This window comes from Methanomassiliicoccus sp., assembly GCA_012719175.1.
Lineage (GTDB): Archaea > Thermoplasmatota > Thermoplasmata > Methanomassiliicoccales > Methanomassiliicoccaceae > UBA6.
Genome location: JAAYAX010000005.1, coordinates 115,343 through 228,122 on the forward strand (window position 1 = coordinate 115,343; position 112,780 = coordinate 228,122).

Consider the following 112,780-nt stretch of genomic DNA (forward strand, 5'->3'; position numbering starts at 1 on the left):
CTAGCTTCTTCTTGGCATGATGGAGCTTCACGATGCTGAGGGAGTCTATGTCCTGTGGATCTGTGATCTTCCGGGGGTAGGGCATCCCCGCCTTGTCCAGGAGCCAGTAGTAGTCCTGGGGCCCGCCCCGGTCCTCGCTGCGGAGGAGGTTGCGCGATCCCACAAGGGGCACCAGGAAATCATTCTCCACCGAATCGATCGAGCAGTAGGAGGTGAAGGAGCGGTTGGGCACGAACAGGACGTTTCGGCTCCGGAGGTCCGACATGATGTCCGGTCTCAGGATGTCCTTGAACCTGGGCAGCAGCATGACCTCGTCCACCATCCCCCGGGTCACGTTGTCCTTCTTATCACGGAACGCCTTGAAGTAACGGGAATAGGGAGCGTCCCTGCCCTCCTGGCATACGGCCAAGGTGTGGAAGCCCTCCTCCACCGCACCATCGCAGGTGTCGAGCGCGGAGTGGGAGCCGATAACGCCTATCATTGCACTGCTGGGATCATAGTCCTCAAGGACCTCGTGGATGGCCTTACGTTCTATCATGGACCCTCGCCTTATAACCGGAACGTGGAGGAGAGTATAAGCCTGTCGGGAGCGTCTGAAAGGGCAGATCAGATACAAGCCCTGTTCAACCCACGGACAGCCCCATGATGACGATGAACACCATGAGCGCCACCGCCCCCACGGAGTCTATGGCCGAGGAGGTCAAGGGGATGGAATGGTCATCGGGGTCGAGGGAGAAGCGATACGTCATCACGGCCACGTAGTAGGCGATGATGTTGAGGATCGTCACCGTCACCAGACCTGCGGTCAAAGACAGGAAAACCATCTCCCACAGGGGCGGTGAGGCCAGCCCTAGAAGCAGCCCCACGGCGTAGGATGATATGCCCAGGAGTGTGAACACCCACAGAGCGAAGATGTAGATGATGGCGAAGTTCTCCATGGCCACCCTCCCCGGGGCCCTCCCCGGTTCCAGGATACCCATGTGCAGCAGGGATGAGAAGCGGGATGTGAGGATGCCCCCCAGGGCGTTGGCGTCCTCCAGGAAGGGGGGTATCAGTACCAGCAGGACCGGCAGTGCCACCAGGGCCTCCAGCTGGTGCTCGATGGTCACCCCCGCGACTATGTCCAGCAGGATGCACAAGGTGAGAACGGGAGCGCTCTGTACAAAGATGCGCCGCATCTCCCCCGTTCCCTTGGATATGGCCATTCCCACCAGCACGATGGTCACGAGGATGAACATTATCGAGAACAGGAGGATGGTGAAATCCGGGGAGTTGAGGACGATTATGGCCGAGAGGAACAGCATGGGCAGGGTCACGATGTCCCCGGCCGCCGTGATCAGCGGAGCGGAAATGTTGTCGATGTCCCAGTTGCGCCGGAACCCGATGCCCGCCACGATGATGTTGATGAGGATCAGGACCAGGCCGGCCAGTATGCCGCCGAGAACGGAGATGAAGATCAGCTTCTCCACGGACATGGACTCCAGTCCCAGCAGGAGGCAGGTGGCGCTGGCAAGGACACCCATGAGGACGGACATGGCCAGAGTGAGGAGCAGGGAGGACTCCATGTTCGATCGGAGGATGCCCCCCTTGCGGAAGGAGATCTCAAAGGTACCTATGTGCATCGCGGTGCCCAGACGGCTCCCCAGGGCGCCGAAGATGTTGCCCCGCATACCGATGGCCGGAGGTATGAGGATCATGAGACCGGGAAGCAGCTCCAAGGTGCCGCTCATGGTGCCTAGGGTGACGCCGGCGATGAGATCGCCTAACGAGGAGATCATCAGTGCTACCATGCCCAGGGAGAAGACCGATCTGTTGTTTACAAAGAAGGTCCTTGTCTCCTTGAACAATATTGCTCACCTCGTGCAGGAAACCCCTACTTCCTATATGTAATTCTTTCACATGCCATGCGCAGCCCGGACCATGGCGGGGGCCGATAATTCATATATATGCCATAGAGATTAGAGGAACGAGCGAGCGCGTTGAGCCTCGTGTTGGCGCGGTGCACAGAAGTGAAGGGCAAGGACGTTGTTAGGAAGGAGCTTCTGGACACGTACTTGGATGGAGCACTGTGCCATGGGAGTGTGCGTTAACTAATGCCTTTCTTCGATTCCCCCGACGATGAGGAAGACGAGCATCTGACCGTAAGGGAGCTTCTCACCGAGATGAAGGACATCTCGGAGGTCATTGTGGACTTGGCATATGCTGCCCTGCTGTTCGACAGCCAGGAGATCGGTGCCGAGGTGCATCATCTCGGATCGAGGATGGACACCCTCAACCACGAGATCAAGATCCGCATGATGCTAGCATCGCGTACCAAGCAGGACGCGGTGCAGCTATCCGTCCTCCTGCAGGTGGCCGAGGGTGCCGCCGCCATGTCCAAGGCCGCGGGTGACATCGTGGACCTGCTGGAGCTGAACCCCAAGGGCAGCCCCATCGTGAGCCTGGTGCTCAAGGAGGCGGAAGAGAAGATCCGCCTGCAGACGCTGTCCGAGCAGTCGGACATGAAGGGCAAGACCCTGGAATCTCTGAGCGTGGAGACTGAAACTGGGATGAGGATCATAGCCATAAAGCGGGGGATCCGCTGGATCTACGACCCGGAGAAGGAAGTGACCCTGAAGGAGGGTGACGTCCTGGTGGTCCGCGGGACCGAGGACGGTTTTGAGCGCCTGCGGCGCTTCGCTACCGGAATGGAGAAGTGGCCAGTGTACCCACAGGAGGGACCGTGATGGGACCCCTGGAGGAGATGCTGCTGGAGATCAAGGACACCTCCGAGCTGATGGTGGACCTCGCGTACTCATCGCTACTGTACAACAACCGCGACATAGCCGAAGAGGTCAACCAGCTGGATGCTCGCATGCAGGAGCTGGAGAACGACATCCAGGAGATGGCCGTCCAAAATGCTGTGGACGACAAGGACATCAAGAAGGCGCTTCTCATCATCCGGCTGGCGCAGTCCGTCGGGGAGATCTCCGGCGCAGCCATGAAGATCGCCGATGTGGTCAGGCGGGACGTCCCGCCTCATCCGGTCATACAGCTGTCGCTGCGCGAGACCGATATAATCATCACCGCGGTGACAGTGGGAGTCACCTCCGACCTCGCCGGAGCGACACTGGGGAAGATCAAGCTGGCGACCAATACCGGTATGTACGCCATCGCCATCCGCCGCGGCCGACGCTACATCTACGGTCCTGACCAGTACACCATGATGATGGAAGGAGACACCCTGTATGTGCGCGGCCCTGAGGACGGGGAGCAGTACCTTAGGGACCTTGCCAACGGAACGGTGCATCTCGAGCCTAAGGACCTGAAATAAGGGTTAGAAGGATGGTAGCCCCGGGCAGATTCGAACTGCCGTCGCAAGATCCAGAGTCTCGCATGATTGACCGCTACACTACGGGGCTATAGTAGCGGGCCTGGAAAATGCTACTATATTTTAAATGTATCGCTGTGGGGACCGGGAGGGGCCCGGCCCCCATCATGTTCAGTTCTTGAAATCATTTATGGCCGCGAGGATGCGGTCGTACACATCGTCGATCTCCCCCTGACCATCGACGTCCACCAGTATCCCCCTCTCGCTGTAGAACTTGGCCAACGGCAGGGTTCGCTCCTTGTACACCCGCAGGCGCTCCCTTACCACCGCCTCGGTGTCGTCGGTCCTCTGGTACAGCTCGCCCCCGCACTTGTCGCACACACCCTCCTCCCTCGTGGGTTTGGCGATAAGGTGGTAGACCTCGTTGCACTGTTTGCAGCTACGACGGTTCACGATGCGGTCCACGATGATCTGTTCGTCCACGTCCAGGTTCACCGCGAGGTTGATGTCTGCTATCTCATCGAGCATCCTGGCCTGCTCCAGGTTCCGCGGGAAGCCGTCGAGGAGGAACCCTCCTTTCAATGCCGACACCTTCTCACGGATAAGGCCGATGACCAGCTCATCGGGGACGAGCTTGCCGGCGTCCATGAACCCCTTCGCCTTCACTCCCAGCGGGGTGTTGTTGCGGACCGCCTCTCTGAGGAGGTCGCCCGTGGAGATCAACGTCAGCCCTAGCTCCTGGCAAAGCCTCTTCGCCTGAGTACCCTTCCCCGAGCCGGGGGCCCCAAGCAGCACCATCTTCATGTCCATGAGGTCGTCATATAATATTCTCCCTTAAGCCACTTTTGACATCCCCCAATGATTATTATCGATTACCACCCTCATGAACGGACGGAGTGAAACTGTTCATGAAACAAGGAGGTCAGGTGGGCCTGCGACCAATGCTAAGCGAGGATTCGTGGCTCTTCTACAAGTGGTTCAACGACCAGCGGGTATTGGCGGACATGGGCCTGAAGCACGCGCTGTTCTGCGTGTCCGTGGAGGAGGAGCGGGCCAGGATCGGAAAGAAGCTGTCCTCCCCCACCGACCGGGACTTCATCATAGTGGACCTGGAATCGGAGCATGCTATCGGCTGGGCGGGTCTGTCGCACATCGATCTGCGCAACTCCACCGCCGAGGTCAATGTCGTCATCGGCGAGCCCCAGGAATGGGACAGCGGAAAGGGCATCGAGGCCACACGCATGCTGGTGGATCATGCCTTCGAGGTGATGAACATGCACCGACTCTACCTAAGAGTGGCCGAGTACAATGAGCGAGCCATCGCCTGTTTCACCACCAGCGGCTTCACGGTGGAGGGAACGATGAAGGACGACCATTACCATCACGGTAAGTACGCTTCATCGCACCTTATGAGCATCCTGAGGGAAGAGGGAGGGAGACGCTGATGCTAGAAGGAAAGCTAGTCCGTCTTCGCGCCCCTGAGAGAGGCGACCTTCCCGTGTTCGTGAAGTGGATAAACGATCCCGAGGTGACCGAGTTCCTGCAGTTCGAGCCACCCATGTCCATCGAGGACGAGGAGATATGGTACCAGCACATGATCCAGAGCAAGGACCGGACCTTCGTAATCGAGACCAAGGAGGGACGTCCCATCGGGAACATCGGCCTTATGGGAATGGACCTGAGGAACCGCAAGACCGAGATCGGGATCATGATCGGGGAGAAGGACCTATGGTCCCACGGTTACGGCACGGACGCCATGCTCGTCCTATTGCGTTATCTCTTCGATGAGATGAACATGAACCGGGTCGGCCTGTACGCTGATTCGCACAACCACCGCGCGCTAAGATCCTACGAGAAATGCGGTTTCACTCATGAGGGGGTGGTCCGGCAGTACCGTTTCAAGGACGGCCAGTATCTGGACAGCGTGCAGATGTCAATACTGCAGCAGGAGTGGAAGGTGGCGGAGCTGGCAAGAAGTAATGACGTGAGATAGGATTGCTCATTTACTCAGCAGTGACCGGTATACGGGCATGATCCGTTGTACGATCACATCAGCACTGTGCTCCCTGCGGACATATTCTCTGCCAGCCAATCCTAGTTCCTTTACCGACTCCAGGTTCCTCACCGCCTCTCGGACCGCGCTCTTCAAGGCCTTTGCATCAGGATCGATGGTTATTACTGGACAGCCGGGATAGTACTTCCTATACTCCTCATCGAACGTGGAGATAGCGACCTTGCCCATGGCCATGGCCTCAAAGGAGGCCAACCCGATGATGCTGGGGATGCCCACCTTGGAGACGTCGATGACCTGATCGATAAGGATGTGGGATCCCGCCAGCTCCTCCATGGCGCGCTGGTGATCTACGTTCTGAAGGACGATGTGGTCAAAGTCCAGACCTTCCTCGGTCAGTTCCTGCAACGCTTTCTCGATGAGGTCCGTGCCCTTTGCCCTTCGGTTGGTGGCCATATGGATGACACGAGGTCTTTTCTCCATGTCGAAGCTGTAGGGGTGTTCCCCTACGGGATTGGGGACGTACTCCCCATCAGGTACCCATCTGAAGAGATCAGGTCGGGAGATATATTTGTGGTCGGCGAGGGATCCATAATGCATCCCATAACCGTCCCTGGCCTCGCTGCCATGATAGTGCACCACCAAGGGTTTGCGAAGCCCTAGTTTCAGTGCTAAGGCGTCCCATCGCTTCCAATGCAAGCCACCATGGACATGGATGATATCGAATCCCTGAGCGAATTTGATTAGTTCCAGACCATTGAAAAGATCCTTACCCAGACTTGCGTGCGTGTAGTAGAACTCCCTGTCATGGGGTTCCTGGATGGCATTGGCCCATGTCTCTGCGACCAGGGCCTCATGCCCCATCCGCTTCTGAGCCTGAGCCAGCTGAAATGCCACGCCGGCCTGGTTCTCGATATGCAGTATCCTCATCCGGACCTACATGGAGTAACCACTTGGTAAAAATGTGTGCCTCATCCTTGAGGAAATGGAATTGACCAGTACAAAGGCGGTCAAGCAAATGTTATGAAATGTCCTGATCGTTCTGCTGGCAAACTAAGGTCCAAATCATCATTAGTGTCAAACGTTTTCATGGGTTCGATATGTCCCAGGAAAACGATCATGTTTCACTGGTTCGATGCGAGAACTACGACCCTGATCAGGTCATGGACGCTGTGCGGAAGGCGATAGGCCTGCTGGGAGGCCTGGACCGTTTCGTGTCCCCTGGGCAGAGGGTCCTGGTGAAGCCCAACCTTTTGCAGGGTGTCCCACCGGAGAAGTGCGTGACCACTCACCCGGAGGTGGTCTTCGCCGTCGCCAAACTGCTGAAGGACCACGGTTGTCAGGTGACGATAGCCGATAGCGCTGGAGGAGAAACACCATTCACCACGGCCCGGCTTCAGAAGCTGTACGAGGTAACGGGCATGGCCAAGTCCGCGGAGAGGGCGGGTGTCACACTGGGAACGGAGGCCAGGTACATGGAAGTACCCTCTCCCCAGGGGAAGGTGGTGAAGAGGTTCCAGGTGATCGCCCCCGCCGCCGAGGCCGATGTCATCGTGGTGGTCTCCAAGGCCAAGACCCATGTGCTCACCACCATGACGGGTGCCATCAAGTGCATCTTCGGTGTCCTGCCCGGGATGGAGAAGCCCAGCCTCCACGGCCGGATGCCGGAGGTGGACAGTTTCAGCGACATGCTCCTGGACCTCAACGAGGCGGTGAGACCCCATTTGCAGATCATGGATGCGGTCATGGGGATGGAGGGAGAGGGACCATCAGGAGGCGACCCCCGTCACATCGGCGCTATCCTGGCCAGCGGTAACTGCGTTAGCCTGGACATCGTGGCCGCCACCATCATGTCCTTCCGCCCCGAGGAGATACCGGCCATCGCCAGGGCAGTGGCCAGGGGGATGGTGGACAGCGACCTGCAGGTTAAGGTGCTGGGCGAGGACCCGGGAAGCTTGACGGTTGCTGACTTCAAACACCCACCTCGGACGAAGAGCGCTCTTGGCAACAAGCTCGCCAGGGGCAGAGTGGTGACCCGTCTCCTACGTGCCTATGCCCTCAGGCCCGCGATCGACAGGGAACGCTGCATAGGTTGCGGCATCTGCGCCCGGAGCTGTCCCCAGAAGGTCATCCGCATTGTCAGGGGGAAGGCCAGGATCAAGTATGGCAAATGCATCCGTTGCTACTGCTGCCATGAGATGTGCCAGGAGAAGGCGATAGGTTTGGAACGGAGTCGTGGTGGAAGGCTCATCGCCCGGATTATGGAGGACCGTAAGGCCCGCACCTAAATGTGGCCCGGAGCCAAAAAGCGGCTGGAGCTCAGGGGCAGAGGATTATAAGTCCGAAATGTCGTTTTGGTGGCGAGCAGGTCATATCATGAGGTTCGAGGAGTTCAAGAAAGACACTGAGATAAAGGCCACCGTACGCAGGAAGGAGTATTCCATAGCCAAGGTTTCTGAGGTCCCGCCGCTGAGCGAGAAGGTGTTCGCCGTGGTCACTGACGGTGCGGAGATAACTCTGGTCGCGGAGCTGGACCATGGGTTTGAGGTGCTCGAGGAGGAGAGGCCTTTCAAGATCATCTCTTTCGACACCAAGCTGCCCTTTGATCTGATCGGGTTCTTAGCCTACATCACCAAGCTGCTCGCCGACGAGAACATTAGCCTGTTCGCCATCTCCTCGTTCTCCACGGACCACATCCTTATGAAGGAAGCCTATCTGGATAGGGCCATGGAGGTCCTGAAGGATGCCCAGGTGAAGATCGAGGAAAAATAAAAAAGGTATAGGAAGACCCTCAGATCATCCTCTGGCCAGCATCATATGACGGACTCTCGTTCCACACCTCTTCGACCTTAAGCAGCCACAAGCCCTTGAGGTCGAACTTCATGCTCTTGAAGACACCTGCCATCTTATCGAATATTGGTCCCGAGGTCAGGTGGTCCGCGACCGACGCCTTTACCTCGTAGGACTTGAAGCCCTTGGACACCAGCATCGCCACCTTGGTGTTCTGGTCCTTGGCCAGGACGAGGTTCTCACCCGTCTTTTTCATGAAGATCTCCCCGACGAACAAGGTCTCCTTGTCAATAGCGCCAGCCCCACCGACGTTGATGAGGTGCACATCTCCGTTCGCCGCTCTCGTTCCCAGTACTTTCGCAGAGCTCTGATCGTTGATCAGGCCGAAAACATCCTCCGGTAATGCCACCATTCGATCACCTATGAACTAAAAGGGACCCGGATGAGTTAATCCTTCGGTTCCACAGCTCGGGAATACACCATCCCTTTTAGGCAGGTTCGAGAACGGAGTCCATCGAGCCAATGAAGAAATTCGTAACTTGCTCTCAAATTCCCGATAGACTTTTTATAATCCCTGCATAATCCTTTGATGAGTGAGAAAATGGAGCAGGACGTGGTTGAGCAGATAGGGACGATCGTAGGCGAGAGCAACTATTCCACCAGGATTGCTGATCTGTATACTTATGGGTTCGACGCATCTATCCATCACGTCACCCCGGAGATCGTGGTGCAGCCTCGGAGCACGGAGCAGGTATCCAAGCTCATGAAGCTCGCCAACTCCCTGAAGATCCCTGTGGTGCCCCGTGGGGCCGGTACCGGCCTGTGCGGTGGAGCCGTACCTCTGCAGGGAGGAATGGTGATCGATCTCACCCGGATGAACAAGATCAAGGAGATCAGGGTGGAGGACCTCTACTGCGTATGCGAGGCAGGGGTGGTCTATGACCACCTGCAAAAGGCGCTGGGACCATACAAGTTCACCTTCCCTCCTACCCCCGGTAGCGCCGAGGCGTGCACCATCGGTGGCATGGTATCCACCAACGCCTCGGGCATGAGGGCCATCAAGTACGGGGGGACCAGGGACTACGTCCTGGGGCTGGAGGTCGTCCTGCCCTCGGGAGAGATCATGCAGCTGGGTACGAGGACGCTGAAGAACGCCTCCGGCTATCAGCTGGACCGCCTATTCGTAGGGGCCGAGGGAACTCTGGGGATCATCACCCAAGTGACCCTGAAGATCGTTCCCAAGCCCAAGAAGATGGCCATGATCATCGCCGGCTTCGACACCCTGGAGAAGGCCGGGAAGTGCGTATCCGCGCTCATCGCCAAGCCCCTGCTCCCGTCGGCAGTGGAGCTCATGGACTCCACATGCATCCGTGCCGTTAACAAGGCCATCAATGCCGGGCTGCCTGACGTGGCCGCGCTATGCATGATCGAGGTCGACGGCGACCCCAAGGTGGTGGCCGAGGAACTGGTGGAGGTCGTAAAGGTCGCGGATTCCATTGGCGCCGTGGGCCTGCAGCAGTCGGACGACCCCGCGCAGATGGCCAAGTGGACCAACTCCCGGAAGAGCGTCATGGCCGCTCTGTCACGTTATGGCGAGGGCCTGGTCTCGGTGTCCCTGGCCGATGATATGGGCGTCCCCATCTCCAAGATACCCGATGCGGTGGTGGAGTTCGCCAAGATCGCCGACAGGTACGGCGTCATCATCGGCACCTACGGGCACGCTGCGGACGGCAACCTGCACACGAAGATGCTGCTCAACCCCGAGTCCCCGGAGTCATGGCGGGCTGGGGAGAAGGCGGTGCGCGATATCTTCGACACCTGCCTGCGGCTGGGCGGAACGGTTACAGGGGAGCATGGAGTGGGCATTTCCAAGGCACCCTATTTCCAGAAGGAGAGGGCCTCGGCCATCATCGCTATGAAGGCCATAAAGACGGCGCTCGACCCTAACAACATCATGAACCCCGGGAAGATGCAGGACTGGGACGGGTACATCATCCAGCACCTGCGTTACCCCTGCGCCGATCAGAACCAGTGATCACGCCAGGACGTTGAGGTACACCATGGCCGCGAGGGCCGCCGATGCACCAAAGGTCACGATGTACACCGGAAGGTTCCACTTCATGACCTTGTAACCGTCCAGAGGCGGTATGGGTAGCGGGTTGAAAGCAGCCAGCATCAGGTTCACGGTCCCGATCAGGTAGAGTGCCAATGCAAGTAGGCCTGCGTTGAGCCACAACCCCAGGCCCATGAAGGACAATCCCAGAGCCAGGTTGGTGAGGGGGCCGGCGATGCTGATGAGGCCGTTCTGCTTGCGGCTGATCATGCCCTGGATGTACACCGCGCCGGGAGCGGCGAACAGGAAACCCATGAACGCGAACAGGACCGCCATGAGAAGGCCCATAGGGTAGGCGCGGAACTCCGCCCACGCCCCGCTCCTCTGAGCGACGATCTTGTGAGCGAGCTCGTGCAGCATGAAGCCGGTGAGAACTGCGACAAAGGATACGCCCACCGTATACAGCAGAGACTCCACCGTCGTCAGTCCGCTGATGCTAGAGATCAACCCAGTATATAGGACGAGGGTGAAGACCAATGTGAGCGCGGAAACGGCGATGAGGATGTTCTTCATCTCCACCTTGCCAAAGCTCACCTTGCCATAGCCGGCAGGTATGTTGATGGTATTTGGACTGTACATATCTGCTTAAAGCGAGAGTTGCAGCACTATAAGAGGGTTGACCCTTCCGGCCCGGGGAACGATATCCGGGACCATGCGCCCGAAGCAGCTCTCTTTCAAGCGTCCACCGATGTTCGGTAGTGCGGTCTTTGGTGCGATGAAATGGGCTACGAGGCCTGTTGCCCCCCTCCCCCCCTTCCATCCGTTCCGGGGCTGGAATCGGCCAGGTCGAAGGTCAGCGGTTCGCGGCTTTTTATTGCAATGAACGCTACTGGGCATGGAAAAATAATTAGGGGAGCACCTTATCCCAAGCCCGATAACATGGACCCGCTCCTGTTCCTCCTCAGTTTCGTCATAATCTTGGCCTCATGTGAGCTGTTCACGAACGGCGTGGAGTGGGTCGGAAGGAGGTTCAACCTCTCCGAAGGATGTGTCGGAAGCGTGCTGGCCGCCATCGGGACAGCGCTTCCGGAGACCATCATACCTCTGATCGCCATCCTCTTCGTGGCCGGGGATGCCGGGACCGAACTGGGCACCGGTGCTATCCTGGGCGCTCCCTTCATGCTCTCCACCCTGGCCTTGTTCGTGTGCGGGCTTTCGGTGCTGGTGTTCAAGAAGAGACGGGGAACGAACACATTGCACATCAACGGTCACCTCATACGCCGCGACCTCAAGTTCTTTCTGCTGGCATATGGTCTGGCCGCGCTGGCGGCGTTCCTGCCCTCGGACATGAGGTTCGTCAAGATGGGACTCGGGATCGGGTTGTTCTGCCTGTATGGCGTCTATATCTGGTATACCGTGCGCACGGGCTCGGTGTGCGAGGAGGAGCTTAAGGCGTTGTACCTGCACAAGCTGGGGCGCCGTCTACGCCCCGAGTCCAAGCGATCCTCCGATGGCAGCTTGGAGGGTGAGGGGACCGAGGTGTACAGGCCAAGCACCGCGCTCATCATCCTTCAGGTCTTCATCTCCCTCGGCGGAATAATTCTGGGTGCCAATGTCTTCGTGGAGCAGATCGAGGCCCTGTCCACCGAGATCGCTGTGCCTGTGATAATCATGGCGCTCCTCATCACCCCCCTCGCCACCGAGCTCCCGGAGAAGTTCAACAGCGTGCTGTGGATCAGGGAGCGCAAGGACACCTACGCCATAGGGAACATAACCGGGGCGATGGTGTTCCAGTCCTGCATCCCCGTCACCATCGGCTTGCTGCTTACGCCCTGGATCATAGATATCAGCAACCCCGTGGAGGCATTGGAGGCGATGGCCTTGGGCATCGCCTTGTTGTCGGGGGTCATTCTCTACTGGCGCTCGTCAGAGACCGAGCTCAGCATGGCCAGCCTCATGATGGGAGGGCTTTTCTACGTCGCCTTCTTCATCATGGTGCTGTTTAACGTGTGAGATCCGCGTAGGGGCAAATAGCTTGAAATATTAGGCGCAATTTAATCGGGTGGCCCATTTCGAGCACGGAAAGGTAGGCTTCCACTGGTGCGACACCTGCGGAACCCTGATACTGGGAGCTAAGTGCGATGTCTGCTCCTCGCCGGGTAGGCGATTCGAGGTGTCCAAACCGGGGGACCTGAGACCGTGCATGGGCAAGAGCCTGGACGTGCTAATATCCCTTTTCAAGAAGTACTTCGGTCACGCTGATTTTCTTCGGAACCGCACGGTGTTCCTCAACAAGGTGGCAGGGGAGGACCGGACCGATGAGATCGTCTTCCAAGGCCTGGTCATCGGCGTTCTCCGCTACGATCTGAAGGCCAGTGATTTCCGGCTCGACCTGAGGCTGGAGGGAGCGCTCCTCCTCCGGTCCCTGGCCACCAAGGGAGTGGTGACAGTGGGGCACGACACCGGGCACCTCAAGGGGAAGAGCCTCCCCGGCAGGGCCATAACTGGCGTGCAGGGGGATTTCCAGGAGGGAGACCCCCTCATCGTTGTGGCCGGGAACCTGACATGCAGCGCCGTGGCCAAGGTGCCGAGCGATCGCGTCCGTGAGGCCGAAAAGGCGGTGGGGGTGCGGGACGTGGGAAAGGGCACCATCGAGGTGGCCAAGAAGCGCTCCTCGTGGACCGGCTTCGTCAACGCCAACGAGACCTACCTGCGGGCGCTGGAGAGCAGGGGAGTGTCCGACATACGGTCGTTCATAGGCAACAACAAGCTTCCGGTGACGCTTTCCTTCAGCGGCGGCAAGGACTCCCTGGCCTGCTACGGTCTGGCCGTGAAGGCCGCTCCCGAAGCTACCCTCATATTCGTGAACACCGGCCTGGAGTTCCCGGAGACGGTGCGCTTTGTGGAGGACTTCGCCCGCAAGAACCGCAAGCGACTACTGGTCGCCGATGCCGGCAACGCCTTCTGGGAACAGGTCGGCTCCTTCGGTCCGCCGGCCAAGGACTTCCGCTGGTGCTGCAAGGTGTGCAAGCTCGCCCCCCTGACCGACCTCATAGAGAAGAACTTCCCCCGGGGGACAGTGACCATCGAGGGCAACAGGGCCTTCGAGTCCTTCGCCCGTTCCACCATATCCTTCGTGGAGAGGAACCCCTTTGTCCCCAACCAGGTGATCCTCAACCCCATCCGGGACTGGCGCGCGGTGGATGTGTGGGGCTACATCTGGTGGAGGAACCTGGACTACAACCCTCTATACGAGAGGGACTTCGAGCGCATCGGTTGTTATCTCTGCCCTTCCTGCCTGGAGAGCGAATGGAGAAGCACCGCGGAGATCCACCCCGACCTGCACGCCCGATGGGACTCCCACCTCAAGGCATGGTCGCGGAAGAACGGCAGCGGTGACGAGTACGTCAAGTTAGGCTTCTGGCGGTGGAAAGTTTACCCACGGAAGATGCGCCAGCTGGCCGAGGAGGTGGACCTAAGGCTCCCGGAGGTGCGCTCGGACCGCCTGGAGCTTAAATGGGTGAAGGGGGTATCACCCTGCCTCACCGGAGGGTACTCTGCGGAAGGGGTGCTCTCACTACCACGCAAGCGTGATTTCTCGCGGGTGGTGGAGGCCCTCAAGACCGTCGGCCAGGTGAAGTACTCCAAGGAGTTCGAGATCGCCCTGGTCAAGACCAAGGACTCGACGCTGAAGGTGTTCGGTGGGGGTCAGATGGTGGCCACCGGACCAACGCCGGAGAAGGCTCACGCCATATTCGAGGCCGGGGCCAAGGCGCTGCTGCGCGCGCAGCTGTGCACCGAGTGCGGGATCTGCCTTCGCAACTGCAGGACCAAGGCCATCCGCCTGGATGACGGCATCGTGATTGATGAGGAGAGGTGCACGCGGTGCGGCAAGTGCACCGAGGCCTGTGTGGTGGCCCACTACTATGACAAGCTCGTCACCTAGACATAGGTTGAAATAGGCACACCTTCTCCACGAAAGCGGATGGACATCACCTCGCTCGTGGCCGCCGCAATAGGCTTCACCCCGCCGATCATCCTGATGCTGTGGACCCTGCAGAAGTACACCTATCCGCGGGTGGACAAGCCCTATTTCAGCGACCCCAAGCTCTTCGGGATGTTCGCCGTGGGCATAGTGATAGGGGTCGCCCTGTACGTCGTGTCGCTCGTCCTGCCGCTCGAGTATGTCATAGTAGGCTTCCTTCTGGAGGAGGCCGTGAAGCTGATGATCATGAACATGCCTCGGTTCCAGAGGAGGGCGGACACACCGTTCTACGCCTTCGGTCTGAGCGCGGGGATGGCCTCGGCGCTGGCATTCGGTATCGTGAACCGGGCCCTCACCGGAGTGGGCCTGGACGTCTTGGCCATATCGATCACCATCATCTACTCCTCGATGCTGGCCCTGTTGCACATCTCTACCGGGACGACCATAGGCATGGGCGTGGCCCGGGGTACCCCGTGGCCATTCTTCGGTCAGGCAGTGGTGGTACACCTGGCGGTGACCTTGATGTTGTTGCCCTCGTCCGACATTACATTATCAGAGGGGAACCTCTTGGGGATAACCCTGTTCCTGATCGCGTTGATTTTCACCGCCATATACTACTATTTCGTTCATGAGAGGCTCCTCCCTCAGTATGTCAAGGAGGCTCTCGAGAGGACCGGTGAGAAAAAATCTAAAAAAGCGAGAAAGGTAGCCAAGTAGAAAGGTTAAAATCATATACTCATCCTCATTAAAATCGTGTCCCAGGGCAGGAAGAGAGGTCAGGCGGCGAAGGTTGCCGCGGTGGTCGCCGTTCTCGTGATCGTAGCCTTTTTATTGTTCACCCCCACGGTCCAGTCGTTCCTCCGCGACCTCGTGGCCTCGCCTTTCAACCCCCGGTACCCGGAGAGCTCCACCTTCACTCTCCAGCGCTCGTTGACAGTCGATGCCAACGGCGGAGATATCCTGGGCTACAATTTCGACATCAGCGAGCCAGAGACAATCGTGCAGAACGGTTTCACCCTTCAGAACGTGACCGATATCCAATATGTACCTGCGGTCACCTCGGATGAGGTACGTTATGGTCAACGTTGGGTGGAGTGGAACGGTACGGCCTTCGGAGGGAACCAGGAGAGGACGTGCGTGGTCACCTATGAGGTGATGGTGAAGAGCAAGATATGGGACATCGGAAAGGATGGATCTCGAAACATCAGCTACATCCCCTCATACCTCCGGAGCCAGTACATTCACAACCAGTGGTCTAACGGCTACGGGGAATACAAGATAAACATCACCTCGCCCCTGATACGGTCCACGGCCGAGCAGGTAGTGGGCAACGAGACCAACGGTTACCAGGTGCTGAAGAGCATTTACGATTGGATGACGGAGAACATCCGCTACCCCACCACGTCCACCGGAGGTGAGCCGCAGAGCGCTGTGCAGACCCTGCTGTCCAAGGTTGGCGACTGCGACGACCAGTCGATCCTCTTTTGTTCCCTCGCCCGGTCCGCCGGCGTTCCTGCCTGGCTGCAGATGGGCGCCCTATATGTGGAGGCGGAGAGCAGCTGGGGCGGGCACGGCTGGGTGCAGGCCTACGTTCCCCTGGCATCGGGAGGAGGGGAGAACGTCACCATAGATGTGGTGAACAAGGATTTCATGGTGTTCAAGTCCAACCGCTTCATCGACTTCACCGATGACGGCAACGGCACTCACCTCAGCGATTACTACTATACGTTCTCCACGACCTACGATCCCACCTCCTATGATGATGGAAAAGTGCCGATGTACTCGGACGAGTACGCGAGCCTCGGTTACATGGAATCGGTCAAGACGATAAGCCGGGGGAACACCTACACCATAGGACCGGAACTCACGCTGGCCTGTATCTTCCGGCAGTAGCCTCGTAGATGACGCCATCCTCCAGCAGGTTGGTGAGAACGCGGTCCAGCTCCTCCTCGTCCACGTCACCTAGGGCCACGCGCAGGTCATCTCGCGAGAACTCTTTGACCTTCTCTGTCAGCTTCACGGCCAGCATCCTCAGCGTCGGCTCCTCCCCCCGTGAGGGATCCCTTACCGATGAGCAAGGAACAACAGGCACGGCGAGCCTTTCGATGTCGTAGACCAAGCGCTCTCCCACCTGCCGCACCGCCTCGGCCAGTTCCTTACTGGAATCAGTGCGATAGTAGACCTTGGCCTTCCTCACGTTGACCTTACCCCCGCAGCGGGGGCAGGTCACGCGGGCCATGTCCAGGTCGGCTCCCAGCACGAGGGTGCAGTGGGGGCAGACGATAACACCGAACATTTAGTATTCGATGAACACCAAGGCAGCGACGCAGGCGCCGTAGTTGTCCATAGGTACGGACAGCTCCTCGATGCGGTACTCGATGGTCTCCATCTCTATCCCGCGCAGCTTGGCCATCTCGTCCATCTTCCACTCCATGATCTCACGGAGGGCCTTCTTGGACCCATGAATGTGTCCCTCGGCCACGTAGCCGCCCTTTCCGTCCTTTCTGAAGCCATAGGCGATACCGGCCGATATCATCTCGCCCTCTCCGCCCCTCATCTGGGCAAGGACACAGTGAGTGACGGCCCCCATGGGCAGCTCCCTGATCCCGACCTGCTCAGCCCCTACGGGAAGGACCGAGGATACGGACACTATGTTTAGCTCACCGATACCGGCCTCGAGAAGGGCCTTGTCGAAAGCGTTAAGGTCAGAGACCTTGCTGACAGCACAGCCAGAACTGATGAAGAACTTCTTCGGGACGAGATACATTAAGCGAAGTAAGAAGGATTTCGAATTTAAGCGTTTCCCCGGCTGTTTTATGGCCTTCCATATTCCCTAGTGGACAGCATCATTTAAGGCCTCTGCTACCCCGTTCCTCACTCCTCTTGCTCCGTGACCTCTTGATCTCTCCCATCATGACACTGGTGCCGGATATCCTGGAACTCCCTCTCCAAGAGCTTCACTTCACGAGGTGCGAGGGCTCCAGGGCTCATGGGCAGGAGGAAGATGGAATTGTGCACCGCGGCCGCCTCGGTCAAGAGCTGCACGAACTTCAGTATCTTGACGAAATTGGTCTGGGACACAAGATACTCCAGTCCGCTTATGAGGAAGATGGCTTCATCGTTCTCCTCCAGGAAGGCCTTGATCTCGCTATAGATAAGAGGGATGTTGGTAGGCTCCCTGGAGATGGTCAGGTCCCTCTCGTAGGAAAGCCAGATAAGCTGGCCCCCCTCCAGGTTGAAGGCCTTGCGCAGCCTGTCAGGATACTCCCGGGTGATGCACATTCCCGGGGTGCCATGGGCCAGGTAGTCCTCCATGATCTGGAAGGATTCACGGGAGTCGTCAGACTCGATGAGATAGGAACAACCTGGCTCGAGATGATACTTCCTCTCCGAAGTGACGAGGGCCGAGCGGCTAGCGTGCAGAGGCATGTCCGATGGCAGCAAGCGGTGAACGCATCGTTCGGCGCCCTGGGACATGCACATAACCTCTGTGGCCTGGTACCGTCTCCCCAGCAGCCCGGAAGCGATGCCTTCCAGGTACCCTCGGGTGAAATCGCACCTCCTCTTTGAGGTGGCCTCCACCGATCCCTTGAACGAGACCACGATCTCCTCTTCGGACGCTCTCTCCACTGCCGTGCTGGACAGGCCAGCCTCGGACCACAGCTGGGAGAACACCTCGGCGAAGTCCTCCAGCTTGGTGGCGGTGATGTCCAAGGATGACACCAGGCTCATTCCCGCCCTGAAACCGGTGCGCTCCAGCGTTTCCCCGGCCCAGTCTCCAGCCAACAGCTCCAGCTCCTCGCGTAATGATATCAGCGCGGAGGCCGGCAGAACGAAGAAAGGGTTCATTTGGATACCTCGATTATCTCTGAGCCCAGGGTCTCGAACGCTTCCTGCACGCCCTCCCCGCTCTTGGCACTAGTGTACATGGGGCTCTTCCCCAAAGCAGAGCATACCTGGGCCAAGGCATCTTTGCTGAGAGCGCTCCCCAGGTCCGCCTTGTTTATGATGGCGATAAGAGGGATACTTCCAGTGACCTCCATCAGGTCCTGTTTCCACATGGGAAGGTGCAGCAACGTCTCCTCCCGGGCATTGTCGCAGACCAGCAGCACGCCGTTGGCCCCCCTGTAATATGCTGCATGCAGCGTCTTCTGGGACTTCTGCCCGAGCACATCCCATATCATCAGTGTGAGCTCACAATCGTCGTACTCTATGACCTTCTTGGAGACCCTGGTGCCTATGCTCCTGATGTATTCGTCGCTGTAGCTGTTAAGAACGTAACGGCTGATCAAGCTGGTCTTACCGACCCCACCATCACCCAGCAGACATATCTTTCGGATGATCTTCTTCTTCTCCATGAAAGGCCTTTAAATATCTAGCGGTTCGTTATATATACATTGGCGGTCAGGTATCAAAAAGGATAGCGTGGGTGTTCTCGCCAGTGTGATGCGGCCTTCTTCGTGATGATATGCTCTCTAGAGAGGAGCGGGCAAAGTAATATCACCCGGTAGTTCTTTGAATCGACGTGAAGAACGAGATACTTATCGAGAGGACCCCCGGCGGCATTCCGGTGGTCATGGAGAGACTACCCAGTTCTCATAGCGCTTCATTCTCGGTGTACTTCGGGCATGGGTCCCGCGACGAGACCAAGGAACAGGCGGGTATCGCCCACATGCTCGAGCACATGTTATTCAAGGGGACAGTTAACCGCACCGCAAAGCAGATGGCGGAGGAGATAGAGTCCGCGGGCGGCGAGACCAACGGTTACACCACCAAGGAGGTCACCACTTATCAGTCCTTCTCCTTGGATGAGACGGTGGGCATAGCCCAGGACATCCTTGCGGACATGGTGCTGAACCCCAAGCTGGACAAGGACTGCCTGGTCACCGAGAAGAATGTGGTGACCCAGGAGATACGTATGCTGGAAAACGATCCTGAGGAGAACATTCACGTCCAGTTCCTGGAAACGTTGTGGGGGGAGCACCCCATGGGCCGCTCCGAGGCCGGCTCCGCGGAGACGGTGGCGTCCCTAACGGTCAAGGATGTGCGTTCGTTCTTCGAGGAGAGGTACCGCCCTCCGTATATGGCCGTGGTGGCCACAGGCAACATCGAGCACGCCCAGGTCGTGGACTGGGCTGGCCGCAGCTTCGACTACCTGGAACGCTCCAACGGCAACCGTTCCCGAGACCCCCCCAAGCCCCTGGCGAGGTTCATGGTTTATCCCCGGGACGATGCCCAGGCATACGTGGGTATGGGCTTCCCGGGCCTGAGCACGGTGAGCCCCGACCGCTTCGCCCAGCGACTCCTCACCTCGGTCTTGGGCATGGGCACATCATCTCGCCTGTTCCAGGCGGTCCGGGAGCGCTCGGGCCTGGTCTACGAGATATTCTCATCATCGGCCAGTTATACGGACTGTGGAGCGGTGAGCGTGTTCTACAACACCTCGGTGAAGGACCAGGAAAAGGTGGCCAGGCTGGTGGCCCAGGAGATAAGGAAGCTCAAAACGGAAGGACTGGAAGAAGGTGAGCTCATGAGGGCCAAGCGCCTGGTCAAGGGGATCTACGTCCGCCGCTTAGAGAGCACAGAGACAAGGATGGTCCGGCTGGGCGAGATGTTCATGTCCACAGGGAACGTTCTTTCAGCGGACGAATACCTTAAAATGATGGACCAGGTCACCGAGGAGCAGGTGGTCGCCATGGCCGATCGTCTAATGGACAGGAAGAAACTGTCCATCGCCATGCACGCGCCGGGTAAGGAGAGCGAGAAGGCGGCCAAGAACCTGGAGGACCTGGACTTCTGAACGATCCTCAATCGTTCTTTACCAGTTCCAGGACCGTCTGCACCGTCCTGTCCAATGCTGCCTCCAGCTCGGGCGTCATGACCTCGCTCAAGGTGAAAACGTCGTTCGCCTCCACAGCCACGAACTTGACCTCTTGGGGAAAGCGATCCGGCTGCAGCGTCCTGCCCAGCTCCAGGGTGGTGGCCACATTGGCCTCGTGAGGATTGGTGCCATGGACGGTGTCGCTGAACGCCTCCGGGCCCATGACCATGACCGTCCCAGGGGGCTTCCCGGACTTGATGATGGCATCCACGATGATGACCCTGTCGTAATCCAGCATGATCTCTATGAGGTCAAGGCCGCTCGTGCAAGCCTCCTCGAGGTCCACACCAGGGACGCCCATCTTCTCCAGCTCCTGCAGAACCCTGATGCCGATGGCATCATCGCACATTATGGGACTTCCGATCCCTAGGACAAGCGTTCGGTGGGTCATCTGCACGCCCATTATGCGGCATCTAAAAAGATTTTTCGTTATCCCCGCACGCCTGATGCGAACCCGTCACGTACCGCACATCCGACAAAGCATGCCAGATCATGATCGATGACATCCTGTCCAATGAGAATAGAACAAAGAAAGAGGGTCGTGGGACTTTCATGTCAAGGGTGACAGGTGATCTCCGTCTGAAGAGGATCTCAAGCCTGAGATAATGAAGAGACGACCCATGGTGAGGCACCTGGTATAAAGGCGTTTCAGGGTGTGTCCAACCTGTTTCTTATCCCTGCTCGTACATCCATCCATTCATGTCCGTCCGGGAGGTGAGACTGGAGCCGTCGGTCACGCTGAGGGTGGGTAGTGTCCTGTTGACAGAGAGGCAGCTGCAGGTCATCCAGGCAATCCATGAGGAAGGCAGCCAGAACCGGGCTGCCAGAAGATTGGGGGTGTCCCCACCGGTCCTCCACCGATACCTGGCGCAGATCGAAGCCAAGGTGGGCGCTCGCCTAGTCCAGGCCACCCCCCGGGGCACCAAGCTCAACGAAGAGGGAGAGCGCATCGCCCTGGAGTATCGTGCTCTGACCAGGCGCATGGCCCCCTCCACCAAGTTAGTGGTAGGAGGGACCATCGTCACCGAGGAACTGCTGCTGCGGGCTCTCAGCCGGGCCGACCCACAGGGGGAATGTGGCCTCATAATATCGGACGACAGGTGGAATCTGGAGGACTTTCAGGCGGGATTGATGGATATTATCGTGCTCGACGATCCCTTGTTCCTTTTCGATCTCGAGGGGGTGCATTGGCAGGAGGTGGCCACCGACCGCCTGCTGCACGTGAATAAAGGGCCGCGGTATGCCCGGTTCCTCTATGGTGCGCAGAGGATAGGCTTTCGTCACTTGGAGACACAGGGCATTGAGCACCGCATCGAACGAACCTTCCGTTCCCCGGAGATGCTGATAAGGTCCGATCTGAGCTTCTTCCTTAACGAGTCGCTGGCGCTGAGGAGGGGTATAAAGCTCCGCAGCGACACCGATCCTGGGTTCCTCGCACACCAGATAAATGCCGTCTACAGGAAGGGGACACCCGCGGTACGGAGGATCGTGGCGGAGATCAGGCGCGCTGGAAGAAAGGTATGACCTATTTAGGTAATAGTGGCGCCGTTTTTTGTATATGTTTAAATAATTCAGAAACATGGCCTGTACAAGGTGAACCTATTGTCATCTCCAAAGCAACCAAGCCTCGAGTTCGCTGAGTCCGTGCAGAAGGAGCACGGCGGCGAGACCCTTATGTTGTGCTTCCAGTGCGGTACCTGCAGCGGGAGCTGCCCCTCCGGCAGACTGACCTCCTACAGGACCCGAAAGCTCATCCGCAAGGCCCAGCTCGGCCTGGAGGACGAAGTCCTGCAGTCCCCTGACCTGTGGATGTGTACCACCTGCTACGCATGCATGGAACGCTGCCCCCGCGGCGTCGAGATCGTGGACATCATCACTATCCTGCGCAACAAGGCGGTAAGCAAGGGCATTATGTCCGATGAGCACAAGAAGGTCGGACAGTACCTACTGGCCAACGGAGCGACCATCCCCCTGAACCCCAAGTATGAGGAGATCAGGGAGAGGCTCGGTCTGCCCCGCCGCCCCGTGAACACCCTGGGCGACAAGAAGGCCTTGGAGGACTTCCAAAAGGTCCTGAAGGCCACTGGCTTCGACAAGCTCATCGGAGGTGACTGAGATGGCTAAGAAGTACGCATTGTTCCTCGGTTGCGTCGCACCCGCCAGGTACCCTGGGATTGAATCCTCGACCCGTGAGGTGTGCAAGGAGCTGGGCATTGAGCTTGTGGAGCTTGAGGGTGCCGGCTGCTGCCCCGCCCCCGGTGTCATCAAGTCGTTCGAGCAGGATGCATGGCTGGCCATAGCGGCCAGGAACCTCGCCCTTGCCCAGAAGACGGGCGCAGACATCCTCACAATTTGCAACGGCTGCTTCGGCTCGCTGTTCGATGCCGCCCACATCCTGCACAATGACCCTGAGAAGCTCCGCAGCGTCAACAAGATCCTGCGCGAGGTCGGCCTGGAATACAATGGTGAGACCAAGGTTCATCATTTTGCTGAGATGGTCTACAAGGAGATCGGCCTGGACACCGTCAAGTCCCACATCAAGGCCCCCCTAGAGATGAACGTGGCCGTCCACTACGGCTGCCACTTCCTGAAGCCCAGCAACATCAAGCAGCTTGACGACCCTGAGCGCCCCAAGATCCTCGATGAGCTGGTCGAGGTGACCGGCGCTAAGAGCATCGAATACAAGGACAAGCAGATGTGCTGCGGCGCCGGCGGCGGCGTCAGGTCCGGGAACCCGGCCCTGGCCACCAAGTTCACCGAGGAGAAGTTGAAGAACCTCAAGGCCGCGGGGGCGCAGTACATCATCGATGTGTGTCCTTTCTGTCACCTTCAGTTCGACAGGACCCAGAAGGAGCTGGGGACCTATTCCTTCCCCGTGATCCACCTTTCGCAGTTGTATGGGCTTGCGATGGGGGTCCCCAAGGAAAGGCTGGGCCTGGACATCCAGGAGATACCCGGTAACTTCTAGGGCAGAGAACAGATCTGGGAAACCCCTTCCCTATTACTTTTTATTTTTAATTGTTGAGCTTGATGTATATCCGATGTCGCCATGGCCGTTCACCGTTGTTGTGAACAAGAATAGGAAGGCCGATGGCCTCTCATCACCGCGCCACGCTCCACGGGTGGAGGATGGAGTACGATAGAGGGACCATCCGACGATCGTTCAAAGGTCATGAGGACGAGCGTGTCGAGCCTCGATCGCAGGGCACGCAAAAGGGAGCACATCATTCACAAAATGCCCTCGGATCGGCGTTTAGTCGGACAAGATAAAGGAGATAACCGTTCTAATAACGCGATGCCTTCTGCGGGAGAACAATGCCCTTTGACGGCTTCTCGGAGGGCCGGAACTTCGGAAATTTCTGGCGATTTTCGACTTCCGGAGCCGCGGGCCGCGGCGGACGGAGTTTTTTTGAAAAAAATCGAACTTCGAGGTCATTATTTCTTCATTTTTTATATTTTATTTCATTTTCCTATAATAATCTGGCTAGTAAAAAATTAGCCAGACAAAAATCTCAAAAAATAGAACGTTTTTTTTGATAATGACCAGTAAGTGTGAACGGGCATAAATTCGATAAACATAGAAAAGAACTTTAGTAAGGACTCCAATATCCCCTCTACGATATAAATGCCAACCAAGAAAACCGAAACCAAGACTGCCAAGCCCGCAGCGAAGGGCAAGGTAAGCTCTGCTAGCGCAAAGAAGACCGTCGCCAAGTCTGCTGCGAAGAAGGCCGCGGCTCCCAAGAAGGCCCCCGCTAAGAAGGCGGCCGCACCGAAGAAGGCCGAGACCAAGACCGTAGCGAAGAAGGCCGCGGCTCCCAAGAAGGCCCCCGCTAAGAAGGCGGCCGCACCGAAGAAGGCCGAGGCCGCTGCAAAGAAGCCCGCAGCAAAGGCGACGGAGAAGAAACCGGCTGCAAAGGCAAAGAAGTAAGACCTGACCTCTGTCGGGGGCCCCGAACCAACGATCAGTTCGTAGGTCATGAAGGGTGAACTCAATTTTAGGGCTCGGTCGTGTAGATTGCCTCAAGGCAAATGTTTATATAAAAGTGGTACCTTCGACCCTTATCCCGTTCATACGAGCATGACGGTCCATGACTATCTGTCTGACCGCTGCACGATTCACGGAGGTTTACTATGGCGGTCAAGAAGGCAAAGACGGCGGCTAGAAAGGTCAAGGACAAGTGGAAGGCAAAGGAGTGGTACAAGCTCTACGCTCCCCGGATGTTCAACCAGGTGGAACTTGGAGAGACCCCCAGCTCCGAGCCCTCAGCCCTGATGGGCCGCAACACCGAGGTCACCGTTCACGAGCTCACCGGGGACTTCTCCAAGATGCACATCAAGATCCGCTTCAGAGTTTCCGACATCCGTGGTCTGGAGGCCCATACCAGCTTTGTGGGTCATGATCTAACAAGCGATTACGTCCGCAGGCTCACTCGGAGGAAGAGGACCAAGACCGACCATGTCGTCGATGTACGCACCAAGGATGGCTTCCTGCTCCGGGTCAAGCCCATGAGCATCACCGAGCAGAGGATCCAGGCCGCTCAGGAAACGGCCATCAGGAACATCATGGACAAGACCCTCACCGATCTCGCAGCCACCATGACGGTGTCCGAGCTGGTCAAGGCCATTATTACCGGTGACATGTCCAAGGAGCTCTCCAATGCCGCTAAGGTCATCATCCCCATCAAGAGGATAGAGGTGCGCAAGAGCGAGGTCCTGGAGGTCGGTACCGTCGCAGCCGACGAGCCCAGCATCCAGGAGAGGTTCGGCCAGGAGGCCGCCGCTCAGGCTGCGGCCCAAGCCGAGGCCGTCGCCGAGGAAGCTCCCGCCGAATCGGAAGAGCCCTCAGAGGATGAGGAGACCGAGGAAGAAGAGGTCTCCGAAGAGAGCGAAGAAGAAGAGAACTGATACTGAACAATGCCGGGGTGGCTCAGCCTGGTGGAGCGACGGACTCATAAGGTCCTGACCCTGGGCCAGGGTCCGAGAGATCCGTAGGTCATGGGTTCAAAGCCCATCCCCGGCACTAACTTTCCACATGGGGCCGAGCCCCCGAACCACCTCTTTTCCATCAACTGGCCTTTGGCGTATCTTTCAAGTACATTGATGACGGTAAACTGGTTTCGGTGAACCGTTGAGAATTTTGATATATACGGGGAAGGGCGGTGTGGGCAAGACCTCCGTGGCTGCCGCCACTGCCCTGAAGGCCGCAAGGATGGGTTACAGGACGGTCCTGATGTCGACCGATGCAGCACATTCCGTGTCCGATTCTCTGGAAATGCCCCTCTCGGGACAGATAACCGCCGTGGAGAAGAACCTCGATGCCATCGAGATCGACATGCTCTATGAGCTAGAGACCCGCTGGAAGGAGATACAGAGGTACGTCTCCAGTTTCCTCATGTCCCAGGGCATGGACGGCATCACATCCAAGGAGATGGCCGTCCTCCCGGGTATGGAGCTCATGTCTGCCCTGTTCTACGTCGAGGACTTCTACAAGCGAGATGCCTATGATGTCGTGGTCATGGACACCGCGCCCACAGGCGAGACGCTGCGTCTTCTCAGTTTCCCCGAGATATCTGAATGGTACACCGAGAAACTTTACGGCGTGTTCCGGAACATGATGAAGATCGCCCGCATGACCGTAGGCAAGGTGATGAGCACTCCCCTGCCCTCCGAGGAGCTTCTCGGCGACATCGCTTCCATGGGGGATCGCATGATGGCCGTACAGAAGATACTCCAGGACCCTGAGGTCACCTCGATACGCCTGGTGGTCAACCCTGAGAAGATGGTCATCAATGAGACCAAGCGGGCCTTCACCTACATGTGCCTCTACAACCTTACGGTGGAAGCCCTCATCGTCAACCGGGTCATCCCTTCGGATGCCGGAGATTTCTTCAAGGAGAAGCTGGAGGAACAGGAGCGCTACCTCAAGATAATCCAAGAGTCCTTCGACCCCCTCACCATCCTCAGGGCCTACCAGCTCCCGTCCGAGCTTGTTGGCATCAAATCGCTGGAGAAGCTTGGGGAAATGGTCTTCGGGGACATCGACCCCACCACGCATTTCTCACGGGTGAAGCCCATGGAGATCTACACCAACGATGGCATGGACATTATATCCCTGAACCTGCCATTTACCATGAAGGAGGGCGTGAACCTTTACAAGGTAGGTGACAACCTTCTGGTGGAGGTGGGGCACTACCGTCGCTCCATATCTCTCCCGACCAGCTTTGCCAGGAAGGAGCCGAAGCGGGCGGAGTTCAAGGACGGAAGATTGCTGATAATGTTCGAAGGTGAGGACGATGGAAGAAGAGGGAAACATTGAGGAAGGGGCGGTCGAGGAGGAGTTCGGCCGCGGCCAGCGGTTAAAGGAGGAGGCCGAGCGGATAACCGAGACGATCCTGCCCAAGACCGCCAGGGAGCACCTGGTCCGAGCGGGATCGGAGATGCTGCTGGCCTTCGACAACATGATCCCCCGTGACAAGATACCCGATGACGTCAAGCAGCATCTCATCGCTGCCAAGCGAGAGACCCTGATGATATGGAAGTGCCTCCTGGATGCTCAGCTCAACGTCATAAAGGAGATGGAGAGAGAGCCACAGGAGGAGGAGCCCAGCCTGAAGAAGATCGAGCTGGAGTGATCACTCCGGCCGTTCCTGGACGAGGAGATCGCGGCAGTCCGGGCAGAGCATGGATGCCTTCCCCGACACTCCTCCGTTTCTCCTCAGGTCATAGGAGTAGGCCTCGCACCTCTCGCAGTAGCCTATGAACGCGCCCAGCCCCCTCCGGTCCATCAAGGGGGCGTTGATGTTTTCCCACTCCCTTGTGATCTCGATGAGGGTGGGCGACAAGCGGGTGATGTCGTTCTCTGTGATTATGCCCAGAAGCTCACCGTTATCTACCACGGGCAGGCGACGCAGATGCAGGCGGGCCATCTTCCTTCCCGCATCCGCCACGCTCTCATGGGGGCCGATGGTGACCACGGGCGCGGACATGACCTCTTGAGCCGTGATCACGCCCGGCAGCTTATCTTCGGCCACGATCTTCTCCACCAGGTCCTTCTCGGTGACAATGCCCACCGGCCGTCCCTCCACGGTTATGATGATGGAACCCACCTTCCACAAGCGCATCAAGGAACCAATATCCTTCGCGGTCAGGTCCGGGCAACAGGTTATGGGGACCCTGGTCATGATCTCCTCAACGTAGATGTCTCGTGCCCGCTCCTCTTTCATGTTAAAAATAACGGGGCAGCGGTAGAAATAGTTGGTCAAGGAGACCTTCGTTTTTCCTGATGCAACTCTCAAGGAGCGATAAGTCCATCTATCGGTTAATGCCGTCAATGGTATGGGTACGAGCGTGAACGATATGGAGGGAGAGCTGGCGGTCAGGATCGCGAGGCAGGCGGTGGAGGCCGAGGTCAGAGGTAGGTCAGACCATCGCGTGGACGCACCGGCAAGCTTCCGGGAGAAGAGAGGGGCCTTCGTCACCCTGAACACCTATCCTGATCTCTCTTTACGGGGATGCATCGGTTTCCCGGAGCCCATCTACTCACTGGCTAGCGCCCTCGTGCAAGCGGCCCATCATGCCTGCCACGATCCTCGCTTCGATGACCTGAGGGCAGAGGAGCTCGATGGCATAGTGGTGGAGGTATCCATACTCAGCCCTCCCCAGGAGGTCCGCGTGGTGGAGCGTAGGGAACTGCCCGGGGAGATCGTGATCGGCAGGGACGGCCTCATCATTGAATATGGTCCGTACCGCGGTCTCCTCCTCCCGCAGGTGCCCGTGGAGTGGGACTGGAACGTCGAGGAGTTCCTCGCCCACACCTGCAACAAGGCGGGACTGCCACCAGAAATGTGGTTGGACGAGCGTACCAAGGTCTATAAGTTCGAGGGAGAGATATTCCACGAGCTGACCCCGCGGGGTCAGGTGCAGAGGAAGGATATCGCTCATGGATCTGGTCATTGAGGGCCGCGCCTTTGTCAAAGGCCGCCTGTCTAATTGGTGCATCGGGATCGAGGACGGCCGTATCGTAGAGGTAGCGAAGAACCTCAAGGGAGAGGAGCATTTGGACTACGGTCAGATGCTGGTGCTGCCGGCGGCGATCGACCCTCATGTGCACTTCCGGGATCCCGGGCTCACCGCCAAAGAGGACTTCTCCACGGGGACGATGGCAGCGGCCTTTGGGGGGGTCGGCTGCGTGCTGGACATGCCCAACACCCTTCCGCCGGCGACCAGTCTGGCGAGCCTCAAAGAGAAGCAGCTGACCATTGCCGGGAAGGCGTGGACCGACTACGGACTGTTCGCGGGATGCGTACCCGGCGTCAAGCTGGAGGAGATGGCCCCGCACGCCGCAGGGTACAAGATGTTCATGGGCTCGTCCACCGGGAAGCTCCTGGTCACTGAGGATAAGGAGAGGGCACGCATCGGTCATGCTGTCAAGGCCACCAACAAGGTCCTGAGCGTGCATGCCGAGGAGGAGGCGCTTTTGGGAAAGGAAAGGGAGCAGGACATCCGTGACCACTTGCGGAACAGGCCCTACCAGGCGGAGGTGGCCGCGATCAACAAGCTTTCGGCCATGGGATGCCGCGTTAACATCTGCCACCTGTCATCGGCCGCGGGGCTGGGAGCTGCCAGCGGTCATAACTTCACGAAGGAGGTCACGGCCCACCACCTGTTCCTGGACCGGGACAACGAGCGGGGTACGTTCGCCAAGGTCAACCCTCCCTTGAGGACCAGGGAGGACCGCTTCGCTCTGATGCAAGCGTTCCTCGATGGTAGGATCGACATGCTCGCCTCCGATCACGCGCCCCACACCATCGAGGACAAGTCGCAGGAGTTCGACATCGCTCCCTCAGGGATGCCTGGGGTGGAGACGCAGGTGCCCCTCATGCTCGCCCTGGTGAAAAAGGGGTCGCTGCCCCTGGACGTCCTGGTGCGGGCGATGGCGGAGAGGCCTGCGGAGGTGTTCTCGTTGAACAAGGGCCGCATCGAGAAGGGACGGGACGCCGATCTCATGGTGGTGGACACCCGTGCCCTGGGCGGCATAAAGGTTAATAACCTCCATAGTAAGTGCGGCTGGACCCTCTACGAGGGATACGACGCCATCTTCCCCCATGCCACATACGTACGTGGGCGGAGGGTCGTGGAGGATGGCGCCATCGCCGGCGAGAGGGGAGGACGGGACGTGGTTGTTGGACCTTGATGTGGACATGTCGGAGCTGGAGGGCAAGGCCTTCACCTGTGACGATAAGTGCGGACTGTGCTGCCTCTGCCAGGCAGAGGTGCTCCCTCATGAGCTACCGTTCTTCAAAAAGAACCACCCGGACCGCATCGTGATGAAGAACGAGCCCCACCGCCACGCCGCCTTGGCGCTGAAGAACGGGGAGGGCCCCTGCTCCTTCCTGTCCTCCGGCCGGCGTTGCCAGATATATGCGCAGAGGCCTCATTACTGCCGCCAGTTCCCCTTCCACATGTACGTGGGCACGCGAGTGCAGGTGGAGCTGGACCTCTCCTGTCGAGGAGTGTGGTACGGCGGAAGGGAGGACGCCCTGGTGATCGGAGGACAGATGGTCTCGGAGCACGCGGAGGTGCTCAGGAGGACGTTGCAGCAGTCCCTTGCCGTGCACCGGGAGTTCGAGATGAACTGCGCCGAGGCAGGCATCGCCCGCGCCCCCGAAGCGCTGCGCAGGACCATGGAACAGCACCTGCCGGACCTCATGGACCCGCTGTACCTGGCCCACGTATTGGACCTCTCGGCCGAGGAGGAGGAGATGGAGTCGTTGCCCACGATGTCCTCGTTGCCGACGTACGACCGCAGGGAGCTGGAGGCGTCCGCACGGGAGACCGGCCTGGAATCGCTGAGCGCCGAGGACGTGTACTCGGCCCCAGTATACTGCGATCCCGCGGGCATATGGAACGTCCTCCTGGCGCGCGATGGGAAGGTGGAATGGACGGTCATGGACGACGACGGAAAGGTGTCTCCGGTGCGCTCCATCGACCCCCGGAAGGTACAGTTGCTTCAGCCGGAAGGCCTGGGGAGAGAGGTGTTCATCGACTACCTCCGCATCCTGAACCGTCGGGACAGCATGCTTGGATACGCATACTTCCTTGTTGACGACTACGGTTACGAGGATCCCCTGGCCAACACTTACTACGGGGCCATGGCCGCCGCGGCCCTGGACCTCCTGTGGCGTTCCTCGCTCATCGCCCATATGCGCGGCGGGAAACTGGACCGAGAAGGAATGATCGAAGGCATCATCTCCTTCGACATGGACAGGCTGGACGCTCCCACGATAGGCGCGTTCATCTAGCCCCCTGAGCTAGTAACCTTAAAATAGTCCCCGGATTATGGGGCACTTTGGTGGCTGTAACATGCAGAAACCTCTGACCGTTCTGAACCAGGCGATCAACCGTCCCGTGATCGTCGAGCTAAAGGCTAACAGGGAATACCGGGGCATCCTCGATGGATACGACCCTCACATGAACCTGGTCCTGAAGAACGCGGAAGAGCTCATCAACAACGAAGTGGTGAGAAAGCTCGATGTTACCATCGTGCGCGGGGACAACGTCATTTACATTTCACCGTAAGGAGATGAAAACATGGGAAAGGGCACTCCGTCAATGGGTAAGAGGTCAAGTGGCAAATCGCATATTCCCTGCCGCCGCTGCGGAAGGAGCGCTTACAATATGCAGAAGGGCGTCTGTGCGTCCTGTGGATATGGTAAGTCCCCGAGGTTGAGGTCCTATTCCTGGGCTAAGCAGCACTAACTCCATGAACGATGACATGGACGACAGGCCCAAGCATTACTGCGGGGTCGTCGCCATGGCCTACGACACCCTCGTAGCTCCGGACCTGAAAAGATCGTTACGTATTATCCAGCACCGTGGTCAGGAGGCGGCGGGCATTGTCGTTAATGATGCCGGGAAGACCTCCTATGTCCGGGGCGAGGGCCTCGTGCATGAGGTCCTGGCGGGCAAGGAGTTCGATTCTCTTAAAGGGAACATAGGTATCGGCCACGTTCGGTACGCCACCACTGGTTCCTCCTGCTCTCAGAACGCGCAGCCCATCGTCGTCACCTCCCAGGTCGGGGACGTGGCGCTGGGACACAACGGCGATATTGTGAACGCAGAGAAGCTGCGCTCGAAGCTCCAGGAGACCGGGTGGGCGTTCCTGACGACCACGGACTCGGAGATAATCGTGCGGTTGCTGGCCAATGAGCTGCGCCAGACATCGGACGCCATCAAGGCCATCCGTGCCACCATGAAGATGCTGGAGGGCGCGTACTCCCTGGTCATCATGATAGGCAACCGTATCTATGGCGTAAGGGACCCCCTGGGATTCCGTCCCTTGTGCCTGGGAAAGCTTCCACACGGCTACTGCATCGCGTCCGAGTCTGCTATATTCAGCATCCTCCAGGGAGATTTCATCAGAGACGTGCTCCCCGGAGAGATCATCGAGCTCACCAAGGATGGGTTCACCTCCTCCAAGATGGTCACCGTGCCGCCTCACACGGCCCACTGCATGTTCGAGTGGGTGTACTTCGCCCGTCCCGACTCCGTGATCGACGGAAGGGAGGTGTACGCGGTCCGCAAGCGTATCGGCATGACCCTGGCCAAGGAGCAGCCGGCCGAGGCGGACGTGGTCATACCTGTTCCCGACTCCGGTCGCGCGCATGCCCTGGGCTACTCCCTGGCCTCCGGCATCCCCTACGACGAGGGGCTGATGAAGAACCGCTATGTCGAGAGGACGTTCATCATGCCCGAGCAGTCACAGAGGGAGGAGGGAGTGAGCATCAAGCTCAACCCCATCACATCCACCATCTATGGCAAGAGGGTCGTGGTGGTGGACGACTCCATCGTGCGTGGGACCACCCTGCGAAAGATCGTGCAGATCCTGCGTAGGGGCGGTGCTAAGGAGGTCCATGTCCGCATCGGATGCCCTCCGGTCCGCGCCCCCTGCTATTACGGCATTGATATGAAGACCCGCGTCCAGTTCATTGCCACCGGGAAGACGGTCCAGCAGATAGGTGAGTATCTCACTGCCGACAGCCTCGGATACCTCTCGTTGAACGGCCTCGAGGAGGCCCTGGCCATGCCGGACAACGATCTCTGCCTGGCATGCCTTAATGCGGAGTATCCCACGCAGGTTCCGGGGGAGCGCATGCGCTTCCAGCAGCGTCTAGACGTGTAGTTCGCGGGACGCTTTTTTACCGTAGGGGCAGGCGTACAGGCACATCCCGCACACAGGCACCTTGCCCTGCGCCTTCATGTCTAAGAAGTACCTCTCGCAGGCTCGGGCATCATACCTCATCTCCCGCGGCTCTCCGGGGACGAAGTTACGGCCTGTGAAGGCGTGGATGGGGCAGGCGTCCACGCACTCACGGCAGTCCCCACATCGCTGTTCCAGGGGCTCCCCCGTCGCCGGCAGGGGCGCGTCCGTTAGCACCGTGGTAAACCGCACTCGTGGGCCTGACTGAGTTGTCACCAATAGGCAGCTCTTGCCGATCCATCCGAGGCCGGCCGCATGGGCCGCAAGCTTGTGGGAGAACACCGCGCAGATGCGCTCATCTTCCACTCTCTCGGAGGCCGGTATGGGATATGCCCTGAAGCCGGCATCCTGCAGCGCGGAGGCGACGCGGGAGGCGATTGCATCAAGGCGCAGGTTCACGACCTCATAGGCGTGGGTATGGTAGGCCACCGCCACCGCCGACCGGTCCCTTTCCGGCAGGCGGTCTACTATGGGGTGCATGAGCTTGACGCCGATGGAGACCGCCCTGGGATATCCGGATACCTCCTCACCGCCCTGCCTCATGACCTCCTCTTTGACCGCGGTGAGGTCCGCCACACCATAGATGTCCCCGCCCAGCCGGCGCACCAGCCTCGGCATCTTCTCATGAAGCTCCATGTCTCAGGAGATTGGAGGGGACGCCCATAAACCATTCTCCATGCTAGGATTAGAACACGTCTGGTTCCGGATGAAAAACTTTAATTAGAGGCATCTGCTTGCCAGGTTACACCGGGCAGGTAGATCAGTTGGAAGATCGCTACCTTGGCATGGTAGAGGCCGGGGGTTCAAATCCCCCCCTGTCCACTTTTTATCATCCAACCTCAATTATACTGCCATCAATATGACCGGATGGTCATTCAGTCTGAGTTAATTTGATTTACCATCATCCTTCCTTTTCTGGTCCTCATTGTTGTTCATCAGGGATTTCAGCTCATAATATTCTTCTTTCGTTATCTCTCCTATGACCAACCTCATATCCAAAATCTCTGATGCTGATCCTTCTTTATTTGACCCTTCTTTCTTAGGATCCAACAGAAGACTATCTATCGATATTCTTAATGGGGCAGCAACAACTAACAATATCCAATATAAACCAATCCCTACAATGAGCCAACCAATGAAACTAATATCATAAGGTTTGTTGGCATTCAGTGCAGCAGCTAGGAGTGCTATGGAGAGGCCGATTACCGCCACCAATGCCCCGATTATGATAAGACAATGGCGCCTTCCCAATTTCATGGCGACCCTTAACATTACTATAGCGATAAAAAAAGAGATGGTTTTAATTATCTTTCCATTCCTCGAATAATTGACATCTTCCATTCATGTAACGGTCGAGTTGCTTGCCAGTGAGTTACAGATGATCCCGATCCTCGGGCAGGAAACGGGGACGCTTCATCTACCTGGAAATGTGAACATTTGATATAAACTGGTGTTCGTATTATGGCCATGAACGCGAGGACCATCGGCGCGAAGCTCACTCAGGCGGGGAAGCTGCCTGGAAGGGCGGTGTGCGTGTTCGGAAGCGAGGACCTTCCACAGGACTCGGTACAGATATCGAAGATCGATCGTTGCATAGCCCGGGCGGTATACAAGATCTCCATGAAAGGGGACATCCCTCCAGTACACTTCGGCACCGAGGCCAAAGCGGGCCTATGTCCGGGTGGCCAGGGTTGGTGTGGGGTGACGGCTTTCTCACCAACGACCAAGTATTTTGTATCGACAGGAAAGCTTGACATAATGGGAGGAGCGGCCGAATACCTCAAGCCCAATCCGGATGCGGCAGAGCGATTCTTCAACGCCCCTGGAAAGATCGCTCTTCCTTCCAAGTACCTCAATATCGCCGGATGGGACCAGCTCGACGAGGCCCAGGAGGTCCTATCGTTCATCTTACTGGGCAACGCCGAGTCCATAAGGAACTTGGGTGCCCTGATCCAGTATTCTTTTGACGACATCTTCGGGCGCATCATGATGCCTAGCGGTCCCTCCTGCGCGTCCATGGTGACCTATGCCGCTGGCTTGACGGAAAAAGCTCCTCGAGGTACAGCTTCCGTCGGACCAGTGGACCCCACCGGCAACGCCTGGTTCCCGCCAGAGATGATGTCAATGGCCATACCCTTAGAGATGGCAAAGATCATGGCAGAGAACATAGAAGGCTCATTTCTAGCTAAAAGACCCCAGGTCGCCTTCCCTGCCAAGAGATTAGGGATGGACGAAAAGGCCGATCATTTTTAATAAATTGGCGGAAAAAGTGAGGGGATCTTTTTCCAGCTCCTCTTACAATTCTTTCGAGCCATTTCTTGAGGGCAGCATCTTAAGGAAATAATATTCATTCTCATATCATCTGCCCTTACGCAAACTTCAACAATGAGCTAAAAGAAGGGCTCCCTCTCAGGATCATGCAGATCGCTCCCAGGAAGATGTAAAAAGGCGAGTATATCTTATCTTCAGGATTATCGTACCTGTGTTTAATGTCCCGAATGGGAACGGTCGGCTCATCTCCCAATTATTAAAAAATTGGGATGTGGCGATGGGATTTCGCCAGTGGTTCAGGACCACTCATCCTGGACGGGCTTATGTATGAGTATAGGCAGCAGCCAGAGCGCAGAGCCCAGGATCATCATGACCAGGCCCAGCGCCACCATCAGCTGCCCCGGTATGAACCACACGATCGCTACCACGAACGCTAGGAAACCTAGCACGAACCACTTGAAGACCTCGGAGTTCTCGATATCTCTACCCATGTCCACGACCTCATTGGCCCCACCCCACTCCTTTGTCTTATAACCGGCGGAGGTAGGAAGTATGCGAGGACCTCAGCCAGTTCGGAATGAGAATGAAAAGCGATAGTTATCTATTATAATATATAGATGAAAATGTATAGAAATGATATTTACCTCGCCCCGGCCACCTTATGCCTCTCGTGCAAAGAAGATCGGAACCTATGGGCGGTAACAGGAGGCAGGTCGTCTGGGTCGGCTCCCTGCGCTCCTTCTAAGTTGCCTCCGATAAGCAGGATATTCATCGTACCAAGGCCGGTTCCACTGTCCTCGCAATCGATAACGATGAGAAGTTCCCTGTCCTTCAGCAGGATCCCGGGCATCCTCAACGTTCCTCCCGCGATCACTCTGTCCACAGAGCAATACAACGTTAGCCCGATCATCAAAATTACCCAAGGCACTGCCTGACACACATCATCAGACTCGCATGTTCTGGGCCGATGAGGGATGTCCAGAATGAACAATCGGTCAGATGAACCTATAATTGTCTTTTAACTGAAAGCATGCTACATGATAACCATTAAATTGGTAACCGATACGGCTCGCATTTTTAATAATTATTCTGAAAGAAAATAATAAATAACCCTGGTTCCCAGTTGATGGATGACCCTTGGGGGGGATAAACGATAAAAGGAGGTGAAAACGGATGTTCGAGTTTGTATACTTCAGCGGATCAGTGATCTTCCTGGCCGCTACCTGGTGCTATATCAAGGTCAAGAGCGGTCGTGGCGGCGGTCCGCCCACTTAAAGTGGGTTGCGATAGGAATTATATGGGGTCTCAGGACCTCATTTTTCATTTCTTTTTCTTAGATCTGTAATACTTGGAGAATTTGACCTTGAGCATCCAGGCAGTAATGCTGCTGTATGAGGATATTTGGGGCGAAAATAGATGAAAGATCTCTCTAGTAAGAAAACGTGATGAAGGAGTCAGTAGTGGTGCTACAATACGACTTATTTCTCCAGCATCTTTTCCAGTTCCTTCATGTACTCAAAGGTGGAGATGTCGACAACCTCGACCTTCAGGATGTACCCTTCCAGGCTCTTCTTGGCATCCGCGATGAAACCCATGGTCAGCTCATCGGTACCGAATGGGCAATAACCCTCAACGTTGAATTTTTCATACATCTCTTGAGCAAGTTTATCCTCGATCGGCGAGATGATGCGGATGATCACGCCCATAGGATTTTTATAGCTCTATTTATTTTGATTTATTTGAATAATTATAATAGATAATATCATCTGATATGCCAGATATATTTTGCTACATCACTGTCTATAGATCATTATCATATCAAGAGTTAGGATGATTCCAATCGGTTTGTTGGTAAAGGGGAATCCAATTACCGTTCTTATAACAGATGAGAGCTCCATCCAGTAATCTAGTGATAGAAAGTATCAGTGCTAAATAATTACATCAAATGAGATTAGGTATCACAACTGGTGGTACGATTGGGGATAGAGCAGCTGATCTTCAAGGGAAAAGCGGTTGACCAAACATACGCTCAATGGGTAGAGGAACTGTATGCAACCGGAGGCATCGAGCGCAGCATAGCCGGCAGAATGGCTCTTCTTGCAGAGCTTCAGGATGGCTTCCAATGTGAGAGGTGCGGCAAGTGCTGCAGGGAGCAGAAGGAGATAGAGTTCAGCATGGATGATCTGAAGCTGGCATCAAAGAAGCAAGGGATGAATGTCCCCCAGTTCATACGAAAATACGGCTTGAAGAGGATGTCCTATGCGGGCATAGGCATCTATCACGCCCTCAAGCTAGCTGATGGTGATCGATGTCCGTTCCTAGACGGCGCTGAGTGCGTCATCTATGAGGCTAGGCCTGATGTCTGCCGCCGATATCCTTTCTTGACACCGGAGGGAGTGGCCCGTACCCTGCAGATGGAGAAAGGGATATGGTTCTACGGGGCCCAATGCGATGCGTCGGTGGAGTACATGCGGAGGATGTCCGCGGAATTGGGGCTAGCCGAGCCCGAGCCCGATGCGGAGACCAAGAATAAGATGAAGGCGAAGAAGAGGTCGTCCAAGCCCAAGAAGAAGGCCGTCAAGAAGTCCACCAAGGGCAAGAAGAAAAAGGCTAGCTCGAAACCGGCCAAGATCGCCGGGGAGTGATGTCTATAAGGTATTCCCGAGGCCTCGGACCGGCTTTCAGCGCCCCCGCGCCATCATTCCCGATCGCCCTTGAAGAGCCGGGCTTGTGATGAAGCCTTCGACCATAACGACGGTCTCAAAGAGATTAGAGGGTTTGGAGCGAAGTCCCATCTGCGTTTGGATCCGGCCGCCGTTCAGCAGCGTTCAAGCCTGGAACAGGCTGGTGCTCAGATACTTCTCTCCTCGGTCCGGCAAGATGGTCACGATTACCCCGGAATCTATCTGTTTGGCCAGCTCCACGGCGGCATACATTGCGGCTCCGCTGCTCATGCCGACGAAGATGCCCTCCTGTTTCACGATCTGACGTGTCATCTCGTACGCCGCTTCCGTCTCCACCATTATCGTGGTGTCGATCTCTGACGGATCGTAGATCGCCGGGACGATGGCCTCCTCCATGTTCTTGAGCCCCTGGATGTAGTGACCCTTGACAGGATGGGCGCTTACGACCTTGATGTTAGGGTCGTGCTCCTTCAACGCCTTGCCCACTCCCATGATCGTACCGGAAGTGCCGAGGGCCGAGACGAAGTAGTCCACCATGCCTCCGGTCTGCTTCCAGATCTCATCGCCCGTGGTCTTGTAATGTGCCATCTTGTTGTACTGGTTCGAGAACTGGTCGGGCATGAAGTACTTCTCGGGGTTTTCCCTGACAAGTTCTCTCGCCATCCTTATCGCGCCGTCCGTGCCGTACTTCCCCTCGCTCAGGGTCACGGTCCCCCCGAAAGCCTTGATCATCTGCCGCCTCTCCACCGAGACGGACTCGCTCATGACGATCTCTACCCCATAGCCTTTTATCGCACCTATCATGGCCAGGGCTACTCCGGTGTTACCCGACGTGGGCTCGATGATGGTCTTGCCCCTGGTGAGCTTACCCTCCTCCTCCGCCTGCTGGATCATGCTCAGGGCGATCCTGTCCTTGATGCTGCCGGTGGGATTGAAGCCCTCCACCTTTGCATAGATGGTCGTGTTCCTGTTGGGATTGAGCTTGTTGATCTTGACCAATGGTGTGTTGCCGATCGTTTTCAGGATATTTTCCTTGAAATCAGCTGCTGGCTTTTCCATATTATGCTCTCCGGGTCAGAACGAAGAGCGTTTATCATAGATATAATCCAGTGAGGGAGTATCAAGATAGGATAGGTCATGAACGCCAATTTACGGCCCTCGATTGGAACGGATCTCCCCCCACGGGATGTTTAGGTCTAACGAGCCAGTAAGTTGAGGAATGTATTTTCCTAAAACCAATGCTCTTCTTCCGACCTCTACGTCCGATCGTCACGCGGGCAGCGTGAAGTAGAACGTCGATCCCTTACCCGGTTCGGACTCGAACCATATCTTCCCGTTGTGGTGCTCGACGATCTTCTTTACGATGGCGAGGCCTATGCCCGTGCCTTCGTACTCCTCCTGTGAATGGAGGCGCTGGAACATAAGGAAGAGGCGATCCCCATGCTTAGGCTCAATGCCGATGCCGTTGTCCTGAACAGATATCACCCAAGCATCGTTCTCCAAGCGGGCGGACACATGTATCTGCGGCGCCTCCTCGGCGCGGAACTTGACGGCGTTGCCGATGAGGTTCTGAAGCACCTGAACCATCTGCGTACGGTCCACGGTGACCGTGGGCAAAGGGTCGTTGGTGATGGAGGCCCCGCTCTCCTCTATCGCCCCTTTCAGGTCCTTCAGGACGATGGCCAGGACATCCTCCAGTTCCACCTTTTCCAGCGCCTTGCCCTGAGTCTCGATCCGCGAATACAGGAGCAGGTCATCGATCATGCGTCTCATGCGCACAGAGCCCTCAAGTGCATAACGCATGAACTCCTTCGACTTAGCGTCCAACTCCTTCCCGGCGTACCTGTCCAGAAGGCCGAGGTACGAGGAGACCATCCTCAGCGGCTCTCGCAGATCGTGCGATGCCACGTAGGCGAACTGTTGGAGCTCGGCGTTGGACCTTCGGAGCTCCTCGGCGGACCTCTTTTTCTCCTCCTCTGCCCTCTTGCGGTGGAGGGCTTCCACGATCGCCGGGGCCAGTGACTCTACCGTGCGGAGGTCTTCGTCGTTATACCCATCCTCTTTGTTACCCAGCCCTATCATTCCGATGACCTTGCCTAAGTGCGTGAGAGGTACTCCCAGGAAGGAGGTTAGTCGAGGATGCCCATCTGGCAGTTCGATGTAATCAGGGTGGGCGCCGGGATCATTGGAGTAGAATGCCTTCCCCCCCGTCAGGACGCGTCCGAAGATCCCATGGACCTTGAGGTTCGTGGGGTACCTCTCGGACCGATGAGGAGAGGTGAAGCTGTACGCCTCCCACTCCATTCCCCCGGCGATCCCCTCCATGCCGTTTGGAGGTTGTATATGCCCGATGAGCCCGAACCTGCTGTTGGTTAGAATCTCCGCCACCTTCAGGCACGCAAGGCCCAGTTCCTCGTTGGACTCGGCGGAGATGGCCTCACGGAAGATGCGGTTGATGCCCTCTAGAATGGCCTGCTTGCGCCAGATATCCTCCTCGGCCTTCTTGCTCTCAGTGATGTCTGTGGTGGTCACCCCGCAGGCGTTCTCGGAGCATCTCCAGACGATGCTGTTGAAATGCCTGTCCAGTCTTGTATTATAGCTCTCGATCTGGACGGGCAGGCCTGTTTTAAGGGCCCTGTCCAGTGCTTCCAGCCAGCGCTCATCCGCAGATCCGATGATGCTCCTGGCCATTTTCCCCACCACTTCCCTTTTGTTAAGGCCTGTCATCCTCTCCCATGACGGGTTGACGTCCTGGTACTTGCCGTCCACCAATCGGCCATCTTTGAAGACCGGTTCCACCAGTTCGAATGCCTCGGCCATGGAATCGAACAGATGGCGGTATCGGCCCTCACTTTTACGCAGGGCCCGCTCCGTCCTCTTCCTCACAGTGATGTCCTCGAAGACAGTGTAGACCTGGTAGGGCCTGAGCTCCCCTGGTCTGAAAAGAGGTACCGCAGTGATGTCGATCCAGCGGTAGTCCCCATCGCGCAGGTTCCAGACCCCCATAATGACGTCCCTTATCCTGATCCCCGTCCTGAGCGCTACCATGGCGGGGTGCTCCTCCCCCGGGAACGTGGAACCGTCCTCCCTGATGCAATAACGCTCCTCCCCGACGGAACTGCTGCCGATGAAATCCTCAGGGTCCTTCCCCAGAATGCGCTCGGCCACCGGGTTCATGGAAATGATCTCACCGCTGGCATCCTGGAAGACGACACCCTGGAGCATTGTATCGTGCAGGAGCCGGTACATCTCCTCGGACTGCATTACAACATCTTCGGCCTTTTTCCTTTCCGTGGTCTCGATGAGGGACAGCACCAGACCGATGATGATGCCGCCCCCGTCCCTCACCGGTACGAGGGTCCAGTCCCAATAGGTCGTGCCTCTTTGTGGCTGATCAGGGTAGGTGAAGGGCTTGTCCCGATACTTTGCCGGGACCCCGGTATCGCGGACCCTCTTGAAGATGGCCTCGTTCTCCCCGTCCGGGTAGAGAATGAAATGGTTCTTTCCTATCATTTCCTCGGGGCGGAGCCCACAATTGCTCGCATACGCCTCGTTAACATAAATGAAGTTGAAGTCCGTGTCTATGTAGGCAAGGCATACATTGAGGGCGCTGTCCAGTATGGGCTTCAGATAATCCCAATCCTTCTCCATGCCCCTAACGCCCTCCACCGGGCCGTTTCTCAACGTGCCGCTCTCGTCTGAAGCATCGTCCTGATGATCGTCCCGATAGTTCATCTTATTCTCCATCTATGGTGTCAAGTTTTCCCTCGGTACGATGCTTGAAGGTCTTTCTAACTTATTATAAGCGACCTAGCACGCGGGTCGATGTTTTTCCCCATCAGTGGCAGACTCGAGAAACATGTCCTGCGTTGCGAAAGACGGAACGATGACGGTTTGAAGAAATTTGGATATGTGTCGGTCCTTGCCCTTTCCGGGCGGTCGCTCGACCTCTTTCGCATCCGTTGGAAGAAACCCTCAGGGACCACTGACAAGGTCCATGGAGACATCACAACCTGATGTTCCCTTCCGAATCCAGCTCCCAGAACGGATTGTATGCGACCTCCCACAGGTGCCCATCGGGATCGGAGAAGTATCCGCTATACCCGCCCCAGGAGGTTTTCTGTGCCGGCTTGACCACGTTGGCGCCCAAGGTTCTCATATGCGAAAGGAAGCTATCGACCTCCCCCTCATCCCTGCAGTTGTATGCCATGGCCATACCTCTGAAGCCCTGTCCCTCCGGGGGGACACCGGCATCCATGGCCAAAGCCTCCCGGGGGTAGAGGGCAAGGACCACCCCATTGAGCTGAAAGAGCGCAATATCTCCTTGGACCTGTGCCTTCCAGCCCAGACCTTCACTGTAGAAGGCGAGCGACCTCTGGAGGTCCTCGACCCCCAGGGTGATGACGTTTATTCGTGGATTCATGGCCTCCTCCCTCCCATAATAGTGCCCTGCAGTAAAATACAGATACCTTCATAGAGAAGGCTGCGGGCGCCCTCTCTGCATAGGCAATAGGCCGCTCAGATGAGCGATAAACAATTTCCACGAACATGGAGCCCAGGGCCCGGTTGGAAGGAGATCTCCCACCCGGAGGTATAGCTTAGATGAAGAATGAAGGTTGTAGCATACAAGCTCTCCATGGTTCGAGGGATGGTGATCTTTATCGATAACATATTATAATTAGATTGAAAAATATATTAATAGTAGGATAAACATCTTCAGCGAAGCGCGCTCTGCCGCGAGGTGAATGTTCATGTGCCCATTCGGATTCGTAAGCCATAAGGGTAAGAAGATCGCCGTCGTCGATTGTTCCAATACCACCGCCGAGGAGGCCATAGACATCATCCGGGATGCGCAGCAAAGGATCGCCTTCATGTCCAAGAACAGCCTCCTGGTGCTTACCGTGGGCGTCAATGCCCACTACAACGGGGAAAGCGCGGAGGTGGCCAGGGAGTTCGTGACATCCAACACCTTGTTCGTTAGAGCGTCGGCGGTCGTCGGGCTCGCCAGTATGAACGAGCTGAAGGACTCCATGGACCTGAAGGACCAGAGCAGGATAGAGGTGTTCGCCACCCAGGACGAGGCCATGGATTGGCTTGTTAAGCAGTAGATGATTGAAGGAACCTTGATGGATCACGCTTTGCGGATGATCCTGAAGGTCTTACGTACGGTCTCTATCACGAAGGACTCGCAACGCTCCCGATGCTCGGGGGACGTGAAGTCGCCGAAGTTCAGCTCATGGCACAGCGAGGAACCGAACTTGTCCCGGAACTGGTCATAAAGGTCCCGGGCGGCGTTGTAGCTCACGAAGCGGTCCTCCCCACATTCGGTCCTACCCAGCACGGTCCCCACGGCCAGCACCCCTCCGGAGAGGGCGCCGCACAGCTCCTGGCTCCTTCCCACTCCGCCGCCAAAGGGCGTGGCCATCTTCAGGGCGACGTCTGGGAGTTCCACGCCCAGACCGTAGCATACTCCTCTAAGAACGGACTCGGTGCAGTTGTAACCCTTCTCCCAGCATTCGGACGCGTGCTTGATGGCTTTCTCTTCCGACGGCATAGTGTCTCCCTACGAACGGCAGGACTATCCTCTGTTCCAGGTTAACCTTGTTGGTCCAAATAGTGTCTTGTGAACACGGAGGACGGCCATCTCAGTAGAGCGAATGACCCTGCCTTATAGAAGCTCCATGGCCGGAGGGATGTCGTCGTTCCCTGGTCCGTCGGGATCATGGGACGCCACTATCGGCCCGGCCACGGAGACCCTGACCTCTCTCTCCTCATGGGCCTCCTTTAACCACGGCCTCCTGTACCTGAGGTGCACCACCGTCTCTCCGTTTCTCAAGGGCAAGAACGTGAACGTCTGGTGTCCCCCGGCACCGATGAGGTCCGAGGACCTCTCGTACTCCTCCCCCAACAGCTCCAGGGCACCATCCTCATAGCTTGCTTCCCACCGGTATCCGGTACTGGGATTGGAGCTCAGGACGATGAAGAACCTCTCCCCGATCCTAGCCTCTATATTCTGCTCCTCCAGGCGCATCTCCTCGTATCTTGAGGGTCATCATCGGAGTTATTGTTTATCCTGATCGGAGGCTCCCGTTCTGCTCAACCGGCATCTTACATCCTCCCATGTCTTGACTGCCCGGGATGGGTTTAAAGTCCCGCCCGGCGTTGATGTACACATGGACATTGGGACAGAGGTAACGGGACGGAGATGGGAGCTTACCTCGATCTTGCTGGAGGGTCGATCCGTGCAGGGGGTGGTGGGCGCTGGTGCGTACATGGTCTTGGGACCGGACATGAGGGTCCATGGCCGGGGTGGTTGCAACCGATTCTTTGGCGCCTACTTCATGGACGGTGATGCCCTAAGCTTCGGAAACATCGCATCGACGAGGATGTACTGCTTTGAGACGATGCACGTGGAGGACGCCTTCTTCCAGGCCATGGGTCTGATCACTTCGCGGAACTTGGAGGAGAGCGTTCTGGAGTTGAGGTCCAGCGACGGCTCGACCATTCTGAGGTTCGAGGAATATGATGAAGTGGTCAGTGACATGCCTTCACCCACCGAGAAGGACGATCAACCCCCTTCGAACGTTGAATAAGATGACGACGATACCTGCCCTGAAGGTAAGGTCTGCGACCTCCGTGCTGCCCGCTTAAGGCTCGTTGAGGCCTGAGGCGAGCGAAGCACCCGTGCCTCAACCCTCATTCCCGTCCATGCCCTTGAAAACGTCTCTTGAGAGGGCGGTACGTTACTCTGGCTCCTTCTCCCTCTCCCGTTTCAGGATATCCTCCCAGTCCGGAGGCCGCTCCCGATATCCCCTGGATCGCCAGTAGGCGATGTTGTTGGGGTTCCTCTGGTTGGAGCGGTCGTTGCGGTACTTGAGGTACTTGTGCACGCTGAGGGGCTTGCCCGCCCCGTCGGTGACGCGCAGCTCCTCAGCGCTCTTTCTTTCCCTTCTCTCCTTGTCCGCAAGGCCTTCCAGCGCCCTGCTGCCTGGAGCCATCAACTGAAGGACGTGGCATCCGAAGCCCAGGTCCTCACACTTGGATATAAGGAAGCTGGAGATGGAGTTGGCCTCACCTACCACTACCGCTTCCTTGTGATGCATGCTGATGTACTCCATGGCCACGGTGATGTCCTTGTCCCCGGTGACCAGCACCAGAATGTCGGGGCAGTCAGGGTCGTGGAGCCTGTCCACGAGGGCACAGTGCATGGAGGGGTCCGTCAGGCTCTTCCCGAAGGAGATGGCACCGGTGTTCACGTCTATGTGCTTGAAGGACCTGGTCTCCCTGAACCGGAAGCCATTCAGCTCATAGTCCTCTCGGGTCTTCTGCGACCTCCACAGGGTCGCCTCATCAAGGAACACGTCTGCGTCCACCACCTCCCCCAATCCCTGGGCATACTCCTTGAGGACGCTCCCCACTCTCTCCAGGATCCTTAGCTCCCCGGCTTCGAACAGCCCCCTCTCCATGTTGGGCCCGTCCACGTATATCCCCACGGTGGTCATCCCCCGTCCCCCAGGCTGAGCGTTGCGCGCAGTCGATCGTCCGCCGACGTTCCCTCCAACATCTCGTTCAACAGGGCCAGGAGGACCCGAGGGATGGGCATGGTGACTATGTGCTCCTCCTCCAGATAAGCAAGCAGCCGCTCCCCTAGGGAGAAGCTGTACCTCGCGAGCGACTCATAGTAATCGAGGACGGTGATCTTGGCCACGATCTCCCGTGCGAGCCCCTCCGTCAGCTCCTCTCCTTCGGCCCGAGACATGAGGGCGTTCACCTTCTCTTCCAGCATGGCCACGTCCGGCTCGGGGAAAGCCGCTGGGTTCGAATACACTCGGCGCGACAGTGCCAGCAGCTTGCTCCCGATCACCAAGACCACGTCCTGAAGGGTGCTAGGGGACACAACGGTGCCATCGAGGAGAAAGCGGTCCGCATCGGGATCGTAATCAAGGTCGAAGCCCAGGACCGAGAAGTCCTCCAGACCATGGTCGGGATCATCGAGGTTGACGGGGAACTGCACCTCCGCGCGGATTCCTGACATCCTCCGCAACAGGGAGCGGAACACCTCGACCCCTTCGGGGCTGAGCGGCCGGGGCCTTCCAGCCAGGGCCCCCTCGAGGACAGGGTCCTCGACCAGCATCGTCTCCACGCTGAGGGCCTCCTGGAGGTACTGCTCGTCCTCGAAGGTTGGTCCGTGCAGTGCCACCCGACAACCGTGGATGCGGGGGTCCCTCCGCTCTGAGGCCAGGAACTCCAGCAGGTTGTAGTAGTCCTCGTTCTCCGTTCGGTTCATACCGAAGCCCCGGACGGTATGGAACAGACCCACGGTAAGCTCCTTCCTGGAGGGCGTCATACGAACGTCAAAGGTGCCCTGGTCCGGGGAGATCACCTCCCAGTAATCCTCCAGAACCTCCGGAAGATGGTAGAACTCATTCTCGCCGTGCAGGTTGTTCATGCGGAAGAGGTTCTTGAGGAAATACCTGGAGGTCTTTCTCAGCTCCGGGGGGAGGTCCTCGCTGGCCAGGCAGATGCGGTGGGTTAGGCCGGAAACATCATCCGTGCAGCGCTCATCCCCTGGCTCAATGATCTCTCCCATGCTCCGGCGCAAACCCTTCCAGTTGTCCAAGGAGAAGCGCAGAAGGTTGAACCTGCTCTCATCCACGCTATCCACGGTCTGGTCCAGGCCCCCTTCCACCACTGGGGCCAGGACACGCCGAAGTACCTCATTGCGGCTCTCTCCGCTCTCGGTTAGGGTCCTCAGCAGCATGAAGATGGTCGAGGTCCGCAGGCTCAGCTTGCATGAGGACATCTGAGAGTAGCCCTTTCGGAAGACCGCCTCCCCGTCGAACTCCAGGACCTTAATGAGCGTATCCACATCACCCTCGCCGGTTCGCCGGCGCTCATCGATCAGGTCCATGACCCGGCCTCGGGGTAAGAGCTCGATGACGTCGCCGGAGCGGACCGGGTAAAGCCCCTGAAGAGAGGCCAGCATCTCAGCGTCGCCCGGCCTATCAGCAGGTACTCGGCGTATGGACATGCTCGTTCCTAATGTCCTCGGCCCATATGCCCTTTTCGTGGATCAAACATCCACGGTCAAGCAACCTTTCTCCACACTTACGGGGTAGGTGCGGAGGTCCCACGCCCGCCCCTCGATGTCCACAGGTCCGCTGTAGACCTTACCGTTCCGCACATCGAAGCGCGCTCCGTGCCGGGGGCATCGCAGGATCTGCCCCTCCAGCGTCCCTTGGGAAAGGTCGGCCAGGCCATGGGAACAGATGCCGTCCATGGCGTAGTAGGTCCCATCAATGTTGACCACCAGGACGCTTCGTCCAAGCACCTCGATGCCCCGCATGCTCCCCGGAAGAAGCTCGGAGGCCAGGTAAACCAGTGTCTTAACCATCGGTACCCTTCATGTACATGGTCGATCAAGGTATACAACGCTTATCGAGGAGCTCACATGGATGACAGTTGGCTCATGACCAGCGATCTCCATTTTATTGCGTAGGGGCCGATGATGATTTATTCAAAGACTCCTTGCCAGTTCCTGCAGGGTCGGTCCCTCGATACGGTACACGGTCCAATCGGACATGGGCTTGGCGCCCATGCGTTCATAGAACCTAATGGACGATTCATTCCAGTCCAGGCACCACCAGTCCAGGCGCTCGCACCCGCGCTCAATAGTTATGAATGCGAGGCAGGCGAACATGCACTGACCGAGTCCGCGTCCTCGGTAGCGCTCATCTACGAACAGGTCCTCCAGGTACAGGTTGGCCTTGCCCAGGAAGGTGGAGAAGTTGTGGAAGAACAGGGCGAAGGCCACGGGGACGCCGTTCAACTCTCCTAAGATCACCTCTGCCTGCTTCTTCAAGAACAACGATTCATGGAGGACCTCCTCGGTAGCGACAACCTCTGAGGACAGCCGCTCGTACTCCGCAAGTCGCTTGATGAAATGCAGGATAAGGGTCTCGTCTCCTTCCCGAGCGAAACGGATGGTAAACCCGGGGATGCTAGTATCGAAGCTCTTACCGGCCTCATTGGTCATCATGTCACCCATCTTATCAATATACTCGCTCCCCATCTCACAGCTCCCTTGATAGCTGTTGCAGGTACGACCTGCTAAGGCGGTACACGGTCATATCAGACACGGGAGCAGCTCCCAGACCCTTGTAGAAGGCGATTGTGGGCTCATTCCAGTCGAGAACAAGCCAGTCCATCCGATGGCAATCCCTTTGATCCGCTATCTTGGCCAGGCAGGCGATCATCGACTTGCCCAGTCCTTTACCACGATGCTCCTCCACGACGAACAGGTCCTCTACATAGAGATTGGGCTTTCCCAGGAAGCCGGCGTAGGTGTGGAAGAACAACGCGAAAGCGACCGGCTTGCCGTCCAACATCCCGATCAGCGCCTCGGCACACTCGCTCATGAACATGGAGTCCCTGATAGTCTCCTCGTTCGTGACCACACCTGAGGCCAATCCCTCATAATCTGCCAGACTTCTTATGAAGAACAGGATCAAGGCCTCATCGCCCTCCCGAGCGAAACGGATGGTGAACCCGGGGACCCTCGTATTGATCTCACCCATCTCGTGGCTCAGGTCATTGGCTGCCGACCCCGTTCCAACTGCATCTCCATCATTTCTCATAACAGCACCCCCCCTACTGGAGAGGCTCCCCCCAATGGTTGCTATAGAACACATCGCCAATGGGCCTACGTTCAGGCCTGGCCCGTTGCCTCTCCTTTTGCCAGTCCGATAGAAGGCTCTCATCATCACTGGGATAGCCGCAGATGACGTAAGTGATGACCACATAGTCTGCGGGTATGTCTAGAGCTGCTCGTGTCTTCACAGGGTTGAATCCAGATATGGGGTGGGCTATAAGTCCGAGCTCGATCGCCTGCAGGATCAAATGGGCGACACCCAGGCCGCAGCCGAACTGATAATAGTCCCGCCCCTCGTTCTGGCGACAGTCCTCGGACGGCCTGGCTGACACAACGATGATGAGGGGTGCCCTCGTAGCCCAAGCATTTCCCTTGTCGAGGCACTCCTTCACCTTCTCCAACGTCTCGCCGGTGCACAGGACCACCCTCCACGGTTGATTATTGTTGCAGCTGGGAGCCAGGCGCATGGCCTCCACCATCTTCCGTATCTTCTCCTCCTCGATTGTCCTTGTGTCCAAGGCCCGTAGCGCCCGACGACGATGAACAGCGTCTATGACGTCCATAATGTTCGCCATAGAGTACAGAAACGGCCCCCTTAATGGTTGCTAGGCTACGTTATGTTCTCAGGCATCGGGGCCGGCCTGGTTATTTATATACATGACCTAGGCCAAACCTTTTATCGGAAAAGCCCTATCGAGGTTTCGCGGGCTCGTGGCTTAGCCTGGATATAGCACTGGCCTTCTACCATGAATCACATGGAAGCAAGTCAGTGGTCTCGGGTTCGAAACCTTCTCTAGAAGGCGAAATTCCCGACGAGCCCGCCAAATCCCAATCAAAACCTTCTTAAAGGCCCATAGAATCAGGGCAAGAAGATAGCACTTGAGGAATTACTGATGAAGAGAAGCTCACGCGCTTGGAAAAAGCGAGGCAAGCAGAGATGGAAGTGGCGCAAAAAGAAGATGAGGCGCCGCAAGCGGCAGCAGAAGATGCGCAAGGTATAAAGCTGAACTGTGGGGGTATGGGCTAACACGGTATACTCGCGGGCTCCAGTTATACGGGAATGAAAGGTAACGGGTTTGCTGACCAGTGATGATTGACTGGAGCGTTGACCCGTACGATTCCGACAGGGTCGCTCCCTGTCTGGTGGAAACCCGCTGATCTGGGTTCAAATCCCAGTGCCCCCACTTCCTTATCCAGTATCCGGCGGCACTATAGAACCGCCGAAAAAAGCTCTTTTTTAGTCCCTTACCATTATCAATGACTCGAGCCCCACTGGCGAGCTTGGTAGAAGTACTATGGATGCCGGCCTGAGGTTGCTCCGTTTTGGGAGGGTCAGAGAGTCAGAAGAGCCAATAAATACAATTTTATAATGGCCGCTGGAAAACCACTCATTAGGTGGTAATCATGGGCGAATATGAAGAGGCTCTGGAGGACATCAAGATAACAATGGGCTTGGTCTTGGACCAGTTCAAGGTCATCCCTAAGAATGCGGTCGCACCGGAATGGGACGAGATGAAAAAATACTCTTTTAGCGAGTCCAAGATACCCGCTAAATATCGGGAGCTTATCGGACTCGCTATCGCAGCATCGATTAAGTGTCCTTACTGCATCTACTTCCATACCAAGGCAGCCAAGATGAACGGTGCGACCGATGAAGAGATTGCCGAACTGGCATTATTGACGAGATTCACAACCGGGTGGAGCTCAATCCTGCACGCCAGCTCGATCGACTACGATAACTTCACGAAGCAGTTCGATCAGGTCGCACAGTATTTGCAGAGCAAATCGAAAGAATAAAATGATAATATCACACCCATCTTTTGAGGGGATGGGAGTGATCATTTTCACCCATGCTCATTGTTTGAGATATCCACTATCGGTCACCTCCTCCCGCAAGTAGGGTAGAGCAATATGGACCTTCGACTCCCATCAACAAGGAAGATCAATAATGTGATAGAAAGGTCGCAGAATCTCTATTACCCTGAGGTCGGAATTTTCTTTTGATTAAGATCTTAACACAAAGATATTCTGCAGAGCGTAAGCTGCAGTTTGAGGCTTGTTTTGCTGCTCGTTGTTATCAATTCGATCGATATTCCCTCATAACCAGCATTGATCCAAGGATTAACAATCCTACGAGTATGAAACCTACGCCCAGTAATTGAAGGAAGCTCGGCCAGTACTGTGACAGCACATCTCCTGAATAGGTCATCGTATTTAGCAGGAACAAATATCCGATCAGCTCGATAGCGAATCCGCTCCCTATCAACAATCCGGCAATAGATGATGCTTTCAACAACTTCCCACCTTTGATAAATGTATAAGGTTAGAAAAGTTAAAAGTTACCTCATCTTCGAACAACCATCTGATCAAGAGCACCATACAAGACAGATGATCTAATTCCTCCGTTTCTAGCTCTGATCACTTCCATAAGGGCCATGTTACCGTAACACCTCCAATATCGCCCTGGGGAGCTCACGGTAGTTCTTGACGTAGAAATGCTTGCCTTTTGTCGCCTTTGCCATCGATGTACACATATCACTGTTGCAGCCCCCATATCCCATAGGGACCTGCAGAACATGGAGCCTCGAGTACCTGGGCGCGACCTCGAGGGGATCTTCGCCCTTTGTCACCCATCCATCCGTGGCAATTATGCCCAGCCTCTCGCTGGCGACATCTTTGGACAGCTGTTGCAAACCGGTCTCTAGTGCCAGTCGGATATTGGTCGCGCCTTGGGACCGTACCTCCAGCAGCTTGTCGATGACCACTTCGATGGCCATCTCCTGGTCCATCGGCTTGATGACGTTCACCTCATTATTGAAGGTCAGGATAGCGTATTTCTCACCCCTGAGCCGATAGGCGAGAACGCCTATGGCGAGAATGGCCACCAGGATCTTCTCGCTCTGCATCGAGTTGCTGATGTCGAGCATCATGACAACCCCCCTCTCCTTGGGCTCCTTGTCGACCATGATAATGTCCTCATGGTCTGGGCATGTCTTCCCCATGATGTTCTCCATCGTTTCTTCGATCTCCATCTCGTCCAAGCCCGGCCTGAAGGTGGTGAGTCGTCTTTTTGTCGACCTTATCCCGCGGGCCGAGATCTGAGATGCTAGCTGCATCAGGATCCTGATCAGGATATCCCGGGCGACCATCTTTTGTTCCTCGTTCAGGTTCTCCTGAATGTCATAAAGGAACAAGGCCGACGACCACCTGAGGGCGGGGTTCTGGGTCGTATGTATCACTTCCCCAAAGACGGCCGGTTCCTGCAGCAGCTCAGCCAGTGTCTTCGGGCTCTCCCTTCCCATGTCCACTATGACCTCGAAGTTACCTTCCTTGAGGCCCCTCCTCAGGCGAGGAAGGGCCTCTAAAAATTTGCAGTGTGCTCCTGTTTGAGCGGTCCCTCCTGCGCTTCTACCGATATCCTCATCTCTCTGAGGACCTCGCTGGCGATCTTCCTGAGGATCTCCACCTGCTTCTCATGCGAGCCTTCCCGCAGTTCGACCTTGGAGGATAGCGACATGATGGTCGCCTTTTCCAGCATTGCTCTTCTTGTTGCGGAGTCCAGCTCGGAGATGTGCTTTGAGGTCATTCGTTGCATGACCAGAACGATATCTATCGCGCCCCTGATCGATGCCCCCCTCCTAATATCGGGGCTGGCTCGCGTGATCCGCACGATCTTGACGGCCGCTCTCACGAGGAGGTCGTCCTCGGAGCTGGTCTCCTTACGGACGATCAGCTCCTCTTCCTCCTCCGTCTGATAGTCCAGCCATATCATGACGAAACGATCCTTGAGAGCCTCACCAAGCCTGCTGGTCCCTATATATTCCTCGGGGTTCTGGGTCGCGATGATGGTAAATCCCTCCTTTGCTCTGACGGTCCCGATACGAGGAACGACGATCATCCTCTCGTCCATCGCCGGTAATAGAACGTTCTGGGTCCCCTCGGGCATCCGGTTCAGCTCATTGATGAACAGGAAGGCCCCCTCGACCATCGCCTTGTACAATGGACCCTCGATGAAAGCCTCCTTGGTGTAGCCCTTGGCCATGACGATGGATGGATCGAACCACCCTACCATCTTCTGTTCGGTATAGCGCTCATCACCGTCGATGCGGTAGATGTTGCGCTTGAAATGATCGGCTAGGGCCGTGGCTATGACCGTCTTGCCAACTCCCACCGCTCCCTCAATAAGCATGTGTTTCTCTGCCTCTATTGCATACAAAGCGTCCTGAAGCTCAGCCTTTCTCCCGATGATCTTGTGCTGCCACTGGATCTGCAATACTTCCTCTGAAACCATCTCAGTTCACCCAAAAACCATCATCGTCCCTTCTGATGAGGTCAGCAAACAACAAAAAGGTACTCTTTTTTGCTTCTGCTCCTTTGTTGGTGCCCCTTAGCTCTTTTAGCTCCTACAAGGAGGCCACCGCAGTGCCAGTGACAGCCGTAGTCGAAATTGAACTAGTATAATTTTTCGGCCCTTACACCACGTGGTATTCGCCGGTTCTTCCGCATCTCCATCTCGGAACCGATGGTACAGTAATAATTGTTGACAAGCCCTCCCTCAGCGGCCACGGGACAATCGGCACAAATGCAACCCAGCTCCTCCTTCAAGGGCTGATCGCTCTTTCCAGTTATGCAGTATAGGGTCTCCCCATGGTCCTCCGCATATTTGTTGAAGGTCGGGCATTGTGGACAGACACATGCCTTCTTCAGACTGGCCAATTTGATCTCATTGACCTCTGGATCCCCGGAGGACAGGTCATGAAGCATTTGATCGAACGGGTCCAAGCTCTCACCATGGAAAATATGGCTAACCGGCCTAGATGAATACTTCTACGATACATTTCGTAGACGGTGCTTTCACACACCTATTTTACTCCTCTTTCGGATATCGTGAAAGGACAATACGAAGGTTCATTATTATTTATGGCACAATTTCTCAAACAGACGCTCATGATGTGAACAACCCCTACGGTCATGTATGATCACGATCGTTGGATGAGGAATATGTTAGCATAGGGGGTATCGCGATCGACGAACAGGTCAAGGTTGCCAGTAGGCCGGTCCTGAATGAAGCGACCATTCAGGGCTTTAAAGCAAGCCTCCTCGGCAAGCTCATCCTTCCGGAAGACCCCAACTACAATTCTGCCCGCAAGGTGTGGAACGGGATGATCGACAAATACCCTGCCCTCATCGCCCGTTGCTTGGGGGTTGGCGATATCATCAAAGCCGTCAAATTCGCTCGTGCGAACCAGCTATTGGTGGCCGTTCGGGGCGGCGGCCACAACGTCTCAGGTAACGCCGTTTGTGATGGCGGATTGGTCATCGACCTCTCCTGTATGAAGGGAATTCGTGTGGACCCCATTGCACAGACCGCACGGGCGGAACCTGGTGTTACTTGGGGGGAGATCGATCAACAGACCCAAGCTTTCGGCCTGGCATTACCTGGAGGCATCCATTCTACGACAGGCATTGCCGGCCTCACCTTGGGTGGGGGGTATGGTTACCTGTCCCGGAAGTATGGTCTGACCATCGATAGCCTACTATCAGTCGACATCGTCACAGCCACTGGCCAGTTCCTGACGGCAAGCAAGACCGATAATCCTGACCTGTTCTGGGGGATTCGTGGTGGCGGTGGTAATTTCGGTATCGTCACTTCGTTCGAGTTCAAGTTGCACCCTGTAGGTCCAATGGTCTTGAGCGGCATGTTGCTCCATCCCCTCACGAAGGCAAAGGATTTGATGCGGTCCTATCGTGAATTTATCGCTTCGGCTCCTGACGAGCTATACTCCTTCGTTAACCTCATGACTGCACCCTACTCATCTCAGCTACCGACACACATTCAGGGAACCCCAGTAATGGCCATAGTGCTTTGCTATGTTGGACCGATCGAGGATGGCGAGAGGATGATCAGACCTCTTCGAGCTATCGGTCCCCCCGAGGTCGACCTGGTCCTTCCGAGACCTTATGTCGAGTTACAATCGATGTTGAATGCTGGGCACCCACCCGGTTGCCAGAACTACTGGAAGTCGGAATACCTTATGGGTCTGAGCGATGAGGCCATCTATATCCTGATCGATCATGTCTCCAGAAAACCCTCACCTAGGTCGAAGGTGATCGTCGTAAACCTGTTAGGTGCGGTCAGAAGGGTGAATGATGACGAGACCCCTTACAACCATCGTGCCGCCCCTTTCATCCTTAACATCAATTCAACTTGGTCGGATACCATGGAAAATGAGAAGAACATTAAATGGGCACGGGATCTCTGGAAAGCAGTGCAGCCCTTCTCTACGGGTGGAGTATATGTGAACTTCCTAATGAACGAGGGGATCGACAGAGTTCTCGCAGCCTATGGAAAAGAGAATTTCGAGCGCCTTAAAGCTCTCAAGAACAAATACGACCCCACGAACTTCTTTAGCCTTAATCAGAACATCAGGCCCAGCTGAATTATTCATTAGGATAATTGGATTAGCTCGTGAATATTTTCCACAATAAACATCGGTGAGCCCAGACATCACACCTCTCAACCCTTCCCATGGAGATCATCGATGACCAATGTAAGTGTGTATAACAAAAAAGTCCCCACCATACTGGCTTAAAAACGATCAAAGGTCAAAGCCCTACGGTCTTTTACAGATCAGGCCATAGTACGGATCCTTACTCAGATACGTGTTGGCCAGTTTACCGCACACTCGTGTACGTTCCCTTTCGAACCGTTCCAAATACTTTTTCTTTGTTTTATCGTCGAATTGTTGCCAGTAGGTTCTCTGCATCGTCGCCTGTAGATTGTCATAGGCATTTCTTAAGGACCAGAATTCTTCCTCATCCCGCAGTTGAAAGTCATTCTCGGACTCCAGATCGCGTAAGTGTGCATCAAAATCTCGAAATTCTTTCCGCTCCTCTGCATTACCCCCACGAAATAGTTGAGGATTCTGGCGCTGATGCCAATGCCATATTTCGTGACGCAATGTACGTTGGAGAAAATGCTGATCCTTAAATGCTGAATCATTCACGTTGCAGTATGGCTGGTTTTCGAGATCATCGATCCATCCTCCGGTCTGTGCGCAAGAATTCAGAGACTGGATCTTTTCAGGTTGATATCTCACGCGATCGAGGAATGGTTTGAGGTGCGGTTGTTGTCCGGCCATTTTGCTCAATGCCGTTTTGAAGGCAGTTTCACGTAATTGTCTCGCCGTTCTGTAGTTGTAGGGCCATTCCGATCGTGGCGCGTCTGGCCAGAAGAAGTCGGAACGCACACCATTAGGGCCCAAAAGCCTGTTCGCTGTCCTCAGGTCCCTATCTACTCTAATGTTCACCAACCGTCCCTTGAGAGAAGCTGCGGACCTGGGCTGAGGATCACTCTGCCCTGTGCCGAAGCGGTTCTTCAACCCGTCAAATTGACCCAATGTCACTCCTCCGATTAGATCTGCTTGATCCTCCCCGTCACTTTTCCCACCTGAAAGGTCGATGCCCGGAGGTCCTTTGAGTTCTTGTCCGATACTCCGACCCTCGCTTTCTGAGAGATCACAGGACTGGCCTCAGTTACCCTCTGCTTTTCAGCAATTAGGTCGTCGAGCATCTTGCTCAGCTCATCCGGCTGCTTCAATGATATGTCGGTTCGAGCTAACTTAAAAAATTTGTCCGCCAGGATTGACCATCCATCGCCCGCTCGCTTGTGTGCTGAGGCCTTCTCCTCTGGCTTTAGGAACGAAACCACCGCCCCGATCACGCCTGCAAGGAAGGAGAAACCGACCGCAAAGGGTATAACCAGAGCATCTGAGCCCCCACCTGCCGTTGAGGCGGTCGCGGTCCCTCCGAGAGCTCCTAACACGATCGAAAAAACACCTAGCCACCAATTGGCATTCGTCCATCTGTTGGCATCAATGAAATGACTCGCCCTTGACCTCTGGCACCGCTCCTCAAGATCTAATACATCCTTTTGAAATTCCACCATATCGAGAGCCAAAGCTCCACCCCTCCAATACCCTCATATCATTCTAAAATCTAATAATTTTCGGTTTTGATAAATATTGCCTTTATGGAGTTTAGACAATTCACATGGAGTAATAGCCCTGCCACCCTCATTTTCGTTGAGGCGATCAGAGTTACCTCAGATCGTTTGTTGCACAGCTGAAATGAAGTGGAGAGCGATATTCTTCCACCCTCGCCCTACCTAATATCGAGATCAGCTTCATCGCTCTCGATGTGATGTCCATCAGGATGACAGGTCATGCGTCAGACCCGACCTGATGCTTCGTCCGAATGTAAGGGGTCATTACCCATGGCGTGCGACCGCCATTTATTTCTGCTTAGCTTTGAAGAAAAGCCCTACAATATATTATTGTAGGAAAGAAAAAGGATGGTCCGAGGAACCTCACCCGTTGTTGGAGAGATCATCGGACGAACAGATCACTTCTTGCCCTTCGCACCCTTGCCGACCGGCGTTACGATGGCGGATGAGGCTTTCGAGGTCTTATGATCCGACCGGTTCATGTTCACTGGTGGGTCATCTGCTCCCTTCTTTTTCTTCTTCATTTGGCTCATAGTGATCTGCAATTACTTACAGATGAGGATTAAAAGTTTAGCACCTGAATATTCATTTTTCTAATGAACGTGTGAAAGTCAGCTAACTTATTCACCCTTGGCGCCCATCGCACACGAAATGATCGCCCTGATGGGAATATGTCCATACATTGCAGTTAGGCATGCTGGATTCGTCGCAAGGGCGTTGCAGTGTATGGAGGTCGGGGCGGTGGTACGGCCCCATTGGAACGTTCCAAAGGCTTTCGTCGAGTAGTTCTGTGAACGATAATAAGAAAATTATCTGTCATCGGAGAAATGCAAATTTATAAGCACATGGAACTCCAGAAATATCATCTGGGACGAGAGCCCAGGCGAGATGATGAGATTTATCCTAATGGTCAAGTTCAAGATGGGTCCAACGGAGGAGATAATCGCCCAGAACCTCGAGATGATCGAGGAAGAGGCAAAGGAGGGCATTCAGCTGATCGACATCTATTGGACCCTTGGTCGCTATGATGCGGTCGCGATCGTGGAAGCTCCTGACGTGGAAGCGGCCATGAGGATGTCCATCAGACGAAGCGAGAACCACATCATCGAGACCATGGTGGCGATCCCTGCTGTGGAGGCCAGGAGGTTCGTCGAAAGTTGACTGGGAACGATGGTCATTTTTTCAAGGAACATGGATGGCATTCGATTGATGACATTGGCCTTCCGAGCATCTAACTCTGCTAGAGAATGTGATAATCCACCCTAGGGAAGCGCGATGCGATACGCACCAAGGGTCATTTAAACGCAGGCACGCGCCAAATGAAGGGCGATAAGTGTCATTTACATCCAATGCGATTCGAGCATGTGTACATGACCGACGAGGAACTGGACGAACAACTGGGGGAATTCGTTAAGACTGCCAAGAGGGAACTATCTCGGGCCAATGAGGCCTTGGCCAGGGTCGAGGCCGAGTATCTCGAGGAGGGCGCCTGTGGCCTCGCTGACCTGATGACGATCTTGGACAGCGTCAAGTTCGAGGCCACCCGTCTTTATGTGGAGTCCGAGCGCCAGCTTCATCTTGCACCTAAAAAGAAGAAAAGGACTTAGTGTCCAGACCAAAAAGTCCTCAGGATCATCCGACTAGTAACCATTTTCATCTCAAGCGATGATTACACGTTACCGGGGAAATGGGAAATGAACGTTGATACGTTGATCGAATCCTTTTCGATGGAGGACCTGAGGTCCATACTTCGGTCAATGAGCGACGACTCCACAGGAACGCTGGACGATCTCAGGGCAAGGGTCCGCAGCAAGTATAGTAGCCTGCCGTGGAGGTCCGTGCTCACCGCCGTACCGAAGGAAAGCCTCCAGAGGATCTGCAAGGACAATAAGCTAAGGAGCGATCTGACCAAGGACGAGCTGATCGATCAGATAGTTGGGTCTCTAACTAAGCCCTCCGAAGGCAAAGGCCTCCTCAGAGATCTGGGAAGCCCCTGGATGAGGTGGAAGATGCCAGGGCAAAGAGGGCAAAGGTAGAGGGAAAATTGCACAGTGTTCCTACGACCATATCGCAGAACGCAACTTTTTATTAAACATTAAAAACAGTCATTTATTGGGCGCTCACCATCGATAGGGACTTGCTGCAAGAATGTAAGCGGCTGCTTTGTGAAATTTGTAAAAGGACCCGGCGCCCCCGCGGGGGCGCCGAGCGGGCGTTGCCTTAGTCGCCCCACACCTTGGCCAGGTCCACGTGCCGGCGGACCATCTCCGCCACCATGTCCACCTTGGCCATGTCCGTGGGATCGATCCTGGCGATCAGGTTCTCGAACATGTCCGCCGCCACCTGGGTTCCGTGGCCGACCAACAGGACCGGCACCTGCAGCTCCTCGGCCTTGGCCAGGACGTGGTTGTCGGGATATAGCCCGCCGGTGAGGATGAGGCAGGAGGTGTCCGTGCTGAGGGCGGAAAGCAGCATGTCCGACCGGTCACCGCCGGTGATCATGGCCTTCCGGTTAAGACGCCTCATCTCCTTCATGGCCGATTCCGCGGTCATACCTCCGACCATGACCTTCTCCACGCTGCGGTTGAGGCCCTCTATGCCCGCCAGGACCTCTGCGTTGAGGCCCTCGGCGATCTCCTTCACGCGCGGATAGTTAAGCTCCTCCAACGCCGGTATGTTGCCCAGGACGTCGACCCCGCCGTTCTCCACCAGCTTCTTCACCCCGGGGTTGTTGCATCTGTTCAGGATCACGCCCTTGAGCTTTTGGCCGTTGGCCTCCATGAGGCGATGGTAGATGGTGATCTTGTCGATGGCCTCCGGTGTACCGGGAGAGACAAGGATCACATCCGCGTTAAGCTCCTTGGCGATAGCCATGCCGTCCATGTGGTGCCGGGCCCCGGTGCTGAACAGCTGCGGTCCCTCGACCAGCATGAACTCGCTCTCATCCTTGACCTTCTCGAAGCCATCGATAACGCTCTGCATGCTCACGGGGTTGAAGATATCGTATTTCAGGGGGGAGAGCATCTCCTCGCTGGCTTCCAGTCCTAGCGCCGTCCTCATCATGTGGGCGTCCCTGTCCACCACGCGGTGGTTGATGCACAGTACCTCCTCGCGGAAGGGCTTGTAGTACCCCAGTTTCCCCGAGAAGTTCTTGGCCAGGCCAAGGGCGATCGTGCTCTTTCCCGAATACTCAAGCACTGAGCTTAAGAATAGTGTCCTCATCAGTTCTCCCTCCTCAATACTACAAGGGCATCTACCGCATATGTGCCCTTTCCTTCATCCCCTACCATGACTGGATTGACCTCCAGCTCTGATATCTCCGGGAAATCGAGCGCGATCTGAGATATGCGGAAGATGGTGTCCTTCAGCGACTCGATGTCCGCCGTCCTTCCTCCCCTGGCACCGGTCAATATGGGGTATGATCTTATCGACCGCACCATGGTGTCCACGTCGTGCTTGGTCAGGGGAGCGATGCGCTGGGAGACATCCTTCATTATCTCCACGAAGACCCCGCCCAGGCCGAAGGTGATGACCGGCCCGAACTGCTCGTCGCGGGTCATCCCCATTAGGACCTCCTTGCCCTTGACCATCTGGCAGATGGTTATGCCGTTGATGGTGGCACCGGGAACACGGGACCGGACCTTTGACATCATAAGCTCGAAGCTCTGGCGTACGGCGCTCTCCGAGCCGACCCCGACCATGACGCCACCGACATCGGACTTGTGGGCGATGTCGGGCGAGTCGATCTTCATGACCACCGGGAACCCTATCTTGGCGGCGGCCTGGGCTGCTGCCTCGGCGGTGGACGCTGTGATCTCCGTGGGGATGGCCACTCCATAGGCGCGCAGGATCTCCTTACCCTCGCTCTCGCTCAGGGAGGTGCGGCCGCTCCGGCGCACCGAAGCGATCACGTCCTGCACCTTCTGCCGGTCGCCCTCTACCACCACGGGGGCGGTGTCGCCGGACGCCTCCCTCATCCTCTTGTAGTGAACCATGGCTCCCAGCGCGCGGATGGCCTTGTCGGGGGAGTCGTAGCAAGGAACATTGGCCTCGTGCATCAGCTCGATTCCCACGTTGGTCTTGGTCCCTCCCACGAACGCGCCCACCACTGGCATGGACACTTTGCCGGCAAAGGATGCCACATGCTCCGCTACCGCCTTTATGTCCACCGTATCCAAGGGTGCCAGCAGAACGGCTACGCAGTTCACGTTGGGGTCCTCCATTACCGTCCGTATGGCGAACTCGTACCTGTCCGCGGTGGCGTCCCCCAGGACGTCCACGGGATTGTAGAGGTTGGCCGCTTCCGGCAGGTAGCCCTTCAGCTTCTCGATGGTGCTCTTCTCGAAAGAGGCCAGTCTCAACCCGTAGTCGGAGCAGGCGTCCGCGGCCATGACACCATGGCCGCCGGCGTTGGTCACGATCGCCAGTCCGTCCCCCTTGGGCATGGGCATGTTGGCGAAGACCTGCAGGAGGTCGAAGAGCTCGTCGATGGTGTTGACCCTGATGATATTAGCCTGATGGAACGCCGCATCGTAGATCTTGTCGCTGCCAGAGAGCGCGCCGGTGTGCGACGATGCCGCCTTGGAACCGGAGCTGGTCCTTCCCGACTTGAGAACGATGATTGGCTTGACCTGGCTGGTCCTGAACGCCTCGTTCATCAGCTCCTTGCCGCGGTTGGCCCCCTCGATGTACATCCCGATGACATTGGTATCGGGGTCATCCTTGAGAGATTTCAGCAGGTCCGCCTCGTCAATGTCCAGCTTGTTACCGACGCTGATGAACTTGGAGAACCCTACCTTGGACTTGGTGGACCAGTCCAGCATGGAGCTGCACACCGCCCCGGACTGGGAGGCGATGGCGATGGAGCCGGCCATGGGGTGGATGTTGGTGAAGGTGATGTTCATCAGGTGATGGGTGTTCATTATGCCCATGCAGTTAGGGCCGAGCACGCGCATGCCATACTTCTTGGCGATCTCGCCTACCTTGCGCTCGAGCAAACCTCCCTCCTTTCCCAGCTCTTTGAACCCGGCGGTGATGACGATGACGGCCTCCGCCCCCTTGATGCCCGACTCCTCCATTACCGAGGGGACGAGGGTGTTGGGGACGCATATCACCACCAGCTCCACCTTGCCCGGTATTGCCGTCAATGAGGGGTAGGCCTTGCAGCCAAGGATATCACTGGCCTTGGGATTGATGGGATACACCGTTCCCTTGAAATTCGATCGGACGAGGTTACTGAAGACGATATGCCCGATCTTTCTTTCATCGTTCGATGCACCGACCACCGCAATAGACTCTGGCTCGAAGAGGGCTTTCATTTAGATCGACCAAGAAATGTTGATAAATTATTTTGCGAGACTTCCGAGGTCTAATTTAAAAGTTATCTAAGGCTCCCCTCTATCGAAATCCGTTCATCGACAATCGCTGTATTTCTGCCGATTTGGTATGTGCATAATATCGTCAGGGGCGTTTTCTACAGCGACTCTAAGGGACTGCGAAAAAAGATCCGCCGGGAACTTCCAAAGGTTCTAGCGGTTGGAATGGACTGGGAGGTGCATGGGCCATATAGGCCCGCACCGGGCGAAAATCACTCGATCCTTTTGCAGCAGAAGTCATCAAAAATGTCCTTCCAGAACAGGATCCCCAGGAGACGGTTCTCATCATCCACCACTGGGAGGCGGGCGACATCATGGTCCCTCATCATCTTGACCGCTGTGGACAGCTTCGTCCCCGGATTGACGGTGTGGACCGGCTTGGTCATGACCTCCGAGATCCTCAGGTGTATGAACTTGGACCTGCTGGTCATGTAACGACGCAAGATATCCCTCTCGGTGAATATCCCTACCACGGCCTCTGTCTTGTCATCAACCACTATCACGCTGCCAATATCGTTCTCGATCATCAGCTCGATAGCGCTGATCACAGAGTCTTCTGGGATCACTACCTCTTTCTTTTGGATCATATAATCTTTGACGAGCTCGACCATACTATCGTGTTGCCGAAGGTGCCGACTTTATATAATAGTTCCCAACGGCCTCAATTGCACAAGGTGAAGGCCTGGCCGATCCGTCGATGCTCATAACAACGGTCGACGATGACCACTGTAAGGTGTTCGGCATCCTCGGCGAATATACGGCAAGGACCCTCCTCTTCACATCCTTCTCCAGAGGGTCGTCCGCTAAGGAGGAAAATGCTTATTCTTGGTGGGCGCTTATTCAGCTCCATGACCATGATAGTGGTGGTGGACCAGGGATCGTGCATCCAATGCGGCCTGTGCTACCTTGATAACTGTCCTGAGATCTTCAAGGAAGGTTCTGACGGGACTTCCGAGATCGCCGAGAAATACCGTACCGATAGCATATCTCAGGGCGAAGTGCCCAGTGAGCTAACGGACTGTGCGAAGGTCGCTGCGGATGCCTGCCCGGCGACCGCCATAAGCGTGATGGACCTGTCCTGAGCCTACCAGCGGCTCGAGGAGCGACATGGGATTACCATCGGCCTCTTCCGTTCTAACTATGATGGACATCGATGCATGCGGAGGCGACGCTCACTCCTTGAGCTCACCGTGCCCTGAGGTCACAGGGACGGCCTGGCCGACCGATCAATTAAGTATCCCGGTAGTGATTTCTGTCCAGATAACATGGGGTAAAAAATGATAATACATAGTGCGGTTGACTGGTGAGGAGAATGACATCGCCCGCTCGCATTGAACCAGTGGACATACCTCCCCCCAAGAAGGTCTCCGTTATCGTGGTATCCCTATTTCCCAAGGCCTCATGGTACAATGATTTCTACATGCCTGCGCTGGCATCATACCAGCTAGGTTTCATGTATTTCTCCGATTGCCGGAAGAGCCTGTTCGACAGCGGTACACCCAAGCAACTGAAGGACGAGGTGCAGAAGGTCATGCCCTATTTCGAGGCTGAGGGCGTCGAGGAACTATCGGAGACGCTCTACTCATGGCTGCTCGAGGAAGGCCACTGGACCCACTATCATAAGCATCCGCTGAAACGATGGAACAAAAAGAAGAGGGCCGACCCCCATCTGCTCGAGGAGATCGAGAAGAACCTGATGGACACGTCCACGCTGATACTTCTAGGCAGCGAGGTACAGAGGTGGGCAAGGAAGCAAGGTCTTCCCGAAAAGGTCCTCCCGGAAAACTACATCGAACTTCATCTTCCGACCCCCAGCGGCAAGCATGCGCGGTATTGGAGCCCGGAGAACCCCAAGGTAAGGATAAGCATCCCCCGACTGGTCGCCAAGTTAAGACCGCGCGTGAAGGAGAAGCCGAAGGAAGGCTGATGAACACCATCCTTCCTCAACATGGCCCCGGCATTTCATCCATTGTTCGGTATCGATCATACATGATCATCTAAGCCAACGACCTCTGGCAGCCGTTCATGCCCCCCATTCTTCAATGCACCTACGGAACCAAGCGGACAAAGTCTTAAGGGGAAGAGGTTCGAAAAGAAGTCGTATGATGTCATCCGAGGAGGTAGACAAGGGTCCTGAAATGGTGTTCACCCGTGCCTTCCACGCTAGCAGGAGACGCGTATGGGAAGCATGGACCGATCCCGAGGTGCTCAAGGTATGGTGGGGTCCGAAAGGCTTCACCACCCCAGTTTACCGCATCGACCTTCGCGTTGGAGGAGCGTACTTCTCATGCATGAGGTCTCCCGATGGGAAGGACTTCTGTTCCACCGGTACGTTCAAGGAGGTCGTTCCCATGGAACGCCTGGTCTACACTGATTCCTTCGCCGATGAGGACGGGAACGCCGTCCCTGCTTCTCATTACGGCATGCCCGGAGAATGGCCCATGGAGACGCTGGTGACCTTGGAGTTAACGGAGGATGGGGAAACTACCAAGATAACGATGAGATCGAGCGGCAGCCCTGAGGGAATGGCCAGTGAGATGGCCAGGGCTGGTTGGAACGAGTCCTTCGACAAATTGGAGGAGTACCTGGGGAAGGGCAGTGTGGGCGTGCCCAGGACCATTCTCATAGCGAATCCCGGCGTTCAGGAGATCATCATAAAGCGGACGTTCGACGCACCTCGGGCGTTGGTGTTCAGGGCTTTCACCGATGCCATGCTGATACCACAGTGGTGGGGTCCACAAAAGTACACGACTGCCATCGACAAGCTGGAAGTCAGAGACGGCGGGTCATGGCGATTCGTTCAACGTGATGAGGAGGGCAACAAGTTCGCCTTCCGAGGGGTCTTCCACGAGGTCAGGTCTCCGGAGAGGATTATCCAAACCTTCGAGTTCGAACCCATGCCCGGCCATGTCGAGATGCAGATCGCCAGGTTCGACGAGAGGGAGGGGAAGACCGACTTCTGTGCTAAGAGCGTGTACCTGTCCGTGGAGGACCGTGATGGGATGCTCAGCGCAGGTATGGAGGCCGGGATGAACGAAGGCTACGTGAGACTGGACGCACTCCTAGAGCGGATGAAGGCTCACGACATTGGTTGAAAGATGCGCTAGACGGCCACATCACGTACGAGGCAGCGAGAGGGGTTCGGTCTATCCCCTCGATGCTTGAGGTCTTCTACGTCCCTATCCATCCATCTCGGCATGGTATGTGAGAACTGCAACATAAGCCACGAATTGCCAATGCACAACATTCTTCCCGCATTGCCGCACCATAATCTCCTTCAGGATCGTGCATACCTATCAGGAAGGAGTGGTGTAATAAGGAATCCGGGAAGGGCCGAAATGGGACCTGAACGGTTCAGCTATGCTCACGAATATCTAGAAGAATAAATGAAAAAAAAACGATTGATGAATAAAATAGTAAAAATCATCACGCCATTTTATTGAGCAATGGAGAAGCCAGCTCTACCGTGAATACATAGCCAACCGGGCCTCCCTTTGCTTCTTTTACCAATCCCATGGCCACCTTTTCATCGCCAAAGGGGCAGGACCCCTCTTCCAAAAAGCGGTCGTACATCTCTCGGGCAGAAGAATCATCGTAGGTTGAAGCGATACGGACGATCATAATCATGAAATTCAAATTATAAGTATATATTAGAAATCATATAAATTGAAAAAGGCGATAATACTGATTTGATTTAAATATTCAATATGAAACCTAAAAAAACCGTGCTACAACGACAGCGATCCTACGAAAATTATCTGCGATGTGCTGCTTCTGCACCACAAAGGTTCGGCTTGCCACAGTTTATACCGTTGGGACACCATCGCCTCATCTCGGCGAGAACGTGCCCTCATTTTATTAAATGAGAAAACGTAAAAAGCGGTAACGAGCTGTTGGGTCCATGGATAAAAGGAAGATCGCTATTTTGGCCATTTTGGTAGGGCTTATAGTATTCGTACTGAAGCTCATAGCCTACTTCCTGTCCAACTCCGTTGCACTTCTCTCCGATGCTCTGGAGTCTACCATCAATATCGTCGCCTCCATCATGATGTTCTACGCTCTTAATCTGGCTAGCCAGCCCGAGGACGAGGACCACAGGTATGGACATCAGAAGGCCGAGAACATCTCCGCCCTGGTGGAGGGGATTCTCATTATCATCGCGGCCATTCTTATCATCGAGGCCGCCGTGGGCCGACTTTCCGATCCCATCCCTCTCGAGGACATCAACCTTGGACTGATCATATCCCTCGGCGCCACCTCCCTCAACGGGATCCTCGCCTGGGCGATGATGAAGGAGGCGAGGAAGAGTCGCTCAATGGCGCTGGAGGGCGATGCCAAGCACCTGTTCTCGGACGTGGTGTCCTCGGCGGGAGTGGTTGTGGGTTTGATCATAGCAGTGCTGACCGGCCTCTACGTCCTCGATTCCGTGATCGCCATGGTGGTCGCGGTCCTGCTCATCAGGATGGGGGTGGAAGTCCTCAGGAAGACCACCCGAGACCTCATGGACGCGACCTGCGAGGAGGAGGAGTTGGTCATCGTGGGGGTCTTGGAAAAGAACCAGGACCTCCTCGAGTACCACGATCTGAGGACCCGCCGGTCCGGCACCACCGTTTTCATGGACGTCCATATCTGCATCGACGGCAAGAAGACAGTCTCCGAGGGCCAGGGGATCGTGGCCAAGGTAGAGGAGGAACTCAAGGTGGTGGTGCCTGGCATTGTTCCCAACTTCCGCATCGAGGATGAGACCCAGTGTAAAAGGTATAAGGCCGAGGGGAAGAACTGATCATATGCTAACAGGAGAACGATCAGCTCTTGTTCATCCTTCTGCCTTGAAAATAGAGAAGACCGCTGATGGCCCCCAGGCCCCCGATGATGCCCCACCCGACCATGGGGCCCCTCCATGGCATTGTTACCTCTTCTCCCTCATAGCGGGTGCTACCGAAACCGACGACGAACAGCTCGTCAGCGATGCGCTGGTGACCAGCAGGGCTGAGGTGGACACCATCACCGACCTGGTATTCCGATGCCAGCGTATCATTGGCATCGCCAAGAAGGGCCCAAGCGTCGATGACATGGACGTTCTTATATGACAGGCTCTTGGCCCAGTCATTGATGAGCGAGTGGAAGGAAGATCCACTGTCGTTGACAGGGACGGTCACCAGTAGCACTTGGGCTCCGTTGGCCAGGGCCAGCGAGATCATGTTCAGATAGTTGCTCTCGCTCTCCGCGACGCTCAACCAATTACGGTCCTCCCGCGTCATCGCCAGCACCACCACATCGGGACTGAGCGAGATGACGTCCGGTCCGAACCTTGTAAGCATATTCCATGAGATATCTCCTGTCATGACCATGTTGTGGACGCTGACGTTCAACATGGATCCAAGCTGAGAGATGACCGAGTCCTGGGAGTTATTCGGGTCATCCTTCACCATGGTCTCACCGACGGTGATATGATCGCCGATGACCACGACCACGGGCGCGCCGGCGTCACCCGCGGTGGCAATAGGTGGTATGAACAATAGGAAGAAGCAGGACAACGTGATAGCTACGAACACCTGGCAGTGCCGACCCATCATGATACAGAACGCCTTGCCAGTTATTTCACCTTATGGGCCGAGTGAGCATTTGGACCCGAATTACTCTCTAAGAGCAAACCGTCGCTACCGGCCCACGATCTTACTGAGGTCGACCTTCTGATAAACGGCTCTCGCCTCGGCGACGACCTTCTTGGTGTGGGCATCGATCAGGGTGGAGTATACTTCGATCCTTCGCCCCTCACGCTTCTCCACCCAGGCCTCGCAGATAAGCCTATGGCCCTCGAACCCGGGGCTCTTGTAATCGACCGCCATGGTGACGGTCACGACACCGGGGACCGTGCGGGCGATGACATGGTACATGGCCTCATCGAACAGCACGCAAGTTACGCCTCCGTGCATAAGCCCGGGGTAACCGCAATGCTCAGGTCCGATATCGAACTCTATATGCGATCTCTCATCAACGAACGAGTACTTCAGCCGAAATCCGATGGGGTTCTCCTGGCCACATCCATAGCAGCTGGGGAAGTCAACGCCTTGGTCCTTCATGCATCTCGGCAGCATATGGCATACGATGCTTAAATCGATTCATCGGAAGGGCCTCGAGGGACCTGTGGGTAGGCGCCGAGCAATTCGAAGATAGCCCGCTAGTATCGATCGAAGTGTAGAAGAAAAAGACCAAACGGTTTGTACGCAGGCCCGGCCGACCGTAGCGACGTCCCGATGGATGGCCCAGTCACTTATCTTGCCCCTCCCGATCGCTCCATGTTGGTAAAGGACTCAGTAGAGGCGAGATCGTCGTCCACCAGCCGGGTGCGGTCGCAGGTCCCATCGCACTTCCTATCTCTGACGCCGGCTGACCCGTTGTCACCGTTGCGGCCTCCGTCCCGACCACCCTCGTCCGGGCACCAGCGGTCGCCGTCCCTGAACCTCAGGCTTTGATCGCACCCATCACACCAGCCGTTTCCGTGCAGCATGATGGTGCTCAGCTGGTCCTCGGTCAGGTTCACCTCTCCGAACCCACAGAGACCCTGGTAGGTGGCGCACACCATGTACTCTCCCTCAGGAAGATCGAAGGTCAGGTAGCCCTCGGTGTCGGTCTGCCCCTGGGCGACCTTCTGGACGATGATGGTAGTGGTATCGTCATCCTCGGTGATGTTCACAGTGTAGACCGTGACGTTCACACCCTCGACGGTTATGGGAGTACCATCCACCATGCAGACCACGTTGACGTTCAACGCATATGTCGCATCCGTTCCCTCTTCCTCGACCGTGACCACTGGGCTCTCATCCTCCGCCGAGACACTGGTCGAGGACATGAGAGCGAAGGCGATCCCTGAGATCAGGAGAGTTGCCACCGCCCCCATCGACAATATTTTGGTACTCAGTCTCAAATCATGTTCCTCCGGGAAATAGGAGCGTCCGAACATTATATCCCAGGTCGGAAAGCATCATCCGGATGAATCGTTCATGCTGAGCGCGACCGGCCACCTCCCTCGTGGCGGTCACGATGTTCACCGCAAGGGGGAGGCGCTTAGAAAAAATGAAATGGTTTGGGGGCTGGCGCTCGTTCCTTTATTGCCCCGCCTTTCCGCCCTCACCGCTCTGGGCCGTGGTCTGTGTTCCTGCCTGAACCTCACCAGAGTGGTTTGCGGTGAACATCTGACCGTTCATGTGGCTCCACTCCCACTGATGCTGGTAGCATAGCCCCGCCTCGGTCTGGTTCATGTTCTTATTGGCGAATCCCTTCTGGTCCTGGTTCTCCGCGCAGATCATGTACTTGTATCCCTCGGAGAAGTTGTACTGCACCTTGCCGTCCCCACCGGTCTGGAGAGCGATCATCTCCATGACCCTCATGGTGGTCTGGTCGCCGTCACAGGTGACGTTCATCTTGCAGACCATCACCTTCGCACCGCTAAGGGGTACGCTCTCTCCATTGGCTTCGGTCGTGACCATAACCGCCTCACCGGCATCGGATCCGAGGCTGACCACGGATACCGTGGGGGCGTCCGCGCCCACGGCGGACAGGTCGTTCTCCTTCAGAGTGGTCAAAGCCACTCCCGATATGATCAGGGCAGCAACAGCGCCCAACGCTAACATCTTGATGCTTGTTCTCATTGACTGACCTCTGATGAAAGAATCTACCTTAAATTATATTCAAGTTAGGAAATAATCGTCTAGACGATTCGTGCACTTCCGGTGATAACAGTAAGGTATCGACGGTGCAGGTACCTATCCTCAGGGGACATATCAGGGGAACATCAGCTCGTCGACCGTTCAAAATATTTCGTTATCTTGTTATAAAAACTAATGAAGGAATCCTTCATATTGCCAATATACATTTCGTGGTCAGGCCTATGTGCCGGTGCATTCATGTTCCCGCCGAGATGGTTCCTTCCATATGATGCGATATTCCAGCTCATAACCGCCTTTGTAGCCTTGGCCGTGGCCATGTACGCCCTGAGAGGGCATCAATGGGTCAAGGAAAAGACGTTGTACGCCCTGTATCTGGCGTTCCAGCTGCTGTCGATAGGCCTTTTCATAAACAGCATAACGCTCACCTATACCTACGTCTTCGGTATTTCCTTCACCTCTCCCTCGGACCCCCTCTCCATCGCCGATATGGGGTTCTGGGCCTACTATGCGCTGAGCATGTTCGCCTACTCTCTCCTGGTGTTCGCCTACACCCTCCGACTGCGGGAATCGTCCTTGCCCCTGTCCGCATTGGTGTTGGTGGGGGCGGGGGGCAACGGAGCAGGCGGGGGCGGTACAGGCGGAGGTGGAGCGGGTGGAGGGGCCGCTGGGAGCACTCTCCTGACCGCCGGGCCCGTGGCCGAGCTGATACTGGTAGTATTGCTGCTTATCATCGTCATCTCTCAATTGGCCCACCTGATGGTGAAAAGGAGCCGGTACGGCATCATGGTCACGTTCAGCTTCCTTCTCATGCTGATGAGTCACCTCCTGATCATGTTCAGCTCCCATGAGGACATCGTGTACGTAGTAGGCAGGGTACTAGAGCTGACAGGCTTCCTCTCGCTGTTCTTGGTCCTGTATAGCCTCAGGAGGAGCGGATGAAAGGACCCCAGAAATACCGCTCCAAGGGGCGCATCTTCGCGGACATCCTACGCGCGGTGCAGGCGGACGGTCCGGCCAAGGTGACACACATACTGTACAAGGCCAACTTGTCCCACGATCGGCTGACCAAGTACCTTGTCCAGCTGGAGGAGACTGGGCTGATATTGAAAGAGCAGGAGGGAGACCGGTCCGCGTACTCCATCACCGACAAGGGGAAGAAGTTCCTGATGGAGTTCCGCAAGATGGAAGAGTTCGCCGATGCCTTCGGGCTAGACATATGAGCGCAACCTCATTCTATAGAACGACATGCTTGTTTAACATGCAATTCATCGATACATTTTATTAACCCCTGCAATATATTGGTTACGGGGAGTCCCCGTGGACCTTCTCCAACTTCCCCACCATTTCTTTAATCTTCGGGGGCTCCTCACACAACTCTTTTTTCTGAGCGTCTGGCTACCTGTTCTGAACGCGTATCGGTCCTACAAATCGCAACGCGAAACGATCCCTCTGATGATGCTCTGGGTCTCTTCCGGGGGTCTCGTGGTGTTGACCAAGTGCACCTCGCAATGCTCAAGGAAATCCCGGAAGAACCTCCGGCGCAGAGAGAGCTTCCTTTCATCCCTCACCAGCTGATGAGGGTTGCAGAAGTCTTGGGCCTCGAGGTACTCCATCGCCTCTTCCGGCTCCATCTCCCTGGTGGTGACCGGATCATCGGGATCACGTTTCAGAAGGATCACCTTGTACATCGTGGTCAGGGGAGAGACCCCGCCCTGGCCCACCGTCCACCGAACGTTCACTATGGCCCGGCCCCGGCTGTCGAAGGAGGCCTTGTCCACCAACCCCTGGTATTCCGGCCAGATAGTGGAGATGTCCCCCTCCACGTAGAAGTTTTTCTCCGAACCGTACGCTAAAGGCCTCTTGCTGGACATCCTAACGAAGTACCAGTCATCAGTCACCAGGCGGGCATCCTTCATGCGGAGCAGCCCCCAGGAATGGGTGGTCTTGCCCGACTTGGAAGGAGCTATGAGGGATACGCCCCTTCCCCCGATGTCCAGCGCGGCTCCGTGGACGGAGTGTATGTTGTGCTGGTCCTCCAGGATGTCTCCCGCCAGGGCCAGGGCGATACTCTTTACCCAGCCGTAGTAATCGATGTTGAAGAGGAAGGCCGTGCGGGTCAGGGGATCGTACTTCACACCCGCCTGTTGCTGGGGATCGTTCAGGACGATCAGGCGTCCGTGGGAGCGCACGCTCTCCGCCATGCCGTAGAAGTTGTTGTCCCATACCTGGTCAGTGCGCTCCTGGTCCGTCAGGAGGCGGATGCACGTCCCGTGCAGCTCGCACTTGGAGGAGTATAGGTAGCGGGCCTCGTATCGTTCGAACAGCTCGTTGCGCTCGTCCGGCCCTATGAGTTCTAGGTGGTATCGCATCGCCCGATAGAGGGAGGTAGTTAAGTAAAAAGGTTGGCTCCTGGCTTCGCCGTGGATTTAGCTGGAAGATGGCTGGGAGCCCTTCATGAGCTTGTACTCCATGCTGTCCAGGAGCGCTATGAGCGAGGCCTCGATGACGTTGGTGGACACGCCCACAGTGGTCCACGAGGCCTCCCCGTCGGTGGATCTAATCAGCACCCTGACCTTGGCACCGGTGGCGTCCTTGCTGTCGATGACCCGGACCTTGTAGTCGGCCAGGCGCACCTCGCGCAGCTCCGGGTAGAACCTCTCCAGGGCTTTGCGGACAGCGCGGTCCAGCGCGTTCACGGGACCGTTGCCGTTGGCGGCGGTGTGCTCCATCATCCCGGTGGAGTCGACGACCTTGATGCTCGCCTCCGAGGAGACGTTGTTCCCGGTCACATCGACGAAGATACGGAAGCCCTCGAGGCGGAACGGCGGCTTGATACCATCATTAAGACGGCGCACCAGCAGCTCGAAGGACGCGTCCGCCCCCTCGAACTGGTAGCCCTCCGACTCCATGTGCTTGAGGTGCTCCAGAACCTTCCGTCCGGACTCCTTCTCGGTGTCTATCCCGAACTCCTTCATCTTGGCCAGTATCGACGCCGTTCCCGAAAGCTCGGACATCAATACCCGACGCTGGTTGCCCACCAGGCGGGGATCGATGTGCTCATAGGTCTTCTCGTCCTTCAGGAGCGCGTTCACGTGGACACCGGCCTTGTGCGCGAAGGCGCTACGCCCTACGTACGGGAGCTTAGGGTCTATGACCACGTTAGCGGTCTCGCTTATGAAGTTGGAGAGCGGGGTCAGGGACGTGAGGTCGGGGATGGATATCTTACGCCCCATCTTCAGCGTCAGAGTGGGCATGATGGAACAGAGGTTGGCATTGCCGCATCTCTCACCCAGTCCATTGATGGTGCCCTGCACCATGGTGACGCCCCCCTCCACGGCCGCCAGGGAGTTGGCTACCGCCAGGTCGGCATCGTTATGCGCGTGGATGCCCATGGGGAGGTCGAAGCGCTTGGCGACCACGTCCACGCACGTCCTGACGTCTCCGGGCAGCGTCCCGCCGTTGGTGTCGCACAGCACCAGCCAATCGGCACCAGCCTGGGCCGCCGCTTCCAAAGTAGAGAGCGCGTACTCCGGTGAGGCCTTGTAGCCGTCGAAGAAGTGCTCCGCGTCGTACACCACCTCCACCCCGCTCTTCTTGAGGAACCAGACGCTGTCGGAGATGAGCTCCAGGTTCTCCGGCAGAGGTATTTTCAGAGCGTTCCTAACATGGCGGTCCCAGCTCTTGCCGAATATCGCCACCGCGGGGGCCTTCGAGCCCACCAGCGAGCGGAGGTTAGCATCCTCCTCGGCGGTGATCCCGGCCTTACGGGTGCTTCCAAAGGCCACTAACTTCGCGTTCTCGAACCTCATCCGCGAGGCGGCCTCGAAGAAGGCCACATCCTTGGGGTTGGACCCTGGCCAGCCTCCCTCGATGTAATCGATCCCGAACTGGTCTAACCTTTTGGTTATGTCCAGCTTGTCCTCGGTCGAAAAAGACACACCCTCAGATTGGGTCCCGTCTCTAAGTGTGGTGTCGTAGATAGCCACTTTATTGGCTAATAAATAAATCCCGCGCCGTGCCTCTCATAGAACATCTACTCCAAGACAGGCATGTCAATAGCGAGAGGCGTTATTAATACCCTCTCCCGTAATCATCGCCGCTTGCCGCGTCCCTCGCCCATCAGTGCCAGTAGGTCGCTCAGCACCGCGCTGGCCGTTTCCTTGCGGCCCGCGCCCCGGCCGGCCACGGTGATGTCCCCGGCGAGGTCGGTGATCAGCTGCACGATGTTCAACGTTCCCCCGATGGCCAGGGGATGACCGACCGGCACCATGCGGGGCGAGACCTCCACCCGCTTGTCGTTTATCTCGCCGATGAGGCGCACCACCATGTGCTGCTCCGACGCCAGGGAGATGGCGTCCTCAGTGATACTACGGATTCCCGTGCGCAACACATCGTTGTAGGTGACGTCCCTCCCGAAGATGGCGTTGGCCAGTATGGCAACCTTGCACGCCGAGTCCACGCCGTCGATGTCGTAGCTGGGGTCCCGTTCGGCGATCCCCATCTCCTGCGCCTCCCTCAGCGCCTGCTCGAACGGGAGACCCTCGTCCTTCATACGGTTGAGGATGAAGTTGCACGTCCCATTGAGGATGCCCCTCAGCGAGAATATCTGCTCACCCCTGAGAAGCTCCCGGGAGAGGTTGATGACGGGCATGGCCCCTCCCACCGAGGCCTCGTACCGTAACTGGACCTTGTTCCTGGCCGCGGTGCTGGTGAGGTCCCGGAACTTCAGCGCCAAGGGACCTTTGTTAGACGTGACCACGTTCTTACCGGCATTGAGCGCCGTCTGTATGTAGGTTAGACCAGGCTCCGCATCCACGATGTTGGTGGGCGTGGTATCGATCAAAGTGTCGAAGTCGTACTCCTCTATGAACTCCGGGGCCCCGTCGTCCAGAGGACGCTTGCCGACCTTCCCCGTCCCGGCCTTGCGGGCCACCAGCTCCTCGGGGTCCAAGCCCCGGGGGTCCTTGACCAGCGAGGAGGAGTCGAACACCCCTACGATGGTGACCTTCTGCCCGAAGCTCTTCTGGAAAAGCTCCTGGCGCATACCGATCACTTCGGCCACTCCCTGCCCCACGGTCCCGAATCCGGCGATGACCACCTTCATCTAATCCAGCCCCCTGATGAGCATGTAGTTGTGCTTGTCCGCCCGCTGCTTGAAGAAGGACTCCAGTGTTGACAAGGTCTCCTTCTTGGAAGCCTTCCCGGTGACCAGGGCGGCGCGCGACGAGGAGTTCGCCGTACCCGTGTAGCGTATCTCGATGGAGGCCACGTTCTCCATGGCGTCGAGGCCCTTGGTGATGCTCTCCAGCTCCTTGGAGCTTATGCTGCCCACGAGCAGGTACTGGATAGGGTAGGTCTCAAAGAAGGCGTCGATCTTGGCGATGTCCACCTCCCCTTCCTTCCAGGTGCTCAATATCTTGTCCAGTGACTGTTCTGAACGCACCTCGAAGATGACGTTGACGGTGATCCTACCGCCGATCCGGTCGTCATGGTGGTGCACCACACCTCTGATGTTCCCGTCATACTTGGAGATCGGCTCCAGGGCCGCCACCAGCTGCCCGGGGATGTCCTTCAATCGCAGGTCTACGTTCACCTTCACATGGTCACCTTCGTTACATCGAGCACACCGCATTCGGGATATTTGATAGTTGATGACTGGTCGATGATAGAAAAAGATTGAGACCTTTTATCTTTGAGCTGAGTAAGGAATGATGTTCTGCGCCCTCTTTGCATCATTTTAGACATTGTTACTATTATGTTCACATCCTTGTTTTGGTTCGTAGAGTGCTTGGAAAATTTTCATCCAAAATAAATATCAGGACGGTCGCTGGACCTCAGCATGAGGCATCATCGTCTATTGGGAATAGCGATGTTCTTCCTCCTAGCCGCCATCCTGGTGGTACCAGGCTTGATCCAAGGGGCACAGGCCAAGCCCGTTGCTGGTGGGGGTAATGGAGATGGAACAGGCATTGTTGTCGTTCAGAGCGTTGCCCTGACGGCAGATGAGGTGAAATGGCTGAAATACCTGCGTGAGGAGGAGAAGGTGGCCAGGGACGTTTACACATACCTATATAGTAAGTGGGGGGCCCTCATTTTCAAGAACATAGCGGCCAGCGAGCAAAAGCATATGGATGCTATCAAGAACCTTCTGATGAAATATGGAGTTTCGGACCCTGCTGCGGGGAACGACTATGGGGTGTTCACGAACCAGGAGCTTCAGGTTCTGTATGACAAGCTCATCGTGGATGGGAGCGTCTCCAAGAGAGCGGCGCTCGAGGTAGGGGTTCTGATAGAAGAACTAGACATTGGAGATCTGGAAGAGGCCATGTCTGCCACGACGCACAACGATATCAAGAACGTCTACAGCAACCTCCTGCAGGGTTCATTCAACCACCTCGCGGCGTTCGAGAGCCAGTTAGCAAAGCTCGCTTGAAATCAATCAATGCTCGGAAAACCCCTTAGTTTCTCTTTCTATCCTCATTTCAAATCTAGAAAGTGACCTGTCAGGAACCACGGGCAGGTGGGCATCGATCATAAAAAACAAGTATTCGAAGATGAGCCCTTCGATCATGTTTGACCCGGACCATGCATGATGTCTTGTTTGGTGCGGTCCTGGTCTCTGACCCGGTCGAGATCACCGCTTTCATTAGATGCTCCTCGTGATCCCGAATCCTCAGGTCCATTGCTGCTCTCTCTGTCTGTTGATGCGTCTGTACTGGATGCTCCATCATATTGGCTAATTAGTACCAGGGCTACGCCGGTGAAGATTAATGTTGCCACGATGCAAAACGCGATGAACGTGCGACCTAGGGACACCCTCACACCTGCCGTGGGAAAAATGCAACTGCTACATTTTCTTCTTTTCAATATATCGTTCGAAAATGTTGTTGGTTTTCTAATATGAAAGAGCGAATTGGGCTCATCCCGTCTTGTTGCTCCCTGGTTGAAAGTCGATTTTTTTTACCGTCCCTCGCTCATAGCCAGATCGGCACCATGCCATCCGTGGAACAAATAATGGAAGATGGCTGTAGGCCTGTCACCTTGTTCTCCTCAAGCGCGCTGATACACAACACCCTTACAAATTCGATGATCTAGTGAGAGCCAGAGCGCCGAGGGGGAGATTTGAACTCCCGAGTCCTTGCGGACACAAGCTTTCCAGGCTTGCGCCTTACCGGTCTGGGCCACCTCGGCCTGGGTTTCCCCCTACCGCATTTAATCATTTAAATGTGTCGGGCTCTGGGTTCACCGTGGGACCTGGCTGCATTGCGTTCTTCACCACCAACGACAGTTCCTCGATCTTATATGGCTTGGGCACCACGCCCACGAACCCAAAGTTCTGGTAATCGGCCATCACAGGGTCGTTGGAGTAACCGGAGGAGACGATGGCCCGAGCCTGGGGGTCCATCTTCAACAAGTGGCCGATGGTCTCCTTACCCCCCATCCCTCCGGGAACGGTCAGGTCCATGATGACGACATCGAACTTCCTTCCATCTTTCATTGCTTGTCCGTAAGCCCTGAGAGCCTCCTCTCCGTCATGGGCCACCTCGGTCTCATAGCCCAGGCCCTGGAGGATGTCCATGGTCACCTGCAGGATGAACTCCTCGTCATCCATGATGAGCACCCTCCCCGTGCCTGATACTGGCCTGTCCGACCTCGGAGCGTCCCTGATCGGTTCGTCGGTCGCTGGGAGGTACACCGAGACCTTGGTGCCCTTCTTGACCTCCGAGGTGACCTCGATGGTCCCTCCGTGACGCTTGATGGTGGTGAACGTCACGGTCATGCCCAGCCCGGTACCGGTGGCCTTGGTGGTGTAGTAGGGATCGAAGATCCGCGGCAGGACATCGGAAGGTATGCCCTCCCCATGATCAATGAAGTCCACGTTGACATATCTGCCCTCGGTGTCGGGGCCGGGGCGCGAGAACACGTTGCGCACCACGATCTCCACCGATCCTTTCTCATGGCTCGCCTCCTGGGCATTGAACAGGATGTTCAGGAAGGCCCTGTTCATCTGCCCCTGGTCGATGTTGACCGGCCATATGTCATTAGGGCAGTCCAGCGACCAGGTGATGCTGGAACCGGTAAAGGCCAGTCGCGCAGTGTCCTCAAGCAGCCCGCGCAGAGTCGTCGGCTTCTGGATGGGCGCCCCTCCCTTGGACAGGGACAACAGCTCCTGGGCCACGAACTTGGCGCGGTCCATGGCCATCTCCATGTCGCTGATGCGCTCCCGAGAACGCTGCATCGAACCCTCGCTGTTCTCGATCTCCGTGCGCAGCAGGTACAGCTCGCCTACCACTGACGTCATGACGTTGTTGAAGTCGTGGGCGATGCCCCCTGCCAGCGTACCGATTGCCTCCAGGCGCCCGGCGTTGGCCTCGGCGATCTCTGCCCGGGCCTTCTCGGAGATGTCCCTGAAGGTGAACATCTTCCCCATGACCTCGCCCTTGTCGCTGGTCAGGGTGATGTAGCTGTACTCCATCTGCCATATCTGCCCGGAATTGTTCCTCATGGACACCCTGAGCGGTCCAGCCTGGTGCAGAGTGCGGTAATCGTCCCACTCATTCTCGGGAAGGGGGACCAGCTCCCTGATGTTCCTCCCTATGCCATACCTTCTGTTCACCCCTATTAGATCCTCGGCCGCCCTGTTCATTAGGACCACGCCGTCATGCTGGTCGACGCTTATCACGCCGTCGGTGATGGACTTGAGGGTGATCTCCAGGTTCTCGTTGGTCCTGCTGAGCTCATCTAGTATCCTCTCCCTGTCCTTCTCCGCCCGGCGGCGGTCCGTAAGGTCCCTGCCGATGATGAAATACGCTTCCTCACCCTCGAAGTTGAGAGTGGTCATGCTAAGCTCCACGTCCAGGACCGACTGGTTGGAGTGCATCAGTCTGCCCTCCCCTTCCAGCACCTTTCCCCCTTCCCCAGTCGTCTTGGCCGTGTTCCAGTCCCAGGGGGCATCGAGCACTTCGGTGATCCTCGTCCTCTTTATGTCATAGTCGTTTCTGCCCGTCATCCTCAGGAAGGCGGGGTTCACCTCGATGATGGAAAGGTCCTTACTGCTCACCAGGATGATGGCGTTGGAGGAGCCTTCCACTAGTACCCTGTATCTCCGCTCCTTCATGACCAGTTCCTGCTCCGATCTGTCCAGGTTCTCCAGCATGATGTTGACCTGCTTACCCAGATCAGCGATCTCATCGTCCCCCAACGTGCTGACCCGTTTCTCCTTGGATTGCCCCCTACCGATCCTGAAGACATCGTCCATCAAGATGTGCATCCTTGACAGCACAGCACGATCGACGAAGAGCAGCATGAGGAGGCAATTGATCGTGGCCGTGGTTATGATGGTGTGGAGGAGGAACATGCCAGTGCGCTGGCTTTGTTGGTACCAATCCCTTCCCACATCCAGGTTCATAACGGCCGCGGGAACTCCGTTTAAGTCCGAGATGCTCCAGGAGCACAGCATGGTGGAGTCGTTGATGTTCTTAATCGTCAGTTCCTCAGGTCCGGTCCCCAGAGCCAAGCCGGGATCGTCCGGCTCGATCTCGATCCTCAGAGCATTGCCGAAGGTCTCGGTCAGCGATACCTCCACATTCTCATTTAGGTATACAGCCATGATCATCTTGCCGCGAGCTGGACCGCTGCCGTCAGACCTCAGTATGGGGCAGGATGAGAGGATCACACTTCCGTCATCGTAGGACAGCACGCCGCTGGTCTCGTTCTCCATATCATAAATTATGCTTTCATCGCTCTGAATTGCGGCGAGCAGACCCGAAGGGACCTCCGAGGCCAGGGGGTCCTCGGGATCGGTAGCATCCACGGACATATTGTAGATCAGATTGCTGGCAATATCGTATAGGAGGACAGCGTCCACTTCGTATCCGTACATCGTGTAGGCGTTGAGGTTGTTCTCAATGTATGAGGCATTGTAATCCTCGAGATACGACCAGGTATCGTCCCAGTAGGAATAATCTCCGCACTTTATGTTCAGTATGTACTCTATATTGCCTAGACCGACGCCGATCCGTTGTGCGGCGCTCCTGGCCTCCTCCTGGTCCATGGCCGTGGCCTGATCGTTCAGCATGCTCACGCCAACGGCGTTGAATATAAGGATGAACAAAATGGTCATTGGGATCAAGATCAGCAAAACCTTGGTCCTGAGCTTCAACCTGGCCACCACCTTGGGACAAAATATTCCATTATAACGATGGCGGTCTCATTATTTTTTTTTGCAACTATGGCCAGAAGGTTATATTATATGGAATGATCTCTTTTTTCTATCGAATAATTGTCGTTCCTTCTTGTATAAGGTCCAATCAGTAGACCCACGGCCGCTCGCATTGCCTTAACAACGCCGGTGCGATACTGGACAGACCGTAGACCGCGGCTGGCCGAATGTGCGACCGGCGGTGGATGTGGACGATCAACAGCGGGAAAAGTTGTCCCGGATGGTCGGCCTTCCCCGTCTAGCAGCCACGATGGCCTCCAAGGACACTTCAAACGTGCTCAGGTCCTCCTCGAAGTACCTGTTCTTGGCCAGCAGCTCTCCCCTGGGTCCGCGGGCCTCTCCCCCTCCGAAGTAGACCTCGTTGAGCTGGGTCCCCACCTGGTTCTGGTACGCGACATAGGAGGTGGTCTCTATGGCCCTTGCGGTCAGCAGCTTTTCGAAATATTCGCGGGAGGTGAAGGGGGAGGCGGAGATGCAGACGATGGCCTCCGCTCCGTCCAGAGCGTAACCCATCGAAAGTTGGGGGAAGAACAGATCGTAGCAGATCACTACCCCGATCCGATGGCCCTCCACCTCCATGGTCCTTCCGGATGTGCCAGCGCTGAAGTACAGACCCTCCTCGAACGGTCCGAACGTGGCCAGGTTTACCTTATCATAGCACTGGACGGCATTGTGGGGGGATACCAGTACCGCGCTGTTCCGCATCACTCCTGGCACGCGTTCATCCCATGTGGCCATGCCGAAAAGGATGTTGGTGTCCTGCTCCTCCGCCAGCCTCTGAACGGTGCGCACGCTCCTGCCGTCAATGCCCTCTGCGAGACGGAACACCTCGTCCCTGACCATATATCCAGTGAGGAACAGCTCCGGGAAGACGAAGAGGTCCGCGGACGAGGTTTCCACGAGCCTCTTCATGCGGTCAAGGTTCTCTTGCTTGTCTCCGAGGGCACAGGGCACTTGAGCCAGGGCGATACGCGTTCTACCACCTCATCCGAGTCACCTAATGTGACAAGAGCTAAAATAGAGTAGCATCATCCCATCTGCATGAGGCCTCAGCTTAAAGAGCACGTTTGCCCAGCCATAATGAACTTCGTTCGTCAAAAGGTCGAGGAGAGTGGCGGCAGCGGTGTGGTCATAGGCCTCAGCGGAGGCATCGACTCCATGACCGTGTCCAAGATCTGCGCCGATGCCCTGGGGCCGGAGAAGGTGCTGAACATCTTCATGCCCTCCCACGCCTCCTCCGATGAGGACCGCAGGGACGCGGAGGACTTCTGCCACCGCATGGGGATGGAGCTTCTTGTGGTGGACATAGAGCCGGTGGTCCGTACGTTCCATTCCATACTGCCATCTTCAGATAGGAAGGAGCTCGCTGGCAATATCATGGCCCGATGCCGCATGATCGTGCTCTTCCACCATGCCAAGGTGCGCGGGAGGGTGGTGATGGGCACCAGTAACAAGAGCGAGCTGCTGATCGGGTACTTTACAAAGTTCGGCGACGGGGGCTCCGATTTCTGCCCCTTGGGAGATCTCTACAAAACGGAGGTACGGCAGCTCGCGGAGCTGATCAAGGTACCGCGCAATATCATCGATAAGGTCCCGTCCGCAGGACTGTGGGAAGGACAGACGGACGAGGGCGAGATGGGAATGAGCTACGATGATCTGGACCAGATACTGTACGGTATCGAGCGTTCACTCACCAGCGAGGAGATCGCGGCTGAGACCGGCCTGTCCATGAATAAGGTGGAAAGGGTGTGGGCCATGCATCGTTGCTCCGTCCATAAGCGGAAGACCCCGCTCATACCTAAGCTAGGGATCCGGACCCTCGGTCTGGACTGGAGAGAGTGACAGACGGGCCTCGATAGATCTTACCAGGGCATCGAGCTCCTCGGCGTCGAACACGATGCGGTCAGCCTTCTTTCCGAGAGCCCAGATAAATGGATGCTTCTCCCTCAGAACGATCTCGGCCAGGTCCTTCCTGCGGGTGGTCACGTAGAGCGTGGGCGAGCTCAGGCGGAAGTACACTCCCGTCCTGGAGGGGCCCCGTGGGACCCTTTCGATCGCCCTAATATCGCTCAAAGGTATCCTCGCCCTGAAATACCAACCCTGCCTGAGCAAGAGCGCCTCGTCCTCGAGCTCGTGGTCAGTGAACCACGGCGATATGCCCAGGACCGTCAAGAAGACGAAGCCCATGATCACTATCGCCATGAGCGTGAGGAGGTCAGCGTTGATGGTCAGGAGGAGGTAGATGATGGTGATCAGGACCACCACCAATAGGACGAGGTTCGCGATGAACGGCCTTTTTGAATATGAGAACGCCCTCCACACGGCAAGGGCAGACCGCATCCAAGATTATCATCCTTTACAACCTCGTCCTAGGTAATGATAATGCTCGCCGATGGAAAGATTTAATAAAGACGTCTATATTTGCACCCCATACGCTCCCGTAGTGTAGCGGCCAATCATGAAGCCCTCTCGAGGCTTCGACTCGGGTTCAAATCCCGACGGGAGCACCACACTTATATCCAATTATCCTTTTTGGACTTATCCCACCACTCATCCGTATAGCCGATCCGGAGGAGAAATTGAACTTCTTTTTTAATGTTCTATGATAAGGTACGCCAACTTCGCCAGGACCTTGGCCAGCACTTGTTCTCAGTTCTTCGCCTTGTCAATCTACATGTTATTGGCTGGTACACGCCCCCACCTCATGATGGTGATCAGCTGGGGAGATAATCTTGAGGCCCATATCGATCAGGCTCTTACCTATGCGCTCGTTGCTATTGCCTCTGGTCCTCTTCGTTGCTGGCGGGCCAGGGTGGGCATTGAAGTATTTGGAGCCGGTTATCGAGGCCGATCAACATGAAAGTTATCGGCATCATCGCGAGCCCCCGCAAGAACGGCAACACCGAGACCCTGGTCCAGGAGGTCCTCGGCGGCGCCGCGGAGAACGGCAACCAGGTAGAGAGCTATAGACTAAGGGATATGGACCTTAAGGGTTGCCAAGCCTGCATGTACTGCAAGACCCATGATCACTGCAGGCAAGACGACGAACTGTCCAACATCATGGAGTCGATGAAGAGCGCCGACGCGGTGGTTTTCGGCTCTCCCATTTACTTCTGGGAGTTCGCCAGCCAGTTCCGGACGTTCATCGACCGCCTGTACATGTTCTTCAACCCCGATTTCACGGTGAATCTGCCGATGGGAAAGAAGGCTATCGTCATCACCAGCCAGGGGAACCAGGATGTGAAGACGTTCGACAATGTGTTCGTGGACTTCGACAAGCTACTGACGACCTACGGATTCAACAAGGCCGGAGCTATACACATGATCGCCGGCGCGAACCCGTCCGCGGCCCGGGAGATGCTAGACCTCATGGAGGAGGCCCGGTCCCTGGGTAGGGCGCTCTGATCGTGACCGGATCTACCTGGACCCGGTCGCTCACCAAATAATGAAGAAGAAGGGAAGAGGACCTGCGAAGGCCTTTCTCTCCCTCCCGAGGTCGTATCTTAATGAAAGACGACCTTGGGCAGCTTCTTGGCCTGGACGATCCAGTCCTCTACCATGGTCTCGGCGGGGGTCCTCTTGACCAAGTTCATCTGGCCGTTGAGCTCTTCCATCTTCTTGGCGAGGTTGGGGGCCTTCCTCTGCGCCAGTTCGGGACAGCTGTCCACTCCGGCGGCCTCCAGGAGGTCCGCATACTCAGAACCTACTCCCTTGATCCTGAACAGATCAGCGTGGTTAGCCCACTCGAGCAACCACTCCTTCTTGATGCCGGTCTTCTTAGCGAGATCATCCCTTCCCTTCGCCGGTCCGGCGACCTCCAGGAATTTTTCGATGGTATCGATGCCCGCTCCAGAAAGCAGCTCCACGCACTTTGGTTTAATTCCTTTGATCTCGGTCATCTTTGCCATGATCCATCACCTTTCACGGCTGGTTAGGTCCAACCATGGTGACCGTTTCATTTTCAAAAACGATATTAATAAGGTTGGTTCAAATTATCCAATTTAAAAATCTCAGGTCCGATAACCTGTACCGTATCATAAGCGCTATCAACAGGGATACGTTCTTGCCTATCAAAGAACTGAAAAGGAGAAATCGCTTGCTGGCCACCAATAGGGAAACTTCCCGATGAGAGTATCATGCTTCTGTCCCGAACATCCTGTAGCTATCATATCGTGCTAAATCATGCTAGAGATGATGATTTCGAGGCGATTAGAAAAAATACAGAGGTGCCTCGCCCTCGACATGGGGTTGATGTTGAGTCTAGGTGTTTTCTGTCGGATGTTCGTTACTTGGGGAGGTTCTGATGATGGAGGTGAGGCGACCCCAACTTGTTGTTCTTCGATCCGTATTTAAGGGCCGTCCAGGTGTCGCTCTCTACCTTTTTCGTGCAGAGGGAAGGCTACCAAAAGTTCGGACCGATATGATGTGTGATATTTTTCAGCATATAAGTCTGTGATGAACGATTGATTCTTCCCATTTTCCCCTCTTGGGAACGCCATCCACATTATAGGGAACGCTGACTTCAGCCATGGTCGGCCTCATCACAGGCATGCATGGCGGGCATCGGAGCATCATGCAGTAAAAGATTATAACATTTTAGAACGCATTTGTTATCATGCACATAACCACGCTCATCGACAACTCTGAAGGGCAGGCTGGTCTGACGAACGAGTGGGGTTTGTCGCTCCACCTAGAGGCCAACGGCAGGAAGATACTCTTCGATACTGGAAGTACGTCGGCCTTCGCTTCCAATGCGCAGAAGCTCAATATCGACCTCCGTGATGTCGAGGCAGCGGTCCTATCGCATGGTCACTATGATCACGGCGGAGGTCTAGGGGCATTCTTCTCGGCCAACGATGATGCGCCCCTCTACCTCAGGACGACCGCCGACGGGGACCATTACTACCGGATGCCGTTCATCAGGCGGTACATCGGTCTCGATAAGAACGTTCTCCAGGCCAATGGAGGGAGGCTGAGGTGGCTGAGCGAGGACACAGAGGTGGCTCCGGGCATCCACGCCCTGACCTCGATCCCCATCACTGAGCTTCGGCTCTATGTTGAGAAGAAGATCATGGTAAAAGAAGGGGAGAGGCTCGTTCCCGATGCGTTCAAGCATGAACTGGCACTTGTCGTTAAGGAGTCTGACGGCATCTCCGTCATGACTGGCTGCGGCCACCTGGGGGTCCTGAACATGGTCCAAGCGGCCAAAGCCAAGTGGCCGGATGAGCCCATCAAGGCGGTGATAGGGGGATTCCACGCCGTCAGCAACCCCATCACCAAGGGAATGGCCAGTTCCCCGTCGGGAATAGAACATATGGCAGAAAGGTTCAAGGTGCTGGGATGTCAACGAGTGATAAGCGGGCACTGCACCGGTAAGAAGGCCTCTGCCATCTTGAAGAAGGTGTTGAAGGATGATCATGATGTTCTGGCAACAGGAAAGGTCTTCGATATTTGACGGCCTGTGAGGGTTAAGATACAACATCGTTCGAACATCATTCAATGATCCGGCTTCCTTCTGGTCATCAGTATCTATAGAGTTCGTCCAATCTTTTATCCAGTTTAGCGGATACTCTTCGAAGGTCCTCCTTGTCCTTGTCGTCCAGGCACTCCAGGAGTTGACCAAGTATCTTTTCCATAGCCGCTTCGGAAAAAAGGTAGGCCTCCCTTCCCTTGTCCGTAAGGTTCAATTCATAGGTCCTGTTGCGCTCGCTCTTGTTCTCCACAAAGCCGTTCTCGATCAGAGTTTTCACCACCCTTGTCGTCAAGCCCTTATCGGCACCCGTGAGCGTGCACAGGTCCTTCATGGAAATGCCTTCGTTGTTACCGATCTCCATTATGAATGGTATCTGGGATGCCTTGAAATCCTTGTCCTTCAGTATCTTGTTTACATGGGCATCCATGAAGGATCTCATCTTCTTGGGGGAGATGAACAGGTCCCTGTCTCTCATTCTATCACATCTTTAATGTCGTTCATAATATTAATATCAATATGACTTGACTTATCAACAATCCTTAAATATCACCTCAGCTTGGGACGACATCGCTAACTTGGAGGTTAGTATTTGAAACTCAATAGCTCTATCAATTGGTCGACCATCGAACCAAAGCATCGGCGCATGATCATGGTGGGTCTGATGCTGGGGATGCTGGCCGCGTGCTTGGACGGAACCATCGTGTCCACATGCGGCACGATCATCGCCGAGGACCTGGGCGGCCTCAGCCTTTACAGCTGGATGTTCACGGCCTACATGCTGTGTGAGACCATCGCCATTCCCATCGGCGGAAAGTTATCTGACCTCTATGGCAGGAAGCCGTTCTTCCTGCTGGGAATGGCCATGTTCCTAGGTGGCTCCATAGCTGCAGGATTATCCAACAGCATGGAGATGTTCATCATATGCCGGGCCGTACAAGGTGCTGGTGGCGGTATCTTAATTCCCGTTGCCACCGCTGCCATAGCCGACCTATACTCCCCTGTAGAGAGGGGCAAGATGCAAGGCATAATGGGAGCTGTCTTCGGTCTCGGTACTGCCCTAGGCCCGGTCATCGGTGGCTTCATCACAGACTATATCAGCTGGCACTGGGTGTTCTATCTCAACGTTCCTCTCGCGGCCATGGCCCTGTTCTTCACCTCCAGGCAGTTCCCCTCCATAGAGGTCGTTCACCGCAAAAAGATCGATTACACAGGCATGTCCATCCTGGGGCTGTTCCTCCTGGACATTCTGCTGTTCTTCTCCTGGGCAGGTAACGATTTCGACTGGATCAGCACGGAATCGGGCATAATGGTGGCGGCCGCAGCGGCCCTGCTGGGGCTTTTCGTCCTCGTGGAGTTCAGGGCTGAGGACCCTGTGATCGCCCCGCGCCTGTTCAAGAACAGGACGTTCGTGTGCGGCGCCTTCAGCATGCTCGTGTTCGGTCTCGCCTTGACCGGCGCCCTGGCCTACCTTTCGATGTTCAGCATATTCATCTTCGGTCTGACGTCACGGGAGGCAGGTTACCTGACGATCGCCATGGTCGCAGGACTTATGATCACAGCGATGTCCAGCGGAAGATACGTACAAAGGACCGGGTACAGGCCATGGGTCATCGCCGGTCCGATCATCGCTTGCACGGCCATGATGCTCATGTCCACCCTCGGTCTGGGGGACAGCGTGTGGCTGCTCGCCGCCTACATGTTCCTTCTTGGCCTCGGCCTTGGCTGTGTGATGTCCGTCCTCATGGTGGCGGTCCAGAACAGTGCCAGACCTGAGGAGATGGGTATGACGACTTCGAGCGTCAACCTCTTCCGGGCGATCGGAGGAACGGTGGCCACCGGCGTGTTCTCCTTCCTCATCAACCTTAGATTGGATGATGAGCTGAGGCGGAATCTCGCCGAAGGGGTCTACTCCATCGTACCTCATAACACCGACGTGCTCGCTTACCTGTCGCTGATGCCGGAATACGCAGCCCAGATCCTGACGTCGTTCGCCAATAGCATGGATTTCGCCTTCATGGTGGGCGGGGCATTAGTGCTGCTGATAGTCCTGGTAGCGCCGTTCCTGAAGGGTTACCTGGTGAATCCTGAACAGGAGGAGCTGAAGACCAAAACGATCGTGGAAGTGAAGGACCTCCGCGGGTCGAAGAAGGAATCCCAGTAAGATCCTTTTAAGGGCGAGGCCCTTCAAACTTCTTCTTTTTTCTCAATATCTCAGCAGTTCACTCCGTTTTTTCACAGATCGTTCTATAGTGCTACGATGATACGGTTCGGCCAGCTCTACGATGGTTTTTTTATCAACATCGATACAAAATGCTCCTGAGCGACCGTCCGCCGTCGTCTTAGATAGAGCTGGTGAAACGCAATTAAATCCTGTTCTCGCTGGTCATCCACACCGGACATCTAAAGTTAAGACGAGCGGTCGATCGGGCACACCAAATTATTTCTACCTTCTTCTCACAAAGAGCGATGGGGTAGCTGCGAGGTAAATGCAGGTCCTGTGTCTTTAGCTTAGAGGGGTTGGTGGCGATCAAAGGACAATCAGGGAATAAGTAAAACAATTTATGAAGGGGTCAAGTATCAGGAACTCAGAGACAGGCTGATGCAGGCCCGTGAGTTCGAACAGAGAGTGTGTGTATGAAGAAGAAAAGAGGGGCGTGCTCCTCGGTGGCAAAGGTCGCGGTCCTGATGGTCTCGTTTGCCATGGCCGTGGTCATGTTCGCAGCCGGCACTGGCGTGGCTACGGTAACGTTGGACGCCGAACAGCAACAGGTTAGCGAGGGGGCAAGCTTCTGGATATACACCATGGCCGTGGATCCCCGGGATCGGCCGCACATATTGTATCATGATTCCAGCAACATCTATCACTCGGTCAAAGAGGGAGGTACATGGCGTTCAAGCATGGTCGACTCCATATGGGAGAGCTTCGACCTCGCCTTGGGACCGGACGACGGCCTGAACCTCTGCTACCTACGCTACAACTACATGGATGATGATGTCGAGCTCGTTTACTCCACGAATACAGGGGGCACATGGGGAAGCGAGGTGTTGGCGACCGGATGGGATATAATCTCTCCTCAGATCGCGGTCGATGGCCATGGCAACGCCCATATATGCCATCACACGGCGTCAGGCGACCTCGTCTATCGGACCAACTCCGGAGGTTCCTGGACGGACTCCACCTTGGTGGACGAGGTGGACACCAACAATGGTCAAATATTCATTAGGGGCGAGGATGTGGTGGGAATATTATATTCCGACGATACTAATGGACTTCTTAAGAGCGCTACCAAAGATGGGGGCAGTTGGAGCACACAGACCATCGACGAAGGTGCTTCTAGTTATTCCCTCGCACTAACGCCAGGCGACCATGATAACGTCCATCTCTGCTACATGGTATCGGGCAATATGTTCAAATACGCCACCACCAAGGGCGGCCAGTGGTACAGCGAGGTCATCCCCGGTTCGGGAATGGCCAGTAACTACCAGATAGCCGCGGGACCTGACGATAAGGCCCACGTGGTCTACGTTGACGATGTGGATGGTGACCTGAAGTATACCACCAACGCAGAGGGCACATGGAGCACCCATTTGATCGATCAGAGCGGTGACGTGGGCAACTGTCAGATTGCCGTGGGCTCGTCCGGGGACGTGCACATCGGTTTCAATTATCCGTATGGGGACCTAATGTATGCGACCAACTCCGATGGTGCTTGGACCACCCATGTGGTGGAGCACACTGAGATCGGGGTCCTTAGTAGCGGTCCGCTCATCATCGGCCCGAAGGGCATGGTGCACATCGCCTATCAACGGTCAATGACGAACGAGATATTCTACGGCAGCTTCACGCCGTCGGTCATCACCCGGCCCGGCCTCCCCGAGAACGTAACGGTCACCCCTCAGCAGGGATATGCCAACATCACTTGGTCTCCGCCGGCTAACAATGGAAGTGCGGACATAGTCGCCTACAAACTCTACCGAGGGCCGAACCTAACATCGATGATGACCTTGGCGATCGTGGAGGGTACCTCCTTCATGGACGCGGGCACGATAGAGGGCACGACCTATTACTATCAGGTGAGCGCCGTCAATAGGGAAGGGGAAGGGGAGAGGAGCTCCATCGTGAACATCACCTTAATGAACACTCCCTCAGCGCCGACCAACCTGACCTTGAGCAACGAGGACGATCATATCCTGCTGCATTGGGAGCCCCCTACCGATGACGGAGGCTCTCCGGTCACCGGGTACAATATATTCCGCGGCGTGAACGATTCCGCCCTGGATCTGCTCACCACTGTGGACAACACATCGTTTGAGGACTTCCAGGTCCTGGAGGGAGTCACCTATTACTACGCCGTCGTGGCCACCAACGACCTGGGCGCTGGCTCGACCTCTGAGGCGGTCAATGGTGCCATTATTGTGAATGCCCCCTCGCAAACAGAGGGCCTACTGCCTCTAGCGGGTATGGCCATCGCCGGTGTGGTCGCGGTGACCGGGGTGCTCCTGTGGAGGAGAGGGAGATCCAAAGGGTGAGGCATGCGAGGTACCGCGTTGTAGAATGCCCATGTTCCCTTGCCTCTACCCCATCTCCATTCAGAATAGGCGAAAGGACATGAACATCATAGCCTGGATGCACCTAGGGCCTCCTGGAGCTGCATAAAAAAAGAGATAAAAAATTTGAGAAAGGGGGTGTTTGTTCACCCTTTACTTCTTGCGTCTCATGAACCAGACGCCACCGACCACAGCAGCTACCACGACTGCCGCGATACCGCCGAGCACTAAGGGGTTACTCAGCAGCGAGCCGAGATCGTCGGAGCTAGAGGCACCAACCGCAAAGGTGGTCTCGCCCGTCAATACGGCATCTGCATCGTTGGTGGCTTTGATCGCCAGAGTGTGGTCTCCCTCGCTCAAGCCCGTAAAGGTCACTGATGTGGCGTTGGGGTCCAGCTCAATGTAGTTGCCGCCATCGAGCGAGTACTCGAGCTTGACAATGCTACCCTCACCGGCCACGGTGAAATCGACAGTGACATTGTTGCCGGAGAATGGCGTGTCGGTGTTCTGGAACACGATTCCAGGCTGTCCCGAGGAGATAGCGAAAACCTCCTCATGTATGGCCTCGGTGTTTCCGGCCATATCCTTGGCATAATATTCCACGGTGTGAGTGCCAGTTGTGGCTATTCCCACAGGCCGGGAATATGCTGCCCACGTGCCACCATCAATACGATATAGGGTCTGGTTGACGCCTGATCCGCTGTCCGTGGAGGTGAGTGAGAACGCCGCCGCACCCAGGTATTGTCCACTGCTCAGGTCCCCAGACACTTGTATCGTTGTCGATGGAAGGACCGTATCAACGATGGTGGTGGCATCTGCCACGTCTCGTTTCGTCTCGGTCCAGTTGCTGATCTCCTTGCCCTGGGTGAAGAACTCGTACGTCCCATCCTGGGTGGCCTCGAACATTATGGGGCTGGTGACGAAGGCACCGAACGGCTTCTCGACGGTGGTGTACTTGGCCCAGTTACCGGTGCCGTTGACACGGTACCATAGATAGACCCAATCCATGGTGAGGCGAAGGGGATCGTTATCCTCGAAGGGGACAGGGAAAGAGCTGGTGGTCTGGTAGGGGCTGAGATCGCCCACGGAGGTGATGAGGGGCACCGCCGTCACGGGATCGGTGCCGACCACGGTGATATCGTCCAGGTACACTCCTTCCTTCATCGCCGTCTGGAACTGCGGGTTGTTGTGGACTCCATAGGATATGAAGGCCTCAACGGGATCTCCATCCTGTGGAGGGGTATCGCCGGAGACGAACTCGAAGCCTACCCACGTAAGGGTGTTGGGCAATGTGAGCGTCACCGGTAGCCAGGACTTGGCGAGGGCCTGCTCCTGCGTGCAGGTCCACACGACATGCTTCGTCAGGCTAGTGTTGCTGCCCGTGTAGTAGAAGGCGCTGAGGAAATCATACCCCACGGCCGTTCCGGTCTCGGGCCTCTTCGCGTCCGATATTCCGGTATCAGAGTAGAACCAGAACGTCATGGTGATATTGTTGTAATATGTCGCTCCGGAAACATATTTGCGCATGACCGCATCCATGTCAGTATCGTAGCGCATAACAAGGTTCGCTGGATCTCCACCACCGCCATTGCTGAGTATATCGGCGTTCAATGGCTGGACGCCGGTGCCGTTGAGGTAGTGAGTATTATACCCGCTCTTCGCGCAGTAAATGGAAAAACTGCCACTATGGGCTGTGTGCGTGGTGCGACACCACGTATCCGTGCTGGATTCAGGATTGTTATCCCTCTTGTCCCATTGCACATTCCACTCTTCAAAGGTGCCCTCCTCCGCACCCTCGCTGATGAATGTCTTCTCTGCCGGCGTATCGGCCGCAGAGATCCCGGTCGAAAATACCGTCATGATCAATAGTGTACACAATAGTAACACTAGAGCGGAACACAACTTGCCAGTGGTCACGGACCTCTAATCATCATTGGACTTTCTTAATACTTTCCGGAGAATAGTTCGCCTATGGGGTGCTTTTCGACATTCATCGAACGATCAACCCGTCCCTGCGCAATAGCGCTCTCCACTGGTTAGGATCAGCTCTTCAAGCCTATGGGTTCGAAGCATCAAGGATCAGGAGCGAACCACCCACAGGGGAGGGGGTGAGGAACGTTCGATCCCGAGAGGATACGTGATGACGCAATTAAGAATCGACGATCTAAACGCCCCGGTTTCCACGCTCTTTATTAAAATGATCGAAGGTCCAGAGCGAGCCCAAGTAAAAGGTGATAGGTCCTCATCCAGCGTTCTTTCGCCAGCCAATATTTCTTTGACTTTGCCTGCTCTAAAAAACAAAGACAGATCTCTACACTTGATCGTCACTGGCCTTCTAGCCCCTATAGGTGTGCTGGCCATCAGGTCGTTAGTTGGTATAAATAATTATTGTAATATATAGTTGTAAGGGCATGGGCATCTGGGTCGCGATATCATGAAGGTGATCGGTATCATGGCAAGCCCTCGCAAGGGCGGTAATGTGGACACGCTTGTGCAGGAAGTGCTCGACGGGGCCTTGTTGGCAGGACACCAGGTAGAGAAGTTCGGCCTGAACGAGATGAAATATTCCGGATGCCAGGCATGCATGTTCTGCAAGAAGAGCGGCCGATGTAGGCAGCATGATGATCTCGTCACCCTCATGTATGCCATGGAGGGGGCGGATGCCGTCGTGTTCGGGTCCCCGATATACTACTTCCAGTTCTGCAGTCAATTCCGCACTTTCATCGATAGGCTGTACATGTTCCTAGACGCTGATTTCAAGGTCCGCCTGGCGCCTGGAAAGAAGGCCGTGGTGATCACCAGCCAAGGGAATCCGGATGCCAATATGTTCGACCCGGTCTTCAACGAGTTCGACATGGTGTTGAAGATGTACGGCTTTCAGATCAAAGGAGAGATCCACCTGGATGATGGTGAGAACCCATCAACAGCGAGAATGCGAACCGAACTGCTGAAGGAGGCTAGGTCATTGGGTGCGAGCCTGTGACCCCCTTCATTTTTTTTATATTTCATAAAATATTTTTAATAACGATCGATCGGACTAAGATGATCGATGGCTTAAGATCCAATTAAAGATCGGCATTTAGATCGGCCCTTGAAAATCACTTTAAAAAAATTTAATAAAAATTACTATATATGGTGAATCAAAATCTAATTCGACTGCAATGCTCTCCAAAGACGAATTGTTGAGAGATACATTATATTTCATTGCCCAGCAGGGGTGGGTGGAATCCGGAAAATCATATCTTAATTCCCTTGTTGAGTTCCTTGGCAAATCTTTGGAGGTAGAATACGCTCTCGTCGATGAGCTCATGCCCTCAGGAACGAGGGCCAAGACCATCGGACTTTACGCCAACGGGGCGGTCGTTCACAACATCGAGTATGATCTGGCGACCACTCCCTGCGAGAATGTGATGGATAAGAAGCTCTGCGTTTTCAATTGCGGCGTTCAGGCGCTCTTTCCCGATGATGACTTGCTGGTCCAGATGAACGTGGACTCATACATGGGCATTCCTCTCTGGGACTCCAAAGGGAAGCCCATAGGCCTGATCGCCATCATGGGGAACAAACCGATCGAGGACATTGAGCTTGCGAAGAACGTATTGCAGATCGTGGCCCTGAGGACCGCCCACGAGATAGAGAGACAGCGTGACGATGAGGCCTTGGCGGAGTACTACAGCCAGCTAGAAGAGACCGTGATCGAACGGACCAAGGACCTTAAGGACGCCAATCAGCGGTTGGAGAAGGCCAACTTCGAGATAATGTCCATCAATGACAAGCTCTACACCATGGTAGGCATCACTTACCATGATATTACAAACCAGCTAATGGTCCTGAACGGCTCCTTAGCATTGATAAGTAATCGACCTTTGGATGAAAAGGTCAAGGAATCGATATCGAGAATGGATCGTTCGGTCAATATCATTTCTAGAACCCTCGAGCTATCCAAGGACTATGCTCGGGTTGCCGTGAAGGAACCGGAATGGCAACAGCTAACTCCAATATTGGAGAAGTTGAACAATCCCCGCATACCTATCAGGGCCGATGTTAAGGGGCTGTCCATCCTTGCTGACCCCCTCCTTCCCAAAGTGTTCTTCAACTTAATGGACAATGCTGAGAAGCACGGAACCGGCGTAGACCGGATCACCGTTAACCATTGTTCGGAAGGGAATGTCCTCAAAATCATCTGGGAGGACAATGGTAAGGGGATATCCGCAGACAAGAAGGGATCCATATTCGAGCGCAATCCGACGGATGAGCGGGTCCATGGACTCTACCTCATACGAAAAATTTTGAATGTGACGGGCATCGGAATGGAGGAGGACGGGATCTACGGTAAAGGTGCGCGCTTCACCATAAGCGTCCCCCCTGGCGCATATCGATCATCTTAAGTTTACACCTCCGATTCAACAAAACACATTGAATGACCTGTTCAGCAATGAGCGAAGACGTCCTTGATGGCCTGTTTACATCAATTCGTTGTAGGGACTTCCCTGGCCATGTGGCTAAAGCCCTATCCCTCAATAATTCGCTCCCATCCTGCAACTATGGTCTCAGAGGTTAATATTATATGGCTTTAAAGGCTCCCTGGTCGGAGGATGGAACCATGGCGATATCCAAAAAGGTTCTCCTGATCATAGGGGTTTTTGCTGCTGCGGCGATTATCATCGTGGCTGCGGCGAGTTTGAATGGGAAAGAGAGAGAAGTCATTGATGTCAAGGAGGGTTCTGACGATCAAGGAAATACCGAGACCATCGATGTACCAGATAAAACGACAACGACGGTGCACCAAGCATCCAACTTACAGATGTCCACAGTCGTCAACGAGATCATTTCTGTGAACGGATCGGAAAGCTCGCCTCTGGAGATCAAAGCGGACCCTTTCGAGGGGAACCGGTATGTGATCTTGAACGTGAGTGTTACGAACCATCTCGAGGAAGAGCTCAGCATCATATCCGATAGCTGGAACCTTTACACCTCCGACGATCTGATGAACACCATCACTGCCAATGTCGCGAGCGATATTCCGGACGTCATACCTGCCGGGGGAACAGTAACCTTCCACATGCCCTTCGAGATCGTCGCAGATGCCGCCCCCACCATGCTAGAATACTGGGGGGCGGACCCTCTCATAGTAGATCTGGTCTGATGTCATCCTTTCCCTCCGCGGCGGCGATCGCCGAGGAGAGCTGGAACTACCAGGCCTGATCGCCGGAGGAGCGTGCTAAATACTGAGCTTATCATCGATCCCCCTATGCAAGATATTTGCTGCCGGAGGTCGACGGAGGACGGCGACAAGCCTGGATGTGTTTGTACTACGGGCTACCGATATCGCAATTCACTTCCGCCATTAGAACGGTCCTTTCAGTGTCGGTAGGATCCATCCGACGATCGCTGCCAGTATCCATACGATGATCGCTATGAGCAGGGCCTTGAGCCAACCGATCTTGTACAGGGCCTTCAGCGCCAACAACCATACGACGCCTCCCACGATCGCAGCCAGTAAACCGTCTCCTAGGATCCAATAAACCAGAGTATAGATCACAGTCCCCACGATCGCTGCGATAAGGGCGGTGACCAATCCCTCCTTCTCTCCGGTCAACTTGGTTACAATGTAGATCACCAGCGTGCTGACGATCAATGCAGCAAGGAAACCAATTGCAGTATCGAACAATTCGGCCATGGTCGAACTATCTGTTCTAAAGATATTAAAAATGGACGAAGCAAGTTAGTAATAAGAAATCAACATGGGGGTGGACCAGAACGAAACTTTGCTTTTCAACCTCATTTTGTTAATGTCTCTAGGTCAATAACGTTCCTGATTCCGAAAACAACAAGGATTTAAACACCTCGATAAATGGTCGGCAGATGATATCGTCCCCCACCGGAAGTAGGTCAAACTCCGGCTGCGAGCATCGGCACCCGCTCCTAGCGACCGTGATGTTACTACTGCTTCCGAAGATAGATGTCGCCTTTCCCAATCGTCGTCGGAAAGGCGTCACGGGGAAAACGGACGATATGAACAAAGAGGAGCGAAAGACGATCCTCTGGGAGGAACGTAGGATCGTCCTTTTTGACAAGAACCTGTTCCTACCAACGGTCAGCATTGAGCTGCCCCGTGGGGAGGCCGATGCCGCAGGAGCCGTCGTGGAATTGGACACTGACATCCTCGCAGATACGCGGGAGGGGTTGGACCTTCCCACACTGGACTATGATCCGGTCACGACCGCGAGACCTGAGGAGGCTGTGGAGGACCTTTCCCTGACAGAGCTCTCAACGCTACCTTCCCCGGTAGGTGGTGAGCAAAACGATACCCTCGAGGCCATGGATGATGAAGCCAGCGATGAGCCTCTGGATAAGACCATGCCCAGTATGTTACCATCCGATGACGGCTTAGGGATGGTGGAGGAGGGCGACGTCGTGGCATCTTCTCCTCAGCATATGGATGACCTGCCTCTCGTCGTGGACGGGCCGATGGAATCCATCTCCGGAGGTGCGCTGGTGCTGGTAGAGGGGGAGAAGGGCCAGAAGGCCCGGGAGCTGCTGCAACAGGTCGCCCTTGGGATCCTAGAGAACGGCCGATCGGTAACCTACGTCACCACCTCACAGTCCGTCCAGGGCTTAGTGATGGAGATGTTCGGAAGGGACCAACGCATCGCCACCTATCTCCCTGACCGTCGCCTACTGTGCGTGCCGGTCTTTCCGCTTATCGAGGGCAGAGGAACCCGTGACGGCCTCCTGGACAAGCTGATGGGCTCAGAGCAGCTTCAGACGTCAGACGTCCTCATCATAGACTCCCTGTCCGATTTCCTGGGGGATCGCTTCGAAGAGGCCAACTGCATTAGGTTCCTGGAATTCGTTCAGAACCTGAACGGCATGGGCAAAGCGGTGTTCTTGGTGGTCAACGACGGTCAGAAGGGAATACTCCCCCTGAGGCTGGAATCAGAACTGCAGCTATCTCTGCCCTCCGGAGAGGAGGGAATCTTGCAGATAAAGAGGTACCAGCAGGCTCACCAGGGTGCTTCGGAATTTCTACGTTTTCAGGTCCATCCCCGGGCCGGGGTGCTCACCCATCCCCTCATCGTTGAACCCCAGTGAGGGACGTCTGATGCAGGCCATGGTGGTTTTTATCGACTATCATAGATGATAGTCAGTCGAATACCTACAAATATCCCACTTTTCGCTGCTTGACAGGATAAAGGGAGCTATCGAAGTGAGTTCTAGGCCTACCGCTCAGCGAATATTTGCTGTTCTGATGCTGTGTTGCATCCTTCTGGCGGCCATCCCTCCTGTGGATGGATATTTGGCTCCCTCTGCTCCCGTTCTCGAGATCGAATCTACTGGCAGCGGCATGGTAAGTTTAAAGTGGACCCTCCCCAACGACAATGGCTCCCCCATAACCGGTTATAACATATACAGAGGGGAGGCGCCCGGCACGGAGACCTACTTCGACTCCGTTCAGGAGGAAGATATCCTCATCTACACCAACACTGGATTGGTCAACGGCAGGACCTATTATTACCAGGTGGCCGCGGTAAATGAAGCGGGCCCGGGAGAGATGTCCAACGAGGTGTCCGCCACACCCCTCTCAGTACCTGGCGTCCCTTCTGCCTTCGAGGGGTCATCGGGCGTATCCAGCATCACCTTGACCTGGCTTGCCCCCTATGATGATGGTGGCCTGCCTGTAATACAGTACAAGATCTACCGCAGCGCCACCTCCGGCACCGAGATCTTCCTGGCCAATACCACCGTTACCACTTTCACCGATACCGGTCTGACCATCGGTAGGGTGTACTACTACATGGTCAGCGCCGAGAATGCTTTCGGAGAGGGCGGGTGTACCGAGGAGATCTTGGTGACGGTCGCCGACGTTCCAGGCCCTGTCACCGGCCTTATGGCGGTGGCCGGCAACGCGTCTGTGACCCTCAACTGGACGGCGCCCAGCCACACCGGGGGCACCCCTATCACGGGCTATCTGATCTACCGCGGTACGGAGAGCGGCCAGGAGACGTTCCTATGGAACACCGCCACCTTGAACTTCAAGGATACCGACCTCATCAACGGACAGACCTACTACTACAAAGTAAGGGTGTCCAACAGCAATGGTGCCGGACAGCCGTCCGGTGAGGTCTCCTCCACCCCCTTGACCACACCGTACGCCCCCACGGACCTGCTGGCCACAAGGGCCGATCAGGCTGCCATACTCACATGGTTGGCGCCGACCGTAGACGGCGGCACCTCCATACTGTACTATCGGATCTATCGCGGCACCACTCCAGGAACGGAGATATTCATCTCCAACTCCACGATCACCTCGTTCATGGACAACGGTCTTACCAACGGTAGGACCTACTATTATCTGGTAAGCGCGGTCACGGGGGCCGGCGAGGGTACCAAATCCTATACTGTCAGTGTCGTGCCGGCGACCGTGCCCGAGGCACCCTCGCAGGTGACCGCTGCAGGCTCAGCAGCCAAGGTGACCCTGTCCTGGAACACGCCCTCCAGCGGTGGTTCCACAATCTTGCGCTATAATGTATATTGGAGCGTGACCCCCACCGGTGCCACCAACCGCATCGATACCCTTACCAATGCCACCACCTTCGTCCATTCCGAGCTGACCAATGGAGTGAGGTATTACTACACCATATCCGCGGTGACCGCCATCGGTGAGGGTCCCCGATCCCCCACCGTGTTCGCCACCCCCCTCAGCGTCCCTTCCGCCCCCTCGGAGCTTACCGCGGTTGGCGGGGCCAAGAGCATCACCCTGACGTGGACGGCCCCCAGCGACGGCGGGACTGCTGTCACCGGTTACAAGATCTATCGCGGTTCCGCCTCTGGAGGGGAATCGTTGTTGAAGCTGATAGGGCCGAACACCACCTACGTGGATCCAGGCCTGCCGGACAACATGCTTTACTATTACAAGATACGGGCGATCAACAGCCAAGGCGATGGCCCCATATCCTCGGAGGTCTCTGCTCGCACCATTGACAAGCCGGGAGCACCTCAGAACGTCATCGTCTCCAGCGGTGACTCCTTCGCCACGTTAAGTTGGTCGGCGCCCTCTTACAGCGGCGGCTCCTCAGTAATCGGCTACAACGTATATCGTAACACCTCAGGCAGTTGGAGCCTGGTCGCCTCCCTCGTCCCCTCCCCGTACCTTGACACCGGTCTGCAGAACGGTCACCAATATGGCTACATCGTTCGGGCGGTGAACGGCCTGGGCGAAGGCTCGTCCTCGGAGGAGGTCCAGGTCATGCCCGCTCGCGTGCCGGACGCACCCGCGCTCGCAGCCATCGGCGGCCTGCGCTCTGTCAATCTGACATGGACCGCTCCCTCGTTCAACGGAGGAACGAACATCACTGGGTATGCCATCTATCGTGGGGTAGCCTCTGGTCAGGAGGTCTTCTTCGCCTCAGTCGGCAACATCTTCACCTTCCTGGACAGCGGCCTGTCGGACGGGACGGCCTATTACTACCGCATCACCGCCCTAAACGAGAGGGGAGAGGGGTCGCCCTCACTCGAGGTCAGCGCCACCACGCTGGGCCTTCCGGGAAAGCCTGTGAACCTTTCGGTGCAGCCCACCGGTGTGAACATGCACCTGTCATGGGCCCCATCTTCCACCAATGGAGGAGCGGAGATAACCTCCTATCGAGTGTACCGTGGGACCAGTGCCGAGAGCATGATATCTATCGCTCAGGTCACTGATACAGAATATGACGACCCAGATCCGGAGAACGGTGTGAGCTACATCTACTCTGTATCGGCCAATAACATGGTCGGTGAAGGTCAGGCCGATACGGCCTCGGCAGTCATGATACGGGCCCCAGGGGAGCCGCAATCACTGACCATCACCCCATCATCACATCGCATCACCCTGACGTGGAGCGCCCCTGCCGACCTGGGCGGCAGCTACCTCGTAGGTTACCGCATCTACCGCGCGCTATCCACGGGGCCGGTGGAGACCATTGCCGCCGTGAACGGGACCGAGTATATCGACAACGGGCTGGAGAACGGCATCACCCATCACTACTGGGTATCGGCGGTCAACTCCCTCTTCGAAGGTGAGACCAATGGACCTCTATCAGCGGTGCCGGCCAACGTGCCCTCCAAGGTCGTCAGCGTGTCCATCGTCCCTGGAGTGAGGCAATCGGCCTTGAGCTGGGAGGCCCCCTTCAACGGCGGATCTAGCATAACCAGCTACAAGATCTACCGTTCATCGTCGGAGAGCGGCGCTTACAAGCTAGTTATCAGCACCGCCGCATTCATGTTCACAGACACCGGATTGCTGGACTCTACCACCTACTGGTACCGCGTTAGCGCGGTAAACCCGGTGGGCGAGGGGGCGATGTCCGATGCCATGTCCTCCGCCACCTTGACACCTCCTTCGAAGGTGACCGGCCTTATCGCCACATCTGGTGATGGGCAAATTCAACTTCAATGGGATGAGGCCGAATCCGGTGATGGGTCGGACATAACCTACAGGGTGTACTCCTCTACAGCCCCCGGTGGGGAGACATTGTTGACAACGGTCAGCATCAACAACTATCTCAACATCGATCTGGTGAACGGAAGGAGCTACTACTATCAGGTCAGCGCTGTGAACGCCACGGGTGAGGGAATGAGGTCAGATGAGGTATCGGCCGTTCCCACCACCGTCCCCGGCTCACCTGTCAATCTCAGGGCCAACCCCGGCGACGGGCTAATCATCCTCTCCTGGAGCCTGCCCTACAATAACGGGGGCGCCACCATTATAGGATACAAGCTGTACTGGAGCATCATCCCCAATGGTAGCTACGAGATGGTCCCTGTCACCGGGAGCAGCTACGTTCATACTGGCCTCGAGAACGGGGTCACCTATTATTACAAGGTCTCGGCCGTCAACCAGGTGGGAGAGGGGCCCATGTCGGCCGCCATCACCTCAGAACCTGTGGCCAAACCGCTCGCTGTCGTCGATCTCCTAGCAGCCAGGACGAACGGGAACATCATCCTTACCTGGACCGATCCGAATCCCTCCTCTGCGGACATCCTCGGTTACCGTATATACAGGGGCATTCAGAGCGGGAGCGAGACGTTGTACGACGTGAGCTCCTCGACGACCTATACGGACGAGTACGCGGAGAGCGGCGTACCATACTACTACATGGTCACCGCCCTCAACTCCACCTCGGAGAGCAATCCCTCCAACGAGGTCAGCGTGGTACCCGGGTCCTCTTCACAGAGCTTGCATGGGGAAGAGGGGATCCAGATGACGGAGATCGTGATGATGGCCGCCGGTGTCATGATAGCGGTGGGTACGGTCTTCATCCTGGTGGGAAAGGGCATACTATCGTTCAGACGGGCACCTAACAAGTGAGAACGGTCTCGATATGGATTCACAACCCTTCTTCCAAGAAAAGGGAGAGTGAATATGATGAGGCCTATCGATTATTTTTCAGGCCCATATGTCGTTCCTCGTAGAACTGACAGAAAATCGCCGATGCGATGAACGAGGAAAAACAAGAAGCTAGGTCCCCGAAGGGGGACGAATCGTTTTATTGATCAGAACGGTCTAATCAAAGTTCTTCTTGAACAGGGCCATTCCGTCCAGGATGCATTGGATGCCAGACTTCTTACCCTCCCATCCCAGGACCTCGGTGTTCTTGCCCTCTTCCAGGTGCTTGTAGGTTCGGAAGAACTCTGCGATCTCATCGAGGTAGTGCGTCGGAAGGTCAGTAAGGTCAAGGTACTCCCTGGTTCGAGGGTCCTTAACAGCTACACATAGTACCTTATCGTCAGCACCGTTCTCGTCCCGCATCCTCAGCACACCAATGGGCCGGGCCTCGATGATGCATCCTGTGAAGGTCGCCTCGGACATGACCACCATGGCATCGATGGCGTCACCATCCTCGTAGAACGTTCGGGGAACCATGCCGTACTCCAGAGGGAAGACCACGCTTGAATGCAGGACCCTGTCCAGTATGATGGCGTCATGCTCCTTGGACACCTCATACTTGTTCTTACTGCCTTTGGGGGTCTCAACGATCACGTTGATCAGGTTAGGCGGGTCCTTGCCCACAGGCAGTTCTTTCCACATTGTCATATTATCCACTTCGACCCTGCACCATGCAGGTCCCATTTAATGTTTTTTACAGAGAATCGAGATACTGAGAGAAATAATGATGGTGTGCGGTTACGCACGATCATTGGAATTATTTTATTTTATTAGACCGGCCAGATGAACTTAGCCAGTGATACTATGGCAACAAGGGCAATGATACTTCCCACCACGAACCAGGGCTTCAGGACCGGCCCTTTCTCCACCTCATTGTCAAAGTAACGTATCAGACCAGCCGCGGACTGGAATCCTGTGTTCTTCTTGCTCTTCGCTGGCATAGGGATCCAACAGTGAGTACTCTTGATGTTATATAATCTTGTTGAACTGGAACCTAAACGACAAGAGGCCTATCAGCAAGGTCCTCGTCATAGCCCATAACGACCATACGGTCAGGCCCTTTTATTCGTTTCATCTTGGCCTTTTCCTCTTCCATCCTCTTGGCCGGCACGATGATGCCTAACTTTATGCCTTGGCCCAAAATATCATAATACTCCACGCTTCTTCTTGGCAGAGCGATGGACTTTGGTGATTCAATGAAATCCGTTTCCAATACTCTGTTGTTCATCTGGACCGACAAGATGGCTCGATCCTCCAACAACTCCTGGGTCACCACCGCCCCAGGCCTCTCCGCCTGAAGTTGATGTGCACGTCGGACCGCAATGGTTTTAATGGTAGGAATCGTCGTCATAAAGGAATACATAGGTAACGGTATGTTAAAATCTTTTGTTTTTTGATTTACGGTTGTTCACAGCGAGTAAAAAACCTCCTGCGGTCCCAAGATAAGTTTATTAGAGCGCGGCCTGTTCGCATCTGCCTGATATCATGCACTGGGCAGACGTAGAGGCGAACAACCTGCTGTCACGAGGCAGGAAGCACCTCATCAATACTGGCATCACCCCCTCGGGCACACTTCACGTGGGAACCCTCAGAGAGGCCATCACCGCCGAGGCGGTCCGCAAGGCCCTCTCGGACAAGGATGCCGATGTGCGCATGATCTACCTTGTGGATTCATGGGACCCCTTGAGGAAGCGCTATCCTTTCCTTCCAGAGAGCTATGAAGCGGAGGTGGGCAAGCCCTTGGCCTACATACCATGCCCCTGCGGGGAACATAAGAACTATGCCCAGCACTACATCCAGCCGTTCCTGGACTCCATAAAGGAGCTTGGCATTCATTGCGATGTGCTGTGGACCCATGAGCAGTATGAGCTCGGTCGCTTCGCGGAAGTGATCGATACTGCCATTCGCAAGAAGGATGATATCGCCAGGATATTGAAGGAGGTTAGTGGCAGGGACCTCCCCAAGGACTTCTTCCCGTACTCACCGCGTTGCGAGAGCTGCGGGCGCCTCACTCACGCCAAGGTCACCGGGTACGAGCATCCGTATGTGACATATCAGTGCGCTTGCGGACACACCGGCGAGGCCGATATTCGCAAGGCTGACGGCAAGATGCCATGGAGGATCGAGTGGGCCGCCAAATGGAAGGTGTTCGATGTGACCTGTGAACCCTTCGGAAAGGACCACGCGGCGGCAGGCGGCTCCTATGACACCGGCGTGAGGCTTGCCAAGGAGATCTTCGAGTTCGAAGCTCCCTACCCCATCCCCTATGAGTTCGTCCAGTTGAAGGGCAAGGGGCAGATGCATAAGTCCACCGGGTCGACCGTCACCGGGGTGGACGCCCTGCGCATCACCCCCGCATCGGTCATGAACTACATCGTCCTCCGGGTGAACCCCTCACGTCACATCGATTACGATGCCGGCCTGGGAATCCTGGACATGGTGGACGAGTACGATCGAGTGGAATGCATGTACTACTCGGGCCAGTGCGAGGAACGGGACCGTGACCTCCTCCGCGCCTACGAGCTATCTCAACCGGAGAAGGCGCGCTCCAGCCTACCTCTGCAGGTGCCCTACCGGCACCTGGTATCCCTGGTACAGATCACGGACGGCTTCGATGGCGTCCTGGCCACGCTCCGCCGCATGGGGGCGGTCCCCGACACCGCGTCCCCGGAGGACCTGGCAATCCTGAAGCAGAGGGTCGAATGCGTTCGATACTGGCTCAACAGCTTCGCTCCCGATGAGGTGAAGTTCGCAGTATGCGAGTGCATGCCCTCCTGCGAACTGTCCGAGCAGGAGAAGAGCTTCCTCAAGGAGCTCCTCGCCGCTATGGAAGGTGTGGAGTGGAAGGGCGAGACCATACATGATGCCATGTATGGGTGTGCCAAGGGAGCCCCCATAGGGGCTCGCGGCGGGTTCCAGGTTTTATACAAGATCTTCTGCAATCAAAAGCAGGGGCCACGCCTGGGATTCTTCCTGTCCACCCTGGACAGGGACTTCGTGTTGGCAAGGATCAGAGAGGCCTCCTGCTGAGTACATCGGTGAAGGATAGAACGATCCGCCAACCCTCCTTACTTTCTTTTGTGGCCAGACCTTTCATGGCCCAATCGCTCCGACGCTCCATGCCGCCCCATATGCCTGTAGGCATGTCGTATGGAATTTGTTGATTCTCTTTAGGAATCCTAAATTTACATAGTACATCACGATTTAGCTAATCCGAAATTAGATTTTGGCTCATCTAAATGTGTTGATAAGATGGTCGACCTATATATGAACAGGCTAGAGCCTGGTAGGAATGGGACCAGAAGACGTATCGAAGTAAGGGCTCAATATGGCAGAGGATGGCGGAGATGGGCCTAACGACTGGGGCAGAGGCGACCAGGGTCCGTCGTGCTCCCATGAACGATCCCCTGGAGTTCCAAGTTCGAGGCTATCACATCACGCTCAGGGACAGCGAGGCGGCCACAGTGCTGCTGGACTGTAAGGAGGTCTGAGATGTCGAAAGAGATCCCTCTGTCAATGGTCAACGAAGGCCAGGAAGGAATGGTGCAGTCTGTCAAGGGGAAGACCTGGTACGCCAATCGCCTAAGGGAGATGGGTTTCGTTGACAAGGCCAAGGGGATGGTCATCAGAGCGGACGGTCAAGGCCATATCGTAGGGATCAACGGGACCCGCCTGGCCTTGAGCAAAAGTCTAGCCGATCAGATCCTGGTCACATACTGAGGGCCAGCTATGGCAGATGCCTTGGAGGCATACCTGCTTATGAGCGGGGATTTAGAATGTGACGGAACTGGAGGGTTGTTCTTCCAACAAATTTGTGGGCTGCCACTGCGGTGGAAGCAAGAATGGTTGTGATCTTTCCCCCAGCTGGACCAACGCCTACGTACTGACCGATAAGGGCAAGAGAGTCGGGGAAAGCGATAGCTGAGGCGGCAAGCGCAGCTTGGAGCCCGAGACCGATTTCTCTCTTTTTTCCTATACGAGCTCGGCCCGCCTCTTTCACGACCAGGCATCAGGGACCGGCACTGTGCAGGACCTGATCGTCCATGACGCGATCACGGTGAACGGTCCAGGATTCACAGGTCTCTACTTCAGGAGCCCGAACTCGCTGAGCTTGTCCGGAAGATAGGTATCGGTGACGTAGTCCAGCCCGTACTTGGCCAATGCCTGCTGTTCCGACTTCCGCCCGAGCTTCAGCATCAGGTCGATCTCCCCCTTCCAAAAGTCAGTATTGAACCGGGGGTCCTTGAGCTCGGCGTTAAGAGCCCTCGTATCCATGTCGGTGAGCTTGTCCGTCGGCAGGTCATAGTTCTCGATGTCCGAGGCGGTGATGCCGATGTACTCCGCGCTAGGTGTCGCCAGGTACTCTGAGAGGTGGGCTGTCTTGATAGCTCCGTAAGCTATGGAGGCATAGATCCTGAAGGACCACGGGTCGCCGTCGGTGAATACGATGACCGGCAGATGCAGGTCTTCATTCAGCCTCTTGACGAAACGGCGGGTGGACCGAGCCGGCTGTCCCTTCAGGTGCACCAGGACGGCATCGAAGTTCTCGTCGAACCCGTTCTCCACCAGCCTGTCGAACATACCGCCGGTCTCGATGGCGATCACGAACTTGGCGGAGCTGTCCTTGAGGTCGAGCTTCTCCTTCTCCACGTTGTAAGGGATGCCGTATCCGGAATCACCGACGTCGTCGCGGCAGTTCAGCTTCTTCTGCTTTCCCTTGCGGTCCGTCTCCACCAGGTTGATATCCCCTATCACCCTGGCACCATCCTCCTCGGGACGCAACTTGAAATCCTCGCGAAGGCACTGGGTGACGATCTCCAAGTCCTCTGCGAGCAGATTGGACTCGCCCTGGGAGTGGAACTTGGCCCGTCCCCATCCTTCGGATATGTAATAGGCCTCTCTCAGGGTGGACGACTTATTGGTCTCGATCATCTCCTGGATGAGCTCGAGCATGTAGGAGGTGCGGAGAAGCATCAGCGCCCCCTTCACCTTTTTAGCGGAGCGGGCACCTCTCAGGTCCCCATACTTCCACACGTTGCTGCGGGTATCGAACTTGATGTTGGCCTTGGTACGGAGGGGCAGCACCATCTTAGGCACCTTGCCCTCGTCAAGCTGTTTGTAGATAGATTCAGAGATGGAGTAGAGCCGCTTAATGGCCTCGGTGTTGCGCTTATTGCTCATCATTCAGGTCCTCTCCCGCCTCATCGTAGTCTGGCTCCTCATCCTCTTCCTCTTCCACCGTAGGCGCCACGGCCGGCGCCTCCACCTCGGTGAAGTTCACACCTTGGAGGTCCCAGTCCCCGGGAAGGGGATCGGCCCCCATGACGTCGACAGGGTTGATCCCGGACACGAAAACCTCGGTTTCGGAGAAGACCTCTGAGTCAATGCCCTTGAGGTCGAAGCTTACCTCGTACATCGCCGTGGAGGGTATGCGGGGCAGCTCCCAGGTTACTTTTCCCTCCTCCTTGACATCCATCGGCTTGAGGTTGCACGATGCAATGTCCAGGCTTCCCTTCGGCAGAACGGTGTGGATGCGAAACTTCTGTTGCTTGGGGGTGTAATTGTAGACTAGCACCTTTACCCGGTGTCGACCCTTATCGTAGGTCACCGCGTCATCGATCCAAACTACGTTCATGATCTTGGTCAGGGTCCCCCTCAGATCAGGAACGGGCTTGCCCACGATCTTGGCGGTCTTCTCCGCCATCAGCGGAATGATCACTTGCACGATCTCGAACTTGGAACGGGTCTTGGTCTTCCTCTCTTTCTTGTTGAGATGGGTCTTAAGGCTCCTCCCGCAGGCCTTCAATGCCAGGGAGATCTCCTCCTGGATGATGGGCACGGAGGCGATGGCCTCCTTGGCCTCGGAAGTGAAGGGGATCTTGGTGGATGCGACATGCACAAGTATGATGGCCGGTCCAAAGGGTATGCCCGAGCCTCCCCTCTGTTCCAGCCCATAGCGCCTCCAGTCCGTGCTCTCGATGGCCTTGGTGACCACGCAGGCACCCTGCTGATACAGCAAGGGTACTCGGTTCGCGAACCGGAGGATCTGCACTGGCTGGTCCGAGGATAGGTCTCCTCCATACACGATCCCCACCTCCACCAGGAAGGGGTTACCGGTGTGGACCTTAGGCTCCCTGCTCACAGGAGGAGCGTAGAACTCCGGCTTCACGTCCGCCAGCACGTGCTTCAGACCCTTGCGGATGAGATTCTCTCCAATGGGGGAAAGGCAGTCCACCTGAGGGGCCATTATCTTCACCTTGGATATCCCCTCCAGGAGCTGCTTGGACGAGTCCAGTGAAAGGTTCGACGGTTTGGTCGTCTCCGGTAACCCGGATGCGTTGCATATCTCCTTGGCCACTCTCTCGGATATCCTGTTGAAATCGTTCTGCAGGAACTTGACCAGGCTCTTCTCCTTGGTTACCTTGATCATGTTCATAAGAGTGCCCAGCTCGATGCCGTCAGGATGTGGCTTTATCTCCTTGGCAAGAGGGGGCATCTGCTCGGTCGCCCTGCCAAAGATGTAGCGCTTTCCATCAGGGTCAATGAACGTCAGGGTGGCATGGGGGTTCACGATGGCCGTTTGTCGGAGGTACTCGATGACCGACTGCCTTCCCGTGACGTACCGCCCGTTCATGTAGAACTCCACCCGCGTACCGTGGGCCTTCTCGTTCCAGGGTACGAAATCCTCCCGGAGGATCACCGGAGCGTTCTTCTTGGTGTCAATGATGATGTCAATTTCCTTCGCCGCCTCCGCCCCTTCCACCTTGGAGCGGGCCGTGGCCGCCTTCCCCGTGGTTATTTGTCCGAACATGATGGTGGCGGAGATGCCGATACCCTGCTGGCCACGTGACTGGCGGACGGCGTGGAACCTGGAGCCGTACAGGAGTCGACCGAAAACATTGGGCATGGAGGTGGAAACTATACCTGGTCCATTATCCTCGATCATGACCCGGTACTCCTTCTGGTCAACCTTGTCGATGCTCACGATGATGTCCGGAATGATCTGGGCCTCCTCGCAGGCGTCCAAGGAGTTGTCAACCCCCTCCTTGATGCCCATTATGAGCGATTTGACAGGCGAATCGAAACCAAGGATCTGACGGTTCTTTTCGAAGAACTCGGAGACAGAGATCTCCTTCTGGCTCTTAGCTAGTTTATGAGCTGTAGTAGAGGCCATCCCATTACCTCAATGAAATAGGGTATAAAAGGTTTGAGCGCGGAGCGGTGAAAATGGGCTCAGTCCTCGAACTCCTTTCCGCAGTTCCAGCAGGTCTTGGCCTTCTCGTCCACGGTAGCCCCGCACTCTGTGCACACGAACTCATCCTTCTTCTTGACCGGGGCCGCTGGCTCATCCTTGGACTCGTCGAACTTCTCCCCGCACTGGGGACACTTGGACGCGCTGCTAGGTACCTCGGCCCCGCACTCGGAGCAGATAAACTTCTCCTCCGTGCCCTCCTTTCCGGGTGCTGGGAGGCTGGTTCCCCTCTTCTTCTGCGCCTCTGCCAACCGGGCCTTGGACTTGTCGGTCCACCAGCTCAGGATCAGCAACAGGAAGTATAACAGCCCCACCTCCAAGAACAGGGCAAGGATTAGCCTAGGTAGCAATTGCGCATAAAGTTCTGCATCGGAGAGGTGAAAGGGGCCATAGTTGGCCGTCTTAGTGGTGATCCAGCCATCTCCGCTATTGGCCGTGAAATAGTAGTAGTACGCGGTCCTGTTCTGCAAGGTTCCGCTGAACGTGAACAGAGTGCCTCCTGTAGATTCGCTCCCTGTCATTGTGTTGTTGGACACGAGTGTTCCCGTCAATGCATCGAATATCACTACTCTGACATCGGAATAGCTAGCATTGGTCACAAGCACGGTGAAGGTGTGGACCGTGTTAGCGTCCCCGTTGAAGGGATCCACCGTACCGTTGATCAGGGTGCCGTCGTTAGAGCTGAGGGGGTTGTTGGCGGAGGCCTTCTGTCCCTCCACCAGCGAGAACGCGTAGGGGAAGGCCAATAGCAGGATCAGTATTATGCCCCAGACCGCCAGTTTCTTCCGGGACCTCATCCCGAAATAGTATGGTATGTAGTATCCGGCCAGAGCGACCAGCAAGAGGCCGAAGCAGAGAAGGTAAGAGGAATACACGAGCAATAGCGAACAGACAATGAAGGTCAGGGCCAGGCCGATGTAGATGGCGTATTTGTTCTCCCTGAACCTCAAGAACCTGCTCTTGAGATCGTCCTGCGTCGACATTGGTTCCTGGCATCATACTGAGGGGTATAAACCTTATGTACGATAGGAGGGGACCACATCGGAGACTCGCGAGATGATGAACGAAGGGGGGCAGCGAGGTCGGGAAGGGAGCTCCTGCGGCCTGCAGCCCTCCAGGAGGTCCGTCTCGCCAATGGGGAGAAGTTCACCCTGTGCGTGGACATGGACCGCCTGAGGACGGAGATTCTCCGCCTGGCCCCCGAGGACAAGGACCTCATTGATACATTGGTAAGGCACATGGAGGCTTTTTAGCCGGATCGACGTGCCGTTGGACGTAGGGATAAGGAGGATGCTTCCCGCGCTGGGTCTCACCCGCCTGTTCAAGAAATACTCTATGACGGGGCAGGTTCTGGCGATGCGCTTAAGCAACCCCCGGATGCGGTAGCCCTTCGACCTGGCATTCTCCTGGGACGAGCGGTCGGTGCCCTTCACTATGTGGTCTGCTGCTACTATCGGCGACGGCTATTCCGCCTATCGATGGGCGGTAGTAGGCCACTGGCAGAGGACCTGGAGCAAAGGCATCCCTTCCTGGGAGACAACATAGTTTATCCCCCTCGACCTGACATTAGTGGCTGGTAAGCATGACGACAGCAGTGGTAGCCATTGGCGGGAACGCCATACTGAAGAAAGGCCAGCCGGCCACCAGGGAGAACCAGCAGAGGAACCTGGAGGAGACATGCCGCCACATTGCATCCATAGTGGAGGCGGGGTACAACATCACGCTCACCCATGGGAACGGCCCCCAGGTGGGAGATATCCTGATCCAGAACGAGGTCGCCCGTAACGAGGTCCCTCCCATGCCCTTGGACGTGTGCGTAGCGGAATCTCAGGGGCTCGTCGGCTTCATGCTGCAGCAGGCCCTGACCGAGGCGCTGCGCAAGGCATGCTGCGACCGCATCGTTCCCTGCGTCCTCACCCGCGTGGTGGTGGACGAGGAGGATGGGGCCTTCAGGGAACCAAGCAAGCCGATCGGCCCGTACTATGGCCAGGTGGAGGCAGAGAGGCTCACCAACGAAAGGGGCTGGCATCTCCATGAGGACCCCTCGCGGGGAGGGTGGAGGAGAGTGGTACCCTCTCCCCGACCCATCACCATCGTGGAAGCACCGGCGATCGGGCGGCTGGTGCGCAGCGGCAACGATCTGGTCATCGCCGTAGGGGGAGGGGGCATACCCGTGGTGTGGAAGGAAGGACGCATGGAAGGGGTGGAGGCGGTGGTGGACAAGGACCTCGCCGCCGCCTGCCTGGCCAAGAGCCTAAAGGACGACCTGTTGGTGATGCTGACCGACGTCGAGGGCGCGTACGTGGGATATGGCACCGCTAGGGAGAGGATGCTGGGAACGGTGACGGCAGAGGAGGCTGAGAGGCATTTAAATGAGGGAGAGTTCCCGCCGGGTTCGATGGGTCCCAAGGTGGAGGCGGCGATAGATTTCGTTAGGTCGGGCGGGGAGCGGGCGATAATCACCACACCGGAACTTTTACATACGGCATTGTCAAGTAAGGCGGGAACCCAAATCGTCAACCGGTGAACGTGTGGCCCTTACCATAGATGAACAGATCAAGGCGATCGAGGATGAGATTCTCAAGACGCAGAAGAACAAGAAGACCGAGGGCCACATAGGTCTTCTGAAGGCCAAGATCGCCCGCCTCAAGATGGAGCAGGAAAAGCGGCGCGCGGCCTCGGGCGGTGGCGCTCAGGGATACTCCGTGAAGAAATCGGGGAACGCCACCGTCGCCCTGGTGGGCTTCCCCAGTGTGGGGAAGTCGACCTTGCTGAACAAGCTCACCGGCGCCAAGAGCGAGGTGGCCGCATACGCTTTCACCACTCTCGACGTCATCCCTGGAATAATGTATCACAAGTTCGCCAAGATACAGGTACTGGACATGCCCGGCCTGATCCGCGACGCTTCTCGCGGAAAGGGTCGTGGAAGAGAGGTCCTGGCAGTGGTGCGCACATCGGACCTGATCCTGTTCGTGATCGACGTGTACGACATGAACATCGACGTTCTGGTGAACGAGCTCTACAACACCGGCATCCGGTTGAACACCCATCCTCCCAACGTGGTCATCACCAAGACCGAGAAGGGAGGCATCGAGGTCAAGCCCACCGTGGCCCTGACCAAGATCACGCAGGAGATGGCCTCGGACATGGTGGGCGCCTACGGCTACGTGAACGCCGAGGTCATCATCCGCGAGGACATCGACGAGGAGCAGCTCATTGACGTCCTGACTGGCAACAGAGTCTACCTGCGATCGGTCACGGTGGTGAACAAGATCGACCTTGTGGACGAGGTGCACTTGCAGAGGATCAAGGAGAAAATGCGCGCATGGGACCCCATCTACGTTGCCGCCAACAAGGACCTGGGCGTGGAGGACCTCAAGGAGGCCATCTACAAGAAGCTGGACTTCATACATGTGTTCTTGAAGCCTCAGGGGCAGGATGCCGACATGAAAGAGCCCATGGTCATCATGGGAGGCTCCACCGTGGGGGATCTGTGCGACCGCATCCACCGGTCGTTCCGCCGAAACTTCCGCTATGCCACGGTTTGGGGGAAATCCGCCAAGTTCCCCGGTCAAACAGTGGGCACGGAGCACGTCCTGATGAACGGCGATATCATAACCATCGTGGTGAAGCGGGGCGGCGAGTGAAACAGGGTCCGCTGCCACATTGACGGGGAAGCGGGCTAGTCCGATCGGCGAAGCACCGAGATAATGTCCTTCAAAGGTCAGTGCATAGGCGGATCAGCTTGTCTATCTGCACGGCCATGGCGTCCCTGATGGCCAATGCGTCAGTGCCCCTCTCCCGGCTCGTCCGCTCCAGGTATGAGGGGAACCAGCTGGAGACATGGTTGGAGGGCTGGGGGAGGAATACGAACATCAGCCCTTCGGGCGGATAATGCGTTCTTACCCAGTTCTGGGCCACATCTCCCAGGGCTACTATCCCCTGGACGCCCTCTTCCAGTAGAGCGTCGACCTCTTCTCGCACGAGATCTCGACCGCGGTCCCGGCCCTCTTCCTGGGGCGACGGGTTGAGGTATACCAGATGTCCGTAGCGGAACAGCTTATGCAGCTGCTCCATCTTTTCTTCTTCTTGGGCATCCCACATCTCCTCAAAGAAGCGCTGGACCCTGACCAGGAGCCTGCCGGGCTCCCCCGCCGCGAAGATCATCCTCCTGGCTGATTCCTCGTCAAAGGTCCTGCTGACATGATAGATGGGTATGAGGCCGGGAGATGGGGACTCGGCCACGATAATGACCTTGACCGTGGGTGGACGGGGCACCACTACCCGGCTCTCTGTCGGCCCGCATGCTTCGTTCCGACCTTTTCTTGCACCTTCCTCACCCATGCTCATCGATATGGCGCATGGGATAGCGTCGATTAATCCTTTCCCTTTTTAGGCCAGGTGAGCGGCAGGAAATGATTTTATAACCTCATCACATGTTGGCGGCGATGATTCAGAGGCCCCGGGGGACCCGCGATTTCGGTCCTGAGGAGATGGAAAAAAGGCGCTCTCTGGAGAGCAGGATGCGGCAGGAAGCGGCCTTGTTCGGATTCCGTGAGGTCGCGACACCGATCTTCGAGCATACCGAGCTTTTCACCATCAAGTCTGGCCCTAACGTCGTGGAGGAGATATACGCCTTCACGGACAAGGGAGGTCGGGACATTTCGTTGCGCCCGGAGCTGACAGCACCGGTCATGCGCTTCTACGTCAATGAACTTACCAATTACCCGCGACCCCTCAAGATGTTCTACTTCGGCCAGTGCTTCCGCTACGAGCGTCCGCAGTCAGGCCGGTTCAGAGAGTTCTACCAGTTCGGTGCCGAGCTCATAGGAAACCCCGGACCGGAGAGCGATGCCGAGGTCATCGCTCTGGCCGCCTCGATAATGAGGCGGGTGGGGCTCAAGGACTA

General features: G+C 56.1%; 115 protein-coding genes, 7 tRNA genes and 1 pseudogene (2 of these 123 cut by a window edge). 62 read left to right on the forward strand and 61 right to left on the reverse strand.

Going from position 1 to position 112,780, the window contains the following annotated elements:
* Together GXX95_04120 and GXX95_04125 are read right to left on the reverse strand one after the other, a co-directional pair.
* On the reverse strand, nucleotides 1-538 hold the start of the coding sequence (locus tag GXX95_04120; protein ID NLT37330.1) for a formate--phosphoribosylaminoimidazolecarboxamide ligase family protein. 620 nt of this gene lie to the left of the window's left edge; only the first 538 of its 1,158 coding nucleotides appear in the window; its start codon is at nucleotides 536-538; the stop codon falls past the left edge of the window.
* 85 nt (nucleotides 539-623) lie between these two features.
* Nucleotides 624-1,847, reverse strand: a complete 1,224-nt coding sequence (locus GXX95_04125) for an Mg/Co/Ni transporter MgtE (GenBank protein NLT37331.1) — start codon at nucleotides 1,845-1,847, stop codon at nucleotides 624-626.
* 246 nt (nucleotides 1,848-2,093) lie between these two features.
* On the opposite strand from GXX95_04125, the gene GXX95_04130 reads away from it, so the two are divergent.
* Together GXX95_04130 and GXX95_04135 are read left to right on the forward strand one after the other, a co-directional pair.
* Nucleotides 2,094-2,726, forward strand: coding sequence for a potassium transporter TrkA (locus tag GXX95_04130; protein ID NLT37332.1), 633 nt, complete (start codon nucleotides 2,094-2,096; stop codon nucleotides 2,724-2,726).
* Nucleotides 2,726-3,313: a hypothetical protein gene (locus GXX95_04135; protein NLT37333.1), complete on the forward strand. Its 588-nt coding sequence runs from the start codon at nucleotides 2,726-2,728 to the stop codon at nucleotides 3,311-3,313. Before GXX95_04130 ends, GXX95_04135 begins: the two co-directional genes overlap by 1 nt.
* A 12-nt stretch (nucleotides 3,314-3,325) precedes the next feature.
* Here the strand turns inward: GXX95_04135 and GXX95_04140 are convergent.
* Nucleotides 3,326-3,401: transfer RNA gene (locus tag GXX95_04140), tRNA-Gln, on the reverse strand.
* An 80-nt stretch (nucleotides 3,402-3,481) separates the two neighbouring features.
* Nucleotides 3,482-4,114, reverse strand: coding sequence for an adenylate kinase (locus tag GXX95_04145; GenBank protein ID NLT37334.1), 633 nt, complete (start codon nucleotides 4,112-4,114; stop codon nucleotides 3,482-3,484).
* Nucleotides 4,115-4,236: 122 nt separating this feature from the next.
* Here GXX95_04145 and GXX95_04150 point away from each other — a divergent pair, with 122 nt between their 5' ends.
* Together GXX95_04150 and GXX95_04155 are read left to right on the forward strand one after the other, a co-directional pair.
* Complete coding sequence (locus tag GXX95_04150; protein NLT37335.1) at nucleotides 4,237-4,755, forward strand: GNAT family N-acetyltransferase; 519 nt, start codon at nucleotides 4,237-4,239, stop codon at nucleotides 4,753-4,755.
* The gene (locus GXX95_04155; protein ID NLT37336.1) at nucleotides 4,755-5,303 is read left to right on the forward strand and encodes a GNAT family N-acetyltransferase; all 549 of its coding nucleotides are present in this window, start codon (nucleotides 4,755-4,757) and stop codon (nucleotides 5,301-5,303) included. The genes GXX95_04150 and GXX95_04155 overlap by 1 nt, the downstream gene beginning before the upstream one ends.
* Before the next feature lie 6 nt (nucleotides 5,304-5,309).
* Here GXX95_04155 and GXX95_04160 read toward each other — a convergent pair whose 3' ends face one another.
* Nucleotides 5,310-6,251, reverse strand: a complete 942-nt coding sequence (locus tag GXX95_04160; protein ID NLT37337.1) for a glycosyltransferase family 4 protein — start codon at nucleotides 6,249-6,251, stop codon at nucleotides 5,310-5,312.
* Nucleotides 6,252-6,421: 170 nt separating this feature from the next.
* Here GXX95_04160 and GXX95_04165 point away from each other — a divergent pair, with 170 nt between their 5' ends.
* Nucleotides 6,422-7,609 (forward strand): DUF362 domain-containing protein, encoded by a 1,188-nt coding sequence (locus GXX95_04165; protein NLT37338.1) that lies wholly within the window; start codon nucleotides 6,422-6,424, stop codon nucleotides 7,607-7,609.
* A gap of 88 nt (nucleotides 7,610-7,697) precedes the next feature.
* Nucleotides 7,698-8,093 carry an ACT domain-containing protein gene (locus tag GXX95_04170; protein ID NLT37339.1) on the forward strand — a complete coding sequence of 132 codons (396 nt, stop codon included), beginning with the start codon at nucleotides 7,698-7,700 and terminating at the stop codon, nucleotides 8,091-8,093.
* A 19-nt stretch (nucleotides 8,094-8,112) separates the two neighbouring features.
* Here GXX95_04170 and GXX95_04175 read toward each other — a convergent pair whose 3' ends face one another.
* Nucleotides 8,113-8,523, reverse strand: coding sequence for a pyridoxamine 5'-phosphate oxidase family protein (locus GXX95_04175; GenBank protein NLT37340.1), 411 nt, complete (start codon nucleotides 8,521-8,523; stop codon nucleotides 8,113-8,115).
* 189 nt (nucleotides 8,524-8,712) lie between these two features.
* Between GXX95_04175 and GXX95_04180 the strand changes: the two genes are divergently transcribed.
* Nucleotides 8,713-10,146 carry an FAD-binding protein gene (locus tag GXX95_04180; protein NLT37341.1) on the forward strand — a complete coding sequence of 478 codons (1,434 nt, stop codon included), beginning with the start codon at nucleotides 8,713-8,715 and terminating at the stop codon, nucleotides 10,144-10,146.
* Here the strand turns inward: GXX95_04180 and GXX95_04185 are convergent, their stop codons facing one another.
* Entirely contained in the window at nucleotides 10,147-10,803 is a 657-nt protein-coding gene (locus tag GXX95_04185) for a site-2 protease family protein (GenBank protein NLT37342.1), read from the reverse strand.
* 300 nt (nucleotides 10,804-11,103) lie between these two features.
* Between GXX95_04185 and GXX95_04190 the strand changes: the two genes are divergently transcribed.
* Genes GXX95_04190 through GXX95_04205 form a run of 4 tightly spaced genes read left to right on the forward strand, consistent with a single transcriptional unit; the run spans nucleotide 11,104 to nucleotide 16,042 of the window.
* Nucleotides 11,104-12,177 (forward strand): sodium:calcium antiporter, encoded by a 1,074-nt coding sequence (locus GXX95_04190; GenBank protein NLT37343.1) that lies wholly within the window; start codon nucleotides 11,104-11,106, stop codon nucleotides 12,175-12,177.
* 49 nt (nucleotides 12,178-12,226) lie between these two features.
* Entirely contained in the window at nucleotides 12,227-14,110 is a 1,884-nt protein-coding gene (locus tag GXX95_04195; protein NLT37344.1) for a phosphoadenosine phosphosulfate reductase family protein, read from the forward strand.
* Between the two features lie 39 nt (nucleotides 14,111-14,149).
* On the forward strand, nucleotides 14,150-14,866 hold the full coding sequence (locus tag GXX95_04200) for a hypothetical protein (GenBank protein NLT37345.1): 717 nt from the start codon (nucleotides 14,150-14,152) through the stop codon (nucleotides 14,864-14,866).
* A gap of 36 nt (nucleotides 14,867-14,902) precedes the next feature.
* Nucleotides 14,903-16,042, forward strand: a complete 1,140-nt coding sequence (locus GXX95_04205) for a transglutaminase domain-containing protein (GenBank protein NLT37346.1) — start codon at nucleotides 14,903-14,905, stop codon at nucleotides 16,040-16,042.
* Here the strand turns inward: GXX95_04205 and GXX95_04210 are convergent.
* The 4 genes from GXX95_04210 to GXX95_04225 form a co-directional block, all read right to left on the reverse strand.
* Entirely contained in the window at nucleotides 16,014-16,445 is a 432-nt protein-coding gene (locus tag GXX95_04210; protein NLT37347.1) for a hypothetical protein, read from the reverse strand. The two genes, GXX95_04205 and GXX95_04210, sit on opposite strands and share 29 nt — an antisense overlap.
* Complete coding sequence (locus GXX95_04215; GenBank protein ID NLT37348.1) at nucleotides 16,446-16,916, reverse strand: pyruvoyl-dependent arginine decarboxylase; 471 nt, start codon at nucleotides 16,914-16,916, stop codon at nucleotides 16,446-16,448.
* Nucleotides 16,917-17,023: 107 nt separating this feature from the next.
* Nucleotides 17,024-17,998 carry a DUF835 domain-containing protein gene (locus tag GXX95_04220; GenBank protein ID NLT37349.1) on the reverse strand — a complete coding sequence of 325 codons (975 nt, stop codon included), beginning with the start codon at nucleotides 17,996-17,998 and terminating at the stop codon, nucleotides 17,024-17,026.
* The gene (locus GXX95_04225) at nucleotides 17,995-18,507 is read right to left on the reverse strand and encodes a GTP-binding protein (protein ID NLT37350.1); all 513 of its coding nucleotides are present in this window, start codon (nucleotides 18,505-18,507) and stop codon (nucleotides 17,995-17,997) included. The genes GXX95_04220 and GXX95_04225 overlap by 4 nt, the downstream gene beginning before the upstream one ends.
* 167 nt (nucleotides 18,508-18,674) lie before the next feature.
* Here GXX95_04225 and GXX95_04230 point away from each other — a divergent pair, with 167 nt between their 5' ends.
* On the forward strand, nucleotides 18,675-19,949 hold the full coding sequence (locus tag GXX95_04230) for an insulinase family protein (protein NLT37351.1): 1,275 nt from the start codon (nucleotides 18,675-18,677) through the stop codon (nucleotides 19,947-19,949).
* A 7-nt stretch (nucleotides 19,950-19,956) separates the two neighbouring features.
* Here the strand turns inward: GXX95_04230 and GXX95_04235 are convergent, their stop codons facing one another.
* Nucleotides 19,957-20,421, reverse strand: coding sequence for a hydrogenase maturation protease (locus GXX95_04235; protein NLT37352.1), 465 nt, complete (start codon nucleotides 20,419-20,421; stop codon nucleotides 19,957-19,959).
* Between the two features lie 308 nt (nucleotides 20,422-20,729).
* On the opposite strand from GXX95_04235, the gene GXX95_04240 reads away from it, so the two are divergent.
* The 8 genes and pseudogenes from GXX95_04240 (at nucleotide 20,730) to GXX95_04275 (ending at nucleotide 26,665) form a co-directional block, all read left to right on the forward strand.
* Nucleotides 20,730-21,554: a LysR family transcriptional regulator gene (locus GXX95_04240; protein NLT37353.1), complete on the forward strand. Its 825-nt coding sequence runs from the start codon at nucleotides 20,730-20,732 to the stop codon at nucleotides 21,552-21,554.
* Nucleotides 21,555-21,704: 150 nt separating this feature from the next.
* Nucleotides 21,705-22,145 carry a CoB--CoM heterodisulfide reductase subunit C gene (hdrC, locus tag GXX95_04245; protein NLT37354.1) on the forward strand — a complete coding sequence of 147 codons (441 nt, stop codon included), beginning with the start codon at nucleotides 21,705-21,707 and terminating at the stop codon, nucleotides 22,143-22,145.
* 1 nt (nucleotide 22,146) lies between these two features.
* A complete protein-coding gene (hdrB, locus tag GXX95_04250) occupies nucleotides 22,147-22,998 on the forward strand; it encodes a CoB--CoM heterodisulfide reductase subunit B (GenBank protein NLT37355.1) in 852 nt (283 codons plus the stop codon).
* 720 nt (nucleotides 22,999-23,718) lie between these two features.
* Nucleotides 23,719-23,961 (forward strand): annotated as a pseudogene (locus GXX95_04255) (hypothetical protein).
* Nucleotides 23,962-24,164: 203 nt separating this feature from the next.
* Entirely contained in the window at nucleotides 24,165-24,938 is a 774-nt protein-coding gene (locus GXX95_04260) for a 30S ribosomal protein S3ae (protein ID NLT37356.1), read from the forward strand.
* A gap of 11 nt (nucleotides 24,939-24,949) precedes the next feature.
* A tRNA-Met gene (locus tag GXX95_04265) sits at nucleotides 24,950-25,053 on the forward strand.
* A gap of 108 nt (nucleotides 25,054-25,161) precedes the next feature.
* Nucleotides 25,162-26,349, forward strand: a complete 1,188-nt coding sequence (locus GXX95_04270) for an ArsA family ATPase (protein NLT37357.1) — start codon at nucleotides 25,162-25,164, stop codon at nucleotides 26,347-26,349.
* A complete protein-coding gene (locus GXX95_04275) occupies nucleotides 26,327-26,665 on the forward strand; it encodes a hypothetical protein (GenBank protein NLT37358.1) in 339 nt (112 codons plus the stop codon). Before GXX95_04270 ends, GXX95_04275 begins: the two co-directional genes overlap by 23 nt.
* Here the strand turns inward: GXX95_04275 and GXX95_04280 are convergent, their stop codons facing one another.
* Entirely contained in the window at nucleotides 26,666-27,295 is a 630-nt protein-coding gene (locus tag GXX95_04280) for a CBS domain-containing protein (protein ID NLT37359.1), read from the reverse strand.
* 73 nt (nucleotides 27,296-27,368) lie between these two features.
* On the opposite strand from GXX95_04280, the gene GXX95_04285 reads away from it, so the two are divergent.
* The 6 genes from GXX95_04285 to purF all read left to right on the forward strand — a co-directional run bounded on the left by GXX95_04285 (nucleotide 27,369) and on the right by purF (nucleotide 32,214).
* Nucleotides 27,369-27,989 carry a TIGR00296 family protein gene (locus tag GXX95_04285; protein ID NLT37360.1) on the forward strand — a complete coding sequence of 207 codons (621 nt, stop codon included), beginning with the start codon at nucleotides 27,369-27,371 and terminating at the stop codon, nucleotides 27,987-27,989.
* Nucleotides 27,973-29,226, forward strand: a complete 1,254-nt coding sequence (gene pyrC, locus GXX95_04290; protein ID NLT37361.1) for a dihydroorotase — start codon at nucleotides 27,973-27,975, stop codon at nucleotides 29,224-29,226. Before GXX95_04285 ends, pyrC begins: the two co-directional genes overlap by 17 nt.
* Nucleotides 29,174-30,334: a YkgJ family cysteine cluster protein gene (locus GXX95_04295; protein NLT37362.1), complete on the forward strand. Its 1,161-nt coding sequence runs from the start codon at nucleotides 29,174-29,176 to the stop codon at nucleotides 30,332-30,334. Before pyrC ends, GXX95_04295 begins: the two co-directional genes overlap by 53 nt.
* 61 nt (nucleotides 30,335-30,395) lie before the next feature.
* A complete protein-coding gene (locus GXX95_04300) occupies nucleotides 30,396-30,611 on the forward strand; it encodes a small nuclear ribonucleoprotein (GenBank protein ID NLT37363.1) in 216 nt (71 codons plus the stop codon).
* Nucleotides 30,612-30,623: 12 nt separating this feature from the next.
* Nucleotides 30,624-30,791, forward strand: coding sequence for a 50S ribosomal protein L37e (locus tag GXX95_04305; protein ID NLT37364.1), 168 nt, complete (start codon nucleotides 30,624-30,626; stop codon nucleotides 30,789-30,791).
* Nucleotides 30,792-30,795: 4 nt separating this feature from the next.
* On the forward strand, nucleotides 30,796-32,214 hold the full coding sequence (gene purF, locus GXX95_04310) for an amidophosphoribosyltransferase (GenBank protein ID NLT37365.1): 1,419 nt from the start codon (nucleotides 30,796-30,798) through the stop codon (nucleotides 32,212-32,214).
* Here the strand turns inward: purF and GXX95_04315 are convergent.
* On the reverse strand, nucleotides 32,203-32,928 hold the full coding sequence (locus tag GXX95_04315) for an epoxyqueuosine reductase (GenBank protein NLT37366.1): 726 nt from the start codon (nucleotides 32,926-32,928) through the stop codon (nucleotides 32,203-32,205). The two genes, purF and GXX95_04315, sit on opposite strands and share 12 nt — an antisense overlap.
* Nucleotides 32,929-33,041: 113 nt before the next feature.
* On the opposite strand from GXX95_04315, the gene GXX95_04320 reads away from it, so the two are divergent.
* Nucleotides 33,042-33,114: transfer RNA gene (locus GXX95_04320), tRNA-Ala, on the forward strand.
* 63 nt (nucleotides 33,115-33,177) lie between these two features.
* Here the strand turns inward: GXX95_04320 and GXX95_04325 are convergent.
* Complete coding sequence (locus GXX95_04325) at nucleotides 33,178-33,633, reverse strand: hypothetical protein (GenBank protein ID NLT37367.1); 456 nt, start codon at nucleotides 33,631-33,633, stop codon at nucleotides 33,178-33,180.
* Nucleotides 33,634-33,753: 120 nt separating this feature from the next.
* Here GXX95_04325 and GXX95_04330 point away from each other — a divergent pair, with 120 nt between their 5' ends.
* Nucleotides 33,754-34,545 (forward strand): DUF169 domain-containing protein, encoded by a 792-nt coding sequence (locus GXX95_04330; GenBank protein NLT37368.1) that lies wholly within the window; start codon nucleotides 33,754-33,756, stop codon nucleotides 34,543-34,545.
* Between the two features lie 314 nt (nucleotides 34,546-34,859).
* On the opposite strand, the gene GXX95_04335 is transcribed toward GXX95_04330, so the two are convergent.
* Together GXX95_04335 and GXX95_04340 are read right to left on the reverse strand one after the other, a co-directional pair.
* Nucleotides 34,860-35,054: a hypothetical protein gene (locus tag GXX95_04335; GenBank protein ID NLT37369.1), complete on the reverse strand. Its 195-nt coding sequence runs from the start codon at nucleotides 35,052-35,054 to the stop codon at nucleotides 34,860-34,862.
* Nucleotides 35,055-35,203: 149 nt separating this feature from the next.
* Nucleotides 35,204-35,473, reverse strand: a complete 270-nt coding sequence (locus GXX95_04340) for a hypothetical protein (protein ID NLT37370.1) — start codon at nucleotides 35,471-35,473, stop codon at nucleotides 35,204-35,206.
* A gap of 1,066 nt (nucleotides 35,474-36,539) precedes the next feature.
* Between GXX95_04340 and GXX95_04345 the strand changes: the two genes are divergently transcribed.
* Nucleotides 36,540-37,208, forward strand: a complete 669-nt coding sequence (locus tag GXX95_04345; GenBank protein ID NLT37371.1) for a YkgJ family cysteine cluster protein — start codon at nucleotides 36,540-36,542, stop codon at nucleotides 37,206-37,208.
* A gap of 183 nt (nucleotides 37,209-37,391) precedes the next feature.
* Here the strand turns inward: GXX95_04345 and GXX95_04350 are convergent, their stop codons facing one another.
* The 3 genes from GXX95_04350 to GXX95_04360 form a co-directional block, all read right to left on the reverse strand.
* Nucleotides 37,392-38,306: a cysteine synthase family protein gene (locus tag GXX95_04350; protein ID NLT37372.1), complete on the reverse strand. Its 915-nt coding sequence runs from the start codon at nucleotides 38,304-38,306 to the stop codon at nucleotides 37,392-37,394.
* 210 nt (nucleotides 38,307-38,516) lie between these two features.
* Entirely contained in the window at nucleotides 38,517-40,982 is a 2,466-nt protein-coding gene (locus GXX95_04355; GenBank protein ID NLT37373.1) for a PAS domain S-box protein, read from the reverse strand.
* A 271-nt stretch (nucleotides 40,983-41,253) separates the two neighbouring features.
* Nucleotides 41,254-41,670: a VOC family protein gene (locus GXX95_04360; protein NLT37374.1), complete on the reverse strand. Its 417-nt coding sequence runs from the start codon at nucleotides 41,668-41,670 to the stop codon at nucleotides 41,254-41,256.
* A gap of 328 nt (nucleotides 41,671-41,998) precedes the next feature.
* Between GXX95_04360 and GXX95_04365 the strand changes: the two genes are divergently transcribed.
* Nucleotides 41,999-42,355: a hypothetical protein gene (locus GXX95_04365; protein NLT37375.1), complete on the forward strand. Its 357-nt coding sequence runs from the start codon at nucleotides 41,999-42,001 to the stop codon at nucleotides 42,353-42,355.
* 23 nt (nucleotides 42,356-42,378) lie between these two features.
* On the opposite strand, the gene GXX95_04370 is transcribed toward GXX95_04365, so the two are convergent.
* Nucleotides 42,379-42,801 carry a C_GCAxxG_C_C family protein gene (locus GXX95_04370; GenBank protein NLT37376.1) on the reverse strand — a complete coding sequence of 141 codons (423 nt, stop codon included), beginning with the start codon at nucleotides 42,799-42,801 and terminating at the stop codon, nucleotides 42,379-42,381.
* A gap of 114 nt (nucleotides 42,802-42,915) precedes the next feature.
* The gene (locus GXX95_04375) at nucleotides 42,916-43,278 is read right to left on the reverse strand and encodes a protease inhibitor I42 family protein (protein ID NLT37377.1); all 363 of its coding nucleotides are present in this window, start codon (nucleotides 43,276-43,278) and stop codon (nucleotides 42,916-42,918) included.
* A 142-nt stretch (nucleotides 43,279-43,420) separates the two neighbouring features.
* Here GXX95_04375 and GXX95_04380 point away from each other — a divergent pair, with 142 nt between their 5' ends.
* The gene (locus tag GXX95_04380) at nucleotides 43,421-43,840 is read left to right on the forward strand and encodes an META domain-containing protein (GenBank protein NLT37378.1); all 420 of its coding nucleotides are present in this window, start codon (nucleotides 43,421-43,423) and stop codon (nucleotides 43,838-43,840) included.
* A gap of 150 nt (nucleotides 43,841-43,990) precedes the next feature.
* Here GXX95_04380 and GXX95_04385 read toward each other — a convergent pair whose 3' ends face one another.
* The 6 genes from GXX95_04385 to GXX95_04410 all read right to left on the reverse strand — a co-directional run bounded on the left by GXX95_04385 (nucleotide 43,991) and on the right by GXX95_04410 (nucleotide 48,461).
* Nucleotides 43,991-44,749: an NYN domain-containing protein gene (locus GXX95_04385; GenBank protein NLT37379.1), complete on the reverse strand. Its 759-nt coding sequence runs from the start codon at nucleotides 44,747-44,749 to the stop codon at nucleotides 43,991-43,993.
* Entirely contained in the window at nucleotides 44,746-46,278 is a 1,533-nt protein-coding gene (locus tag GXX95_04390; GenBank protein NLT37380.1) for a hypothetical protein, read from the reverse strand. The genes GXX95_04385 and GXX95_04390 overlap by 4 nt, the downstream gene beginning before the upstream one ends.
* Nucleotides 46,279-46,320: 42 nt before the next feature.
* Nucleotides 46,321-46,641 (reverse strand): non-heme iron oxygenase ferredoxin subunit, encoded by a 321-nt coding sequence (locus tag GXX95_04395; GenBank protein ID NLT37381.1) that lies wholly within the window; start codon nucleotides 46,639-46,641, stop codon nucleotides 46,321-46,323.
* Nucleotides 46,642-46,764: 123 nt separating this feature from the next.
* Nucleotides 46,765-47,283: a GNAT family N-acetyltransferase gene (locus GXX95_04400; protein NLT37382.1), complete on the reverse strand. Its 519-nt coding sequence runs from the start codon at nucleotides 47,281-47,283 to the stop codon at nucleotides 46,765-46,767.
* 37 nt (nucleotides 47,284-47,320) lie between these two features.
* Nucleotides 47,321-47,824: a GNAT family N-acetyltransferase gene (locus GXX95_04405; GenBank protein NLT37383.1), complete on the reverse strand. Its 504-nt coding sequence runs from the start codon at nucleotides 47,822-47,824 to the stop codon at nucleotides 47,321-47,323.
* A 73-nt stretch (nucleotides 47,825-47,897) separates the two neighbouring features.
* Complete coding sequence (locus GXX95_04410) at nucleotides 47,898-48,461, reverse strand: nitroreductase (protein ID NLT37384.1); 564 nt, start codon at nucleotides 48,459-48,461, stop codon at nucleotides 47,898-47,900.
* 142 nt (nucleotides 48,462-48,603) lie between these two features.
* Between GXX95_04410 and GXX95_04415 the strand changes: the two genes are divergently transcribed.
* From GXX95_04415 to GXX95_04425, 3 genes are all read left to right on the forward strand, one after another.
* A tRNA-Arg gene (locus GXX95_04415) sits at nucleotides 48,604-48,722 on the forward strand.
* 188 nt (nucleotides 48,723-48,910) lie between these two features.
* Nucleotides 48,911-49,082: transfer RNA gene (locus tag GXX95_04420), tRNA-Trp, on the forward strand.
* A gap of 220 nt (nucleotides 49,083-49,302) precedes the next feature.
* Nucleotides 49,303-49,695, forward strand: coding sequence for a carboxymuconolactone decarboxylase family protein (locus GXX95_04425; GenBank protein ID NLT37385.1), 393 nt, complete (start codon nucleotides 49,303-49,305; stop codon nucleotides 49,693-49,695).
* Between the two features lie 641 nt (nucleotides 49,696-50,336).
* Here the strand turns inward: GXX95_04425 and GXX95_04430 are convergent.
* From GXX95_04430 to GXX95_04440, 3 genes are all read right to left on the reverse strand, one after another.
* Nucleotides 50,337-51,206: a VWA domain-containing protein gene (locus tag GXX95_04430; protein NLT37386.1), complete on the reverse strand. Its 870-nt coding sequence runs from the start codon at nucleotides 51,204-51,206 to the stop codon at nucleotides 50,337-50,339.
* A gap of 53 nt (nucleotides 51,207-51,259) precedes the next feature.
* The gene (locus GXX95_04435; GenBank protein ID NLT37387.1) at nucleotides 51,260-52,189 is read right to left on the reverse strand and encodes a MoxR family ATPase; all 930 of its coding nucleotides are present in this window, start codon (nucleotides 52,187-52,189) and stop codon (nucleotides 51,260-51,262) included.
* Nucleotides 52,190-52,350: 161 nt separating this feature from the next.
* Nucleotides 52,351-52,680 (reverse strand): DUF2769 domain-containing protein, encoded by a 330-nt coding sequence (locus GXX95_04440; GenBank protein NLT37388.1) that lies wholly within the window; start codon nucleotides 52,678-52,680, stop codon nucleotides 52,351-52,353.
* A gap of 380 nt (nucleotides 52,681-53,060) precedes the next feature.
* On the opposite strand from GXX95_04440, the gene GXX95_04445 reads away from it, so the two are divergent.
* Complete coding sequence (locus tag GXX95_04445; GenBank protein NLT37389.1) at nucleotides 53,061-54,338, forward strand: FAD-binding oxidoreductase; 1,278 nt, start codon at nucleotides 53,061-53,063, stop codon at nucleotides 54,336-54,338.
* Nucleotides 54,339-54,512: 174 nt separating this feature from the next.
* On the opposite strand, the gene GXX95_04450 is transcribed toward GXX95_04445, so the two are convergent.
* Nucleotides 54,513-55,298 (reverse strand): hypothetical protein, encoded by a 786-nt coding sequence (locus GXX95_04450; GenBank protein NLT37390.1) that lies wholly within the window; start codon nucleotides 55,296-55,298, stop codon nucleotides 54,513-54,515.
* Between the two features lie 14 nt (nucleotides 55,299-55,312).
* Entirely contained in the window at nucleotides 55,313-55,858 is a 546-nt protein-coding gene (locus tag GXX95_04455; protein NLT37391.1) for an SLATT domain-containing protein, read from the reverse strand.
* 1,005 nt (nucleotides 55,859-56,863) lie between these two features.
* Here GXX95_04455 and GXX95_04460 point away from each other — a divergent pair.
* The 3 genes from GXX95_04460 (at nucleotide 56,864) to GXX95_04470 (ending at nucleotide 57,939) form a co-directional block, all read left to right on the forward strand.
* Entirely contained in the window at nucleotides 56,864-57,064 is a 201-nt protein-coding gene (locus tag GXX95_04460) for a GYD domain-containing protein (protein NLT37392.1), read from the forward strand.
* A gap of 209 nt (nucleotides 57,065-57,273) precedes the next feature.
* Nucleotides 57,274-57,510 carry a hypothetical protein gene (locus GXX95_04465; GenBank protein NLT37393.1) on the forward strand — a complete coding sequence of 79 codons (237 nt, stop codon included), beginning with the start codon at nucleotides 57,274-57,276 and terminating at the stop codon, nucleotides 57,508-57,510.
* Nucleotides 57,511-57,597: 87 nt separating this feature from the next.
* Nucleotides 57,598-57,939 carry a hypothetical protein gene (locus GXX95_04470; protein ID NLT37394.1) on the forward strand — a complete coding sequence of 114 codons (342 nt, stop codon included), beginning with the start codon at nucleotides 57,598-57,600 and terminating at the stop codon, nucleotides 57,937-57,939.
* Nucleotides 57,940-58,123: 184 nt separating this feature from the next.
* Here the strand turns inward: GXX95_04470 and GXX95_04475 are convergent, their stop codons facing one another.
* The 3 genes from GXX95_04475 to GXX95_04485 form a co-directional block, all read right to left on the reverse strand.
* Nucleotides 58,124-59,125: a phosphotransacetylase family protein gene (locus GXX95_04475; protein NLT37395.1), complete on the reverse strand. Its 1,002-nt coding sequence runs from the start codon at nucleotides 59,123-59,125 to the stop codon at nucleotides 58,124-58,126.
* Complete coding sequence (locus tag GXX95_04480) at nucleotides 59,125-61,221, reverse strand: CoA-binding protein (GenBank protein ID NLT37396.1); 2,097 nt, start codon at nucleotides 61,219-61,221, stop codon at nucleotides 59,125-59,127. Before GXX95_04480 ends, GXX95_04475 begins: the two co-directional genes overlap by 1 nt.
* Nucleotides 61,222-61,490: 269 nt before the next feature.
* Nucleotides 61,491-61,844 carry a CBS domain-containing protein gene (locus GXX95_04485; protein NLT37397.1) on the reverse strand — a complete coding sequence of 118 codons (354 nt, stop codon included), beginning with the start codon at nucleotides 61,842-61,844 and terminating at the stop codon, nucleotides 61,491-61,493.
* A gap of 288 nt (nucleotides 61,845-62,132) precedes the next feature.
* On the opposite strand from GXX95_04485, the gene GXX95_04490 reads away from it, so the two are divergent.
* The 3 genes from GXX95_04490 to GXX95_04500 all read left to right on the forward strand — a co-directional run bounded on the left by GXX95_04490 (nucleotide 62,133) and on the right by GXX95_04500 (nucleotide 64,373).
* The gene (locus GXX95_04490) at nucleotides 62,133-62,360 is read left to right on the forward strand and encodes a ferredoxin (protein NLT37398.1); all 228 of its coding nucleotides are present in this window, start codon (nucleotides 62,133-62,135) and stop codon (nucleotides 62,358-62,360) included.
* Nucleotides 62,361-62,590: 230 nt separating this feature from the next.
* The gene (locus tag GXX95_04495) at nucleotides 62,591-63,205 is read left to right on the forward strand and encodes a hypothetical protein (GenBank protein NLT37399.1); all 615 of its coding nucleotides are present in this window, start codon (nucleotides 62,591-62,593) and stop codon (nucleotides 63,203-63,205) included.
* Nucleotides 63,206-63,815: 610 nt separating this feature from the next.
* On the forward strand, nucleotides 63,816-64,373 hold the full coding sequence (locus GXX95_04500) for an SRPBCC family protein (protein NLT37400.1): 558 nt from the start codon (nucleotides 63,816-63,818) through the stop codon (nucleotides 64,371-64,373).
* Between the two features lie 331 nt (nucleotides 64,374-64,704).
* Here the strand turns inward: GXX95_04500 and GXX95_04505 are convergent, their stop codons facing one another.
* Nucleotides 64,705-64,899, reverse strand: a complete 195-nt coding sequence (locus tag GXX95_04505; protein ID NLT37401.1) for a hypothetical protein — start codon at nucleotides 64,897-64,899, stop codon at nucleotides 64,705-64,707.
* A 304-nt stretch (nucleotides 64,900-65,203) separates the two neighbouring features.
* Between GXX95_04505 and GXX95_04510 the strand changes: the two genes are divergently transcribed.
* Entirely contained in the window at nucleotides 65,204-66,061 is an 858-nt protein-coding gene (locus tag GXX95_04510) for a cation transporter (GenBank protein NLT37402.1), read from the forward strand.
* 22 nt (nucleotides 66,062-66,083) lie between these two features.
* On the opposite strand, the gene GXX95_04515 is transcribed toward GXX95_04510, so the two are convergent.
* The 4 genes from GXX95_04515 to GXX95_04530 form a co-directional block, all read right to left on the reverse strand.
* A complete protein-coding gene (locus tag GXX95_04515; GenBank protein ID NLT37403.1) occupies nucleotides 66,084-66,854 on the reverse strand; it encodes an SGNH/GDSL hydrolase family protein in 771 nt (256 codons plus the stop codon).
* Nucleotides 66,855-66,938: 84 nt separating this feature from the next.
* The gene (locus GXX95_04520) at nucleotides 66,939-67,361 is read right to left on the reverse strand and encodes a PaaI family thioesterase (GenBank protein NLT37404.1); all 423 of its coding nucleotides are present in this window, start codon (nucleotides 67,359-67,361) and stop codon (nucleotides 66,939-66,941) included.
* 191 nt (nucleotides 67,362-67,552) lie between these two features.
* Nucleotides 67,553-68,206 (reverse strand): hypothetical protein, encoded by a 654-nt coding sequence (locus tag GXX95_04525; GenBank protein ID NLT37405.1) that lies wholly within the window; start codon nucleotides 68,204-68,206, stop codon nucleotides 67,553-67,555.
* A 181-nt stretch (nucleotides 68,207-68,387) separates the two neighbouring features.
* On the reverse strand, nucleotides 68,388-68,930 hold the full coding sequence (locus GXX95_04530) for a hypothetical protein (GenBank protein NLT37406.1): 543 nt from the start codon (nucleotides 68,928-68,930) through the stop codon (nucleotides 68,388-68,390).
* Between the two features lie 255 nt (nucleotides 68,931-69,185).
* Between GXX95_04530 and GXX95_04535 the strand changes: the two genes are divergently transcribed.
* Both GXX95_04535 and GXX95_04540 read left to right on the forward strand, forming a co-directional pair.
* The gene (locus GXX95_04535; protein ID NLT37407.1) at nucleotides 69,186-69,887 is read left to right on the forward strand and encodes a hypothetical protein; all 702 of its coding nucleotides are present in this window, start codon (nucleotides 69,186-69,188) and stop codon (nucleotides 69,885-69,887) included.
* On the forward strand, nucleotides 69,884-70,168 hold the full coding sequence (locus GXX95_04540; protein ID NLT37408.1) for a hypothetical protein: 285 nt from the start codon (nucleotides 69,884-69,886) through the stop codon (nucleotides 70,166-70,168). Before GXX95_04535 ends, GXX95_04540 begins: the two co-directional genes overlap by 4 nt.
* Nucleotides 70,169-70,369: 201 nt before the next feature.
* On the opposite strand, the gene GXX95_04545 is transcribed toward GXX95_04540, so the two are convergent.
* The 4 genes from GXX95_04545 to GXX95_04560 form a co-directional block, all read right to left on the reverse strand.
* On the reverse strand, nucleotides 70,370-71,317 hold the full coding sequence (locus GXX95_04545; GenBank protein ID NLT37409.1) for a hypothetical protein: 948 nt from the start codon (nucleotides 71,315-71,317) through the stop codon (nucleotides 70,370-70,372).
* A 57-nt stretch (nucleotides 71,318-71,374) separates the two neighbouring features.
* Entirely contained in the window at nucleotides 71,375-72,934 is a 1,560-nt protein-coding gene (locus GXX95_04550; protein ID NLT37410.1) for a citramalate synthase, read from the reverse strand.
* Between the two features lie 104 nt (nucleotides 72,935-73,038).
* The gene (locus tag GXX95_04555; protein ID NLT37411.1) at nucleotides 73,039-74,052 is read right to left on the reverse strand and encodes a homoserine dehydrogenase; all 1,014 of its coding nucleotides are present in this window, start codon (nucleotides 74,050-74,052) and stop codon (nucleotides 73,039-73,041) included.
* Nucleotides 74,053-74,547 (reverse strand): hypothetical protein, encoded by a 495-nt coding sequence (locus GXX95_04560; protein NLT37412.1) that lies wholly within the window; start codon nucleotides 74,545-74,547, stop codon nucleotides 74,053-74,055. It lies immediately after the preceding gene.
* 240 nt (nucleotides 74,548-74,787) lie between these two features.
* Between GXX95_04560 and GXX95_04565 the strand changes: the two genes are divergently transcribed.
* On the forward strand, nucleotides 74,788-75,381 hold the full coding sequence (locus tag GXX95_04565; protein ID NLT37413.1) for a DUF2202 domain-containing protein: 594 nt from the start codon (nucleotides 74,788-74,790) through the stop codon (nucleotides 75,379-75,381).
* Nucleotides 75,382-76,055: 674 nt separating this feature from the next.
* Here GXX95_04565 and GXX95_04570 read toward each other — a convergent pair.
* The 3 genes from GXX95_04570 to GXX95_04580 all read right to left on the reverse strand — a co-directional run bounded on the left by GXX95_04570 (nucleotide 76,056) and on the right by GXX95_04580 (nucleotide 80,124).
* A tRNA-Ser gene (locus GXX95_04570) sits at nucleotides 76,056-76,139 on the reverse strand.
* A 25-nt stretch (nucleotides 76,140-76,164) separates the two neighbouring features.
* Complete coding sequence (locus GXX95_04575; protein NLT37414.1) at nucleotides 76,165-79,110, reverse strand: PAS domain-containing protein; 2,946 nt, start codon at nucleotides 79,108-79,110, stop codon at nucleotides 76,165-76,167.
* Between the two features lie 255 nt (nucleotides 79,111-79,365).
* A complete protein-coding gene (locus GXX95_04580) occupies nucleotides 79,366-80,124 on the reverse strand; it encodes a carbon-nitrogen hydrolase family protein (GenBank protein NLT37415.1) in 759 nt (252 codons plus the stop codon).
* A gap of 87 nt (nucleotides 80,125-80,211) precedes the next feature.
* Here GXX95_04580 and GXX95_04585 point away from each other — a divergent pair, with 87 nt between their 5' ends.
* Nucleotides 80,212-81,012, forward strand: a complete 801-nt coding sequence (locus tag GXX95_04585) for an NAD+ synthase (protein NLT37416.1) — start codon at nucleotides 80,212-80,214, stop codon at nucleotides 81,010-81,012.
* On the opposite strand, the gene GXX95_04590 is transcribed toward GXX95_04585, so the two are convergent.
* Nucleotides 80,974-81,510, reverse strand: a complete 537-nt coding sequence (locus GXX95_04590) for a hypothetical protein (protein ID NLT37417.1) — start codon at nucleotides 81,508-81,510, stop codon at nucleotides 80,974-80,976. The genes GXX95_04585 and GXX95_04590 overlap by 39 nt on opposite strands.
* A 94-nt stretch (nucleotides 81,511-81,604) precedes the next feature.
* Between GXX95_04590 and GXX95_04595 the strand changes: the two genes are divergently transcribed.
* Both GXX95_04595 and GXX95_04600 read left to right on the forward strand, forming a co-directional pair.
* A tRNA-Glu gene (locus GXX95_04595) sits at nucleotides 81,605-81,680 on the forward strand.
* 346 nt (nucleotides 81,681-82,026) lie between these two features.
* A complete protein-coding gene (locus GXX95_04600; GenBank protein ID NLT37418.1) occupies nucleotides 82,027-82,575 on the forward strand; it encodes a flavodoxin family protein in 549 nt (182 codons plus the stop codon).
* A 98-nt stretch (nucleotides 82,576-82,673) separates the two neighbouring features.
* Here GXX95_04600 and GXX95_04605 read toward each other — a convergent pair whose 3' ends face one another.
* Nucleotides 82,674-83,078: a DUF4332 domain-containing protein gene (locus GXX95_04605; protein ID NLT37419.1), complete on the reverse strand. Its 405-nt coding sequence runs from the start codon at nucleotides 83,076-83,078 to the stop codon at nucleotides 82,674-82,676.
* Nucleotides 83,079-83,785: 707 nt separating this feature from the next.
* On the opposite strand from GXX95_04605, the gene GXX95_04610 reads away from it, so the two are divergent.
* Entirely contained in the window at nucleotides 83,786-84,625 is an 840-nt protein-coding gene (locus GXX95_04610) for an MBL fold metallo-hydrolase (protein NLT37420.1), read from the forward strand.
* Between the two features lie 67 nt (nucleotides 84,626-84,692).
* Here the strand turns inward: GXX95_04610 and GXX95_04615 are convergent, their stop codons facing one another.
* The gene (locus GXX95_04615) at nucleotides 84,693-85,118 is read right to left on the reverse strand and encodes a MarR family transcriptional regulator (GenBank protein ID NLT37421.1); all 426 of its coding nucleotides are present in this window, start codon (nucleotides 85,116-85,118) and stop codon (nucleotides 84,693-84,695) included.
* A gap of 195 nt (nucleotides 85,119-85,313) precedes the next feature.
* Here GXX95_04615 and GXX95_04620 point away from each other — a divergent pair, with 195 nt between their 5' ends.
* Both GXX95_04620 and GXX95_04625 read left to right on the forward strand, forming a co-directional pair.
* Nucleotides 85,314-86,804 carry an MFS transporter gene (locus GXX95_04620; GenBank protein ID NLT37422.1) on the forward strand — a complete coding sequence of 497 codons (1,491 nt, stop codon included), beginning with the start codon at nucleotides 85,314-85,316 and terminating at the stop codon, nucleotides 86,802-86,804.
* Between the two features lie 473 nt (nucleotides 86,805-87,277).
* Complete coding sequence (locus GXX95_04625) at nucleotides 87,278-89,173, forward strand: fibronectin type III domain-containing protein (protein NLT37423.1); 1,896 nt, start codon at nucleotides 87,278-87,280, stop codon at nucleotides 89,171-89,173.
* A 171-nt stretch (nucleotides 89,174-89,344) separates the two neighbouring features.
* Here the strand turns inward: GXX95_04625 and GXX95_04630 are convergent, their stop codons facing one another.
* Nucleotides 89,345-91,051: a hypothetical protein gene (locus tag GXX95_04630; GenBank protein NLT37424.1), complete on the reverse strand. Its 1,707-nt coding sequence runs from the start codon at nucleotides 91,049-91,051 to the stop codon at nucleotides 89,345-89,347.
* 574 nt (nucleotides 91,052-91,625) lie between these two features.
* On the opposite strand from GXX95_04630, the gene GXX95_04635 reads away from it, so the two are divergent.
* The 3 genes from GXX95_04635 (at nucleotide 91,626) to GXX95_04645 (ending at nucleotide 94,337) form a co-directional block, all read left to right on the forward strand.
* On the forward strand, nucleotides 91,626-92,174 hold the full coding sequence (locus GXX95_04635) for a flavodoxin family protein (protein NLT37425.1): 549 nt from the start codon (nucleotides 91,626-91,628) through the stop codon (nucleotides 92,172-92,174).
* A gap of 292 nt (nucleotides 92,175-92,466) precedes the next feature.
* The gene (locus GXX95_04640; protein NLT37426.1) at nucleotides 92,467-93,579 is read left to right on the forward strand and encodes a HAMP domain-containing histidine kinase; all 1,113 of its coding nucleotides are present in this window, start codon (nucleotides 92,467-92,469) and stop codon (nucleotides 93,577-93,579) included.
* Nucleotides 93,580-93,794: 215 nt separating this feature from the next.
* Nucleotides 93,795-94,337, forward strand: a complete 543-nt coding sequence (locus GXX95_04645; GenBank protein ID NLT37427.1) for a DUF4352 domain-containing protein — start codon at nucleotides 93,795-93,797, stop codon at nucleotides 94,335-94,337.
* 201 nt (nucleotides 94,338-94,538) lie between these two features.
* On the opposite strand, the gene GXX95_04650 is transcribed toward GXX95_04645, so the two are convergent.
* Complete coding sequence (locus GXX95_04650) at nucleotides 94,539-94,871, reverse strand: hypothetical protein (GenBank protein NLT37428.1); 333 nt, start codon at nucleotides 94,869-94,871, stop codon at nucleotides 94,539-94,541.
* A 335-nt stretch (nucleotides 94,872-95,206) separates the two neighbouring features.
* Between GXX95_04650 and GXX95_04655 the strand changes: the two genes are divergently transcribed.
* Together GXX95_04655 and GXX95_04660 are read left to right on the forward strand one after the other, a co-directional pair.
* Complete coding sequence (locus tag GXX95_04655) at nucleotides 95,207-96,286, forward strand: hypothetical protein (protein NLT37429.1); 1,080 nt, start codon at nucleotides 95,207-95,209, stop codon at nucleotides 96,284-96,286.
* A 253-nt stretch (nucleotides 96,287-96,539) separates the two neighbouring features.
* Entirely contained in the window at nucleotides 96,540-100,541 is a 4,002-nt protein-coding gene (locus GXX95_04660; protein ID NLT37430.1) for a hypothetical protein, read from the forward strand.
* 195 nt (nucleotides 100,542-100,736) lie between these two features.
* On the opposite strand, the gene GXX95_04665 is transcribed toward GXX95_04660, so the two are convergent.
* The 3 genes from GXX95_04665 to GXX95_04675 form a co-directional block, all read right to left on the reverse strand.
* Nucleotides 100,737-101,261 (reverse strand): inorganic diphosphatase, encoded by a 525-nt coding sequence (locus GXX95_04665; GenBank protein ID NLT37431.1) that lies wholly within the window; start codon nucleotides 101,259-101,261, stop codon nucleotides 100,737-100,739.
* Between the two features lie 128 nt (nucleotides 101,262-101,389).
* Complete coding sequence (locus tag GXX95_04670) at nucleotides 101,390-101,560, reverse strand: preprotein translocase subunit Sec61beta (protein ID NLT37432.1); 171 nt, start codon at nucleotides 101,558-101,560, stop codon at nucleotides 101,390-101,392.
* Nucleotides 101,561-101,613: 53 nt separating this feature from the next.
* Nucleotides 101,614-101,892 carry a hypothetical protein gene (locus tag GXX95_04675; GenBank protein NLT37433.1) on the reverse strand — a complete coding sequence of 93 codons (279 nt, stop codon included), beginning with the start codon at nucleotides 101,890-101,892 and terminating at the stop codon, nucleotides 101,614-101,616.
* Between the two features lie 212 nt (nucleotides 101,893-102,104).
* Between GXX95_04675 and GXX95_04680 the strand changes: the two genes are divergently transcribed.
* The 3 genes from GXX95_04680 to GXX95_04690 all read left to right on the forward strand — a co-directional run bounded on the left by GXX95_04680 (nucleotide 102,105) and on the right by GXX95_04690 (nucleotide 104,339).
* Nucleotides 102,105-103,649 (forward strand): lysine--tRNA ligase, encoded by a 1,545-nt coding sequence (locus GXX95_04680; protein ID NLT37434.1) that lies wholly within the window; start codon nucleotides 102,105-102,107, stop codon nucleotides 103,647-103,649.
* Nucleotides 103,650-103,966: 317 nt separating this feature from the next.
* Entirely contained in the window at nucleotides 103,967-104,110 is a 144-nt protein-coding gene (locus tag GXX95_04685; protein NLT37435.1) for a ferrous iron transport protein A, read from the forward strand.
* A 1-nt stretch (nucleotide 104,111) separates the two neighbouring features.
* Nucleotides 104,112-104,339 carry a ferrous iron transport protein A gene (locus tag GXX95_04690; protein NLT37436.1) on the forward strand — a complete coding sequence of 76 codons (228 nt, stop codon included), beginning with the start codon at nucleotides 104,112-104,114 and terminating at the stop codon, nucleotides 104,337-104,339.
* Between the two features lie 363 nt (nucleotides 104,340-104,702).
* Here GXX95_04690 and GXX95_04695 read toward each other — a convergent pair whose 3' ends face one another.
* Genes GXX95_04695 through GXX95_04710 form a run of 4 tightly spaced genes read right to left on the reverse strand, consistent with a single transcriptional unit; the run spans nucleotide 104,703 to nucleotide 109,304 of the window.
* Complete coding sequence (locus GXX95_04695) at nucleotides 104,703-105,803, reverse strand: DNA topoisomerase IV subunit A (protein ID NLT37437.1); 1,101 nt, start codon at nucleotides 105,801-105,803, stop codon at nucleotides 104,703-104,705.
* Nucleotides 105,790-107,793 (reverse strand): DNA topoisomerase VI subunit B, encoded by a 2,004-nt coding sequence (locus GXX95_04700; GenBank protein NLT37438.1) that lies wholly within the window; start codon nucleotides 107,791-107,793, stop codon nucleotides 105,790-105,792. The genes GXX95_04695 and GXX95_04700 overlap by 14 nt, the downstream gene beginning before the upstream one ends.
* 59 nt (nucleotides 107,794-107,852) lie before the next feature.
* Complete coding sequence (locus tag GXX95_04705; GenBank protein ID NLT37439.1) at nucleotides 107,853-108,854, reverse strand: hypothetical protein; 1,002 nt, start codon at nucleotides 108,852-108,854, stop codon at nucleotides 107,853-107,855.
* A gap of 33 nt (nucleotides 108,855-108,887) precedes the next feature.
* Nucleotides 108,888-109,304, reverse strand: coding sequence for a hypothetical protein (locus GXX95_04710; protein NLT37440.1), 417 nt, complete (start codon nucleotides 109,302-109,304; stop codon nucleotides 108,888-108,890).
* Nucleotides 109,305-109,453: 149 nt separating this feature from the next.
* Here GXX95_04710 and arcC point away from each other — a divergent pair, with 149 nt between their 5' ends.
* A complete protein-coding gene (gene arcC / locus GXX95_04715; GenBank protein ID NLT37441.1) occupies nucleotides 109,454-110,398 on the forward strand; it encodes a carbamate kinase in 945 nt (314 codons plus the stop codon).
* Between the two features lie 4 nt (nucleotides 110,399-110,402).
* Nucleotides 110,403-111,518, forward strand: a complete 1,116-nt coding sequence (locus GXX95_04720; protein ID NLT37442.1) for a GTP-binding protein — start codon at nucleotides 110,403-110,405, stop codon at nucleotides 111,516-111,518.
* Nucleotides 111,519-111,588: 70 nt separating this feature from the next.
* On the opposite strand, the gene GXX95_04725 is transcribed toward GXX95_04720, so the two are convergent.
* Nucleotides 111,589-112,221: a hypothetical protein gene (locus GXX95_04725; protein ID NLT37443.1), complete on the reverse strand. Its 633-nt coding sequence runs from the start codon at nucleotides 112,219-112,221 to the stop codon at nucleotides 111,589-111,591.
* 98 nt (nucleotides 112,222-112,319) lie between these two features.
* Between GXX95_04725 and GXX95_04730 the strand changes: the two genes are divergently transcribed.
* A protein-coding gene (locus GXX95_04730) for a histidine--tRNA ligase (GenBank protein ID NLT37444.1) crosses the window boundary here: on the forward strand, nucleotides 112,320-112,780 show its beginning. The gene runs 784 nt beyond the window's last position; the window shows 461 of its 1,245 coding nt (coding positions 1-461); it begins with the start codon at nucleotides 112,320-112,322; the stop codon falls past the right edge of the window.

Excerpts from the sequence above, each read along its gene's own strand:
- hdrC (NLT37354.1), top strand. The coding sequence starts at position 21,705 with ATGTTGTGCTTCCAGTGCGGTACCTGCAGCGGGAGCTGCCCCTCCGGC.
- GXX95_04465 (NLT37393.1), top strand. The coding sequence starts at position 57,274 with ATGACCGACGAGGAACTGGACGAACAACTGGGGGAATTCGTTAAGACT.
- GXX95_04165 (NLT37338.1), top strand. The coding sequence starts at position 6,422 with ATGTCCCAGGAAAACGATCATGTTTCACTGGTTCGATGCGAGAACTAC.
- GXX95_04540 (NLT37408.1), top strand. The coding sequence starts at position 69,884 with ATGAAAGGACCCCAGAAATACCGCTCCAAGGGGCGCATCTTCGCGGAC.
- GXX95_04625 (NLT37423.1), top strand. The coding sequence starts at position 87,278 with ATGAAGAAGAAAAGAGGGGCGTGCTCCTCGGTGGCAAAGGTCGCGGTC.
- GXX95_04695 (NLT37437.1), bottom strand. The coding sequence starts at position 105,803 with ATGATGAGCAATAAGCGCAACACCGAGGCCATTAAGCGGCTCTACTCC.
- GXX95_04655 (NLT37429.1), top strand. The coding sequence starts at position 95,207 with ATGAACAAAGAGGAGCGAAAGACGATCCTCTGGGAGGAACGTAGGATC.
- hdrB (NLT37355.1), top strand. The coding sequence starts at position 22,147 with ATGGCTAAGAAGTACGCATTGTTCCTCGGTTGCGTCGCACCCGCCAGG.
- GXX95_04725 (NLT37443.1), bottom strand. The coding sequence starts at position 112,221 with ATGAGCATGGGTGAGGAAGGTGCAAGAAAAGGTCGGAACGAAGCATGC.
- GXX95_04460 (NLT37392.1), top strand. The coding sequence starts at position 56,864 with ATGATCGAGGAAGAGGCAAAGGAGGGCATTCAGCTGATCGACATCTAT.
- GXX95_04600 (NLT37418.1), top strand. The coding sequence starts at position 82,027 with ATGAAAGTTATCGGCATCATCGCGAGCCCCCGCAAGAACGGCAACACC.
- GXX95_04135 (NLT37333.1), top strand. The coding sequence starts at position 2,726 with ATGGGACCCCTGGAGGAGATGCTGCTGGAGATCAAGGACACCTCCGAG.
- GXX95_04635 (NLT37425.1), top strand. The coding sequence starts at position 91,626 with ATGAAGGTGATCGGTATCATGGCAAGCCCTCGCAAGGGCGGTAATGTG.
- GXX95_04180 (NLT37341.1), top strand. The coding sequence starts at position 8,713 with ATGGAGCAGGACGTGGTTGAGCAGATAGGGACGATCGTAGGCGAGAGC.
- GXX95_04200 (NLT37345.1), top strand. The coding sequence starts at position 14,150 with ATGGACATCACCTCGCTCGTGGCCGCCGCAATAGGCTTCACCCCGCCG.
- GXX95_04405 (NLT37383.1), bottom strand. The coding sequence starts at position 47,824 with ATGGGTGAGATCAATACGAGGGTCCCCGGGTTCACCATCCGTTTCGCT.
- pyrC (NLT37361.1), top strand. The coding sequence starts at position 27,973 with ATGGATCTGGTCATTGAGGGCCGCGCCTTTGTCAAAGGCCGCCTGTCT.
- GXX95_04355 (NLT37373.1), bottom strand. The coding sequence starts at position 40,982 with ATGAACTATCGGGACGATCATCAGGACGATGCTTCAGACGAGAGCGGC.
- GXX95_04385 (NLT37379.1), bottom strand. The coding sequence starts at position 44,749 with ATGACCACCGTGGGGATATACGTGGACGGGCCCAACATGGAGAGGGGG.
- GXX95_04700 (NLT37438.1), bottom strand. The coding sequence starts at position 107,793 with ATGGCCTCTACTACAGCTCATAAACTAGCTAAGAGCCAGAAGGAGATC.
- GXX95_04495 (NLT37399.1), top strand. The coding sequence starts at position 62,591 with ATGACATCGCCCGCTCGCATTGAACCAGTGGACATACCTCCCCCCAAG.
- GXX95_04500 (NLT37400.1), top strand. The coding sequence starts at position 63,816 with ATGGCCAGGGCTGGTTGGAACGAGTCCTTCGACAAATTGGAGGAGTAC.
- GXX95_04705 (NLT37439.1), bottom strand. The coding sequence starts at position 108,854 with ATGTCGACGCAGGACGATCTCAAGAGCAGGTTCTTGAGGTTCAGGGAG.
- purF (NLT37365.1), top strand. The coding sequence starts at position 30,796 with ATGAACGATGACATGGACGACAGGCCCAAGCATTACTGCGGGGTCGTC.
- GXX95_04615 (NLT37421.1), bottom strand. The coding sequence starts at position 85,118 with ATGAGAGACAGGGACCTGTTCATCTCCCCCAAGAAGATGAGATCCTTC.
- GXX95_04390 (NLT37380.1), bottom strand. The coding sequence starts at position 46,278 with ATGTCCATACGCCGAGTACCTGCTGATAGGCCGGGCGACGCTGAGATG.
- GXX95_04185 (NLT37342.1), bottom strand. The coding sequence starts at position 10,803 with ATGTACAGTCCAAATACCATCAACATACCTGCCGGCTATGGCAAGGTG.
- GXX95_04225 (NLT37350.1), bottom strand. The coding sequence starts at position 18,507 with ATGGAGAAGAAGAAGATCATCCGAAAGATATGTCTGCTGGGTGATGGT.
- arcC (NLT37441.1), top strand. The coding sequence starts at position 109,454 with ATGACGACAGCAGTGGTAGCCATTGGCGGGAACGCCATACTGAAGAAA.
- GXX95_04340 (NLT37370.1), bottom strand. The coding sequence starts at position 35,473 with ATGATCGGGCTAACGTTGTATTGCTCTGTGGACAGAGTGATCGCGGGA.
- GXX95_04565 (NLT37413.1), top strand. The coding sequence starts at position 74,788 with ATGAGGCATCATCGTCTATTGGGAATAGCGATGTTCTTCCTCCTAGCC.
- GXX95_04630 (NLT37424.1), bottom strand. The coding sequence starts at position 91,051 with ATGACGGTATTTTCGACCGGGATCTCTGCGGCCGATACGCCGGCAGAG.
- GXX95_04160 (NLT37337.1), bottom strand. The coding sequence starts at position 6,251 with ATGAGGATACTGCATATCGAGAACCAGGCCGGCGTGGCATTTCAGCTG.
- GXX95_04365 (NLT37375.1), top strand. The coding sequence starts at position 41,999 with ATGTGCCCATTCGGATTCGTAAGCCATAAGGGTAAGAAGATCGCCGTC.
- GXX95_04475 (NLT37395.1), bottom strand. The coding sequence starts at position 59,125 with ATGAGGACACTATTCTTAAGCTCAGTGCTTGAGTATTCGGGAAAGAGC.
- GXX95_04425 (NLT37385.1), top strand. The coding sequence starts at position 49,303 with ATGGGCGAATATGAAGAGGCTCTGGAGGACATCAAGATAACAATGGGC.
- GXX95_04330 (NLT37368.1), top strand. The coding sequence starts at position 33,754 with ATGGCCATGAACGCGAGGACCATCGGCGCGAAGCTCACTCAGGCGGGG.
- GXX95_04690 (NLT37436.1), top strand. The coding sequence starts at position 104,112 with ATGTCGAAAGAGATCCCTCTGTCAATGGTCAACGAAGGCCAGGAAGGA.
- GXX95_04660 (NLT37430.1), top strand. The coding sequence starts at position 96,540 with ATGGTAAGTTTAAAGTGGACCCTCCCCAACGACAATGGCTCCCCCATA.
- GXX95_04170 (NLT37339.1), top strand. The coding sequence starts at position 7,698 with ATGAGGTTCGAGGAGTTCAAGAAAGACACTGAGATAAAGGCCACCGTA.
- GXX95_04515 (NLT37403.1), bottom strand. The coding sequence starts at position 66,854 with ATGATGGGTCGGCACTGCCAGGTGTTCGTAGCTATCACGTTGTCCTGC.
- GXX95_04535 (NLT37407.1), top strand. The coding sequence starts at position 69,186 with ATGTTCCCGCCGAGATGGTTCCTTCCATATGATGCGATATTCCAGCTC.
- GXX95_04305 (NLT37364.1), top strand. The coding sequence starts at position 30,624 with ATGGGAAAGGGCACTCCGTCAATGGGTAAGAGGTCAAGTGGCAAATCG.
- GXX95_04350 (NLT37372.1), bottom strand. The coding sequence starts at position 38,306 with ATGGAAAAGCCAGCAGCTGATTTCAAGGAAAATATCCTGAAAACGATC.
- GXX95_04665 (NLT37431.1), bottom strand. The coding sequence starts at position 101,261 with ATGTGGAAAGAACTGCCTGTGGGCAAGGACCCGCCTAACCTGATCAAC.
- GXX95_04275 (NLT37358.1), top strand. The coding sequence starts at position 26,327 with ATGGAAGAAGAGGGAAACATTGAGGAAGGGGCGGTCGAGGAGGAGTTC.
- GXX95_04335 (NLT37369.1), bottom strand. The coding sequence starts at position 35,054 with ATGGGTAGAGATATCGAGAACTCCGAGGTCTTCAAGTGGTTCGTGCTA.
- GXX95_04685 (NLT37435.1), top strand. The coding sequence starts at position 103,967 with ATGGGCCTAACGACTGGGGCAGAGGCGACCAGGGTCCGTCGTGCTCCC.
- GXX95_04555 (NLT37411.1), bottom strand. The coding sequence starts at position 74,052 with ATGAAGGTGGTCATCGCCGGATTCGGGACCGTGGGGCAGGGAGTGGCC.
- GXX95_04325 (NLT37367.1), bottom strand. The coding sequence starts at position 33,633 with ATGGAAGATGTCAATTATTCGAGGAATGGAAAGATAATTAAAACCATC.
- GXX95_04650 (NLT37428.1), bottom strand. The coding sequence starts at position 94,871 with ATGGCCGAATTGTTCGATACTGCAATTGGTTTCCTTGCTGCATTGATC.
- GXX95_04295 (NLT37362.1), top strand. The coding sequence starts at position 29,174 with ATGGCGCCATCGCCGGCGAGAGGGGAGGACGGGACGTGGTTGTTGGAC.
- GXX95_04395 (NLT37381.1), bottom strand. The coding sequence starts at position 46,641 with ATGGTTAAGACACTGGTTTACCTGGCCTCCGAGCTTCTTCCGGGGAGC.
- GXX95_04680 (NLT37434.1), top strand. The coding sequence starts at position 102,105 with ATGCACTGGGCAGACGTAGAGGCGAACAACCTGCTGTCACGAGGCAGG.
- GXX95_04315 (NLT37366.1), bottom strand. The coding sequence starts at position 32,928 with ATGGAGCTTCATGAGAAGATGCCGAGGCTGGTGCGCCGGCTGGGCGGG.
- GXX95_04520 (NLT37404.1), bottom strand. The coding sequence starts at position 67,361 with ATGAAGGACCAAGGCGTTGACTTCCCCAGCTGCTATGGATGTGGCCAG.
- GXX95_04410 (NLT37384.1), bottom strand. The coding sequence starts at position 48,461 with ATGGACGTCATAGACGCTGTTCATCGTCGTCGGGCGCTACGGGCCTTG.
- GXX95_04505 (NLT37401.1), bottom strand. The coding sequence starts at position 64,899 with ATGATCGTCCGTATCGCTTCAACCTACGATGATTCTTCTGCCCGAGAG.
- GXX95_04585 (NLT37416.1), top strand. The coding sequence starts at position 80,212 with ATGAGGCCTCAGCTTAAAGAGCACGTTTGCCCAGCCATAATGAACTTC.
- GXX95_04645 (NLT37427.1), top strand. The coding sequence starts at position 93,795 with ATGGCGATATCCAAAAAGGTTCTCCTGATCATAGGGGTTTTTGCTGCT.
- GXX95_04590 (NLT37417.1), bottom strand. The coding sequence starts at position 81,510 with ATGCGGTCTGCCCTTGCCGTGTGGAGGGCGTTCTCATATTCAAAAAGG.
- GXX95_04490 (NLT37398.1), top strand. The coding sequence starts at position 62,133 with ATGATAGTGGTGGTGGACCAGGGATCGTGCATCCAATGCGGCCTGTGC.
- GXX95_04155 (NLT37336.1), top strand. The coding sequence starts at position 4,755 with ATGCTAGAAGGAAAGCTAGTCCGTCTTCGCGCCCCTGAGAGAGGCGAC.
- GXX95_04480 (NLT37396.1), bottom strand. The coding sequence starts at position 61,221 with ATGAAAGCCCTCTTCGAGCCAGAGTCTATTGCGGTGGTCGGTGCATCG.
- GXX95_04260 (NLT37356.1), top strand. The coding sequence starts at position 24,165 with ATGGCGGTCAAGAAGGCAAAGACGGCGGCTAGAAAGGTCAAGGACAAG.
- GXX95_04215 (NLT37348.1), bottom strand. The coding sequence starts at position 16,916 with ATGTATCTCGTCCCGAAGAAGTTCTTCATCAGTTCTGGCTGTGCTGTC.
- GXX95_04400 (NLT37382.1), bottom strand. The coding sequence starts at position 47,283 with ATGACCAATGAGGCCGGTAAGAGCTTCGATACTAGCATCCCCGGGTTT.
- GXX95_04435 (NLT37387.1), bottom strand. The coding sequence starts at position 52,189 with ATGGTTTCAGAGGAAGTATTGCAGATCCAGTGGCAGCACAAGATCATC.
- GXX95_04235 (NLT37352.1), bottom strand. The coding sequence starts at position 20,421 with ATGACCCACCGAACGCTTGTCCTAGGGATCGGAAGTCCCATAATGTGC.
- GXX95_04220 (NLT37349.1), bottom strand. The coding sequence starts at position 17,998 with ATGAACCCTTTCTTCGTTCTGCCGGCCTCCGCGCTGATATCATTACGC.
- GXX95_04175 (NLT37340.1), bottom strand. The coding sequence starts at position 8,523 with ATGGTGGCATTACCGGAGGATGTTTTCGGCCTGATCAACGATCAGAGC.
- GXX95_04605 (NLT37419.1), bottom strand. The coding sequence starts at position 83,078 with ATGGCAAAGATGACCGAGATCAAAGGAATTAAACCAAAGTGCGTGGAG.
- GXX95_04300 (NLT37363.1), top strand. The coding sequence starts at position 30,396 with ATGCAGAAACCTCTGACCGTTCTGAACCAGGCGATCAACCGTCCCGTG.
- GXX95_04360 (NLT37374.1), bottom strand. The coding sequence starts at position 41,670 with ATGAATCCACGAATAAACGTCATCACCCTGGGGGTCGAGGACCTCCAG.
- GXX95_04670 (NLT37432.1), bottom strand. The coding sequence starts at position 101,560 with ATGCCAGCGAAGAGCAAGAAGAACACAGGATTCCAGTCCGCGGCTGGT.
- GXX95_04530 (NLT37406.1), bottom strand. The coding sequence starts at position 68,930 with ATGAGAACAAGCATCAAGATGTTAGCGTTGGGCGCTGTTGCTGCCCTG.
- GXX95_04130 (NLT37332.1), top strand. The coding sequence starts at position 2,094 with ATGCCTTTCTTCGATTCCCCCGACGATGAGGAAGACGAGCATCTGACC.
- GXX95_04445 (NLT37389.1), top strand. The coding sequence starts at position 53,061 with ATGATCGACAAATACCCTGCCCTCATCGCCCGTTGCTTGGGGGTTGGC.
- GXX95_04285 (NLT37360.1), top strand. The coding sequence starts at position 27,369 with ATGGGTACGAGCGTGAACGATATGGAGGGAGAGCTGGCGGTCAGGATC.
- GXX95_04145 (NLT37334.1), bottom strand. The coding sequence starts at position 4,114 with ATGAAGATGGTGCTGCTTGGGGCCCCCGGCTCGGGGAAGGGTACTCAG.
- GXX95_04620 (NLT37422.1), top strand. The coding sequence starts at position 85,314 with ATGCTGGCCGCGTGCTTGGACGGAACCATCGTGTCCACATGCGGCACG.
- GXX95_04370 (NLT37376.1), bottom strand. The coding sequence starts at position 42,801 with ATGCCGTCGGAAGAGAAAGCCATCAAGCACGCGTCCGAATGCTGGGAG.
- GXX95_04190 (NLT37343.1), top strand. The coding sequence starts at position 11,104 with ATGGACCCGCTCCTGTTCCTCCTCAGTTTCGTCATAATCTTGGCCTCA.
- GXX95_04470 (NLT37394.1), top strand. The coding sequence starts at position 57,598 with ATGAACGTTGATACGTTGATCGAATCCTTTTCGATGGAGGACCTGAGG.
- GXX95_04380 (NLT37378.1), top strand. The coding sequence starts at position 43,421 with ATGGACATTGGGACAGAGGTAACGGGACGGAGATGGGAGCTTACCTCG.
- GXX95_04375 (NLT37377.1), bottom strand. The coding sequence starts at position 43,278 with ATGCGCCTGGAGGAGCAGAATATAGAGGCTAGGATCGGGGAGAGGTTC.
- GXX95_04240 (NLT37353.1), top strand. The coding sequence starts at position 20,730 with ATGTCCGTCCGGGAGGTGAGACTGGAGCCGTCGGTCACGCTGAGGGTG.
- GXX95_04545 (NLT37409.1), bottom strand. The coding sequence starts at position 71,317 with ATGCGATACCACCTAGAACTCATAGGGCCGGACGAGCGCAACGAGCTG.
- GXX95_04610 (NLT37420.1), top strand. The coding sequence starts at position 83,786 with ATGCACATAACCACGCTCATCGACAACTCTGAAGGGCAGGCTGGTCTG.
- GXX95_04210 (NLT37347.1), bottom strand. The coding sequence starts at position 16,445 with ATGTTCGGTGTTATCGTCTGCCCCCACTGCACCCTCGTGCTGGGAGCC.